A 115,343-nucleotide genomic window follows, 5' to 3' on the forward strand; every position below is an offset into this window, starting at 1 on the left:
GTTTTGGGGAGCTTCTGAGAGTATTTTTTTCGGTGGCTCACGACCCAACCCAACTGAACCGCCAGGGTAATGATATTGGCAGCCAGTACCGCTCAGCAGTGTTTTACGAGACCGCTGACCAGAAACAGGTGGCAGAGGCTTACATTCGCCAGCTTGATGCCTCCGGTGTGTATTCCAGTCCGATCGTCACCCGCCTCGAACCACTCACGGCGTTCTATCCGGCGGAGGCGTATCATCAGAACTTTGCCGCGCGCAATCCCCGGCAGCCCTACATCCTGGCGGTGGCTGCGCCGAAGATGGCTAAGCTGGCCACTACCTGGCCAGACCACCTGAAACCCGAGTTCAGTGATAATGAGCCTGACCAGGCCTGAGGAGGTCCCCCATGACGGTATCAGCAAAAGGCTATGATCTGACCCCGCTGAGTAAAGCTGAGGTCGATGAGAAGGCAACGGGCCTGACCTCTGAGGAAAAGCGGGTACTGCTGGATCACGGCACCGAACACCCGTTCTGTGGCACTTTGCTGGATAACAAGAAGGCCGGGGTTTATTCGTGCCGATTGTGCGCACTCCCGTTGTTCAGTTCCGACGCGAAATTCGAATCAGGAACCGGCTGGCCGAGTTTCTTCCAGCCGTTCGATCCGGACCATATCCGCTATCTTGAAGATCACAGCCTGGGTATGAGTCGCACAGAGATCCGTTGCCCGCGCTGCGATAGCCATCTCGGGCACGTGTTCCCGGACGGTCCCCCGCCCACCGGTCAGCGCTATTGCCTGAATTCCATTGCCATGGTGTTTGAGGAACAGGTGTAACACGCAATCCCCTTTTCTTCTCCTTTTGGCGATTATTCAGGGGGTGCCTGAACCGCTATACTCCTTCCCTGTTGTTCCGGGTCGACGACGGCACGGGCCAGATTTGGGAAGGAATTGTGTATGAAACGACTGAACTTGAGCCCTCTGACAGAGTCTGCAACCCTGCTCAGACGTGCTGCCGTGGTATTGGGCTCGGTTGGGCTTACCGCCATCTACTCCTTACTGGTGCTGCTGAGGGCGTTGTTTGGTCGCCTGAACCGGCCGATTGTCGACAAGTACTGCCGGGAGTGGTCTGTCGCATTGCTGAAGCTGGTCCGGGCCAGCCTGACAGTCCGCGGTGAGGTGCCAGACTTCAACGACGGGCGCCGCTACATCATCATGAGTACCCATGCCAGCCACTACGATATCCCGGTGAGTTTTGTGTCTTTGCCGGGCTCCATCCGGATGCTGGCAAAGAAGGAGCTGTTCCGGATTCCCCTGCTGGGCCAGGCCATGGCGGCGGCAGAGTTTCCCTCGATCGACCGTTCCAATCGAACCCGCGCGGTCCGGGATCTGGAGCGGGCAAAGCAGATGATGGAAAGCGGTATAGTGCTTTGGGCAGCCCCTGAAGGCACCCGATCCTCGGACGGCGCGCTGTTACCGTTCAAGAAAGGATGTTTCCACCTGGCCCTTGATACCGAAGCAGTCATTGTGCCGGTAGCCATTCGTGGAATTCACAAGGTATTACCGGCCCGGAGCCTGCAGATCAATCTTGGCCAGCCGGTGGATGTCAGGGTCGGGACCCCGATTGATACCGCCGGCAAGGGCAAGGATGACCTGCCACAGATCATGGCGGATGTGCGCCAGCGGCTGGAGCAGTTGCTGGGCGATGGCGAGCCGGAATAGACCGGCTCCCGACCGGGTTTCAGCCGCCGGTACTGGCGGAAACGACGGTGTAGAAAAGATAGCCTGTGTAGGCGATGTAGACAGTCACCAGTAATACACCATCCAGCCTTGAAACCATGTTGCGCCAGCCGGTCAGGCCGAAGCCCATCAGGAGCAGGCCCACGGTTAGCGCGAGCATCAGAGTCCAGTCCCGGTAAAGCACTTCAGGATCCACAGATAATGGCTGGATTGCGGCCGCCAGCCCAACCACCGCCAGGGTATTGAAGATACCCGAGCCGAGTATGTTGCCAAGGATCAGGTCGTGTTCGTTTTTGCGCACCGCGGCGATCGCCGAGGCCAGTTCCGGCAGCGAGGTGCCAATGGCAACAATGGTCAAACCGATGATCAGGTCACTGACGCCCAGGCTCTGGGCAACCGTTACTGCACCCCATACCAGCAGGCGGGAGCTGGCGATCAAAAGAATCAGACCGATGATCAGCCAGATTACCGCGCTTTTCAGAGGCATTGGGTGGGCGATCAGCTCGGCATCGGCGGCGTTCGCCAGTGGGTCCTCTTTCGTCCGGATGCCCTGAAAAATCGACCAGCCCATTACTGCGGCGAATACGCCAAGCAATATCCAGCCATCCAACCGCGTTAATTCACCATCGATTAATTGCGCTCCGGCGATGAGTGTCAGCACCACCAGCAGCGGCAGCTCTTTGCGAATCACCTGGGAGTGCATGGCAATAGGCGCGATGATGGCCGTCAGGCCGACAATCAGCGCTATATTGGTGATGTTCGAGCCATAACCGTTGCCCAGTGCCAGACCGGGGTTGCCGTCGGAGGCGGCCATAGCGGATACCGCCAGCTCCGGAGCCGAGGTGCCAAAGCCGATAATCACCATGCCGATCAGCAGCGATGGCATGCCCAGATGCTTGGCGGTGGCTGCTGCGCCTTCAACAAATTTGTCCGCACTCCAGACCAGCAGGACAAGACCGGCAAGAATGGCTCCCATAGCCATCAGCATAGAAAAGACCTCAATCAGAAAGTGGTGGGCCCCAGGGCGGCCTGCCGGAGGGGAACAAGTGGCGCACAAGATACCGCAAGTCGCGCTTTCAGGTCAGCCCTGTTGGCAACGAACTTTTTGTTACCGGTAATGATCCGCACTATCGGAAAACAGGTATCAGACTAAAGTGGCGCTGATATTGTTAACAAAACGCGCGAAAATCGGGGTAAACCATAATAGTTAGCCCGACACACATCGATTGACAATCGCAATTTATTATTCCGGCAAAAATCGGGATAATGCGCCCAACTTCAGACCGGAAGCGTACAGCAGCGCCGTCTACCTCGCGCCTCGCTGGCTTCCGACAGGCCGCTTTCGCTGATCGTGGAGTGGCAACAGGCTCAACACTAGCTAGGGTGAAAACCAATGGCCGTTAGACAGGCAGACGTAGTGCTGGTCGGTGGGGGCGTCATGAGCGCAACCCTCGGCATGATGCTCAGGCAGCTGGACCCGTCACTGGACATCGTCATGGTGGAGCGTCTAGACCACGTTGCCCATGAAAGCACAGACGGATGGAATAATGCAGGTACCGGCCACGCCGGCTACTGCGAACTCAACTATACCCCCGAAACCGAAGACGGAGATGTTGAAATTGCACGAGCGCTGCAAATCAACGCCCAGTTTGAGGTGTCATTGCAGTTCTGGTCGTACCTGGTGGAGCAGGGCATTCTGCCGGAACCGTCCTCGTTCATTAACCGCACGCCGCACCAGAGCTTTGTCTGGGGTGAGAAAGACGTCGCATTCCTCAAGCGCCGCTTTGAGCGCCTGAAGGCTCACCACCTGTTCCGCGAGATGGAATACACCGAAAGCCCGGAGGAACTGGCGGAGTGGATGCCGCTGGTGGTCAAGCATCGCGATCCAATGCAGCGCGTGGCGGCAACCCGCATCAAACATGGTTCGGATGTCGATTTTGGCTCGCTGACACGCAGCATGGTCAAGTGGCTGGAGACCCAGCCCAATTTTGAATTGATGCTCAGTAGCCCGGTGCATTACATCGACCAGAGGGACAACGGCCGCTGGAAATTGCGGGTGAAGAACCAGAAAACCGGCGAGCTGACCAAGCTGGAGGCCGGGTTTGTGTTCCTGGGTGCCGGAGGCGGTGCACTGCCGCTGTTGCAGAAGTCGGGCATTGATGAGGCCAGGGGTTACGGTGGCTTCCCGGTGAGCGGCCAATGGCTGGTGTGCCAGAAGCCGGATATCGTTCAGGCGCACAACTCCAAGGTCTACGGCAAAGCGCCAATTGGTGCACCGCCCATGTCGGTTCCGCACCTGGATACCCGCATCATTAACGGCGAGCCGGCACTGCTGTTCGGCCCTTTTGCAGGCTTTACCACCCGGTTCCTGAAGCAGGGTTCGGTGTTCGATCTGTTCGGTTCTGTGCGTGCCACCAACCTGAGGCCCATGCTGTCTGTCAGCAAGAGCAACATGGACCTGACCCGCTACCTGATTGGAGAAGTGTTCCAGTCTCATACCGATCGGGTTGAGTCGCTGCGTAACTTCTTCCCGGATGCCCGTGAAGACGACTGGCGCCTGCAGATGGCGGGCCAGCGGGTACAAATCATCAAGCAAACGCCTGAAGGCGGGGGCAAGTTGGAGTTTGGTACCGAGATCGTTGCCGCCAAAGACGGCACGCTGGCCGCGTTGCTGGGCGCCTCTCCCGGAGCATCAACAGCGGCCAACGCCATGCTGAACGTACTTGAGCGGTGTTTCCCTGAGAAAATGAAGTCGGAACAGTGGCTGGAGCGGATGAAAGAGCTGGTCCCTTCCTACGGACAGTCTCTGGTGAACGACGAGCAACTGCTCAATCGGGTTCGGGAGCGAACCCTGGCAACCCTGAAACTCGGCTGAGCGGACACTTCCGCTAAACGGGTTCGTGGTTCTGCGGGCACTGTGCGACAAGCCGGTGCCCGTTTTTCGTTCTGGCAGAGGTGTTCTGAAAAGTTGCAGTTTACAGTCAATCGGTTCAGTGTAAGAAGACAACCCTGACGAGGAGAGCGCTGTGACTGAACAGAACTACAATCCCGAAAAAGGGTATGTCGCCCTGCTGGGCTGGAGCCTGAATGCCGTTGAAGCGGCGGACAAATTCGACCGCCGCTATGTGGTGGTCGCTCCGGATTGGGCAGAACCCTACTGCCAGGAACACAACATTCCTTACGTGCCCTGGAACTTCGAACGCCTCAATGATCGTTCGTTTGAGATCGCCCAGACACTCAAGGACATGGGCGTAGATGTTTCCATTCCCCTGTTTGAAGAAACCGTAGAGTGGGCCGGAGCAATCAACTCCGTATTGATGGGTAATCCTAGGCTCTTCGGGCAGGCCATGCTGTTGCGCGACAAGGCCCTGATGAAGCGGCGGGCCCAGCTCGGTGGCATTCGTGTTGGTATTTTTGAAGAAGCCCACGACCGGGAAGATGTGGTTCGCTTCCTGAAGCGGGTCAACCAGACCCTGCTGAAGCTGGACGGCGATCCCAACGACCCAATCCACCTCAAGGCCTTCGATAAGGCTGGCTGCCTGGGCCATCGGGTTATCCGCACACCGGATGAAGTGGATACCATTCCCGATGAGGAATTTCCGGTGCTGATGGAATCCCACCTGGACGGCTGGGAGTTTGCCGTGGAGGCCTGGATCCATAATGGCAAGATCTGTTTCCTTAATATTTCCGAGTACGTAACCCTCGGCTATTCTGTGTTCGTTCCGGCCACGCCGGACCTTGAGAAGTACCGGGCGCAAATTACCACCGAAATCGAGAAGCTGATCAAGACCTTCGATATCGACTTCGGCTTTGTCCACCCTGAGTATTTCGTAACCAGCGATGGGACTATGTACTTCGGCGAAGTGGCCTATCGCCCGCCGGGCTTCAAGGTGTTCGAACTGCTTGAGCGTGCCTATGGCTTCAATGCCTATCAGGGATTGATCATGGCCTTTGATCCGAAAACCACCGAAGAGGAAATCAAGGCGTTCTTCCCGAAAGAGGTAGTGGATGCCAAAGGCTATGCCGGCTGTTTCGGGGTGTACCCGCGCCGCCGTGTGGTTAGTCGCCTGGAGATCCCGGAAGAGACCGAGAACCACGATTACTTTGAGTCCCATGAGCTGACGCCACCTGTAGAAGAAACCGTAACCAAGCGAACGGCGTTCGGTACCCATTGGGGCCTGGTGTATTTCTTTGGTGAGGATCCCTATGTTTTGCGGGATCTGCTCAAACATCAGGAAGAGCTCGATTTCTATGTATAATCGAGGTATGCATTAATGGAAAGGGTCTGATGCAGGCCCTGAGGAACCTCGTTTGAGTGATCACCAACCGGCCAGCCAGGCGCCAGCCGTCAACATTGACAAGCTGGTGCTGAAACTGGACGAGTCCATTGTGGCTCTTGCGGAGAGCCGGCCCTTTGCAAAGGCCGGCAAGCTCCCGAAACTGTTTGATCTTGCCCGGCGGATACTCCTCCAGCCCGGGGGTTGTGAGGCGATTGAAACCCGCGCCCGGGCATTGGAAGAGGCCGGTGTCTTTGTGGGCACTGACTGGGCCGACCCTTCCATTCTCCTGCCTACGTTGACCACCTATTCCCTGCAAAGCCCGAACGCCGATACCGTGGTGATCGAGGCCTTGAGTGAGCTGCGCCTGTTGGCTGTGGCCCGTGGCGAATACCAGCACCCCAGCGTGTCAGCCGAGCAGGCGCACCATTACCTGACGCAGGTGCTGGCCATCAACCTGGGGTTGCTGTTTGGCATGACCGGTGAAGCCGAGCGCGAGCAAGGCAAGCTGGCGATCATTGCGCAGGAACTGGTCCAATATGTGGCCAGGCACATCGGTTACGAGCACGTGATCGACAGCCTGATTGAGGAAATCTGGCGCATACTGGAGCAGCGGCCCATTCGTGTCAGTGATGTACGAAGAATGATCACTCAGATTGCCATTTGCAGGGCTGATCCGACGGTGGATCTCGGCACCGCCGGCCGGGGGGCAGACCGATTGATCTCCAGCCTGTACGGACCAACCAGGGCCTGTAGTGAAGATCCTGGTATCGCGATCTACCAGCAGCGTCTGGATTCCATGGATGGTGCGGCCTTACAGAACGAAGCGACTGGTTTTGCCCGTTCGATGCACGATACGGGGCTGGTCTCGCCCTATCATGCGGTGTTTGTCCGCCACATACTGGAAGGCAAGGATTCGTTACTGAGCGATGCCCTGGGGCTGTCCAGTACCGGGCGCGACTGTCTGTTGTGTTACCGGGAACTGGTGCACACGCTGATCCAGGAATCTCTGTTCCCCGAAACTGCTCAGGGCTTATACGGCCTGGCCCTGTTGCTGGAAAGGGGAATTCTTTATCAGCCCCCGGTGGCACCGGCGCTATGGCGCCAGGTACGGCTGACACTGTGCCCGCAAGCCCTTGAACGTTTGCAGTTTGCCTATGGCTATCAGCCGAACCCGTCAGCGTGGCTGATTCAGGGCGTGCTGAATATGCTGGGCCAGCCACTGGGGGTAGGGCAGGGTAATAACCCTACCTGCCAGTCTGCCCGGGCATTGTCGATGTGGGCCTATAACGATCCGGATTACCTGTTGCAAATGGTGGCCTGGGCTGCCCGGGACAATGAGATAGTCATGCATTTCGAGGGGCGGCCGGTATCTTCTGCGCAGAGTGCCGGCGGGCTGGCCGCGGAAGTGACTCTGGACCTTGATCCTGTCTCCCTGATCGTAGTGCCGCACCTGGACAGGATCTATGCCGAAATGGGGCGGCTGTGTGCCGACCGCGAGGGAGATCCGCACAAATGGGTCAACCCGGAGTTCCATGGCTGGTCTGCCGGCCGGGGCTTTGCCATCAATGTGGATGTGGCTACCGGCAACCTGACCGACCTGGAAGGCTTCATCCGCCATTTCTATGCCAGTTACCACCCGTATTACAACGGCAACCAGCCGCTGATACACCCTCAGCCGGCCGGTATCGCCGTTACCGACAGCGCGGCCCGCTTCATTGGCTGGCATGCGATCACCATTCTCCGGGTTACCCTGGACCCGGACAGTGAAATGCGGGTGTATTTCTTCAACCCGAATAACGACAGTGGCCAGAACTGGGGCGACGGGGTTCAGGTCAGTACCTCTGGCTTCGGTGAGCGCTTCGGTGAATCTTCCCTGCCGTTTGAGCAGTTTACCTCGCGATTATACATCTACCATTACGACCCACTGGAGCGGGGCGAGCCTGCCGAAGTGAACGACGACGAGCTTGGTCGCGTAATGGAAGGAGTGTACCGCAGTTGGGGGGCTGACCGAGTACCCGCAGACACCTTGCAGGCGGTACCACCGAGAACCGATTGATCCAGAAACTCACCGATCACGAGGGCGAGCATGTCTACAGAGCAACGACCGGTTGGAAACGGCGCCGAATTGTTCATCCGCGCACTGGAGAATGAGGGCGTCAAATATATTTTCGCCGTGCCCGGTGAGGAAAATCTGGCGTTTCTGGACGCCCTCAAAAATTCCAGCATTCAACTGGTGCTCAACCGCCATGAACAGGCCGCGGGCTTTATGGCGGCCACCTACGGGCGCCTTACCGGGCAGGTGGGCGTATGCCTGTCAACACTCGGCCCCGGCGCCACTAACCTGGTGACCGCTGCTGCCTATGCCCAGTTGGGTGGCATGCCAATGATGATGATCTCCGGGCAGAAGCCGATCAAATCCTCGAAACAAGGCTTGTTCCAGATTCTGGATGTGGTGGACCTGATGCGCCCCCTGACCAAATACACCCGGCAAATCAGCAATGCCAATACCATTCCCGCGAAAGTCCGGGAGGCCTTCCGTTTGGCCTCCGAAGAGCGCCCAGGGGCGGTCCATCTGGAGTTACCCGAGGACATCGCAGCGGAGCAACCGGCCCGAGACACCCACATCTTCCAGCCCAGCGACGCCCGCCGGCCCTCAGCCAGCCACAAGAGTCTGGAAATGGCCTGCGACATGCTGCGTGAGGCCAGGCACCCACTGATCATGATCGGTGCCGGCGCCAACCGCAAACGGGTATCCCAGGCTTTGCTGCACCTGGTGAACGTAACCGGCATTCCTTTCTTCACCACCCAGATGGGCAAGGGCGTGGTGGACGAGCGCCACCCCGGATACCTGGGCAATGCTGCGCTGTCTGCGGGTGACTTTGTTCACTGCGCCATAGACCGGGCGGATCTGGTGATCAACGTTGGCCACGATGTGGTAGAGAAACCTCCGTTTTTTATGACCCCCGGCGGCAAAAAAGTCATCCACGTGAATTTCAGTGGCGCGGATGTCGACCCGGTGTACTTTCCCCAGCATGAAGTGGTTGGGGATATTGCCAACAGCGTCGAGTATCTGGCCGAGCACTGTGGCCAGTGTGCGAACCACGACTTCTCCGGGCTGATGGAAGTCAAAAAGGCCGTGGATGCACATCTTCAGGAACGGGCGGAAGATGGCCGGTTCCCGGTGATCCCCCAGCGGATTGTCCACGATGTGCGCCAGGTGATGCCGGACGACGGCATCATTGCCCTGGACAATGGCATGTACAAGCTGTGGTTTGCCCGCAACTACCCGGCCTACGACAACAACACCGTGCTGCTGGACAACGCCCTGGCATCCATGGGTGCCGGCCTGCCCAGCGGCATGATGGCGGCGATGCTTTATCCCGAACTCAAGGTAATGTCGATCTGCGGGGATGGCGGATTTCTGATGAACAGTCAGGAGCTGGAGACCGCCGTTCGCCTTGGGCTGAATCTGGTGGTGCTGATCATCAACGACAACGCCTACGGAATGATCAAATGGAAGCAGGGGCAGGATGGCTATGACGATTTCGGGCTGGATTACCGCAATCCGGATTTCGTGAAATACGCCGACTCCTACGGAGCAGTTGGCCACAGGGTGACCCGCACCGAGGATTTGCGCCCGACCCTTGAACGCGCACTGGAAGCCGGGGGTGTCCACCTGGTGGATGTGCCGGTGGACTACAGCGAGAACCGCAGGGTCTTTGATGAGGAGCTGGCGGAACTGACCTGTAGACTGTGACGAGTGTATGATGCAGAAAGGCATTATTAGCAAGGTGGTAAATCATGATTCGTACTGGTGTCCGTGGCCTTTTGATTGCGTTGGTTGCACTGGTATTGGCTGGCTGCAGCAAACCCGAAACCCCTCAGGAGGTGGCTGCGGCCTTTTGGCAGGCCATGGCCGACAATGACGCAGGCGACGTGGTGAAGTTCTCCACCCTCGATGACACCCGCGCCTTTGACGGTTACCAGCGAAGCTGGGCCAACGCCGTTCCCTCGTTTGGCCGTGTGGTTATCGATGAGCGTGAAGCAACGATCATTACCCGCCTGCCGGCGGAAGAGCGCTCCAGCGGCGAACGTTTGGAATTGACCACCTATCTGGTACGGGAGCAGAACCAGTGGCTCGTAGACTATGATCGCACGGGAGAAGCCATACTGAACCCGTCCCCGTTCAGTAACATCATGGGTGAGCTAAGTCGGTTGGGGCAGAGGCTAAGTGCAACCTTCTCGTCTTCAACCCGCGAGTTTGAAGACAAAATGGAGCAGTTGGCCCGGGACCTTGAAACCTATTCAGATGAGATGAGCCGGCGAGCAGAGAGTGCCGTGGAGGATTTTGCCAGACGATTACAGGTATCCATGCGTGCGCTTGAGCGTTCGCTTGACGAGGCGCTGAGAGATGATCGGCCTGAATCCGCCGAAGATCAGGCCATCATGGAGCAGGCCGCCCGCGATCTTGAGCGCCAGGCAGATGAACTGAGCCAGCCCACCATGGAAGTCCTGGCGAACGCCAGCCGCACGGTTGCCGAAACCGCCGAGCGTTTCAGCCGGCTCAGCCGGGAAACGCTCAACCGCTATCAGGAAGAACTGAACGAAAAACTTGCCGAAATGCGGGCCGATGCCGAAGCCTTCATCGAAGACATTCGGCCTTAACTGGCTTGCTCAGCCCCTCTGAGCATCGCCTGCAATAACTCCTCGGCGTCAAACTTGGTGAGCGCCTCGTTGGCACCTACCTGATTGGCGTAGCTCAGGCTCATCTCGCTGTTCAGCGACGTGTGCAGAATAATGTATGGCTGCTTCAGGGCGGTGTTGTCGCGAACATTGAACGTCAGTTCGTAGCCATCCAGCCCAGGCATCTCGATATCGCTGACCAGGATGTCAATCGGCGTCCCGCGCTCGTGCTGACTAAGCAGCACCTGCAGGGCGTCGTCACCGTTGGTGGTCACATGGTAGGTAATGTCTTTGCTGTCCAGCACATCGCTGAGCTGCTTGCGGGCCACCTGTGAATCATCCACCAACAGAATGTTCAGGGACCGCAGGGTTTCGCTCTGAATGTCTGACAGCGCCACGTCGCCGGTGTCCAGGGACTCCGGGTAAACCTTCGCCAGCAGCAGCTCCACATCCAACAGCTGAATGATGTCGCCTTCCACATCCAGAAGCCCCGTGATGAAGGCATTGGTGCCCAGCGCCTTGGGTGGCGGCATCACACTCTTCCAGTCGGTTTCGATAATCTGCTGAACGCTGCGCACCAGAAAGCCGATCTCCTGGCGCTGAATGTCGGTCACGATGATGGAGCCCTTGGCCTGCTCTTCTTTTGTCAGCGCCGGATAACCAACCGCAGCCGACATATCAATAACAGGAACCGCTGAACCCCGGAACGTAGCAGTGCCAATAACCGCGTGGTGACTATGGGGCAGCTTGGTCAGCCGCTGAAAAGGCAGAATTTCCCGAATCTTGAGCGTACCCAGACCAAAAAGGCGCGATCCGAAAAGGCGGAACAGTAAGAGTTTCTGGGACTGCTTCGCTTTGCTGGACATACAAAAGGATCCTTGCAAACACAAAAGCCCCTGCGGTGAGGAGCTGTTCTGTAGAAGTTGGAATTCATCTGTAGCAATAGTAGCAGCTTTGCTGTGGTGCAGGGTTTTACTGGTTTGTATCAATTGGTGACAGGAGGGCAAGTGCCTGAACCGGGCTCCCTCAGCAGCAGGAAATGCTCAATCAGTCGGATCATCAGGGTTTTCTGATCCGGCAAGCTTTCCGCCACTAGCAGAGCTAGTGCCACCAGAGTGTTATCATTAATCAGCTTTTCTACGGGCCGGGCCAGCAACGAGGCGTTACGGCGCAGGTACCATAGAAATAGAAACGAGCCGCAGCGCTTGTTGCCATCGGTCAGAGGGTGATTTTTGATTACGAAGTAAAGCAGGTGAGCGGCGCGGGTGGCCACGTTGGGGTAAAACAGCTCTTCCCCGAAACCCTGCTCAATGGTGGCCAGCGCAGAGGCCAAGCCATCACCCCGCAGTTGACCGAACAACTCGGTGGCTTCATCTTTAGCTATCAAGGTCTGCTTGAGCTCGCCAATGGCCCTGAGCGCTTCATTCAGCTCCAGCGGCTGCATATTCGGTTGCTTGATGCCGACCTCGGCCAGCTGCTGCTCGTCGTAGCCCTGCAGTAAGCTCCAGGAACGGGCATAGTCGCTGATCACGCGGGCAACAGCTTCGCCTTCGTTGTTCACCAGGCCCTGATTGGTGAGGGTGCGGCTGAGCAGATCAACGGCCTTCTCGAACTCGATACCGCGTTCGGCCAGACGGCGGCGGTTGATGGTGTAGCCCTGGATTAGGTGATCTTTCAGAACCCGGGTGGCCCATTGACGAAATTGCACGCCACGTTGTGATTTCACTCGGTAGCCGACGGAGATGATCACATCCAGATTGTAGTAATCGACTTGATAGACCTTGCCGTCAGCGGCAGTTGTTGCATTTTTTGCAACAACTGAGTCCCGGTCGAGTTCACCCTCTTTAAAGACACTGCTTATATGCCGCGAAATGACAGATTTGTCCCGGTCAAATAGTCTGGTCATCTGATCCAGGCTGAGCCAGGCGGTTTCATGATCCAGTGCTACCCCAGCTGCGCGTGACCATCGGTTGAGGTAAAGATACGTACTTGTTGTTCAGTCATGACAGTTCCTTGTCGTTCGGCGTAAATAGATAAGTATAACGGCGTGTTATTCCTTTGCTAAGGTTTGTTCAGGGGTTACTTGGAAGCCGCCATCGATTCCTCGGCAGGTGGTGTCTGGCTGAGAGTTGAAGAAAAACGGAAGGGTATAAACGAAAAAAGCCCCTTAAATCAGGGGCTTTTCTCTTGGAAGTTGGTGGAGACGGCGGGAATTGAACCCGCGTCCGCCAGCACTAGGCCTTGAGATCTACATGTTTAGTGTCCTTCTATTAATTTAACCTCTTGCGACCCGAAGGCCAGGGTGCGAGAGGCGAGCTCTTTAAATCTTAGCCTTTAGCCAGTGAGCTCTGGATAAAGGAGCATCCCGTAAGCGATGACGTCCTGAGATGTTGCTTCCGGGCTACGGGCGACCCGGTCAGGACGACTAGCAGCTTACGCTGCTAGTGCGTAGTTTTCGTCGTTTGCGACTATTGCGTTGCAGCTTTGGATTAACGAGATTGGCTGCCATCTCGACATGCACCCAAGGGTTCGCCACCAGCGTCGAAGCCATGTCGTCCCCTTATGATCAGTATATGTGTCCGGTTTGCCGGACTTCAAGGCTTGTTTGTCACTATTTGTACTTATCCTGTTCACGAGGCCTGTGCAATGTGCAGGCCATGGGCGTGAGACATGGCCGCGTCGTACAGGTGCTGAAAGCTGTCCCGGAAGTAGTTCATCACCGCTTGCGGGTCGGCCTCGATGCCCTTGTCGACGGTAATGCCAAATTGCACAGTGTCCGCATAGCTGAAAATGCTCATGCCAATACCGATGTTACCGCTCTGGGGCACCCAGAACATGGGTTGCACCAGTTTGCTGCCTGCCAGGTAAACCGGATGCCTCGGGCCGGGCACGTTGGTCAGCACGGCGGAGGCTTTGTTGCTGAGCAGATCCAGGGCCCGGCGTTCAAGAATATCCGGGCCGCGGCCAAACAGGTCCAACAGGCTGTAGGTTACCTGAGCCTGGTAGGACTGTTTGAGCCGGTTCATGTTCTCCTGTACCTGGCGGAATCGCATCAATGGATCCTTCACTTCCACAGGCAGATTCACCAGCACAAGGCCAAATTGGTTGCCCAGTGATTCAATGGGTTGGTCCAGGGGGCGAAGGTTGAATGGCACCGCAACTCGAATACCGCAATCGGGTATGGTCTGCTTGTGCTCGGTAAAATGCTGGCTCAGGGCGCCGGTGGCGGCGCACAGCAATACGTCGTTGACCGTTCCACCCAGGGTCTTGGCGCAGTGTTTTACGTCATCCAGGGCCAGGGGCTCCGCCCAGGCCACGTTCTTGCGGCCGACCAACTGACTCTTCAGGCTGGTTCTCGGCTCAAACGGGGCCAGCCCGAGTTTCGCCAGGTCCATGGCGATGCCGCCGGCGGTCCGCGCCAGTTTCAGGGGGTAATTGGGCTCTTGCCGAACGGAATCCAGGAACAGTTGCGCCTGTTGCCAGCCGGCCTGACTGCTGTCCACCAGACGGTGCAAAAACCGGGTGGCGGCATTGCCTTGAGGTTTGGGAATGGCGACTTTCTTGGCAATGCGTTCCAGTTTGGGTTCTGGTGTCCGGTCGGTGAGCGACAGCAAAACCCGAACCAGTGATATGCCATCGGCAATGCAATGGTGAATGCGGATCAGCAGGGCGCAGCCGTCGTTAAAGTTGTCGATGTAATGGATTTGCCAGAGTGGCCTGCGAAAGTCGAGCGCCGTGCTGTTAAAGTCGCTGGCCAGTTCCTGTAGCTCTTTCTTGCCGGCTTGTCCCGGCAGTGCAATGCGGTGCAGGTGGTTATCCAGGTGAAAGTTGGGGTCGTCTTCCCAGTAACATTTGTCGCCCTTTTCAACCACCCGTTGGCGAAAGCGCCTGAATCTCAGAAATCGTTCTTCGAGTGTGCGTTTTAGCCGTTTGATCGGAATCGCTTGCTCGAACATCAGCACCGCGGAGATCATCATGGGGTTCTCCGGGGTGTCCATACGCAGCCAGGATCGGTCGACTGACGTCATTGCAGTCCGTTCAGATGACATAAGCCCTCCCTTTGCTGTTTGCCAACTAACAGGGGCTCCAGGTACTGCCTGTGGGGTCGGAGCAGGTATGAACACCTGAGTATAGGAGGGATTCCGAGGCCGGGAAAGAGGCGGTAAAAGCGACAGTGCGAGCGAGGCTCAGGTGTTGGCCTCGCGCATGATTCTCTGTTTCTGGCGGTTCCAGTCACGCTCTTTTTCGGTGGCACGCTTGTCGAACAGCTTCTTGCCTTTCACCAGGGCAATCTCGCATTTCACTTTATTGCCTTTCCAGTACAGGGCGAGCGGAATGCAGGTATGCCCGGCCTGATTGACCTGGCCGATGATCTTGGCAATTTCCTTCGCGTGCAGCAGCAGTTTGCGGGTACGGGTCGGATCGGCGATCACATGGGTGGAAGCGGTGTTGAGCGGCGTGATATGAGCGCCCAACAGCCAGGCTTCGCCATTTTTCAGAAGCACGTAGGCGTCTACCAGCTGAGCCTTGCCGGCCCGCAGCGATTTCACTTCCCAGCCCAGCAGTGCAAGGCCGGCCTCAAAGCGTTCTTCAATATGGTATTCGTGCTTTGCCTTCTTGTTCAGGGCAATGGTGTTGCTGGTTGGTCCGTTTGCTTTCTTCTTGCTCATGAATCCTGTCCGGGAACGGAAGAATGTGTGTGCCGGCCGGATGACTGTTGGCCGGTAAATCGGGCATTGTAGCCCAGGACTGCCAGACGGGTCACGATTTCACCGCCAGGCTTGTGGGTCTATTCGTTACCGGGCGATGCCTTCGGCTACAATGGGGCGCAATTAACTGTCAGGGATTGCCATGGCGAGCAAGTATCACACGGCTATCGGGTCATTCACCCGAAAATCCACGTTTTTCTGGGCCTCAGTGGGCGCCACTGTGGGCCTGGCCAATCTGTGGCAGTTTCCATACCTTGCCAGTATTCACGGTGGCGGGTTGTTTATCCTCCTGTATCTCGCCTGCCTGCTGCTGGTAACCCTGCCGCTGATGGTGACCGAGGCGGTGATCGGGCGGCACGCACGCCATGGCATCGTGCTGGCGATGGATGGCATGGTGAAAGATGCTGGCTGTTCGCCACTGTGGCGCCTGGCCGGCCCCTTGAGTGTGCTTGCCGCGTTCCTGGTGTTGTCATTCACCGCGGTGTTCGGTGGCATCGTGCTGGCCTATGTGTTCTTTGGGGCAGCAGACAGTTTCAGGGCAGCGACGCCCGAGGCTGCGACCGGTATCCTGACGGACCTGGTGTCCAGGCCGGGTGGGCATCGGCAGTTTATGGCCTGGCATGCGTTCTTCCTGGTTCTCGTGGTCTGGGTGTCTGCCCAGGGTGTCGTAAAAGGGCTGGAGCGATCTCTGCGCTTTCTGGTACCGGCGGCGTTGCTGTTGATGCTAGGGTTATTTACCTTGTCGGCCAGTCATGGGCGGCTGGATTCTGGTATTGAGCACATCCTGGCCTTGCGGCCGGGCGACGTTGGTTTTAATAGCGTCAAGGCGGCCTTTTTTCACGCTTTCTATACCCTTGGTCTTGGGATGGGAGTGTGGGCGATCTTCGGCGCTTATAGCACGTCACATACGCGGTTGAAGCGGTCATTGCTGGCGGTGGTGTTGATGGATACGCTAGTGGCCATCCTGGCCGGACTGATGATGTTCTCGGTGGCGCTGGATGGTGCCAGCCTTGATGGGGAACGTGGCTTCGGGCTGTTGTTTGTCTCCCTGCCGGTCACGCTGGCCCAGTTGCCCCACAGCCAGTTGATCATTGCGGCGGTATTCCTGCTGGTGCTCATGATCGTGTGGGCCACCGCCATATCGCTGCTGGAGCCTGTGGTGGGCTGGTTCCGTGAGTGGACTGGCGCGCCCAGGGGGTGGTCTGCGGTTATTGCCGGTGTTGCAGTGTGGGCTGCCGGCCTGGGGTCGCTATTGTCCTTCAATCTCTGGGCAGACTACCGGTTTGCCGGTGCCACGCTGTTCCGATGGCTGGAGTTGACCACCGGTGGCATCCTGATTCCTTTGGTCGCCTTGCTGATTGCAACCTTTGCTGGCTGGTGCCTGACGCGGCGCTATGCAGCACGGATTCTCGGCAATACGCCGGCGGTTTTTCGCAAAATCTGGTATTGGGTCATGCGCCTGGTGTTGCCGGTTCTGGTGGCCTGGATCGGCATACAGTACACGGTGTTCTCCCTGTCAAATCTGTGCGACAACGGCAGTGCGGCGATCTGGTGCGCGCAGGAAAACGCGCCAGAGGGTCCGGCACCAGTGGTTACCAGTGGAGAGGGTGCGGGTGCGCCCGACAGTCCGCAAAGTGACTCCCCGGAGCCAGAGGGGAAAGCGTCTGGCCAGGGTGCCGAGGGCAAGCCGGCGGAAAACGCCCCCAACGGGGCCGATATCCTTTATCATAGTGTGTAGTTGGCCCAGGTGGGTTGGCCAGACTCTTTTGTTGTAGAAACGCAGGAAACCCGGTTTTCATGGCGCATCAGATTGATAAGACCGCATTGGTCATGCACTCGGCAGAGCGCATGTTCCACCTGGTTAATGATATTGCACGATATCCCGAGTTTTTGCCCTGGTGTGCCGGGGCAGAAGTGCACGAACAGACGGATGCCGAAATTATGGCATCGCTGGAAATTGCCAAGGGTGGTGTGCGCCACCGCCTGACCACTCGTAACCAGCTATTGATGCCCGAGGCCATCGAGATGAGCCTGGTGGATGGTCCTCTGAAAAATCTGCGGGGAAGGTGGCATTTCAAGGCCCTTGATGAACAAGCCTGCAAGGTAATCCTGACCTTGGAGTTCGAGTTTTCAGGTTCCTTGTCCCGAATGACCTTTGGTCCGGTATTCAATCAGGCAGCCAATACCATGGTGGATGCGTTTTGCCGAAGGGCAGACCAGATTTATCGGGGAGGGGTGGTTTGATGCAGGTGGAAGTGGCGTATGCCCGGCCAGACAAACAGCAAATTGTGTCGATTGAGGTGCCAGAGGGAACCACGGCCATCGAGGCTGTGAAACTGTCTGGTATAACTGACATTTTCCCGGAAATAGACCCGGACGCAACGGACATGGGTGTGTTCGGCAAGGTCATCAAAGACCCGGCTGGCCATGAGTTGCGCGAGGGAGACCGGGTTGAGCTATACCGCCCCCTGAAAATAGATCCCAAGCAGGCCCGGCTGAACCGGGCAAAAAAGAAAGCCTGAACAATCAGTAAGCGGGTGTTTCTTCCAGCAAGCGCGCATCGTAATGGCTGAATTCGTCACCCTCGTAATACACGATGATGCGTTGTTCCTGGATATCGCCGCCCCGGCGCTGGAAAGTGTACACATAGTACTCACGTGAGGGGTCCACCGGGTTGAGCATCAAAGGTGACCCCAATAGTGCATGTACCTGACTGCGAGCCATGCCCTCCGAGAGGTTCTTGAGGTCGTCTTCGGTCACTATATTCCCCTGTTGCACATTGATTTTGTATACGCCAGGGAACACGCAACCGGACAAGGATAAAATGCTAATAAGAACGATAGCGGTGAGCTTTTGCATCGCCGGGGGAAATCCTCTATCTTGAATTCGCCTGCAATAAGCAGGTGTGAAACGGGTAGTCCGTTGAACGGCGGCTTCATCATACCGGAAGCCGTGAGGCACACCAAAGAGTGAATAGTAACATGTCATCTGAAAACGCCGAATTACGAAAGGTCGGTTTGAAGGTTACTCTCCCGAGAGTCAAAATCTTCAATATTCTGGAGAACGCCGAAGAGCACCACCTGAGTGCTGAGGATGTTTACAAGAAGCTGCTGGATCAGGGAGATGACGTGGGGCTGGCAACCGTCTACCGGGTGCTGACTCAGTTCGAGGCCGCAGGCCTGGTATTACGCCACAACTTTGAAGGTGGCCACGCCGTCTTCGAGATGGCGGGCGATGATCACCACGACCACATGGTATGCACGCAAACTGGTGATGTGATCGAGTTTGTTGATGAGATCATCGAAGAGCGTCAGCAGAAGATCGCCAGGGAGCACGGCTATGAGATTGTTGACCACAGCCTGATCCTCTACGTTAAGCCATTGGGCTCTTCCAAGAAGTAAATCAAAAAAGGGGCCAGCAAGGGCCGGCCCCGAAAGCTCTCCGAATCGAGAGGGGGATTCAGTGGTGGGTAGCCTGCCCCTTGACGAACATCTCCCGGGCGTGAGCAATCGTGTGCTCTGTCATGTCCACGCCGCCTAGCATTCTTGCCACTTCGCTGATTCTTCCCTGGTCATCCAGCGTTTCAATGCGTGAAAAAGTCGCGTCCTGTTCGGTGAATTTGCTGACGAACAGGTGCTGGTGACACTGGGCCGCCACCTGCGGCAAATGGGTAACACACAGCACCTGCCCGTTGTTGCCCAGAGACCGGAGCAAACGCCCAACCACCTCGGCTGTGCCGCCACCAATACCCACGTCTACTTCATCAAACACCAGTGTGGGTGTAGTGGAGGTCTGGGCGACCACTACCTGAATGGCAAGACTGATGCGGGACAATTCGCCGCCGGAGGCAACTTTGGCCAAGGGGCGTGCGGGTTGCCCCGGGTTGGCGCTGACCAGGAATTCGACGTCTTCCATGCCGTGGGGGGCTGGTTCGTCGTTATTGTTGTGGCCCAGCTTGGTAACAAACTGAACTGATGGCATGCTGAGCTGTGCAAGCTCCTGAGCAATTCGCTGATCCAGTTCCGCCGCCGCATGCTCACGCTTGGCTGTTAGCTGCCCGGCCAGTTCATCAAACTGTTTACGCAGAACCTGTTGCTCGGCCTCGAGCTGTTCCAGGCTGCCTTCGCCGCCGTCCAGTTCTGCCAGTTCGCTGCTAAGTCGCTGGTGCAGTTCCGGCAGTTCTTCTGGTGTGATTCGGTGCTTGCGAGCCATCTGATAAATCGCGCTGAGACGCTCCTCCACCTCGGCCAGTCTGGCTGGATCAGCCTCATAATCTTCAACAAAACGACGAAGATCGTCACCGGCTTCGGCGATCTGGATCTGTGCTTCGGTAAGCATCTGGATGGTGTCAGCCAGTGCCGGCACATCCACTGGGAGTTGCTCTAGTTGCTGAAGTGCCTGACGCACCAGATCGGCGGCACTGGTTTCGTCCTCAGTGCACAGCAGGGCAGCCTGATGACTGCTGTGCAATACAGTATCAGCCTGGCTCAGTTGAGCCTGTTCTTGCTCAAGGTCTTCCTGCTCGCTGTCGCCCAGACCAAGGCGGTCCAGCTCTTCCACCTGATATCGGAGCAGTTGCAGTTTTGCTTCGGCTTCGTCGGCGTTCTGCCGCCGCTGTTCAAGTTTTTGGCTGGTTTTATGCCAGGTTTTCCAGGCATCCCGGGTTTGCTCTGCCAGGTCTTCGGCGCCGGAGAATTCGTCCAGCAGTTTCCGGTGGGTGTCTTTTTGCAGCAGTGACTGATGTTGGTGCTGGCTGTGAATGTCCATCAGCAGGCTGCCCAGATCCTTGAGCTGGGAGAGTGGGCAGGGCTGGCCATTAATAAACGCTTTTGAACGACCATCCTTGCTGATGGTCCGGCGCAGGATGCAGTCGTCTTTGTCATCCAGTTCGTGTTCTTCCAGCCATTGCCGGGCAATCGGAATACGTGAGATGTCGAAGCTCGCGGTGATATCGGCTCGCTTTGCGCCGTGGCGCACGGCACCGGCATCTGCTCGGCCGCCCATGGCCAGGCTGAGCGCATCCAGAACAATGGATTTGCCGGCGCCGGTTTCACCGGTCAGGGCCGTCATGCCTTTGCTGAAATGCAGGTCGACCCGTTCAGCAATGGCGTAGTTGGCGACGATAAGTTGTGTGAGCATGCCGATAACCTCCGCTCAGGATTGGAGACTCTCTGAAGAATGTCGAATCACTGTTGATCTATACAGTTGCTGTGAATATATACAGGGTTTTTCCTGTTTGCAAACAATCGAATCGTGAAAATCTGAAAGAATGCATCGTTTGAGGTTGAAACCTGAGGGCCGGGCCCCATATTCGTTCGCAAAGTCGTATTTTCCTGCCTGTGCAAGGCGGGGCTCATTTAGCCGCAGGCCCTCGGGCCCAGGGAAAGTCATCAGGAGTTGTCATGAGTGCTGACGATAAGCGCAACGAACAGGTAGACGAGCTGAACGAGGCAGCAAACGCTGCAGAAGAGCAGGGCGAGGCAGAAACCGCCGGTGCCGAAGAAGGTTCCGAGCTGGAATTGCTGAAGGCACAGCTGCAGGAATATCAGGATCAGGCGCTGAGAGCCCAGGCTGAAATGCAGAATGTGCGTCGTCGTGCCGAGATTGATGTGGAAAAGGCCCACAAGTTCGCTCTGGAAAAGTTTGTGAAAGAGCTTCTCCCGGTGGCGGACAGCCTTGAGAAGGCGGTGGAAAGTACAGAAGGTCATGAAAATGCCGGTGAGCTGGTTGGCTCTATCCGCGAAGGCGTGGAAATGACTTTGAGCCTGTTCATGAACGGCCTCAAGAAATTCGGTGTTGAGCAGGTAAACCCGGTGGGTGAGCCGTTCGATCCGCAGCAGCATGAAGCGATGTCGATGGTGCCCGCGCCAGATGCCGAGCCGAACAGTGTGGTTGCCGTGGTGCAGAAGGGGTACCTGTTGAATGGTCGTGTTGTGCGGCCGGCCATGGTGGTTGTGGCCAAGGCCGAAGATGCGCCAAAAATCGATGAGCAGGCTTGAAAAGGCGAATAAAGCGCCAATATAGCGATTAAACAGCGACAGCCAGGGCAAACCTCCCTGGGACAGCATTCAGAAAGATTTGGAGTGATTCGATGAGCAAGATTATTGGTATCGACCTGGGAACCACCAACTCCTGTGTGGCCATCATGGATGGCGACAAGGTAAAGGTTATTGAAAACGCTGAGGGTGATCGTACTACTCCCTCCATCATTGCGTACACCGACGATAACGAGACCCTGGTTGGCCAGTCCGCCAAACGCCAGGCGGTTACCAACCCCCACAACACCCTTTACGCCATCAAGCGTCTGATCGGTCGTCGTTTTGAGGACGACGTGGTTCAGAAAGACATCAAAATGGTGCCCTACAAGATCACCAAGGCCGACAATGGCGACGCCTGGGTAGAAGTGAAGGGCCAGAAGATGGCGCCGCCCCAGATCTCTGCAGAAGTTCTGAAGAAAATGAAAAAGACTGCAGAAGATTACCTGGGCGAGAAGGTAACTGAAGCCGTTATCACCGTGCCGGCCTACTTCAATGACAGTCAGCGCCAAGCCACCAAAGACGCGGGCAAGATCGCCGGTCTGGAAGTGAAACGTATCATCAACGAGCCGACCGCGGCCGCCCTGGCCTATGGCCTGGACAAGAAGAGCGGTGACCGCACAGTTGCTGTATACGATCTGGGTGGTGGTACTTTCGACCTCTCCATCATTGAAATTGCGGATGTCGACGGTGAGCATCAGTTCGAGGTTCTGGCCACCAACGGTGACACCTTCCTGGGCGGTGAAGACTTCGACCTGAAAGTCATCGAATACCTGGCAGATCAATTCAAGAAAGACAGTGGCATCGACCTGCGCGGCGATTCCCTGGCCATGCAGCGCCTGAAGGAAGCCGGTGAGAAAGCGAAGATCGAGCTGTCCAGCAGCCAGCAGACAGACGTGAACCTGCCGTACATCACCGCAGATGCGTCTGGTCCCAAGCACATGAACGTGAAGCTGACCCGTGCCAAGCTTGAAAGCCTGGTGGAAGACCTGGTTAATCGCAGCCTGGAGCCCTGTAAAGTAGCGCTGCAGGATGCCGGCATGAAAGCCTCTGAAATCGACGAGGTTATCCTGGTGGGTGGTCAGACCCGTATGCCGCTGGTGCAGGAAAAGGTAAAAGAGTTCTTCGGCAAAGAAGCCCGTAAAGATGTGAACCCAGACGAAGCAGTCGCCATGGGTGCTGCTATCCAGGCGGCCGTTCTTTCTGGTGATGTGAAAGACGTGCTGCTGCTGGACGTCACCCCGCTGACCCTGGGTATCGAAACCATGGGTGGCGTGGCAACTCCGCTGATCGACAAGAACACCACCATCCCGACCAAGAAGTCGCAGACCTTCTCGACAGCGGATGACAACCAGACTGCGGTCACCATTCACGTGGTTCAAGGTGAGCGCAAGCAGGCTGCCCAGAACAAGTCGCTGGGCCGTTTCGACCTGGCTGACATCCCGCCGGCCGCTCGCGGTGTGCCGCAGATCGAAGTGACCTTCGACATCGATGCCAATGGTATCCTGAACGTGTCTGCCAAAGACAAGGCGACCGGTAAAGAGCAGTCCATCGTGATCAAGGCCTCTTCTGGTCTGAACGACGATGAGATTGAGAAGATGGTACGCGATGCCGAGGCCAACGCCGAGGAAGATCGCAAGTTCGAAGAGCTGGTTCAGGCCCGTAACCAGGGTGATGCCATGGTTCACGCCGTGCGCAAGACCCTGACCGAGGCTGGCGATAAGGTTTCTGACAGCGAGAAAGAGTCTATCGAGGCGGCCATCAAGGATCTGGAAGAAGCGCTGACCGGCTCTGATAAGGAAGCCATCGAAGCCAAGACTCAGAAACTGACCGAAGTGTCTTCCGAGCTGGCACAGAAGATGTACGCGGATCAGGCAGATCAGGCGCAGCAGGCTGGCGGGCAGGAAGGTGCCCAGTCCCAGGCGGCTGACGATGCGGTGGACGCCGAGTTCGAAGAAGTCAAAGACGACGACAAGAAGTAAATCCTAAGTACATCAGGTAGTTGGAAAACGCGGGGGTAAGCCCCGCGTTTTCCGCGTTATAGCAACAGGGTTTTAAGCATGGCCAAGCGCGATTATTACGAAGTACTCGGGGTCTCCCGGGACGCGGACGAGAAGGACATAAAGCGGGCTTACCGAAAGCTTGCGATGAAATACCATCCGGACCGTAACCCGGACGACAAAGACGCCGAGAACAAGTTCAAGGAGGCCAGCGAAGCCTACGAAATTCTTGCCGATGGCAGCAAGCGTGCGGCCTACGACCAGTTTGGTCATGCCGGCGTGGATGGCCAGGCCGGCGGTGGCTTTGGCGGCGGTGGAGCCAGTTTTTCCGATATCTTCGGCGATGTCTTTGGTGACATCTTCGGTGGCGGGGGCCGGGGCCGCAATACCCGCGGTGCGGATCTGCGCTACACCCTGGAAATCGACCTGGAAGAAGCCGTCAAAGGCAAAACCGTCAAGATCAATATCCCTGGCCACAAAGAGTGTGAAACCTGCGATGGCAGCGGCGCCGAAAAAGGCTCCCGCCCGGAAACCTGTGGAACCTGCCAGGGGATGGGGCAGGTTCGCATGCAGCAGGGTTTCTTCACCGTGCAGCAGGCATGCCCGACCTGCCGGGGCTCCGGTCAGGTCATCAAGAATCCGTGTAAATCCTGTCATGGCCAGGGTCGCGTAAGACAGGAGAAGACCCTGTCGGTCAAAGTGCCCCCTGGTGTGGATACCGGCGATCGCATTCGTCTCTCAGGTGAGGGCGAAATGGGCGTTGATGGTGGGCCGCCTGGTGACCTGTATGTGCAGATTGCCGTGCGCGAGCACTCCATTTTCACCCGTGATGGCCGCAATCTATACTGCGAAGTGCCAATCAGCATCGTGGATGCAGCCCTGGGCGGTGAGCTGGAAGTGCCGACCCTGGATGGCCGGGTCAAACTCAAGATTCCACCGGAAACCCAGACCGGCAAACTCTTCCGCCTGCGCAACAAGGGGGTTAGCCCCGTTCGCGGTGGCCCTGCAGGCGATTTGCTGTGCCGCGTGATGGTGGAAACGCCAGTCAACCTGACCAAGCGCCAGAAAGAGCTGCTGGAAGAGTTCCAGGAAACCCTGAGCGGCAACAACGGCACCCACCATGCTCCGAAGAAAACCTCCTGGTTTGAGGGTGTGAAAAGTTTCTTCGACGAAATGAAATTCTGAGGGCATAACAGATGCGGGTAGCAATCATCGGCGCCGCCGGGCGCATGGGCAAAGTACTGATCGAAGCCGTAGACGGCACCGAAGGCCTCGAGCTCGGCGCCGCCATCGTTGAGCCAGGCAGCAGCCTGATTGGCGCCGACGCCGGCGAAATGACCGGCATCGGCAAAACCGGCATTAAAATGGCTGGCAGCCTCGAAGACGTTAAAAACGACTTCGACGTCCTGGTGGACTTCACCTTCCCGGACCTAACCCTGGAAAATGCAAAGTTCTGCAGCGCCAACGGCAAAATGATCGTCATCGGCACCACCGGCATGACCGACGCCGAAAAAGAACAGCTGGCGCTGGCAGCAGAATCCACCCCAGTGGTCTTCGCCCCCAACATGAGTGTTGGCGTTAACGTCGTCCTTAACCTGCTGCGCACCGCCGCGGCTGCGTTGGGTGACGACTACGACGTAGAAATCATCGAAGCCCACCACCGCCACAAGAAAGACGCTCCCTCTGGCACCGCCCTGCGCATGGGCGAAGTCGTAGCTGACGCCCTCGGCCGTGACCTTAAAGAATGCGCCGTCTACGGCCGCGAAGGTTTCACCGGCGAACGCACCCGAAAGGAAATCGGCTTCGAAACCATCCGCGCTGGCGACGTGGTGGGCGACCACACCGTTCTGTTCGCCACCGAAGGCGAGCGCATCGAAATCACCCACAAGGCCAGCAGCCGGATGACCTTTGCCAAGGGGGCTATGCGGGCGGCCCTGTGGCTCGATGGTAAGGCGGCCGGTTTGTACGATATGCAGGATGTTTTGGGATTGAAAGGTTAATCCCGAACGACATACTCAGAGGCAAGTGGCGCAGATCTCCCTTCCGGGAATCTCGGAGGCCATGGATGGCCGGAGCGAAGCGCACAGGGAAGTGCTCGTAGCGTTTCCCGGAAGGGAGATCTGCGCCACTTGCCGGAGTCTGAGTCTGCATCCAGGCTGAATTGGCCGTGGACAAAAATCGCCAGAAATCTTACAATAAGGCGATTTGACTGCACCAAGCGTACCTTTGAAAAGTTTATAAGAAAGCGGGACCGGGTTTTTACCTTGTCTCGCTTTTTTGCAACCTGAATTTGCGCTTGCGTTCCTGTTCGTGACGAACTTACGCCACTCGATGAGGATACAAGCCTTGAGCACACCAGCAATCCTTGCACTCGCAGACGGAAGCCTCTTCTACGGCACCGCCATCGGCGCAGACGGAGAAACCAGCGGCGAGGTAGTCTTCAACACTGCCATGACCGGCTACCAGGAAATCCTGACCGACCCGTCCTACTCGCGCCAAATCGTCACCCTGACGTATCCCCACATTGGCAACACCGGTGTAAACGAAGAAGACGTAGAATCCGACCGCATCCACGCATCCGGCCTGATCATCCGCGATCTGCCCCTGGTCGCCAGCAGTTGGCGTAACCAGCAGAGCCTGGGCGAGTACCTGCGAAGCAACAACATTGTTGGCATTGCGGACATCGACACCCGCCGCCTGACCCGCATCCTGCGTGACAAAGGCTCCCAGAATGGTGCCATCATTGCTGGCGAGAACGCCACCGCCGAGCGCGCCCTGGAACTGGCGAAAGCCTTCCCGGGCCTCAAGGGCATGGATCTGGCCAAAGAAGTCACCAGCGAGAAAGCCTATCAGTGGAGCCAGACCGAGTGGGATATCACCGACGGTTACGGTGACCAGGCCGCCGCTAAATTCAAGGTTGTTGCCTGGGACTACGGAGTGAAGTTCAACATCCTGCGCATGCTCGCCGCCCGTGGCTGCGACATCACCGTAGTGCCTGCGCAAACCCCGGCTTCTGAAGTTCTGGCCATGAGTCCCGACGGCATCTTCCTGTCCAACGGCCCCGGCGACCCAGAGCCGTGCGACTACGCGATCAAGGCCATTCAGGAAGTCCTGGAAACCGAGATTCCGGTGTTTGGCATCTGCCTGGGGCACCAGTTGCTGGCGCTGGCCAGTGGCGCCAAAACCATGAAGATGGGGCACGGTCACCACGGTGCCAACCACCCGGTGCAGGACATAGCCAAAGGCACCGTGATGATTACCAGCCAGAATCACGGGTTTGCGGTAGACGAAGCAACCCTGCCGGCTAACGTGGAAGCCACCCACAAGTCGCTGTTTGACGGCACCTTGCAGGGTATTCGCCGCACCGACAAGCCGGCCTACAGCTTCCAGGGTCACCCGGAAGCCAGCCCGGGGCCCCATGATGTGGCGCCGTTGTTCGACGAGTTTATCCAACTGATGGAAGCGCGATCTGCCTGAGGGCAAGGCCATCACAGATAACTCACCAGCGCTGAGTGCCGCGCTGAAAGAATTCAAAAGTTGCTGACAGGTTTACCGAGACATGCCAAAACGTACAGACATCCAGAGCATCCTGATCCTGGGCGCAGGCCCCATCGTGATCGGGCAGGCGTGCGAATTCGACTACTCCGGAGCCCAGGCCTGTAAGGCGCTGCGTGAAGAGGGCTACCGGGTTATCCTGGTGAACTCCAACCCGGCTACCATCATGACCGACCCGGCCATGGCCGATGCCACCTACATCGAGCCCATCACCTGGAAGACCGTCGAAAAGATCATCGAGAAAGAAAAGCCGGACGCCCTGCTGCCCACCATGGGTGGCCAGACTGCGCTGAACTGCGCGCTGGACCTCGAAAAGCATGGTGTATTGGAAAAGCACGGCGTTGAAATGATCGGTGCCAATGCCGACACCATCGACAAAGCCGAAGACCGCGACCGTTTCGACAAGGCCATGAGAAAAATCGGCCTGGAATGTCCTCGCGCCACGATCGTTCACTCCATGGCTGAGGCCTGGGCGGCGTCCGAAGACATCGGCTTCCCGTGTATCATCCGTCCGTCCTTTACCATGGGTGGCTCGGGCGGGGGTATTGCCTACAACAAGGATGAATTCGAGGAAATCTGTACCCGTGGTCTCGACTTGTCGCCGACCAACGAGCTGCTGATTGATGAGTCCCTGATCGGCTGGAAAGAGTACGAGATGGAGGTTGTTCGCGACAGGAACGACAACTGCATCATCGTCTGCTCCATCGAAAACTTCGATGCCATGGGCGTGCATACCGGTGACTCCATCACCGTGGCACCGGCCCAGACCCTCACCGACAAGGAATACCAGATCATGCGGAACGCCTCGCTGGCGGTACTGCGTGAAATCGGTGTGGAAACCGGCGGTTCCAACGTGCAGTTCGGCATCAACCCGGACACCGGCCGGATGGTGGTGATCGAGATGAACCCGCGGGTGTCCCGTTCCTCGGCCCTGGCCTCCAAGGCTACCGGCTTCCCGATTGCCAAAGTGGCGGCCAAGCTGGCGATTGGCTATACCCTCGATGAACTGCAGAACGAAATCACCGGTGGTGTGACCCCGGCCTCGTTCGAGCCGAGCATTGATTATGTCGTCACCAAAATCCCGCGCTTTACCTTTGAGAAGTTCCCCCAGGCCGACGCTCGCCTGACCACCCAGATGAAGTCTGTTGGCGAAGTTATGGCCATTGGCCGCACCTTCCAGGAATCCATGCAGAAAGCGCTACGCGGCCTGGAGGTGGGTTCTGAGGGTTTTGATGAGAAGCTGGACGAACTGGATTCCGAGAATTCCCGGGAAACCCTGACCCGGGAACTCAACGTGCCGGGCGCTGACCGTGTCTGGTACATCGGCGACGCATTCCGTGCCGGAATGACCGTGGAAGAAGTGTTTCAGCACACCAAGGTGGATCCCTGGTACCTGGTCCAGATTGAAGATCTGGTGCGCGAAGAGGCCGCATTGAAATCCGCGGGCAAGGCGGACATTGATCAGGCCACCCTGTTCCGTCTCAAGCGCAAGGGCTTCTCCGACGCTCGCCTGGCCAAACTGTTGGGTATTTCCGAGGTGAGCCTGCGCAAACTGCGCCATGACCTCGGGATACGCCCGGTGTACAAGCGCGTAGACACCTGTGCCGCCGAGTTTGCCTCAGACACCGCCTACATGTACTCCACCTACGAGGAAGAGTGCGAGGCGGAGCCGTCCGACCGCGAGAAAATCGTGGTGATCGGCGGTGGCCCGAACCGGATAGGCCAGGGCATCGAGTTCGACTACTGCTGTGTCCACGCGGCCCTGGCCATGCGTGAAGACGGCTACGAAACCATCATGATCAACTGCAACCCGGAGACTGTGTCCACCGACTACGACACCTCCGACCGGTTGTACTTTGAGCCGATCACCCTGGAAGACGTGCTGGAAATCATCCACGTCGAGAAGCCCAAGGGCGTGATCGTTCAGTACGGTGGCCAGACACCGCTGAAACTGGCCCGTGGCCTGGAGGCGGCCGGCGTGCCCATTATCGGTACCAGCCCGGACGCCATCGACCGTGCCGAAGACCGCGAGCGTTTCCAGCAGATGATCCAGCGTCTGGGTCTGAAGCAGCCAGAAAACGCCACCGTGCGCAGCCACGAGGAAGGTATTCTGGCGGCACGCGAAATTGGCTACCCGCTGGTGGTGCGCCCGTCCTACGTACTGGGTGGTCGGGCGATGGAAATTGTCTATGACGAAACCGAACTGGTGCGCTACATGCGCAACGCGGTGCTGGTGTCCAACGACAGCCCGGTGCTGCTGGACCACTTCCTGAATGCCGCCATTGAAGTGGACATTGATGCGATCTGTGACGGCAAAGACGTGGTTATCGGCGGTATCATGCAGCACATCGAGCAGGCTGGTGTTCACTCCGGTGACTCCGCCTGTTCGCTGCCGCCATACAGCCTGCCCAAAGAGGTTCAGGATGAAATGCGCGAAGCGGTCAGGAAGATGGCCATCGAGCTGGACGTTATCGGCCTGATGAACGTGCAGCTGGCGTGGCAGGATGGCGAGATCTACGTGATTGAGGTTAACCCCCGCGCCTCCCGTACCGTGCCGTTTGTCTCCAAGGCCATCGGTGTGTCCCTGGCCGCGGTGGCGGCCCGGGTGATGTCCGGCAAGACCCTGAAAGAACTGAACTTTACACAGGAAATTGTGCCGACTTACTATGCGGTTAAAGAGTCTGTGTTCCCGTTCAACAAGTTCCCGGCGGTAGACCCGATCCTTGGGCCGGAAATGAAGTCCACTGGTGAAGTGATGGGCCTGGGTGACAGCTTTGATGAAGCCTTTGCCAAGGCGGCGCTGGCCATTGGCGAGCGTTTGCCGACTCAGGGCACCGCCTTTATGTCTGTACGTGACGTAGACAAGCCGGGCGCAGCAAAAGTGGCTCGCGACCTGGTTGAGGCCGGTTTCAAGATTATCGCCACCACCGGCACCGCCAAGGCGCTGGAAGCCGATGGAGTGGCGGTCGAACGGGTGAACAAGGTTCGCGAGGGTCGGCCACACATTGTAGACGCCATCAAAAATGGTCAGGTGCAACTGATCATCAATACCACCGAAGGTCGCAAGGCGATTTCCGACTCGGCTCAGATTCGCCAGTCCGCCCTGCAGACCAAGGTAACTTATACAACTACACTGGCAGGTGGCGAAGCCTTCTGTCGGGCCATCAAATTTGGCCCGGAGCGCACAGTACGTCGCCTCCAGGATCTACACGCAGGAAAGTAAGACTATGGCTGACAGAGTACCCATGACCAAGGCGGGCGAAGCCCGCCTGCGCGAGGAGCTGAAAAAGCTGAAGTCCGAAGATCGTCCCCGGGTGATTCAGGCCATCGCCGACGCCCGGGAACACGGTGATCTCAAGGAAAATGCCGAATACCACGCTGCGCGTGAGCAGCAGAGCTTTATTGAGGGCCGGATTCAGGAAATCGAGGGCAAGCTCTCGGTTGCTCAGGTGATCGACGTGACCACCATGGAGAACACGGGCAAGGTGATCTTCGGCACCACGGTACACCTGGTGAACATGGATACCGACGAAGAGGTTAAATACCAGATCGTCGGCGAAGACGAAGCCGACATCAAGGCCGGCAAGCTGTCTGTATCCTCACCGATTGCCCGTGCGCTGGTAGGCAAGAACGAAGGCGACGTAGTCGCCATCCGCATCCCCTCCGGCACCGTGGAATACGAGATCTCCGAAGTAGAATACATCTAGGGTCAAAGGGTCTGCCCTACGGGTCTGACCCCCTTTTACCTCGCCGATCTCCCAAGCCAAACAAAAAAAGCCGCACTCCCAAGCGCGGCTTTTTAGTGCCCGTGGCTAATAATTATTTGTTTCTAAGTAGGTTAGACAACTTCGGATTAGGTTTCTTGGCCCGCCGCAGAATCACCGCAATCTTGCCAATCGTTTGCACCAGTTCGGCCCCCGAGCTCTCGCACAGCGCCTGAATCGCCTCCTGGCGAGCTTCCCTGTCCTGGCTGGCGACTTTAATCTTGATCAGCTCATGGTCGTTCAGGGCCCGCTCGAGCTCTTCCTGCAAGCCCTCAGACAGACCTTTATCGCCAACAATGATGACGGGCTTCAGGTTGTGGGCGATGGCCCGGTATTCCCGGCGCTGTTCCGGTGAAAGACTCATGATGTAATCTCTTTATCGGTGCAATTAACAAAAGGTCAGCGGCGAACTGGCTGACAACGTCGTATAATTGGGCGATTGTAACAGATAGCTGCCAGCCACAAATGGTCGTAATCACTTACAGGCGATAGTGTTGACGTGGAGGAAGGCGGGAAAGCGGGCTTGAGCTGCCCGTCGGCTATCGGCTGGAACCTTCATGCGGGGGCGATGTCAAAGACTCCGCGAAATCGACAGCGGCCCCGGTTATGGTTCCCAGGCTGTTACTTGACCTGGTCAGTTAGCGGTTGTGTGGTCGATACGGATGGGCCGTTTCTGGTGGACAGACGTACAATTAGTGTAAGGTGTCGGAAAAGGGTTGGCAGCCACGTGGCAGCAGCCCCGCAATTCACAGGTGATGATCCTTGAACGATATGGCAAAAAATCTGGTTCTCTGGCTAATCATAGCCGCCGTGCTGTTGATGGTGTTTCAGAATTTCTCTCCCACCACCACCGGCCAACAAGTCAACTATTCCCAGTTTGTGGAGATGGTCCAGCAGGGCCAGGTCCGGCAGGTGACCATTGATGGTCTTCAGGTGCAGGGTGTCCGTGGTGACGGTTCCCAGTTCCAGACCATTCGCCCGCAGGTCTCTGACAACAAGCTGATGGACGATCTGCTCGCCAATAACGTCGAAGTGATCGGCAAGGAGCCTGAGCGCCAGAGCCTGTGGACGCAGTTGCTGGTGGCCGCGTTCCCGATTTTGATCATTATCGCGTTGTTTGTGTTTTTCATGCGCCAGATGCAGGGCGGCGGAGGTGGCAAAGGCCCCATGTCCTTCGGTAAGAGTAAAGCGCGCCTGCTCAGTGAAGACCAGATCAAGACCACTTTTGGCGACGTGGCCGGTGTTGATGAAGCGAAGGAAGATGTCAAAGAACTGGTCGACTTCCTGCGAGACCCGAGCAAGTTCCAGCGTCTGGGTGGCCGCATTCCGAAAGGCGTGTTGATGGTGGGTCCTCCCGGTACCGGTAAGACGTTGCTGGCAAAAGCCATTGCCGGCGAAGCGAAAGTGCCGTTCTTCTCCATCTCCGGTTCTGACTTCGTCGAGATGTTTGTGGGCGTGGGTGCTTCCCGTGTTCGGGACATGTTCGAGCAGGCCAAGAAACAAAGCCCCTGTATTATTTTCATCGATGAGATCGATGCTGTCGGTCGTCATCGTGGCGCCGGCATGGGCGGCGGGCATGACGAGCGTGAACAGACGTTGAACCAGTTGCTGGTTGAAATGGACGGCTTTGAGGGTAACGAAGGCGTTATCGTGATTGCTGCCACCAACCGCCCGGACGTTCTGGACCCTGCGCTGCTGCGCCCGGGCCGCTTTGACCGCCAGGTGGTGGTAAGCCTGCCGGACATTCTTGGTCGTGAGCAGATTCTCAAGGTGCACATGAAGAAAGTGCCCCTGGCTGATGGTATTGACCCCGCGGTCATCGCTCGTGGTACGCCTGGCTTCTCCGGTGCAGACCTGGCCAACCTGGTGAACGAGGCCGCCCTGTTTGCGGCGCGCCGTAACCAGCGTCTGGTGTCTATGGAAGAGCTGGAGCTGGCGAAAGACAAGATCATGATGGGCGCCGAGCGTAAGTCCATGGTGATGAGCGAGAAAGAAAAGCGAAACACTGCGTATCACGAGTCTGGCCACGCCATCGTTGGCCGTCTCGTGCCTGAGCATGACCCTGTATACAAGGTCAGTATCATTCCCCGGGGCCGGGCCCTGGGTGTGACCATGTTCTTGCCGGAAGAGGACAAGTACAGTCACTCCAAGCGCTACCTGACCAGCTCAATCTGCAGTCTGTTCGGTGGCCGGATCGCCGAGGAGTTGACGCTTGGCTTTGATGGTGTGACCACCGGTGCCTCCAATGACATAGAGCGTGCCACCAGCCTGGCTCGCAATATGGTCACCAAATGGGGATTGTCCGAGAAGTTGGGGCCGCTGCAGTACGACACAGACAGTGAAGAGCCTTTCCTGGGGCGTTCTGCCGGTCAGTCTCACTCTCATCACTCTCCGGAAACCGCCCAGCGGATTGACGAGGAAGTTCGCAACATCATTGATGAGTGTTATGCCACCGCCAAGCAGATTCTGGTTGAAAACCGGGACAAGTTGGATCTCATGGCAGAAGCTTTGATGAAGTACGAGACCATTGACCGATACCAGATCGATGACATCATGGCGGGAAGAGAGCCGCGACCACCGAAAAACTGGGGGGATAGCGGTCCGACCGGCGGAGTGAGGGCTGAAGAGCCTGCGCCCGAGCCCCGTTCATCGGATGACGGGCGCCAGCCCGGAGTGGGTAGGCCTGCCGGCGAGCACTGATCGCGAACGTAAGGCCTGACCAGACACAGCGCCGCCCGGGCTCCGGGCGGCGTTTGTTTTTATTACCCCAGAACAGACAAAGTCGGAATAACTGCTATGAAAATGAATTTTGCTGGCCGGTCGGTGGATCTGTCCCGATGCCAGGTGATGGGGATTCTCAATGTTACGCCCGATTCCTTTTCCGATGGTGGCCGGTTCAATACCGCTGATGCCGCGCTCGTTCGTGCCCGGACCATGGTGGATGATGGCGCCTCCTTTATCGATGTAGGAGGCGAATCGACCCGGCCGGGAGCGGAGCCGGTATCGACGCAGGAAGAGCTGGACCGGGTTTGCCCTGTGGTGGAGGCCATTGCCCGTGAGCTGGATACCGTGATTTCAGTGGATACCAGCAACCCGGCAGTGATGGAGGAAGTGGTCAGGCTCGGCGCCGGTTTGATCAACGACGTGCGGGCTCTCCAGCGAGAGGGTGCGCCGGAAGTGGCGGCCAAAGCCGGCGTGCCCGTCTGCATCATGCACATCCAGGGTGAGCCGGACACCATGCAGAATAACCCCCGATACCATAACGTTCGGCGCGACGTGAGTTCGTTTCTGACCGAACGGATGCGAGTGGTCGAAAAGGCCGGTGTGCGGCCGGAAAACATTATCCTGGACCCGGGATTTGGCTTTGGGAAAACTGTGGATCACAACATCCAGTTGCTGGCCACTCTGGAGCAGTTGCATTTGCTGGGGCACCCGTTGTTGATCGGAGTTTCCCGGAAATCCATGCTGGGCGCGATTACCGGCCGCGACGTCAACGAAAGGTTGCCGGCAAGCCTCGCTGCCGCGACAATATCCGCCATGAAAGGCGCAAGCATCCTAAGGGTGCATGATGTGCGGGAAACGGTGGACGCCGTCAAGATCGTGACGGCAGTTAAGGAGGCAATCTGATGTCCCAGCGCAAATATTTTGGAACCGACGGAATCCGGGGAAGGGTGGGCGAGAGCCCGATTACCCCCGAATTTATGTTGCACCTGGGGTGGGCGGCAGGCCAGGCCTTCAAGAGGCAGGGTCAGCGCAACAGCGTGCTGATTGGAAAGGATACCCGCTTGTCAGGTTACATGTTTGAATCCGCACTTGAGGCGGGATTGTCTGCTGCGGGGGTGGACGTGAAGTTGCTTGGCCCGATGCCGACGCCGGCCATTGCCTACCTGACCCGAACGTTTCGGGCATCTGCAGGCATTGTGATCAGTGCCTCTCATAACCCGCACCACGACAACGGCATCAAGTTCTTCTCGGCTAACGGCACCAAGCTCGATGACGCCCTGGAGGCTGAGATCGAGCGCTGGCTCGAGCAGCCGATTCAGGTGTGCGAGCCCAATGAGCTGGGCAAGGCAAGCCGTGTCGACGACGCTCCGGGCCGGTACGTGGAGTTCTGCAAGAGTACGGTGCCCAATGAGTTTACCCTCGATGGACTGCATATCGTGCTCGACTGTGCCCATGGCGCCACATACCACGTTGCCCCCAAGGTGTTTAAAGAGCTCGGAGCCAGGGTTTCGGTGATTGGCGCAGAACCGGACGGGCTGAATATCAATCTCAACGTGGGGTCGACCCACCTGGATGCTCTGAAACAAACCGTTGCTGAGAAGCAGGCTGATCTGGGCATTGCTTTCGATGGCGATGGTGACCGTGTGCTGATGGTCGACCGGGACGGCTCCGAGGTGGATGGAGACGAATTGCTGTTTATTCTGGCCTCCCAGCGTCATGCTGAAGGTCGGTTGAACGGTGGCGTGGTTGGAACCCTGATGACCAATCTGGGGGTTGAGCTGGCGCTGCGCGAGATTGGCATCGAATTCGAGCGTGCCAATGTGGGTGACCGTTATGTGATGGAGCGGCTGCTGGCAAATAATTGGATTCTTGGCGGTGAAGGTTCGGGCCATATGGTTATCCGTGACTGCACCAGTACGGGCGACGGCATTGTTTCTGCGTTGCAGGTGCTCCTGGCTGTTCGCCGGTCCGGAAAGACTTTGGGAGAGTTGCGTCAGGGAATGGCCAAGCTGCCCCAGACGATGGTGAATGTTCGGGTGGCCCGGCGGTTTGACCCTCATAGCCGGTCCGACATCGTTGAGGCAGTGCGCAGAGCGGAGGCTGACCTTGGTGAAGCCGGCAGGATTCTCTTGCGCGCGTCCGGGACCGAGCCTCTGATTCGGGTGATGGCAGAAGGTCAGAATGCCGAAGATATCGCCCGGGTTGCTGAGCAGCTGGCCCGTGTCGTGGAGCGGTCAACACCCTGATTTTGAGGGGCAGGGCGGGTTGTGCAAGGCAAATGTCTGCTGTATAGTTCGCCCTCCCTCAGGTCGGGATGATTGAGATTTGGTATGCGTCGCAAGATCGTAGCTGGAAACTGGAAGATGAACGGGTCGAAAGACCTTGTGCAGCAGCTGGTCGGTCAGGTCCGCGAGCAGGTTGCCGGTCTTGATGCCAGGGCAGAGGTGGTTATCATACCTCCTGCCCTTTATGTTGACTCTGTGGTTGCGCTTTGTGGCTCTGAATTGGTTGCTGGCGTGCAGAACGTCAGTCAGTGGCAGTCAGGTGCCTACACTGGTGAAGTGTCCTCTGATATGGCGAAAGATCTGGGGTGTCAGTACGCTCTGGTTGGTCATTCCGAGCGTCGCCAGTTGTTTGGTGAGTCCGATGAAGTGGTTGCCAGGAAGATCGAGCGGGTTCTGGCATCCGGGCTGACGGCAGTACTTTGCGTCGGTGAGACTCTGGCAGAACGCGAAGCCGGTTCGGCTGAACGGGTAGTGGCCAATCAGGTTCAGCAAGGCCTGGCGTCGGTGGCTGGTGAACAGTGGTCGAAAATTGTGGTTGCCTACGAGCCGGTATGGGCGATAGGCACCGGAAAGACGGCGACTGCAGAAGATGCCCAGGCCATGCACGCGGATATTCGCCGGGTGCTGGCAGAGATGGGCGCGCCGTCTGAGACGATTTCAGTACTTTACGGCGGCAGTGTAAAAGCGGATAATGCGGCCGCTCTGTTTGCAGAGCCCGATATTGATGGCGGTCTTATAGGTGGTGCTTCCCTTAAGGCTGAAGATTTTGTAAGTATCTGCCGTGCGTTTCCGGTGGGTGCCTAAGCCAAAACGTTTACGAGAGTCTGTATGGATTGGATGGAAACACTGGTAGTCGTTGTTCACGTCGTGATCGCCGTGGCTCTGGTGGGTCTGGTCCTTATCCAGCAGGGTAAGGGTGCAGATGCCGGTGCTGCTTTCGGTGGCGGTGCGTCCCAGACCGTGTTCGGTAGTCAGGGCAGTGGCAGCTTTCTGACCCGTCTGACCACGTTTATGGCGGTTGTATTTTTTGTGACGAGTTTTTCGCTGGCAATCTTCGCCAAGCAGCGTGCTGAAGTGGCAGGGGAGGCGGGTATTCCGACAGTTCAGGAATCCCGTCAGGCACCAGCTGAAGCTGCGCCTGGTATCGAAGAATCTGCAGGTGGCGAAAGCGAGGGTGGGGAATCGCAGCTCCCTGACCTCGAGTAAAGAATGTTGCCCGGGTGGTGAAACTGGTAGACACGCCATCTTGAGGGGGTGGTAGCGAAAGCTGTGCCGGTTCGAGTCCGGCCCCGGGCACCATATTTGAGTAAGACGGCTTGGAAGTTCCAGGCCGTTTTTTTTGGTCAGTCCTTGACCAGTCTGCGCGGCGTCTCTATACTCCGGCGGATATTGGACCTTGCAACGGCGTTGTGGTGTCCAGGCAGGCCAGGTGTCTGTCGGCAGAGGGCAGAGTTGGGTTAGCTTTCTGCGAATTCTTGCAACAAAAGGCCCCATTCATAGGGGCTTTTTGATTAAGGGGCCTGGCGCAAAGGGCCCTGGTGCATAAAAAGGGCTGATCAACAGCCCTTTTTTTGTTTTTGTAGTCCGAAAATCTGAATACGGAGGCGGCGACACTTGTCAGCCAAGCTTAAACAACTGGAAGACATTCTGCGCCCGGTAGTGGAAGGGCTCGGGTATGAATTCTGGGGTATCGAATACCGTTCCCGGGGCTATCAGTCCATGCTTCGGGTGTTTATTGATGATGCGGAAAATGGCATCAGCATTGAAGACTGCGAGAAGGTCAGTCGTCAGATAAGCGGCGTGATGGATGTGGAAGACCCCATCCAGAGTGAATACACCCTGGAGGTATCGTCGCCGGGTATGGACCGGCCGCTGTTTCGTCTCGAGCAGTATCAGGAATTCGTTGGCCATCAGGTCCAGATCAAGCTGCGCATGGCGTTTGAAGGCAGGCGCAAATTTACCGGCCTGATCAAAGGTATAGAGGGCGATGAAGTCATCGTGGTTGTTGATGACCACGAATACCTGTTGCCTTTTGACAGTATTGAAAAGGCCAACATCGTACCGGTTTTTGAATGACCCATTCGAACAAGACTGTGGATGCATCGATTATATTGAGGGCAGGGCAATCCAATGAGTAAAGAGATCTTGCTGGTAGTAGAATCCGTCTCGAACGAGAAAGGTGTCGAGAAAGACGTGATTTTCGAGGCGATCGAGCTGGCGCTCGCGACCGCTGCCAAGAAGCGTTACGAAGACGAGGAAGCGGACATCCGGGTTGCCATTGACCGCCGCACCGGAGAGTACGAGACCTTCCGCCGCTGGTTGGTGGTGGATAACGACGCCGTTCCAGCGCTGGGTACAGAGCTTACCTTCCAGGAAGCCGAAGAGATCAGTCCAGACCTGAAGCCGGGTGACATCCACGAAGAGAAAGTGGAATCAGTCGCCTTTGGTCGTATCGGTGCCCAGGCTGCCAAGCAGATTATTTTCCAGAAGGTTCGCGAAGCTGAGCGCATGAAGATCGTCGACAGCTACCGCGACCGCGTTGGCGAGCTGGTTTCCGGAACGGTCAAGAAGGTGACACGGGACAACGTTATTGTGGATCTGGGTGGCAATGCCGAAGCACTTCTGCCCCGTGAGCATCTGATTCCCCGGGAAACCTTCCGCATGGGCGACCGCGTGCGCTCCCTGCTGCTGGAGATTCGCACCGATCATCGCGGCCCGCAGCTGATCCTGAGCCGTACCGACGCGCAGATGCTGATTGAACTGTTCCGCATTGAGGTGCCGGAGATTGCCGAGGACCTGATCGAGATCCGTGGTGCAGCCCGTGACCCCGGCTCCCGCGCCAAGATTGCCGTGAAGACCAACGATCGCCGTATTGATCCCGTCGGTGCCTGCGTGGGCATGCGGGGTTCCCGGGTCCAGGCCGTGTCCAACGAACTGGGCGGCGAGCGTGTTGATATTGTGTTGTGGGACGACAACCCTGCTCAACTGGTCATCAACGCCATGGCGCCGGCCGAGGTTGCCTCCATCGTGATGGATGAAGATCGCCACACCATGGATGTCGCTGTTGCAGAGGATAATCTGGCTCAGGCGATCGGCCGTAACGGCCAGAACGTTCGTCTGGCCACCGAGTTGACCGGCTGGACCCTGAACGTGATGACCGAAGAGGAAGCCGGTGAGCGTCAGGAGCAGGAATACACCCGTCTGGTGGAGCACTTTACCGCGCACCTGGATGTTGACGAGGAATTTGCCGGTGTCCTGATCGACGAAGGCTTTACCTCGATCGAGGAAGTGGCGTACGTGCCAATGGAAGAAATGCTGGCCATCGATGGTTTTGACGAAGAAACCGTCACAGAGCTGCGCCGTCGTGCCAAGGACGTCCTGTTGAACCAGGCGCTGGCAAGTGAAGAAGCCCTGGAGGGCGCAGAGCCCGCCGAAGATCTTCTCAACATGGAAGGTATGGACCGTTCGCTGGCGTTCAAGCTCGCCGGTATGGGCGTGCGTACGATGGAAGATCTGGCCGAGCAGTCAATTGACGAACTGCTCGAAATTGAAGGTATGGATGAAGAGCGTGCTGGTCAGCTGATCATGACCGCGCGTGCCCCCTGGTTTGAAGACCAGGCCTGATTCGGGAGAGGAGGACCAGTATGGCTGATGTAACGGTAAAACAACTGGCCGCAGATGTAGGCGCTCCCGTGGATCGTTTGCTGAAGCAGATCGTGGAAGCGGGCCTGAAAGCCCGTAGTGAGAACGACGCTGTCACCAGTGATGAGAAGCAGCAGTTGCTGACCTATCTGAGAAAGACCCACGGTGAAGCTCAGGCAGAGCCGAACAAGATTACCCTGAAGCGTAAAACCACCACTACGTTGAAGGCTGGTAAGGCAAAAACGGTAAACGTGGAAGTACGCAAGCGCCGCACCTATATCAAGCGTGCGGAACTGCAGCCGGAGCCGGAGCCGGAGGTTGAAGCACCGAAGCCGGAAGACGTAGCGGAACAACCCGCGACTGAAACGCCGGTGGTCGATGAAGCACCGAAAGTGGCTGCAGAGCAGCAGGAAAAGCCGGCAGAAACCAATGCTCCAACGGAGCCGGCAGCGGCCGAGCCGGTTCAGGAAGAAAAGTCCGAACCCGAACTGGAAACTGCACCGGAGGATATGCCCATGCCTCCGCCTGAAGACGAAGGTCGGGATCGCAAGCCAAAGAAAAAGAAAGAAAAGGTACGCGAGCGCGGCGACGATATCGAAGAAGGCAAGCCGAAGAAGAAACAGGCTGGCCATCGCGGCCCTCGCAGCCGTCCGGTTGAAGAACCTCTGGTGATTTCTGAAGACGAGGAAGAAACCGTTCCTCGCAAGCAGCTGCGGGCTAAAAAGAAACCGAAAGAAAAGCGTCATGCTTTCGAGAGGCCCACAAAGCCAATGGTTAGAGAAGTACAGATTCCGGAAACCATCACCGTCGGTGATCTTGCCCAGCGCATGGCTGTCAAAGCCGCTGATGTCATCAAAACCCTGATGGGAATGGGCGTTATGGCCACCATCAACCAGGCGCTGGATCAGGAAACCGCTGTTCTGGTGACTGAAGAGCTGGGCCACAAGCCCAAAGCAGTCAGCGAAGATGCCTTTGAAGAAGAAGTGCTGAGCGAGATTACCGAGCTGCATGAAGGCAAAGAGAAAATCAAGCGCGCCCCGGTAGTGAGCGTGATGGGTCACGTTGACCACGGTAAGACATCCTTGCTGGATTACATTCGTCGCACCAAGGTTGCGGCTGGTGAATCCGGTGGTATTACCCAGCACATCGGTGCCTACCACGTAGAAACCGACCACGGCATGGTGTCTTTCCTGGATACACCGGGCCACGCGGCGTTTACCGCCATGCGTGCACGCGGTGCTCAGTGTACGGATATCGTTATTCTGGTTGTGGCCGCAGATGACGGCGTTATGCCGCAAACCAAGGAAGCGGTTCAGCATGCACGCTCTGCCGGTGTGCCGCTGGTGGTTGCCATCAACAAGATGGATAAGGAAGAAGCCGACCCGGATCGCATCAAGAACGAACTGTCTGCCCTGGATGTGATTCCTGAGGACTGGGGTGGCGATGTACAGTTTGTGCCGGTTTCTGCCCATACCGGTCTGGGTATTGATGACCTGCTTGAAGCGGTTCTGCTGCAGGCGGAGATTCTGGAGCTGGAAGCCTCACCTGACGCATCCGCGCGCGGTGTGGTTGTTGAGTCCAGTCTGGAACGTGGTCGTGGTTCGGTGGCAACGGTTCTGGTTCAGAACGGCACCCTGCGTCAGGGCGACATGGTCGTAGCCGGATCCTTCTACGGCAAGGTTCGGGCGATGACCGACGAAGCTGGCAAGCAGGTCAAGGACGCGGGCCCCTCCATTCCGGTCGAGATTCTTGGCCTGAACGGCACACCGGATGCGGGTGATGAGTTCTTCGCCGTGGCTGATGAGAAGAAAGCCAAAGAACTGGCCGAATTCCGCCAGACCCGCGAGCGCGAGCAGCGCCTGCAGCGTCAGCAGGCCGCCAAGCTGGAGAACATGTTCGAAAACATGGGTAAAGACGAAGTCAAAACCCTTAATGTTGTTCTCAAGACCGACGTTCGTGGTTCCCTGGAGGCCATCACCAAGGCCCTGCAGGACCTGGGTAACGAGGAAGTTCAGGTCAAGATTGTCTCATCTGGTGTCGGCGGTATTGCCGAGACAGACGTGAGCCTGGCCATGGCTACCAACGCCGTTATCTTCGGTTTCAACGTGCGTGCGGATACCGCTTCCAAGCGCCTGGTTGAGCAGGAAGGTCTGGATCTGCGCTACTACAGCATCATCTATAACCTGATTGATGATGTTAAGTCGGCCCTGACTGGTATGCTCAAGCCCGAATTCCGGGAAGACATCGTGGGTATCGCCGATGTGCGTGACGTGTTCCGTTCACCGAAGTTTGGCCAAGTGGCCGGCTGCATGGTGACCGAGGGTACCGTATACCGTAACAAGCCGATCCGCGTACTGCGTGACAACGTGGTTATCTTCGAGGGCGAGCTGGAATCCCTGCGTCGCTTCAAGGATGACGTACCGGAAGTCCGCAACGGCATGGAGTGTGGTATCGGTGTTAAAGGCTACGACGTGAAAGTGGGCGATCAGATCGAGGTGTTCGATCGCGTTCGCGTTGAGCGTCAGCTCGAATCAACGGGGGCCTGATGGCACGGGAATACAGTCGCATAGATCGTATCGGCGATCAGATGCAGCGTGAACTGGCTCAGCTCATCCAGCGCGAGGTCAAAGACCCTCGCGTTGGTATGGTCACGGTGAATGCTGTCAAGGTCAGCCGTGACCTGGGCTATGCCGATATCTACGTTTCGCTGTTGTCGACCGAAGAGCTTACCGAGCAATCTCCGGAAGTGCAGGATTCTTTGTCGGTACTCAACAAGGCCTCGGGGTTTCTCCGTGGTCAGGTCGGGCGGGCGATGAAGCTGCGGGTGGTACCTCACCTGCGCTTTCATTTCGACAGCTTGCTCAACCAGAGCCGCAAGATGGATCGTCTGATCCGGGAAGCGGTCGGTGATCAGCCAGCCGTTCCCCGCGATGATCACGACGACCCGGTTTCTGATAATCCGGAGCGTGACGCTTGAGTCGAAGACGTAAAGGTCGTGACGTTAATGGCATCCTGGTGATCGACAAGCCCCAGGGTGTCACCTCCAACGGTATTCTGCAGCAGGTAAAGCGTTTGTATGGGGCTGCCAAGGCTGGCCATACAGGCGCCCTTGATCCTCTCGCCACCGGTGTCTTGCCATTGTGTTTTGGCGAAGCCACCAAGTTTTCCCAGACCATGCTCGACAGTGACAAGGCTTATGTCACTACCGCTCGGTTGGGCATACGGACAGAAACCGGTGATAGCGAAGGCGCAGTGGTTGAAGAAAAACCGGTGCCGGCGTTGACCGAAGCCCAGGTGGAGGCCGTACTTGAACAGTTTCGGGGCGATATCCAGCAGGTGCCGTCGATGTATTCCGCGCTCAAGCACAAAGGCCGGCCACTGTACGAGTATGCTCGCGAAGGCATTGAGATCGAACGCCCTGCGCGGCCTGTCACCATCTATGAGTTGACCCTGTTGGCGGTTCGCGAGCAGGAGCTGGATCTGGCGGTCACCTGTACCAAGGGTACGTATATACGCTCACTGGTTGAAGACATCGGTGCAGTACTTGGTTGCGGTGCCCATGTCAGTGCCCTGCGGCGTACCCTGGCCTCCGGCTACACTCTGGAAAACGCTCACGATGTCAAAGACCTGGAAGCCATGCGCGAGCGCGGCGAGAGCCTGGATGGCTTGTTGCTGCCGCCGGAAAGCGCATTGACCATGTTCCCGGAGCACCGGCTGTCGGGCTCGCCGCTGGTATCGATATTGAACGGACAACCGGTTAGAATACCGGGTCAGTCCCTTGAAGGCTTCGTGCGTGTCTACGGCGATCGCAACTTCGTGGGATTGGCAGAAGCTATGCCGGAAGGCGATGACACCAAACTGGTGCCACGCCGTCTGGTAAAGAGCAGCGGTGGGTAACACCGCCGCTGAATAGCCGGGCTGTAGAGATGCGCGGTTCGGCCGGATTTATCAGCATCGCAAACCATGAGGTGTAATATGGCACTGTCTGCCAATGAGAAAGCTCAGATCGTTAAGGATTTTCAGCAAGGTGACGGCGATACCGGTTCTCCTGAAGTTCAGGTTGCACTGCTGAGCGCCAACATCAACAAGCTGCAGGATCACTTCAAGGCCAACAAGCAGGATCACCATTCCCGCCGCGGCCTGATCCGGATGGTAAACCAGCGTCGTAAGCTGCTGGACTACCTCAAGCGTAAAAACGCTGACCGCTACCTGGAACTGATCCAGCGCTTGGGTCTGCGTCGCTAATCCGGTTTAGCGACCTGAAGGCTGGTCCGGGGTTGCCTCGGGCCAGCCGCGCTTCTCTTCCACTGTCTGTGTGTGCCCGCTCAGGGGATGCCAGACGGTGTTTATGCTGCAGTTGATTTGTCAGTGAAACCGAAGGATTTTCTCTGTCTAATGGAAAGCCGATATTGATAGCAGGTTGTTGAAAAGCCCGGGGTAGCAAAAACTGGCTGCCAGCCATACCGGGGTTTTGCAACAGCCTGTTAGCTTTCAGACGGGTTGCCTTTCGGTTCACAGATCAGACTGCTGCGGTGGTAAAGAAAACCTGGCAAGGGTGGGTGTCACCCGGTCAGGTATTAACCGTTGAAAAGAGCAGGAGTTTATTGTGGATCTGCAACCACGTAAGAAAACCTTTGAAATGGGTGGCGAAACCTTCACCCTGGAAACCGGTCGTGTTGCCCGTCAGGCAACCGGTTCCGTTCTCGTGTCCACAGGCGATACCGCTGTACTGGGTACCGTTGTTGGTGCCAAGGAAGCCAAGCCGGGTCAGCCGTTTTTCCCGCTGACCGTTAACTACTTTGAGAAGACCTATGCGGCCGGTAAAATTCCCGGTGGCTTCTTCAAGCGTGAAGGCCGTCCGTCCGAGAAAGAGACGCTGACTTCCCGCCTGATCGACCGTCCGATTCGCCCATTGTTCCCGAGTGGCTACATGAACGAAGTACAGGTTATCTGTACCGTCATGTCTGCCAGCAAGAACCACGATCCGGATATCGCGGCCATGCTGGCGGCCTCTGCTGCACTGGCAATTTCCGGTATCCCGTTTGATGGTCCTATCGGTGCTGCCCGCGTTGGTTTCACCAACGACAAAGGCTACTTCCTGAACCCGACCTTTGAAGAGCTGGCCAGCTCTGATCTGGACATGGTGGTTGCCGGTACCGAAGACGCGGTGCTGATGGTTGAGTCCGAGGCCAAAGGCCTGACCGAAGACCAGATGCTGGGCGGCGTACTGTTCGGCCACCAGGAAATGCAGGCGGCCATTACCGCCATCAAGGAATTTGCCGCTGAACACGGCAAGCCGCGTTGGGAGTGGCAGCCTGAGGCTGAAAATACCGAGCTTCTGAATGCCATCAAATCCGAGTTTGGTGGTGCCATCGAAGAGGCCTACGCCATTCGTGACAAGATGGCTCGCTACGAGCGTCTGGGCGAGATCAAGGCTGCGGCCGTTGAAAAGCTGGCCGGTGAAGAAGAAGGTCAGCCTTCCGAAGAGCTGGTGAAGAAGTACTTCGGCAAGGTTGAGAAGTCTGTGGTTCGCCAGCAGGTTATTGATGGCAAGCCGCGTATCGACGGCCGTGACAACAAGACGGTGCGCCCGATCGAAGTGGAAGTGGGCATTCTGCCGTCTGTTCACGGTTCTGCCCTGTTCACCCGTGGTGAAACCCAGGCCATCGTAACTGCCACTCTGGGTACCACCCGTGATGTGCAGATTATCGACGCACTGGAAGGCGAGCGTAAAGATCCGTTCCTGTTCCACTACAACTTCCCTCCGTACTCCGTCGGTGAAGCCGGCCGTGTTGGTACTCCGGGCCGTCGTGAAGTGGGCCATGGTCGCCTGGCCAAGCGTGGTGTTCTGGCGGTTATGCCGACCATTGAAGAATTCCCGTATGCCATTCGTGCGGTTTCCGAGATCACTGAATCCAACGGTTCCAGCTCCATGGCTTCCGTTTGTGGCTCTAGCCTTGCACTGATGGATGCTGGTGTTCCCATCAAGGCGCCGGTGGCCGGTATCGCCATGGGTCTGGTCAAGGAAGGTGACAAGTTCGCCGTTCTGACTGACATCCTGGGTGACGAAGACCACCTGGGCGACATGGACTTCAAGGTTGCTGGTACCAAAGAGGGCGTTACCGCCCTTCAGATGGATATCAAGATCCAGGGTATCACCGACGAGATCATGGAAATTGCCCTGGAGCAGGCCCACGCTGCGCGTCTGCAGATCCTGGACGAGATGAACAAGGTGATCTCCACTCCGCGTGCCGAGCTGTCTGAGCGTGCGCCGAGCATCACCACCATCAAGATCCATCCGGACAAGATCCGTGACGTTATCGGTAAGGGCGGTTCTGTGATTCGTTCTATCTGTGACGAGACCGGTGCGTCTATTGACCTGGATGACGATGGCAATGTGAAGATCTACGCCGATAACGCTGCAGCTGCACAAGCCGCGGTGAATCGCGTGAAGGAAATCACCGCCGAGATCGAAGTGGGCGCTATTTACAAGGGCCGCGTTGAGCGCATTGTGGACTTCGGTGCCTTTGTTAACATCCTGCCTGGCAAGGACGGTCTGGTGCACATTTCCCAGATCTCTGAGCGCCGCATTGAGAACGTGACTGACGAGCTGAGCGAAGGTCAGGAAGTTCTGGTGAAGGTGCTGGATGTAGACAACCGTGGTCGCGTTAAGCTGTCCATGAAGGAAGTTAAGGAAGGCGAGCAGCCGACTGACTTCGCTGACTGATTTTTTGGTTAGTCAGTATTGAGAAAACCCGCCTTTTGGCGGGTTTTCTCGTTTCTGGGGCTAAAAAGCCCCTTCCATGAACTCCAGTACCGCCTCCCGATACGCTGGCAGAATAAACGTCGCGCCGTGGGGTGTATCGGTCCTCAGGAAGTCTTTGGGCTGTTCTGCGGCTTCGTACAGGCGCATGCCGTGGTGGAACGGGATGATGCCGTCGCGGGCGCTGTGGATGATTTTGACGGGGACCGGGGCGATGTTGGCGATGCGGTCTACACCTTCGTAGTTGTCGGTGATGCTCCAGCTCAGGGGGATCTGGAATGGCCAGGTGAGCCAGAATTCTCCGAGTTTTTCGCGGGCGATCAGGCGGAAGCCGGAGAAGGTGCCGTCGAGGATTACGCCGCTGAGTTGGGGGTGTTCGCCGCGTTGCACCCATTCACTGGCGAGGGCAATGCCCAGGCCGCCGCCGAGGCTTTGGCCAAGGAGGAACAGGGGGTGGTCGTTGTCGGGGTGCCGCTCGGCAAGCCAGCGCAGGCCGGTTTCGGTGTCGTGAAGGGCGCCTTCTATGTCTGGCGCGCCGGTGGATTGGCCGTAGCCCCGGTAGTCGATGGCAAAGACGTTGTAGCCTTGTTCCGGTAACCACGCGACGTTGAGGATGTGGGCGCTGACGTTCTGGGCGTTGCCGTGCAGGTAATAGACGGTGCCTTTGGCGGGTCCGTCTGTGAGGGCGGGCAGCCACCAGCCGTGGAGGGTTTCGCCATCGGCGGTGTCCAGGTAAATGTCTTCATACTCCAGGTTCAGGCGGTCCGGGGTGATGTAGGTTACGTTGTCCGGGTAGAAGAACACGCTGCTGCAGCCAGTTTGCAGCAGGGCGACAAAGGCCAGCAGGATGAGTCGTGCTGGCCTTTTGCTCAGCCTGAAGTTCATCAGAAATACGCGTGAATGCCAGCCTGCCATGTGCTTTGGTACCTGTTGAAGTGGTCTTCCCGGGTGAATTCGGCAAACAGGCTGAATTCCCGACCGATGTGCAGATTGCCTTTGAGGTACAGCTGGTCCTGCCGGTGTTGGCTGCTGATGATCCAGGCCTTGGTTTTGGCGCCGGCCAGAAGGCTGAACCGGTTGTTCTGGTGCAGCAGGCCAAGATCGGCACCCGGGGCGAAGTCGTAGCCGCGGCGGATGTCATCGTCGACTTCCAGGTCCGCGGTGGCCACGGCGAAGGCCTGGGTGTTGTGGTTCAGGCTCCAGCTTCCACCGGCGCCGCCCTCCAGGTAGGGCGTGAGCACCCGCTGTGTGCCGGTGTCTGTGCGCCGGCCGCCAAAGCCTACCTGCCAGGAAATGGGAGAGAAGAACTGGTTGCGAGGGCTCAGGGAGCGGATCTCCACACCCACAATCTGTTCCACCTGAAGTTCGTCATTGTCATGGTAGAGCCTGGCGTCCAGCCGCAGGAACTGTAACTGGGCGCCAGACCGGTAGCCCTCCGGCGGGTCCAGTACGTCATGGTAGGCCGGGCGCAGGGTCAATTGGGTGAACTCGGCATGGTCCAGTTGGCCACTGCCGAGGCTTACCCGGAAGGTATCGTGGCCCTGGTCGTCACGAACGGTTGGCTCCGGTACCGGTGGAATTTCGTCCACACGATCTATCCGGCTGCGGGAGACCAATAGCTGATGTGACAGGGGGGCAGAAAATTCCCTCGGCCAGCCACGGGCTTCGCTTTGGTAGCGCACGTAGTCGTAAGTGGCGTCCAGTACCCAGGCTCTTTCCTGATCAGAGAGCTGCTGCATTTCAGGGCCATTCACTTGCACATAGCCATTGGCGATGGCTGCGGCCAGGGTTTGATGGTCGCGTGGCAGGGTGTCGAGGCTGTGGCTGACTGCTGTCGCTGCCGAGGGCCGGTAGTGAATGCTTTCTACAAGGTCTGCATCGCGAACCCAGCGTACTGTGTCGGAGGGGATTGCGTGGGTGCTCACTTCACCGAGCAGGTTGGTGCCCGGGCGCGCGGCATCAATCAGTGCCAGCAAACGGTAGGCGCAGTTTTCATCAAAGAAGTAGTAATCGAAATTCTTGTCCTGAATCTCCCAGGTGTGGGCCAGCATGGTGTCGACTTCTGGCTGGGTCAGGTTCAGGGTGTATTCCCAAAGATCCCGGTGTTCAATGTCGTTGTACAGCCGGATCATTTCGTAATAGGGGCGGATGGAGGTAATCCCGGGATAACCGCCGAAAATACCCCGATAGGCAAACAGCAGCTCGCTGTCGTGCTCGGCGGCGTCCGCTGCGTAAGAAATGGTATTGGCCAGCAGCAGGTCGGCTTCTTCATCCTCCTGGGGTGGGTCCAGTCGCAGGAAGGTATGGCCGAACATGGACGACGGGCTGTTCAGGTAAGAGGCGGCAAAGACCAGTGTGACCTTCTCAGTGTTCAGTTCGGCGGCCCACTCGTCATAGGCCGGGCAGCTGACAGGGTCATCCGGCAGGTCGAGCTGCTCCCGAAGCCAGGCATCGCGGGCCGGAAAGCGGCATCGGGCGTGATCGTCGCCGTCGCCGGGTTGCTGAATGGCGGCAAGGGTCGCCTCCAGCTCTTCCCTGGGTGAGGTTTTTCCATTCTCACTCAGGAAGAACGCAGGGTCGTCCGCTTGGCTGGTATAGTTGGAACTAAACCGTTCGGTTTGATAGTGGCCAAGGGTCAGCCATACCGGGTGGTGGTGCAGTTCATCGGGTGTAACGGCAAGGGCGGCCTGGGCCGAGAGTGAGCATGCAAGCCACAGAGCGGCCTGCCGGGGGCGCAAGATGTTACCCATAGGGGAGATCAGAGTCCGGATTGCGATTGGGTGCAGGAGGGCGCCATCCGTGGCGCCGCGTCAATCCTTTGGGAATGCGTTATTACGCAGCCACGTACTTGCTCAGAGACTCGTTCTGCTCAAGCAGGGAAACGATAGCATCTACCGCTTCACCAGAGGTGGTGTCAGAGTTCGGGAAAATGCTGGCAAAGTTGTCTTGCAGCACTTTGCGGAAGGCCTCACGGTCAGCCGCGTCTACACCCAGCAGTACTGCCAGGGTTTCCAGGTTTTCACCGGAACCACGGGACATGTCACGGGCAACCTTGTCGATGTTGCTGTCCATGTACATGGCCATGGACTGAACAGACTGGTTAGTCTGGCAGCCGAGGGTACCGGTAGTCATACCGAAGGTCTGGTTACCGAAGGTTCCGTTGGTGGTGGCGGCCAGTACGTGCGGCGCAACGCCGGACTGTCCTTTCCAGATCATGGCGCCTACGCCACAGCCAGGCTGAGCGAATGCCATGGAGGAAGCACCAAGAAGAATTGCACCTGCGATCAGTTTTTTCATTATCCACTCCTTTATGTGGTTTTTTGCTTTCGTCGCATACCCTGCAACCTGTAAGTCCTGAATCGGCTGCAAGCTAACGGCCCCGATATGGTTACCGGTGATTGGTGTGACCGTTGGGTTCAGTATAGATGAAAACCCGTGTTTGGGAAGAATACAAACTGACGGATCAAAGGGTTATTGATATCTGTCACTCCGAATTCTGTCGTTGTCGGCGGCGGGTAACGATCACCCGCCCAGATAAGCCTCCCGCACCTCTGGGTTGGCTAACAGGTTTTTACCCGTATCGTGCAGCCGGATGCGCCCGGTTTCCAGCACATAACCCCGGTCGGCCAGGTTCAGGGCCTGGTGGGCATTCTGTTCCACGAGGAATACGGTGATGCCCTCCTCCCGCAACTGCCCGATGATCTCGAAGATCTGTTTGATGATGATGGGCGCAAGGCCAAGTGACGGCTCATCCAGGATGATCATCCTGGGCTTGCTCATCAACGCCCGGCCAATGGCCAGCATTTGCTGTTCGCCGCCCGACATGGTGCCGGCCCGCTGGTGTTCCCGCTCCTTCAGGCGGGGGAACAGCTCGTACACGTGCTCCTGGCTTTTGCGGATCTCGGCCTTGGTGTTGAAGAACCCGCCCATGGCCAGGTTCTCTTCCACGGTCAGGCCGGAGAAGACTCTCCGGCCCTCAGGGACAATGGCGATGCCGGAGCGCATGATGTTGGAGGTGGCTTCATTGGTAATATCCCGGCCTTCCAGAATCACTCTCCCGGAACTGGCCTGTGGATTGCCACAAACGGTCATCAACAGAGTGGTTTTGCCCGCGCCGTTGGCACCGATCAGTGAAACAATCTCCCCCTTGTTTACTTCTACCGATACCCCGTGCAAGGCCTCGATCTTGCCGTAGTGGGTGTGCACGTTTTCCAGTACTAGCATGGTGTTTCCTCAGGCCTCGCCCAGATAAGCTTTGATAACGTCATCGTTCTGGCGCACTTCGTCCGGTGTGCCTGCAGCCAGGGGACGGCCCTGGTTGATCACGGTAATCCGATCGGAGATGTCCATCACCAGGCTCATATCGTGCTCGATCAACAGTACCGAGACGTTATAGTCCTCTTTGAGGCTGACAATCAGTTGATTGAGGTCTTTGGTTTCTGCCGGGTTCAGGCCAGCTGCGGGTTCATCCAGCATCAGCAGTTTGGGCTCGGTCACCATGCAGCGGGCAATCTCCAGGCGCCGTTGCTGGCCGTAGGCCAGGTTGCCGGCATCCCGGTTGGCAAGATCAAGCAGACCCACCCGCTCCAGCCAGTAGGCTGCCCGGTCCAGGGATTTCTGCTCCCGTGATCGGTAGTTGGGGGTTTTAATCAGTCCGGACAGCAGGTTGGTGTTCAGATGCCGATGCTGGGCCACCAGCAGGTTTTCCACCACGGTCATTTTGTTGAACAGGCGAACGTGCTGAAAGGTCCGCACCATGCCCAGCCGCGAGATTTTGTAGTCGGGCTTGCCTTGCACCTCCTTGCCTTCGAACAGGATCTTGCCACCACTGGGTTTGTAGAACCCGCTGATGCAGTTAAACACCGTGGTTTTGCCGGCACCGTTTGGCCCGATGATGGAAACGATTTCGTGTTCCTGCACATCCAGGCTGACCTGATCGACTGCCAGCAGGCCGCCGAAGCGCATGGACAGATTTTTTACATCCAGCATGTCTGTCACTCCTGCCGTTTCAGTTCAATGTGAATCCGCCGCATGGGCATCAGGCCCTGTGGCCGCCACACCATCATCAACACCATGGCTGCACCGAACACCAGCATACGGTAGTCGGCAAACTCACGGGCCAGTTCCGGCAATATGGTGACCGCAATGGCGGCGAGTATGACGCCGATTTGCGAGCCCATACCGCCGAGCACCACAATGGCCAGAATGATGGCGGATTCGAGGAACACGAACGACTCCGGGCTGATAAAGCCCTGCTTGGAGGCAAACACGGTGCCGGCAAAGCCGGCAAAGAACGCGCCGATGGTGAACGCTGAAAGCTTCACCGCGGTGCGGCTCAGGCCCAGTGAGCGGGCGGCAATTTCATCTTCCCGCAGGGCTTCCCATGCGCGGCCCACTGGCATGCGCATCAGGCGGCGAATCACCAGAGCGGTGATCACCGCCAGTACCAGGGCTATCAGGTACAGGAAAATCACCTTGTGCTCGCCGCTGTAGGCAATGCCAAAGGTTTCGTGGAACGAGGTATTGCCTTCTTCCTTAACGCGCCGGCCGAATTCCATACCGAACAGAGTGGGCTCGGGAATGCCACCAATACCATTTGGGCCGCCGGTGATGGAGGTCCAGTTATTCAGCAGAATCCGGATGATTTCCCCGAAACCAAGTGTCACGATGGCCAGGTAATCGCCGCGCAATCGCAGTACGGGAAAACCCAGTACCAGGCCGAACAGGGCGGCGAGCAGGGCCCCGATGGGCAGGGCCATCCAGAACGAAATGCCCATGTACTGGGACAGCAGGGCAAAGGTATAGGCACCCACGGCGTAGAAAGCGACGTAGCCAAGATCGAGCAGCCCGGCCAGGCCAACGACCACGTTCAAGCCCAGCGCCAGCATGACGTAGATCAGCACCAGCGTCGCCAGATCCACCGAGCCCCTGGACACGAAGAATGGCCAGAACAGGGCCAGCACAATGATGCCGGTCAGCGCCCAGGACTCCAGCTTTACTCGCTTGGCTTGTGCCAGGGGCTCCCGGCCTGCCAAAGGATTCAGTGCCGGCAATTTGCCGAGATTTACCATGATGGTGTCGCGGTAAAGCTGGAAGAAAAACACAATGCCAGCGGCCACCATCACAGAGATAATGGTGCTGGCATCGGCGCCTTCGAGGCCCACTCGAGTGCCTTGGGCAACCAGGTTCAGGCCGAGAATGGGGTAGGCGATGATGATGGTGATCACCGCACAGAACAGGGCGTGTTTAAAGTTATGTGCTGCCATCAGATCTTCTCAACCTCCGGTTTGCCCAGCAGTCCGGTGGGTTTGAACAACAGAATCAGGATCAGCAGGCTGAATGACACGACATCTTTGTATTCACCACTCAGATAGCCGGAGGTCATGCTCTCAGCAACACCCAGAATCAGCCCGCCCAGCATGGCGCCGGGAATGCTGCCAATGCCGCCAAGCACCGCGGCAGTAAAGGCTTTCAGGCCGGCAATAAAACCGAACAGTGGGTCTACCGAGCCGTAGTACATGCCCAGCAGCAGACCGGCCACCGCGGCCAGCGCGGCGCCGATCACGAAAGTGGCGGAAATGATGCGGTTGGTATCAATGCCCAGCAGGTTGGCCATGCCAAGATCCTGGGAGACTGCCCGACACGCACGCCCGATGCGGGAGCGGGAAATAAACAGCGAGAGAATGGTCATGCAGACAAGCGTGGTAATGAAAATGGTGATCTGCATGTAGGAGATTGATAGCTGGAAGCCCTCGCCAGTGCCGAAGCGAAAGCTGCCATCGATCAGAGCCGGGAAGCCAATGTTGCGGGAACCCTGCGCCAGGTGTACGTAGTTTTGCAGGAAAATGGACATGCCGATGGCGGAGATCAGCGGAATCAGCCGGTGCCGGCCGCGTACTGGCCGGTAAGCTACCCTTTCCACCGCCCAGCCCATGGAGCTGGATACGATCATGGCGCAGATCAGGGCGACGATCAGCACCAGGGGTAACCAGGCAATGCCCAGGGTGGCCAGGCCGGTGATGGCGATCAACGCGGTGTAGGCGCCAATCATGTAAATCTCACCATGGGCGAAGTTGATCATGCCGATGATGCCGTAAACCATCGTATAGCCGATGGCGATCAGGGCATAGGTGCTGCCGATCGTCAGCCCGTTAATGAGCTGCTGTGAGAAATAAAGGAGGTCTTGCATCTGTGTGGAACTCCGAATGCCTGCTGCCCGCACTCCTTGTCCCGTTGACGGGGTGTCCGTCAGGTAGCCAAGCGGGTCAGCAGAAGCCCAGAAAAACACCTTCCCCCGGGTCGCGGCGGGAAGGTGTTCTCATAATGACCGTCTGTAAACGATGTTGGCTCAGTTGACCGGAGTCTTGCTGCCGTCAGAGTGCCATTCGTAGACGACAAACTCGAAGGACTCCATATCGCCCGCCTGGTTGTACTGAACGGTACCGATGGGCGTTTCGAAAGTGCCGGAGCGCAGGGCCTTGGCCACTTCAAACGGATCTTTGGTGCCGGCCTGTTCGATGCCGTCGGCAACCAGCTGAACAGCGGTATAGGAGGTGAGAACAAATGGGCCGGATGGGTCTTCACCCTTGTCAGCGAAGGCGGCTACCAGATCCTGGTTCTCTTCTTTCTCGTCAAAGCTGGGCGGCAGGGTAACCAGCAGGCCTTCGGCGGCTTCGCCGGCAATAGTGTTGATGTCTTTGTTGCCAACGCCTTCAGGCCCCATGAACTTCGCGTTCACGTCTGCCTGGCGTGCCTGGCGAAGGATCAAACCAAGCTCCGGGTGGTAGCCGCCGTAGTAGACGAAATCCACGTTGGCCTGTTTGATCTTGGTAACCAGTGACGAGAAGTCTTTGTCACCGGCGGTGATGCCTTCAAACATGGCCACTTCCACACCGGCATTGCGCAGGGTGTCTCGTACCGCAGTAGCAATGCCCTCACCATACTGCTGTTTGTCGTGGATGACGGCGACCTTATTCGGGTTCTGGCTGACGATGTACTCACCGGCGACCGGTCCCTGCATGCTGTCGAGGCCGATGGTACGGAATACCAACTCATAACCACGCTGGGTAATTTCCGGGCTGGTCGAGGCCGGGGTAATCATCAGTATGCCTTCGTCTTCATAGATATCAGACGCCGGCTGGGTAGAGCTGGAACACAGGTGACCCACCACGTATTGAACGCCCTGGTTGACCAGGCGGTTGGCAACGGTGACGGCCTGCTTGGGGTCGCACACGTCATCTACCTCTACGCCTACCAGTTGTTCGCCCATAACACCGCCGGCAGCATTGATGCGTTCAATGGCCATGCGGGCGCCAGAAAACTGCATATCACCATACTGGGCAACGGGGCCGGTCATCGGGCCGGCAATACCAATTCGGATTTCAGCGGCGGCCTGGCCGGCGGCCATCAGAGCAACAGAAGCGCCTACAGCGGTAGCGAGTTTCTTAACGGACATTTTCATCGTGATGTTCCTGTTTGTCAGGGTTATTGTTATGTTCTCAGAGACTTAAACAAACACCACAGCCAGCTGCTTGTCAAGCAGATCGGGCCAGGGTTTGCTCTGGAACACAGCGTCGCTTTCTCCGTTTGGATTAGCAAGCTCTGTGCCGGTCTCTGTGATGTTATGCGTCCGTGCTGTCGTCCTGATCGGTGAAGACCAGAGTCCTGTAACTTTCGTGATCGTGCAGTGGCTCGAAACTGGGGTCGACGGAGGCATCGTCCCGGTAGGCTTCTGAGATGTCGATGGCCTTTTCCAGGGTGCTGACGGCGTCTTCCCAGCGGCCAATCTCGGCGTAGGCGCAGGCCAGTTGGTAATGGGCATGGCCGTTATCCGGAGCCAGCTTCAGTGCCCGTTGGCACAAGCTGATGGCCCAGAGAGGTTCGCGCATTTCCAGCACGGCATCGGCTTTGTAGCTCAGGGCCTCTACATCGTCCGGGCGCAGGTCCAGAATCTGGTCGTAGGCGGAGATCTTGTTTTGCTGGGAGGTCTCCTGGCTTGCCTTCAACCAGAGCGCGTGCACCTCGTTAGTGCGTTCGATCTCCGCCTGGTTTTGATGAATGATCTCGGATTTCTGCTGCAGCTGCTCTTCAATGGATTTCAGGCGCTTCTCGTACTCCACCACCAGTTCATTCACCCGTTTCTCGGCCAGGCTGGTGAGCTGGTTGCGCATGTCGCGGATCGAGTTCCAGCCAATCACCACCAGAATGGAGGTGGCGCCGGCAATCAGGTAAAAGAAGTAGGTGACGGTATCAGTGGCGTAGGACATGGTTTTGTCGGCAACCGACAATTCCTTGTCGACCACTTTTTCAATTAACTCGGCCCGGGTGTTCTGCATCTCCTGCCGCAACGCTTTCACTTCATCCAGCAGATAGCGCTCCACGAATGGATTGTACAGGGGGCTTTCCAGTTCACCGATGCGCTCTTCAACGTCTTCGTCCGTCACTTGCTGGGCTTGAATAGCGCTGGTGAAGGTAATGGCAAGAGCGAATGCGAGGTAAAACCTGATCATCAACCGTTTCCGTATTGTGTGTGAGTGGCAAGCTGCTGACCTTAGCATAGTGGCGGGCGGAAATAATGCCGCATTGGTGGTAGGTGCGTGCAAGTTCGCTTCGGAAGCAAGCTAGGTAATACTGCCCACTTGCAATTACCAGTGCAAAGACCTCTAATTATTAGAGGTATAAACAACGCGTTGATTCTGGAGCAGTGGTGTGAACAATTACGAGCAGGTGTTGGTGGCGCTTCGGCGGGTTATCCGGGCGACCGATCTTCATTCCAAGCGGTTGAGCAAGCACGCCGGGCTGACAGGGCCACAGCTGTTGATCATGCGCACCATCCGGGATCTCGGGGAGGTGACGATCGGCACCATCGCCGAGAACGTCAGCCTGAGCCAGGCCACCGTCACCACCATCCTGGACCGCCTGGAACTGCGCAAACTGGTGTACCGGGTGCGCAGCACTCAGGATAAGCGCAAGGTACACGCGCACCTGACCGAAGAAGGCGCCGAGATACTCGCCCGCGCCCCCAACCCGCTGCAGGAAGACTTCATCGCCAAATTCCAGAGCCTGGCCGAGTGGGAGCAAACCATGATCCTGGCCTCATTACAGCGGGTGGCGAACATGATGGATGCCGATGATATTGATGCGTCGCCGGTGCTGACCGTTGGATCGGTGTTGAAGGATGATGGGTGGAAGGAAAAGGCTTGAAAAGGGTCTGTCCCCGAATGGGGACTGACCCATTTTGGACCCATGGGCTCGAGTTTGGCTAGGGGTCTGTCCCCGAACGGGGACTGACCCATCTTGGACCCATGGGTTCTAGTTGGGTGCTTTAGACGGGCAAAAGCGGGTCAGTCCCCTTTGGGGACAGACCCCTGGGACAGACCCTATTACTAATGCACACTAGACCCCTGCTTGGGCTTATTCCCAAAACACACCTGAAACACATCGTTGTAGTGCTTGGCAAAATTCACCGATATCCCTTCCTTCAAATACTCCGGCAGCTCCTCATAATCCCCGCGGTTCGCTTCCGGCAGTATCAGGTTGTTGATCTTCTGCCTGCGCGCAGCAATCACCTTCTCCCGAATACCTCCCACCGGCAACACCTGCCCGGTTAAGGTCAGCTCTCCGGTCATGGCAATGTTCTGCTGCGGGGCTTCTTTGCGGGCGATGGAGAGCAGGGCGGTGGCCATGGTGACGCCGGCGCTGGGGCCGTCTTTGGGCGTGGCGCCTTCCGGTACGTGCAGGTGCACGAAGGACTTGTCGAAGAAGGTAGGGTCACCCTTGAATCGCTTCAGATTGGAAGACACAAAGCTGTAAGCAATCTCTGCCGATTCCTTCATTACATCCCCCAGTTGCCCGGTGAGCTTGAAGCCCCGTTGGCTGGTGTGAATGCGGGAGGCTTCGATACTCAGGGTGGCACCGCCCATGGCGGTCCAGGCCAAGCCGGTGACCACGCCCGTGCCTTTCAGAGATTTTTCTTTTTTGAACGCCGGTTGTCCCAGGTAACTTACCAGATCAGAGACACCCACCTTGACCGGTTCATCCGGGCTTTCCAGCAGTCTCACAATGCCCTTGCGGATAATCTTGTGCAGCAGCTTTTCCAGGTTTCGCACACCAGCTTCCCGGGCATAACCTTCAATCACCTGGCGGATCGCCGCGTCGGTAATGTTCAGCTGTTTCTTCAGCAGCCCTGCCCGTTTCAGCAGGCGCGGCAGGAGATGATGCTTGGCGATGGCCAGCTTTTCCTCACCGATGTAGCCAGACAAGCGAATCACGTCCATCCGGTCCAGCAGCGGCCGGGGAATGGTGTCCAGCTGGTTCGCGGTGCACACGAACAGCACCTTGGACAGGTCCATGCGCACATCCAGGTAGTGGTCCAGAAACTCTTTGTTCTGTTCCGGGTCCAGGGTTTCCAGCAGGGCAGAGGCCGGGTCGCCCTGATAGGACGAGCCGATCTTGTCGATCTCATCCAGCATGATCACCGGATTGGCCACCTTGCTGTCTTTCAGGGCCTGAACGAACTTGCCGGGCATGGCGCCGATGTAGGTGCGGCGGTGGCCCTTGATCTCGGCTTCATCGCGCATACCGCCCACGCTGAACCGGTAAAACTCCCGGCCCAGGGCGTCGGCCACCGAGTGGCCAATGGAGGTTTTGCCCACCCCCGGCGGGCCTACCAGCAGCAGTATGGAACCACTCACTTCGCCCTTGAAGGTGCCTTCGGCCAGGAACTCAATGATCCGATCCTTCACATCGTCCAGGCCATCGTGGTCCCGGTCCAGAATGCGGCGGGCTTCGGCCAGGTCGAAATGGTCTTCGGAATGCACACCCCAGGGAACCTGGGTAATCCAGTCCAGATAGTTGCGGGTAACGCCGTATTCCGGGGAGCCCTGTTCCAGTACCTGCAGTTTCTGGATTTCATCCTTGAACCGCTCCTGCACCGCCTCCGGTGGATTCAGCTTGGCCATGCGCTCCTCAAACCGCTCCACATCGGCGGTTTTGTCATCCTTGGCGATGCCCAGCTCCCGCTGGATGACCTTCAGCTGCTCGCGCAAGAAGAATTCCCGCTGGTGCTTCTGCACCTTTTCGTTCACTTCCTCGTTGATCTCGGATTGAAGGCGGGCGACTTCCTGTTCCTTGCGCATCAGTAAAAGAACTTTCTCCATGCGCCTGAGCAGGGGTACGGTATCGAGCACATCCTGCAACTCGCGGCCCGGGGCGCTGGTCATCGAGGCGCCGAAATCCGCCAGCGGCGAGCTGTCTTCCGGGCCAAAGCGGGACAGGTACTGCTTCACCTCTTCGCCATACAGCGGGTTGGTGCGCAGCAGTTCCTTGATGGCAGCGATGATGGCTAGCGTGTAAGCCTTGAGCTCATCCGCCGGCTCCTCCGGCTCTTCCGGGTATTCCACTTCCACCAGGTAGGGTGGGCGGCGGCGCAGCCACTGAACAATTCGGAACCGCTGCATGCCCTGGGCAATAAACTGAACCTTGCCGCCTTCGCTCTGGGCGTGGTGAACCTTCACTGCACAACCCATGGTTTCCAGGTCATCGCTGGCGGGAATACCGGTGTCGGATTCCGGATCTTCCACAAAGCAGATGCCCAGAACCTTGTGGTCGGTTTCACCCACCCGTTTCAGGGTTTCCTGCCAGGGGTCCTGGTTCACCACCACGGGCTGCACCTGGGCCGGAAAGAACGGCCGGTTCGACACCGGCAACACATACATACGCCGCGGCCTGGCCTGTTGAGGCAAGACCAGGCTTTTGCTGTTCTCGTCTTTGCCGATGTACTCGGTCACATCTTCTTCAAATTCTTCCAGGGAGTCTTTGCGGTTCTCGTCATTCATACCGTGCTGCTCTCAAGGCTGAGTGGTTAAAGACCTATGTGACGGCATTGGCGAGATTTTCAAGATGCGTTAAAGCTATCGGTTTCGACGATCAGGCCGCGCGGGTTTCGCTGCTGACGCTCTGTTTGTAGAAGCGATTGCCCCGGAAAAACGTACCGTAATCGTTAAACCGAACACCCATTTCTTTCATCACTTTATGGGCCGCCGGTGCGGTCCATTGGCGGATGTAAAACGGCTCCCGCACGGCAAAATGGTGAATGGCGTGGGTGCTACCAAAGTTGAAACAGAAAACTTGCATCGGAACCAGCCACCAGGGGTTCAGAACCTGGCACTGCTGCATCACGTTGCGGGCTTCAACATCCCCGTAATAGTGGATGTTGGAGCTGATGAAGTGCAGGCAGAAGGTGCGCAGGAACGATGGCAGCATGTAGACCACGGCGAAGGTATTCAGAACCCCAAGGAGGTTGGCGAATTCGCTGGTCAGGGTAATCGGCGAGCCCAGCGCCTGTGCTGAGAACAGCACCACATGGATGGCAATCCAGCCATGAAACATCAGATAGTAAAGGTTGCCCAGGGGCGCATAGGCCAACAGTTGCTGGACTCGCATTTTTTTAACCTCGCCCCGGGATTCCGGCTTTTGGGAGCGGATATAGGCTTTCACTGCACGCACGGTGGTCCGTGGGCGCAGCAGCACCGCCATCATGTTGTCACCGGTCATCAGCAGCCGGCGTAATCCCCAGCGCTCACCGTTGGTGATGCCACGCTCTTCCAGGTCGCTCTCGGTGCCGCTGTACTTATGGTGGTGCAGGTGCAGATTGCGCCGCACGAACGGGCTGACGGTGCTGGCCCGCGCCAGCCAACCAACGGCCAGCATCAGATTGTTTGCCCAGGGGCGGTTCTTGAAGTACATGAGGTGGATCAGATCGTGTTCCAGCTCATGGATGAAGGAGGCAAACACGGCGGTTACAGGAATGCACAGCCACCAGGGAATGATGTCCATAACATACAGCGTGCCGCTGGCAATCATACCCAACAGCGATACCACCATAATGGAGGCGCCAATCAGATTCTGGTGCTTCTCAAGCCAGGGGTGGCGCCGTCGCAGGGCACGGCCTTCCTCCAAGACGGTCTTGCGAATATGATCGGTTTTCTCGGCATCGGTCATGGTGCTTGGATCTAAAGACATGGTTTGACCTTTTTAACGGGGGTTGTCGGCATCCAGGTACCTGATCCTGGCATCGTCAGTTGCTATTGTGGGCGAGGTGGTACTCAAACCGGGTATGATCAGACGACAAAAAACGATCATTAGACGACAACTACAATGACAACTGTTTCTATCGTTTCCAGCCAACCGACCGTTCCGGGAACCTACGTGCTGCTGCTGATTGATGTGGCCGAACGCTGGAACATATCGGCAGACACACTGCTGGCGGGGGAAGGGCTGCAACCTGAGGACTGTTTGCGCAGTGGTTTCCGTTTGCCCCGGGACAGCTTCGCCAACCTGATAGAGCGCGCGATCGCCCTGACAGGGGAGCCGGGTATCGGATTTTTGCTGGGCCTGCAGATGCGGGTGTCCTGCCACGGGATCATTGGCCAGGCCGCGATGGTCGCGCGCACCCTGGGAGAGGCACTGGAAATTGCCAGAGCCTATTTCGACATGCCCTCTTCGGACCTTCAGTTACGCATTGAGCGTGAGGCAGGGCATGAAGGCGACATGGTACGGCTGAGCCTGGGGGAACGCGATGAACGCTATCGGCTGAGCGAAGTCGGCGCACAGTTTCTGCTGACCGGGTTTGCCGCCATGGCGGAAGCCCTGACCGGCCGCAAGCTCAAAGGCGAGGGCGTGATCCGGTTTCCCCGCCCTCCCTACATGGAACGCTATGACCACCTGGTTGCCGGCAAACTTCAGTTCAACGGAGCCTTCAACGGTTTTATCTTTGACGCGTCGATTTTCGATTATCCTCTGGTGATGTCAGACCCTGTTGCTGCCCGGATTGCCCGGGAGCAGTGCAAGGAAGAACTGGGCCGGCTGGGGGGTGGGCGTTCGCTGGCTCGCCAGGTGCGTGACCTGGCGTTTGATGAGGAGCTGGGTTTTGCGTCTATGGACGAGGTGGCAGAAAAGCTGAACATGACCCCGCGCACGCTGCAACGTCGTTTGCAGGCTGAAGGGGTGGTTTTTCGCCAGCTGGTAGAGAGCATTCGGCAGCACCATGCCGAGCGCCTGCTGTTGCTGAACCAGAAAAGTATTGGCGAGGTGTCTGACCTGCTGGGTTATTCTGACGTTACCAACTTCAGCCGGGCCTTCCGGCGCTGGGCCGGGTGTTCGCCCCGGGACTACCTGAAACAACATGCAGCCGGCCAGCGGGCTTGAACCGCTCCGGGCCTGGCTTGAATTTTCATTGACTGGCCCCATTACCGAAGTCATCACACGCTTTAATAACCGGGTAAATCTATGACCGCTTCGCCGTATATCTTCGACGCCACCGCCGACAACTTTCAGCAAAAAGTGATGGAAGCTTCCGCCACCACGCCCATCCTGGTGGATGTCTGGGCCGAGTGGTGCGCGCCTTGTAAGCAGCTGATGCCGATCCTGCAGAAGCTGGCGGAGGAATATCAGGGCAACTTCCAGTTGGCCAAGGTGAACGCCGATGAACAACAGGAACTGACTGCATCACTGGGTGTACGCAGCCTGCCCACGGTGATTCTGGTTAAGAACGGCCAGGCGGTAGATGGCTTCAACGGTGCCCTGCCGGAAAGCGAGATCCGCAAGGTGCTGGAAAAGCACATCGACGCGCCGTCTGAAGACCCGTACGAGAAAGCTCATGCCCTGTGGGAAGCCGGTGATGTGGACGGTGCCCTGGCCATCCTCACCGACATGAACCAGAAAGACCCGGAAAACCTGGATGTACTGATTGACCTGGCGCAGCTGAAAGCCGAGCAGGGCGATCTCGAGACGGCCGAGCAGGTGCTCAACAGCCTGCCGCCGGAAGAGAAGCTGCAGCACAAGGCCAAACAGCTGGCGGCCCGGGTGAAGTTCCTCAAGCAGTCTGGTGAACTGCCAGCTCAGGCGGAACTGGAGGCGAAACTGGAAGCCAATCCGAAAGATCCGGAGGCCCTGCACCAGTTGTCTCTGCATAGGGTATTGCAGGACAAAAACGCGGAAGCCATGGACCTGCTGATTCGCCTGATGCAATCAGACAGCACGTACAAGGACGGTATCGCGAAAGCCACGCTGGTGGAGTTGTTCGAGAAGCTGGGCAACAACAATCCGGATGTGCGCACCTACCGCCGCAAACTCTACACCCTGATGCACTGACAACGGATGGCAGGCCTGGCTGTCAGAGTCAGGCCAACAGCGCCACGGATTTGATTAGCGCATACACCGGCTTGCCCGTTGCCAGTCCAAGCTGGTGGACGGCCCTGGCAGTGATTTCCGCTAAAAGCAGCTGACCGTCCGCCGTTCGGCAGGCCACCACGCACCGGTTGTCCCTGGGCGGGTCTATGCGTTCAATGGTCACCGGCAGGTGGTTCTGAATGCTGATGTGTTGAGGGTCTACCAGAGACAAACTGACGTCCCGGGCAAGAATGCTAATCCGGGTTCTGTTCATCCCGGCTGCTAGCGCAGAACTCGTTAACCACAGGCGAGCCTCCGGCGGACCAAAAGGCCGGGCGTTATCTTCTCCCGCTTCACCCAAAGTACCTTCCAGAACTGAAGCCGCACCCGCATCATCGAACAACGGTGAGTCTGGCCGGGCCAGGGCCTCCCGCAAGGTTTCCACGTTCTGAATCTGGCCGTTCTGCATGAACACCACCCGGTCTGCCAGGCGGGTGACTTCATCCGGGGAATGACTGACCATGACAATCGGCACCCCGGATTCCGCTGCCATGCGCGCCAGAAACGGCATGATTTCCCGTTTGGTCTGGGTATCCAGCGCCGCCATGGGTTCGTCCAGTAGCAGCAACTGGGGGCTGATCAACAACGCGCGGCCAAGGGAGAATCGCTGGCGCTGGCCCCCGGAGAGTTGATCAATCCGCCGGTCCAGCAGGTGCTCAATTCCCAGCATGGCGGTTACTTCATCCGGGTGAAGCCGACGTTGCTCCGGCGGTGTTCGTTGGTATCCGTAAAGCAGGTTTTCCCGAGCGGACAGGTGAGGGAGCAGGCTGTGTTCCTGAAACACCAGGCCAATCCTGCGCTTGTGCAGGGGCAGAAACTGCCGGCCCCGTTGCCAGTGCTGCCCGTCAAAGCGCACCACCGCACCCCGTGGCCGTTCCAGGCCGGCGATAATGCGCAGCAGGGTGGTTTTGCCACAACCGGAGCGGCCAAACAGCGCGGTGACACCCTCTAGCGGTAGCTCATGGTTGACCTTGAGTTCGAAGTCCTTGCCGTGGCGAAGGTGTGCCTGCAGGTACAGGGTCATAGCTTGGCGACCTCGAACCGGCGGTTAATGCTGTACACCACAAACAGGGTGACAAAGGCGAAGATCAGCAGCATCAGTGACAGGCTATGGGCGGCGTCGTAATTCATGGCCTCGGCGTGATCGTAGATCAAAACCGACAGCACCTTGGTTTCACCCGGAATGCTGCCGCCGAGCATTAAAATTACGCCGAACTCTCCCAGGGTATGCGCGAAGGTCAGTGTAGCTGCCACCACAAAACCGCCCCGGCTGAGGGGAAATATCACCGTTCGGAACCGGTCCCAGGCGCCGGCGCCCAGACTGCTGGCAACCTCGACCGGGCGCCGGCCCAGGTTGCGAAAGGCTTCCGTCAGCGGCTGCACGGCAAAGGGCATGGAATAGATAACCGAGGCGATCAGAATCCCCTCAAACGAGAACGCCAGGTGCTGGAAGCCCCACGCCTCCAGGGTTTGCCCAACCACGCCCCGGGGCCCCAGAGTGATCAGCAGATAGAACCCCAGCACGGTGGGCGGCAGCACCAGTGGCAGCGCCACAATGGCCTGCACTACGGTACGGAACTGGTTACGCCCTTGCGCCAACCACCAGGACAAAGGTGTGGCCAGCAATAACAGAATGATGGTGGTATACAGGCAGAGCTTGAAGGTGACTTCAATGGCCTGCCACTCTGCGGGGCCGAGTTGAAACATTGGGGTCCTTTCAGGTGAAGAGGCCGGTTGGCCGTGCGCCCGTCAGGGCACTACAAATCCATATTGCTCCATTATAGCGATTGCCTGCTCCGTGGCTTTGAAGTCGGCAAAACGCATAACCTCGGGTTTATTGCCTCCGTGGCGGGTAACCACATAACCCTGGGTCAGTGGGTTGTGCAGGCTGTCGTCAATCAGGTGGTGACTGTGGGCGGCGAGCTCCGGAAACTTCGCCAGGGACAGTGCAATCACACCCACCTGAGCGGCACCGGACGCGGCCATCTGCGCTGCGTGGGCAATGTTCTCACCGAACACCAGCTTGGGTTGCACCGCCTCCCATATGCCGGCCGCCTGCATGGCTTCCTTGGCGCGCAGTCCATAAGGTGCATGGGCCGGCTGGGCGATGGCGATGCGGGTAATGGAATCCGAAGTAAGGTCATTCAGGGTCAGGCTGCCGGCGTCCAGGGTGTTGCTCCAGAGCACAATCCGGCCAATGGCGTAGGCCGCGGGCGGGGTAGCCGTCAGCCCTTCCTGCTCGAGCCGCTTGGGAAACGCAATGTCTGCTGAGAAAAAGATATCGTAGGGCGCACCGTTCATGATTTGCGTGGTCATCTTTCCGGAGGAACCGTATACCACCTGCACGTTGGAGCCGGGGTTGGCTTCGCGATACAGCTCAATGATGTCGTCCAGGGCATAGCGCAAATCCGAGGCAGCCGCAATGCGCACCAGTTCGCCCGCCTGGAGGCTACAGGTAAACAGGAAAGTGGCCAGCATGGCCAGCATTCGACAAGGCTTGAACCACTGATACATCCCGAATCCCCCAAACAACGTATTCTGGTTTAGAAAAGCGAAAGGCAGCGCAACCGTTTTACCGCAACGAACCGAGTAACATGCTAAAACTCCCGCCCCAGCCTGACAACTGTGAACTGTGCGAACGCGCCGTACCCAAGCTCACCCGCCACCACCTTATACCCAAACACCTCCACCGCAAAAAACGGTTTCAGAAACTGTTCAGTAAAGAGGACCTAATCACCCGCACCTTGTGGGTGTGCCGGCCATGCCATAACGCGATTCATCGGGCTCGTTCGGAGTATGAATTGGGGTTGCATTACAACAGCCGGGAGAAGCTGCTTGAGCTGGAGGAGTTGAGTAGGTTTGTGGAGTGGATTCGGGATAAGCCGGCGGGGTTTGTGCCGAAGAAGGGGCGCTGAAACAGGCCCGCCGGGGCGGGCCTGTTACCAGGGGGCTACGCCTTCCCCTGCTTCATCGCCTCAAACTCATCCTCAAAGAAGAACTTCTCTTCACCGAAGGCGGGCTCCAGCTCATGCAGCCAGGTGGCGGTTTCGCTGTACTTGGCGAAGAACGGGCGCTGTACCCAGTCCGGGTTGCGGCCTTGCAGGAAGCGCAGTACGAACACCTTTTCGCCTTTTATTTCGGTTATGCCCTGAACTTCCACTTTGCCGGGTCCGGCGCTCATGCTGGGGCCGCGGGCGGTGCGGGCCAGGCCGCTGACCTTTTTCATGGCCTCGCGGTAGATGTGGTAGGCCTCGGCCAGGGGTACTTCGAAGTAGTTCTTGGCGCCGGTATCCCGTTCTACAAACATGTAGTAGGGGATGATGCCCAGCTTCACTTCTTTCTTCCAAAGCTTGGCCCAGGCGTCGGCATCGTCGTTCACATGTTTGATCAGCGGGCCCTGGGCGCGGATCTCGGCACCGGTAGCGCGGATGCGGCGGATGGCCTCTTCCGCGATGTCGGTGGTGATTTCCTGCCAGTGGTTGTAGTGGGCCATGATGGCCACGTGCTTGCCGCCATCAACCAGTTTGGCGAACAGTTCGATCAGCTCGTCCGCATCTTTGTCGGTCACGAAACGGTACGGCCAGAAAGTGAGGGCCTTGGTGCCGATGCGGATGGTCTGGATGTGGTCGAACTCCGGCTGCAGCAGAGGCTCCAGGTACTGAACCAGGTTTTTGGTCTTCATCACCATGGGGTCGCCACCGGTCACCAGCAGGTCGGTTACTTCGGTGTGTTCCTGCAGGTAGCCGTGCAGCTTCTCAGCATCGGTGCTGGCCATTTTCAGGTCTTTGTCACCGACAAACTGCGCCCAGCGGAAGCAGAAGGTGCAGTAGCTGTGGCAGGTCTGGCCCTGGGACGGGAAGAACAGCACGGTTTCGCGGTACTTGTGCTGCACGCCGTCCAGCACTTCGCCGTCCAGTTCCGGCATGTTCATTTCCATCTGGCCGGCCGGGTGTGGGTTCAGTTCGTCCCGGATTTCCTTGGCCACGGCCTGAATTTCCTTCTTGTCGGCACCCTCGCGATGCAGTGCCGCCATTCTTTCGTAATGTTCGTCCTTGAGCATACCCTTCTGAGGGAATACGAGCTGATAGATGGGATCGTTCGGTACCTTGTCCCAGTTGATCAGTTCGTTGATCACATATTCGTTGACCCGGAATGGCAGCACGCTGGCCACCACTTTCATTTCGAACAGGGTCTCTTCGGGGAGATTCTGGATCGCCTCAATTTTATCGAGCTGGCGGTCGGTAAAAACCTTGAACCGGCGTTCCTCGAATTCCTGAACCGGGATGCGGTTCGGAAAGGTGACGATGGAGTTCATAGATCGCCCTCTGATTAGGTGCCAAAGATAAAAGGAGGGGTGGATACCTCCTTCACTGGTTAAAAAACGGGCAGGCAAGTATACATAAATCGAAATTCATTTTCAGGTCTAATTAATAATTCAGTGTTTGGCGGCTGAGTTCATCGCCTAAATTCATCGAATATCGCTAATTTACAGCGAAATAGCCCGAAAATTGTAGATGTGTTTGAGGTTCAGGTATTTAGCATGGCGATGCAATTCGTAAGTACCAATGCGCTCATACATTGGTCTGATGCCTGGTTGTGAAAGCCATTGAAACCGGACATTATTGCGTAACTAATCTAAATAAAGCCGTCGTTTGGCATTTCAAACGGCTGTTTGTTTGTTTTTCTGGCTCATTTTGTAGTAAAAGTACGAAAGTTTTGACGTGCGGCGCGCCCAGTACAACCGGGGGCGGGAAAGCCGGGGCCAAAAGCTCCGCCCGCAGCCGGCCCGCGCGGCAGGAAAAATGTGAAAGCTGTTCTATGCTTGAGAGAGGTCAAACGCGCTATTAAGCATTTCTCGCAAGCTGATGTATCCACAATAAAACTGCAGGTTATCGCAGCATTTCAAGTTTGCACCGTGACAGGCTGCTGATCGTGGCCCACGAGGCACCTTTTGAGTCCAAGGGGAGGGTTTGATGTACCAGGATGATGATCCCATTGAAACCAGTGAATGGCTTGATGCGCTGGAATCTCTGATCGAGAACGAAGGCGTTGATCGTGCCAAATACATTCTGGAGCGCCTGTCTGAGCGCGCCAGCCGCGATGGCACCGCGCTGCCGTATTCCATCACCACGCCATTCCGCAACAGCATTCCGGTTGCCAAGCAGGCGCAGATGCCCGGCGACCTGTTTATGGAGCGGCGCATTCGCTCGCTGATCCGCTGGAACGCCATGGCCATGGTGGTGCGGGCCAACAAACGCCCGGGTGACCTGGGCGGCCATATTTCCACCTTCTCTTCTGCCGCCACATTGTATGACGTGGGCTTCAACTATTTCTTCCACGGTGGCGACGACAAGCGGGAATCTGACCTGGTGTACTTCCAGGGCCACGCCGCGCCGGGTATCTATGCGCGCTCCTTCCTGGAAGGCCGCTTCAGCGAGGAACAGCTCGACAAGTACCGGGAAGAGGTAGACGGCGAAGGCCTGTCTTCCTATCCACATCCGTGGTTGATGCCGGACTACTGGCAGTTCCCCACGGTTTCAATGGGCCTGGGGCCGATTCAGGCCATCTACCAGGCCCACGTCATGAAGTACCTGCACAGCCGTGAGCTGACCGATATGGACAACCGTAAAGTGTGGGCGTTCATCGGTGACGGCGAGTGCGATGAGCCGGAAACCCTTGGCTCCATTTCCAAGGCGGGCCGCGAGAACCTGGATAACCTGATCTTCGTGGTTAACTGTAACCTTCAACGTCTTGATGGCCCGGTGCGTGGTAACGGCAAGATTATTCAGGAACTCGAGGGCGTGTTCCGTGGTGCCGGCTGGAACGTGATCAAAGTCGTCTGGGGTCGTCATTGGGACCCGCTCTACGCCAATGACGACGATGGCGCCATGCAGCGGGCGATGGATGAAATCTGCGATGGTGATCTGCAGAACTTCAGCTTCAAGGGCCCGGCCTACACCCGCAAGGAATTCTTCGGTCGCAATCCTGAGCTGGCCAAGCTGGTTGAGAACATGTCCGATGAGGAAATCAGCAAGCTCAACCGGGGCGGTCATGACCCGTATAAGGTTTATGCGGCTTACCACAAGGCGGTGAACCAGGCCAACGGCAAACCGACGGTGATTCTGGCCCACACCATCAAAGGCTACGGTTTTGGCGCGGCGGGCGAAGCCCAGAACACCGCCCACTCCCTGAAGAAGCTGGATATCGATACCCTGAAGGAATTCCGGGACCGTTTCGGCGTGCCCCTGAAAGACGACGAGCTGGAAGAGGTGCCCTACTACCGCCCGGCGCCAGACAGCCCGGAACTGGTTTACATGAAAAAGCGCCGGCAGGATCTCGGCGGCTTCTATCCGAAGCGCAACAAGGACTGCCAGCCGCTGCAGATTCCGGACCTGGATATTTTCAAACAGGTACTGGAAGGCTCTGATGGCCGTGCCATTTCCACCACCATGGCGTTTGTGCGCATTCTGAGCGCGCTGGTGAAAGATAAGCGCATCGGCAAACGCGTGGTGCCCATCGTGCCGGACGAAGCCCGTACCTTTGGTATGGAAGGCATGTTCCGTCAACTCGGTATCTACACCTCCGAAGGCCAGAAGTATGTGCCCCAGGATCGTGACCAGATCATGTACTACCGGGAAGACAAGAAAGGCCAGATCATGCAGGAGGGCATCAACGAAGCCGGTGCCATGGCTACCTGGATGGCGGCTGCCACGTCCTACAGCACCAACAGCTACCCGTTGATTCCGTTCTATGTGTTTTATTCCATGTTCGGCTTTCAGCGTGTGGGCGACCTGGCCTGGGCTTCCGGCGACATGCAGGCCCGTGGTTTCCTGATTGGCGGCACCGCCGGCCGCACCACCCTCAACGGTGAAGGCTTGCAGCACCAGGATGGCCACAGCCACGTACTGGCCAACACCATTCCAAACTGCAAGGCCTATGACCCAGCCTACGGTTACGAAATGGCCGTGGTGATTCGCCACGGTATGAAGGAGATGTTCGAAGACAACAAGAACGTTTTCTACTACCTGACCATCGAAAACGAAAACTACGAACAGCCTGCCATGCCGAAAGACTGCAAAGACGGCATTATCAAAGGCATGTACAAGTATGAATCGGTGGAAACCAAGGGCCGCAAGAAGAGCCCGAGGGTTCAGCTGCTGGGTGCCGGCGCGATCATGAACGAAGTGCGCGAAGCCGCCCAGATGCTAAAAGACGACTGGGGCGTAGCCTCCGACGTGTGGAGCGTGACCAGCTTTAACGAACTCGCCCGCGATGGTCAGCACGTGGAGCGCTGGAATCACCTGCACCCGGACGACAAGCCGCGCCAGGCTTACGTTACCCAGTGCCTGGAGAAGGCCCAGGGGCCGGTGGTGTCTGCCACCGACTACATCAAGCTGCACTCCGAGCAGTTGCGGGCCTTTATCCCGAAAACCTTTATGACTTTGGGCACAGACGGTTTCGGCCGCAGCGATACCCGCGAGAAGCTGCGTAGCTTCTTTGAGGTGGACCGCTACTACATCACCGTCACCGCCCTGTCAGCCCTGGCCAAAGATGGTGAGATCAAGCTTGAACAGGTTCTCGAAGCCATGCGCAAGTACGGAATCGATCGCAACAAAACGAACCCGGTGCTGAGCTAAGGAGACCGCCATGAGTGAACAGGAAATCAAGGTTCCCGATCTCGGCGGTGCTGATGAAGTCGAGGTCATCGAAATCATCGTCAGTGCAGGGGACTCTGTTGAAGAAGAAGATCCGATTCTGACCGTAGAATCCGACAAAGCCTCCGTGGAACTGCCGGCGCCCGCCGCCGGCAAGATCACCAAAATCACGGTGAAAGTGGGTGACAAGGTCAAGGAAGGCGATGTGATCGGCATCATGGAAGGTGGTGCCGGCGGCTCCAATGAAGAAGGCAGCGATAAAGCCGACGAGCCCGAGCCGAAAGCAGAAAGTAAAACTGAGGCCAAGTCCGAAGACAGCAAACCGGCGCCCAAGAAAAAATCCGGCGGCACCCGCACCGAAGTGGTGAAGGTTCCGTCGCTGGATGGTTTTGACGACGTGCCGGTGATTGAAATCAACGTGGCGGAAGGCGATACCGTCGGCGAGGATGATCCGCTGGTCACCGTGGAGTCCGACAAAGCCACCATGGAAATTCCGTCGCCCTACGCCGGCAAGATTGGCAAGATTCTGGTGAAGGAGGGCGACAAGCTTTCCGAAGGCGTGGACTTGCTGGAGATGACCATCGAAGAGGATGGTGGCGACGAGGAAGAATCGTCAGACTCCGGTGAAAGCCCCAAGGCCGAAAGCCAGGAGGCTAAACCTGAAGCAAAGGCAGACAAGCAGGAAGCCGCGCCCCAGCCCCAGGGTTCTACCTACGAGCCACCGGCGCCGGGCACCAAGGTGCATGCCGGCCCCGCCGTGCGCAAACTGGCCCGGGAGCTGGGTGCCGATCTCACACGGGTGAAAGGGTCCGGCCCGAAAAGCCGCATCCTGAAAGACGACGTGCATGCCTATGTGAAGAGCCAGTTGCAGCAGGCCCAGCAGGGCACGGGTGTGGCGACAGGTTCCGGCATTCCGGGCGTGAAACTGCCGGACTTCAGCCAGTTTGGTGAAGTGGAGCGCGAGGGCATGTCCCGCATGATGGCGGCTACCGCCACCAACATGCAGCGCAGCTGGTTGAACGTACCCCACGTAACCCAGTTCGACGATGCCGACATCACCGAGATGGAAGACTTCCGCAAGGCTCAGAAAGCGGCTGGCGAAAAGCGTGGTGTGAAGATGACCCCGCTGCCGTTCCTGCTCAAGGCCTGCGCCGCCGCGTTGGCGGAACTGCCTCAGTTCAACGTGTCCCTGGACATGGAGCGCAAGGAGGTGGTGCGCAAGAAGTACATCCATATCGGCATTGCGGTGGATACACCCCACGGCCTGATGGTGCCGGTGATCCGGGATGTTGACCAGAAAGGCCTGTGGGAACTGGCCGCCGAGAGCGCCGAACTGGCCCAGAAGGCGAGGGACAAGCAGCTCAAGCCGGCAGAAATGCAGGGCGCCTGCTTTACCATCACCAGCCTGGGTGGCATTGGCGGCACCGCGTTCACACCCATCGTGAACACGCCCGAAGTGGCGATTCTGGGTGTCTCCAAGGCCTCCATGAAACCGGTGTGGGACGGTAAGGCATTCCAGCCGCGGCTGATGCTGCCGCTGTCGCTGTCTTATGACCACCGGGCGGTGAACGGGGCGGATGCAGCCCGGTTTACCAACCTGCTGGCGCAGCTGCTGGGGGATATTCGGACCTTGCTGCTGTAGTCCTGAATTGAGGGCCGCTCCGTAGCTTCTTAGTGGCGGGGCGGCTTTCTCGTCTTTGCGTTGAGCCTGGCCAAACCTATATCAACTTGCTGCATCAGATTCGTTCCTGCCTTCGGCCTCCACCGGATGCCCTGGTCGGGCCGCCGTTTGTGGCTGGCGTAAGGTATCTACTCTGCTGAAGCCGTACGCTGCCGGCGTGTCCTTGGTGAATACGCCCAACTATTCCGCATAATATCCAGCCGCCCCGGGGTGTTAAGCCGCAGCACCTGAAGCGCCATCTCGTCGTTCTTTTGTTTCCAGGTATCGTTATCCATATCCCGCCAGTAACGGGGCGGTCGGTTTGTTCGCCGGTCGTGTTCGGCGGTGACCGGGTCGTTGGGGCGGTGTTCTTCCCAGAGAGGAATGTCCGGCAGCGGCCGGCTGGTGTCCATAAAGTTCTGGAACATGTCCCACAGGGCGTAGCATTCCTCGGGGTTGGTTTTGCCGATCAGGGTGCCGATGGGGATCAGGATGTTGCGGTACCGGTGAGCCAGGTACAGGGTGTGCACCACCCCGCCGCCGTGGATCAGTTCGTTGGAGGTGTAGGCATCGAACTCGTAGAACGGCGCGGTTTCTTCTTCCGGCTGGCCGGTTTTGCCCCAGGTGCCTTTTTTGTCGTAGTGATACACCGTTACCAGGCCCGTGCGGCGATTGAGTTCCCATAGTGGGCCCTTGTCAGGCTTGATGAGCTGCCGGGGGAAGAGTTTGAACAGGGCAGTGGGGATGAGGTTGCAGGCGATTAAGGGACCTAAGAACGTTGCTAGTATGGGGAGAAATGCGAGAAGTGTCGTCCCGAACGGCTCACTCTTCGGCCGAATATGGAGATGGCCTGCGAACCCTAAGGCTAGTGGGAACATCATAAAGGCGATGACGACAGGATTGCCGAAGGCATTGAAAAACAGGAGGATGCGGGTTCTCAGGGCGGCTGTGGCATGGCGATAGCGCTCGTGGTCAATACGCTGATGGAAATCAATGTTGGCGAAATTATTCGGTTCCTTCTCGAAACGTCTGAGTGTCGCTGGGGAATAATCTGTCCGGTAAGACTGGGGGGCCACATCCTCTGTGTGCCCCCAGGGAAGTTTCCGGTCGGCTTTTCGGTTGAACCAGGGCTGCTCCGGGTTGGCTCCCGGAGCCGGGCGCTTTTGTTGGGGGAGGTGTTCGGAATCGTAAGCTTTCGGGCCGTAATATCCCGATGCAGCTTTATCGGTTGTCATACCGCAGCTCCCAATACGTTCACTCAGTGGCCCGCCGTGAGGCAACGGGCTTCCGGGGCCTGGGCCTCGGTGAGTAGGCCCAACTATTCCGCATAATATCCAGCCGCCCTGGGGTGCCCAGTCGCAGCACCTGAAGCGCCATCTCGTCGTTTTTCTGTTTCCAGGTATCGTTATCCATGTCCCGCCAGTAACGGGGCGGTCGGTTGGTTCGTCGGTCGTGTTCGGCGGTGACCGGATCGTTGGGGCGATGTTCTTCCCAGAGGGGGATATCCGGCAGTGGCCGGCTGGTGTCCATGAAGTTCTGGAACATGTCCCACAGGGCGTAGCACTCCTCGGGATTGGTTTTGCCGATCAGGGTGCCGATGGGGATCAGGATGTTGCGATACCGGTGAGCCAGGTACAGGGTGTGCACCACCCCGCCGCCGTGGATCATTTCGTTGGAGGTGTAGGCATCGAACTCGTAAAACGGCGCGGTTTCTTCCTCCGGCTGGCCGGTTTGGCCCCAGGTGCCTTTTTTATCGTAGTGATACACGGTCACCAGGCCAGTGCGGCGATTGAGTTCCCACAACGGGCCCTTGTCCGGTTTGATAAGCTGCCGGGGGAAGAGTTTGAACAGGGCGGTGGGGATGAGGTTGCAGGCTATAAGGGGCCCTACAAAAATCGCCAGAATTGGGATAAAAGCTATCAACATCTGGCCAAAGGTTTCGTCTGGTGGGCTGAGTCTCCAGTGGGAGAAAAAACCAATTGTTACCGGCAGCATCATAAATGCGATGACGAAAGGGTTACCGAGGGCATTGAAAAACAGAAGAATACGGGTCCTCAGTGCCGTTGTCGCATGCCGATAGCATTCATGGTCAATGCGCTGATGAGTCTGCAGATCTCCGAACGGCAGTGGGTTTTTCTCGAACTTCCGGAGCATTTCGGGACGATTTCGCCGTCGAATGATCTGCGGCACGACATCCTCTGTGTGGCCCCAAGGCAATTTCTGGTCCGCTTTTTGGTTAAACCAGGGCTGTGCCGGATTAGCGCCCGGTGCCGGGCGCTTTTGCTGGGGGATGTGTTCGGAATCATAGGCCTTCGGGCCGTAGTATCCTGATGCAGGTTTATCCGTTGTCATCCCGTTGCTCCCGGGCTGCTGAATTCATTGATCCAGAAAAGCTGTTTTTTGTTACTGAAGTCCGGTTCCGTATGTTCATTATCTTTGACGTCGAAAATAGTTGAATCCTTGGGTGGCGGTGCCGGAAAAGCGAGTCCCCGGATGCCGGTTTCCAGGCGAACCTGGGCTTTTGGATGCCAGGAGTAGCTCACATTGTGAGTGCTGAGCGGTATGCGAAGAAACTTGGTCGTTTCCGTATGGGGCGAGGGTGTCCTAACGATGTACTCATAACCATCCGGCGTGGCGCCCTCCCGGAGAATGTATCTGTGCATTTCGGTGTCTGGAACCGGCTGAGAGGCCAATGGAACCGAGTGGTTGCTATCCTGTTTAACTCGGTGGCTGAGTAGTTGAAGCTTGAACGTCATTTGTTGTTCCGTGAAACCGGTCATGCCTGACAGATTGCTCCGAAGCCGTATGAGGTGTGTTGCCTGGGCGAGATCATGATTGTCCAGCCCCTGGCGTTTCAGCGCTACTCGGGTGATTTCCGGAATCGGGTATATTGATACCTGCACCTGAGAGAGCAGGTAGACTAGCCGGTACCAGGCTTCCAAGGCGTTGTTGTCACCTTTCAGATGAGGCAATCCGTCATGTTCGCCGAAAGGACCGTTCTTCAGCCAGTTCTCTATAGGTTCGTCTTCATAGAGTGCGACAAGTACCGCACCCCCAAGGATCAGGCATAGGCCGGCCCACCCCAGAGGTCCCATGCCAAGTAGAGTGAGTTGGGCGGGTACCATCGCGGAGAGTGTTGTCACCACGCCACCCACAGTAACGACGCCGTGACCGAGAGCTGCCTGGTCGCCAGTGTTTATGGCGTAGATGGTGTCAGACAAGCTGACGCCTGTAAGGGCGAGACCTCCGATGCCACCAAGCAGCATTTTTACGGTCAACGCTTTTGCGCCGAAGAATTTTGCGATAGCTGTAGCGGCCTGATGTTCGAATTCGTGACTTAGAACAGCGGATATTTTTCTTTTGAGGGCTTCATTAGCAAACCGCTCTGAGAGCAGAATCAATGCTAATCCAGCACCATATGAAGAGCTAATTGTTCCTGAGATTGCTCTCAGGCGCCCACGCTCCCTCGAAATCCGGTCTTCGTTAGTTAGGGCATTCGCCACATTAACCCCCTCAATAGCCAATACCACCAACGGCAAAGCCGGTGTATTCAGCACCCGGTGCAACCTGCTTCGCTCGGCAGCGTTAAGGTCGACCCGGTGAGCTTTCGCTTCGCCCTCCAGCTTGCGAATATCGGCATTGATATCCCGAATCCGGCCGCCGGTCTGTTTCAATTCGTCGACCACCTGATTGTACCGGCTTTGGGCTGCTTGCAGCTTCGCCCGGAGCTCGTCGTGGTTGCCATTGGCTTCGGCCAGGGCCCGGCGTGCCAGGCTCAGGTTATTTTCGGCTCGGGTGAGTGCCTGGATAGCCTGGGTGGTGGGCTTGTCCCGGCTCAGTACCCAAACCAGTGCCTTGCCTGCGGCGGGCGTTTCCGGGTTATAGCGTGCGCCGTCTGGCCCCAGATCTTCCAGGCCAAGCACGTATTTGCCCTGGGCAATGGCGTCGCTCAATGTCATTTGCCGCAAATCCGGCAGCATTTCAGGCATGGCCCGGCGTATGCCTTCCATCGGGTTCGCCATGGCGGCAATGCGTTGGGCCATCAGGCGATGCTGGATGGCCTGCCGGGTTTCTGCCTGTTGTTGTTCCAGGCGCGCGCTGGCTTCGTCAAAGTCTTTGAGGGCTTTGGCGGCGGCCTGTTCTTTCCTGAATGCTTCATCGCTGTTGCGCTTTATCCATTCCTGGCTTGCCGCATCGTGCTCTGTCTTTAGGGCTGCGCGGCGCTGGGCCAGACGGGTTTGTTCGTCGGTCAGGCTCTGGAGTTGTCGGTCGTTGTTCTCCAGCGCGGCCATGGCGGAACGGATGGACTGGTGCAGTTCACTGTGTGAGCTGTCTAACGCCTTCATACCGGAGTTCATGCCCGCGAGCATCAGGGTGGTTAGTGCGCCGCTTTGAATGTCATCCGCCAAACGCAGTCCTTCCACCGTCAGTATTTCGCTCAAATCCTCCGGCAAATCCAGCTTTTCCAGGGCGGCGAGTGCGGCGCCCCGGAATACACCCGTGCCATCGTTGGGTTCAGGGGTTTTCGGGGGCTGGTAGGGTTCGGTTTGGCTGTCTGGTGTGGTTTGCGGCCACAACATGCGGGCGAGAGAGACTTCCTCTCGCGAGGCACTGGCGGCTGCCTGTTCGGTACAAAGCGATCTTACCCAGGCCTTCCCGTCGCTGTCCGGGCTGGGCTGGCTGTGCTCCGGGTCCAGTGGGTCTTGCTTGCAGGCGGGTTCCAGGGTGTCGCTGATAAAGTGTCCAGCGCAGCGGAAAGCACCTGCATAATCGAAACCCTCGGCGCTGAACAAGTCAGCCAAGGCTTGTTGATAGGGCTGGCGTTTCAGGCATTGCAACAGTTCCGCCTGGGCCAGTGTCAGGTAGTGTTGGCCCAGGGTGCGCTCTTCGGTCATCAGCACCCGGCGAATCGTTTGCCCGCCGCTGGAGGGCAAGGCCAGGCTGTATTTGAATAGGGGGTTCTTCTGGCGACCAATCCGGCCCGGCAGGATGACCTGGTTTACCAGGAGTGCGTTTTCCAGCTGCGGATTCTTGCGGGCTTTTTCGGCACACAGGTTCAACAGATGACGTGCGGTGTTGATGCGTGCCTGCTGGTGCCGCATCTCGTAAAAATGATCTTCAACTCGCAGGCCGCACACGCCCCGGTTTCTTAGATCTTCAAGGGCGTCTGTCTGGCAATCGCTGGTTCGCCATTCATCGTAGCTGAATGGCCGTTCCGGTGGGGTTTCACTGGACCGGTCCAGGTCTTTTTGAATCGCAATGCCGAGCGCGGCCGGCTCAGGGTGTTCAAAGGGTGATAACGGCTCTGTGCGCTCACCGGCATTCCATTCTTCATAAAGACTGGCAGCCATATCCAGGGCTTTCCCGGCGTAGGTGCCGGTGGTATCGGCCAGGTATTCCCATGGCCGCTCAAACTGCCATTCTTTGGCCGGCGCCCTGGGTCTCTGTGCTTCGACTTTATCTAACCTGAACACCGTTCGTTTGGCGGCATCTGGCCAGCGGGCGAAGCCCATCTGGGGTTGATCTGCCGGGTACAGGTCACGGAACTGGCTGCACCGGTAATGTCGAAGCCCGGAATCGCTCTGCAGGCAATTCAGCCTTGCGGCGGAGAGCGGAGATTCACTGAAAGCAGCTTCAAGGGATTGGTCCTGGCCATCAAGGCGAATGGGTACCCAGACATCTGTCAGCGGTTTGCCCACGGCGGGGCGACGGCCTTCGGTAAATTGGCCGTCTTCGGTGCGGTGGTCCGCCAGCCTTACGTCGCGGAATTGCGGCCGGTTGCCTTCCCAGGCGATTTGCAGCTCTCGCCAGAGTGTGCCGTTCCGGAATAGATAAAGGAACCCGGGGCGGGCGAGAGCGGGCCAGGTCAGGTGCTTGCCTTCGTGATTCATTCCCCGCACCCAGGCCATGGGCACGGTTGGCATCAGGATATTGGCGGTAGTTTCAGAATGGATGCTTTCGGGCGCCGGAGCATCCGTGAGCGGGAGGTGAATCGGCGCGCCGGATTCTGCATCCACTTCCAGGACCGCCCGGCTGGCAGGCTGGTTGCGCCAGGGCCAGATGTGCAGGGCGGATTCCGCATTGCTGACCTCGCGCAGATAACTTTTCTGGATACCATCCGGCAGGCGCCGTTCAAGCCCGGGGAAGGGGGCTTCTGCGGTCTGAAAAACCACCGGGCGTTGCCCCTGGCTGTGGTTGTTGCCAAGCACAGCAACGATGAAATCACAGAAGGTGCAGGGAGGGCCGTCGGAAAGGCGGCTATGGGCCAGATTGCTCATGGTTGACGTTCCTTATCAATGGCTGAGAGAAGCTTCTTGCTTCAATGGTTCGAAATTTTATCTGGCCCAGATGATGATGTCACATTGCTGCGCCCGTCGGTTCCGGAATTTGTGATGTGTTGCGGGCCCTCCGGCAGCTTGAAACCGGGCCGGGCTAAGGCGATAGTGGGCGTAACAACACCATCAAAGTGGTAAGACCCATGGCCAACAAACCAAGCTTCAACTGGGAAGACCCCCTGCTGCTGGATCAGCAGCTCTCCGAAAACGAACGCATGGTGCGCGACAGCGCCCGGCAGTTTGCTGAAAAGAAACTCCGCCCCCGTGTGGTGGAGGCCTTCCGTAACGAACACACCGATCCTGCTATCTTTCGCGAAATGGGCGAGAACGGCCTGCTGGGCGCTACTCTGCCGGAGCAATATGGCGGCAGTGGTCTCAATTATGTTAGCTATGGCCTGATTGCCCGTGAGATCGAGCGTGTGGATTCCGGCTATCGTTCCATGATGAGTGTGCAATCCTCCCTGGTGATGGTGCCCATCTACGAGTTTGGCAACGAAGCAACCCGCCAGAAGTACCTGCCCAGGCTGGCCTCCGGTGAATGGATTGGCTGCTTCGGCCTCACCGAGCCGGACCATGGTTCAGACCCCGGTGCCATGATGACCCGTGCCCGAAAAGTGGACGGCGGCTACCGTCTGACTGGCAGCAAGATGTGGATCACCAACAGCCCCATTGCGGATGTGTTTGTGGTCTGGGCCAAGGACGATGGCGACAAGATTCGGGGCTTTGTACTGGAGAAGGGCTGGCAGGGCCTGAGCGCCCCGGTCATTCATGGCAAGGTGGGCCTGCGGGCGTCCATCACCGGTGAAATCGTGATGGATAACGTCTTCGTGCCGGAAGAAAACGCCTTCCCCGATGTGCGCGGCCTGAAAGGCCCGTTCACTTGCCTGGATTCCGCCCGCTATGGCATTGCCTGGGGTGCCCTGGGTGCGGCGGAAGACTGCTGGCATACTGCCCGCCGGTATGTGCTGGACCGCCAACAGTTTGGCCGGCCCCTGGCGGCCAACCAGCTGATCCAGAAAAAGCTGGCGGACATGCAAACGGACATCACCCTGGCCCTGCAGGGCAGCCTGCGCCTGGGCCGGATGAAAGACGAAGGCACCGCCGCAGTGGAAATAACCTCCATCATGAAGCGCAACTCCTGCGGCAAGGCGCTGGACGTGGCGCGGCTGGCTCGCGACATGCTCGGTGGCAACGGCATCAGCGACGAGTTTGGTGTCGCTCGCCACTTAGTGAACCTGGAAGTGGTGAACACCTACGAGGGCACCCACGATGTCCACGCGTTGATTTTGGGCCGGGCCCAGACTGGCATCCAGGCCTTTTTCTGAGCGCGTTAGAACACCACACGCGGGGCCATTGCCGGTAAGGCATGGTCCCGCGATTCCGCTGAAAGGCTGTCTCCTCGGCCAATGTCTGTCTGGTGGGAGCCATCCACTATCAGCCCCATGAACATCCAGAACAATGACATGAGGCTCCCATGACCCCGGCAAAACTGCTCTCCACCCCGCTTAAACTGCGAAACGGCTCTGTCATCCCCAACCGCTTTGCCAAGTCCGCCATGAGCGAGACCCTGGGCACCATTGATAACCACCCCACCAAAGAGCTGGCAACCCTGTATCGTGCGTGGGCAGAGGGCGGTACTGGGCTTTCGATCACGGGTAACGTGATGATCGACCGCCGACACATAGGAGAGCCACAGAACGTGGTTATCGAGGATGAAACCGATCTCGAGCTTCTGACCGACTGGGCCAGGGCCGGTCAGCAGGGAGGCAAACAGATCTGGATGCAGTTGAACCATCCCGGCAAGCAAAGCCCCAAAATGCTGAACAAAGACCCGGTCTCGCCCAGTGCGATTCCGTTCAAAAAAGAACTCCGCAGCATGTTCGCCACACCCCGGGCTCTGACCGGCCCGGAAATTGAAGACATCATCCAGCGCTTTGCCAGCGCCGCTGCCGTTGCCCAAAAGGCCGGTTTCGACGGTGTGCAGATTCACGGCGCCCACGGCTACCTGGTGAGCCAGTTCCTGTCACCCCATCATAACCAGCGCACAGACGAGTGGGGTGGCTCCGCCGAGAAACGTCGGCGCTTTGTGCTGGCGGTATACCGGGCTATCCGCAAAGCCTGTGGTGACGATTTCAATATCGGCATCAAACTGAACTCCGCAGACTTCCAGCGCGGCGGTTTTACCGAGGATGAATCGCTGGCGGTCATCAAGGCGCTGGTCGCCGAGGGGATTGACCTGGTAGAAATCTCCGGCGGCAACTACGAGAACCCGGCCATGGCCAAGGGTGCGGAAGACGGCGAGGTAAAAGCCAGTACCCTGGCGCGAGAGGCTTACTTCCTGGAATTCGCAGAGAAAGTGCGTGAGCTGACCGACGTACCGCTGATGGTAACCGGTGGCTTCCGTACCGAAACCGGCATGGCCCAGGCCATCGCCTCCGGCGCTACGGACCTGGTGGGCCTGGCCCGGCCGTTAGTGGTTGAGCCGGATCTGCCGAATCGGATTATGGCCGGCAATCAGGTCACCAGCGCCGTGAAACCCATTAAAACCGGTATCCGCCTCATCGACGATATGGCCCTGATGGAAGTGAGCTGGTACACACGGCAGATCGGTCGCATTGCCCGTGGCAAGGCACCGAAACAGCATGACAGGGGGATTCTGTCGTTAATGGAAGTGCTGGGTGTGATGACCACCCGGGGTGTGCGAACCCGATTACGGGCTGGCTAATAGAGTTCCTCAGCAGCAGGTCAGGGCCTTGACCGCTGGCCTGCTGCTGGTTTGATCAATTAGCAAAGAACATCCAATCGAAATAGTCGTGCAGATCCTGCATGGCAATGGCTTCAGAAGGCTGGGTAAGCTCGAACAGAACAGACTGGTCTTGGGCTATTTTCATGGTGTCACCTCATGGGGTTGCGACAGTAGAGGCCGGGCAGCGTTGCGGAGGCCGGCTTTGCAATCAGAACTTTGCATCAGTCGTGCCAAAGAAGCGGAAACGGCTAACTTGTTGAGTTTTCGGGGGTTGGTGTGACGCGCAATTCGGGGCGAGTGAGGGCCGTGATGCGTGGCGGTGCAAACTGCACCAACCTGGAACGAAAAACCCCGGCCGAAGCCGGGGTAATTCTGAGTTAACTTCTAACAGGAAGGGTTAGAAGTTGTACTGCGCAGCGAACAGGATGCGGTTAGCATCGCCGTCTGAACCGTCCACGTTTTCACGCTTCAGGAACTGGTACTCAACGCCCATCATGACGTTTTTGACCGGTGTCCACTGGTAGTTGGCCATAATGGCCTGGTTGCTTTCGCTTTGATCAGCAACTGCTGCTGCACCGAGATCACTCACCGCATCATCCCAGTCAACTTCAACATAGCCGTAGCCGATGTTGACGCTGCGACCGCCGCCGAGGTTGATGCCGGCACCGATGGAGCCGCCGTAGCCGGAGAGGGTTTCAACGCTGCCGCTTCCATCAACGTAGGCACTGGCGGCACCGAAGTTTTCGCCAGAACGGTACAGGTAGCTGTTGGCACCGTCGGTATAGGTCAGCGTACCTTGCAGGGTGATCATGTCGGTCAGAGCCATCTTGGCGGCAACGAAGGTGGCGAAGCCAAATGCGTCGTCATCGATGGCACCAGTGTCATAGCCGACCTGATGGGCAAGCACTGCAGCACTGTAGGACAGACCACCCTGAGATTCCTCAAAGCGTGCAGTAATGGCCGGCATGCCGTCTTTTTTATCATCGGCGGCGTCGTCACCTGCAGGGTCAATCAAGCTGTTCTGCGGCTGCTCCAGTGAGAACGACAGCGGACCAGTGGTATAGCGAGCCTGGGCCACGCGGAATTGCAGGCCTGCCAAACCGGGCAGAGAGTCAAAATCCAGAGTTGAGGTATTGCCGACGAAGCTGTTGAAGTTAGACCAGGTCTGGCCCATCAACACGCCATTGTATTCACCAAACGCGTGGCGCAGGCGCAGGTTACCCGGGCGGAAGTCGCCCTCAACGGTAACGCTTACACCTTCCGGTGATACTGTCTTGAAACCGAGGCGGCTTTGAACCGCATCCGCGCCGAAATGGCCGTCAGGTGCGTTATCGTTGCCGGCAAGGTCTTCGAATGAGCCTGAGCGAGTGCTCAGTGCCTGATCGCTATCCACGTCGTAGCTGGCATTCATACGAGCGTAACCGTAAACGCTTACGTCGTAATCACCCGCACTGAAACTAACAGCACTTGCCTGGCCAGCTACGCCAAACACAGCCACTGCCGCCGTTGCACGGATTGCCATTCTTAACTTATTGCTTTGCATCGTTGTTGTCTCCACACGTTTATTGTTGTTGGACCCAAAAACAAGGTAGTTACGAATCTGTGACAATTCAAACATAATTGGTGGTTATTTAGACGAATGTCTATAGCGACATCGGGCCGGTCGTGGCGGATCTGGCGTTGGTTGATGGTCGTATACTGTGCGATGAAAAAGAGACCGCCGATGACCCGTAACGAAACATTTGCTTTCCTTGATATCGAAACCACCGGTGGCAATCCGCAGCGAGACAGGATTACCGAGATCGGTATCCGGTTCTGGCGGGCCGGTGAGGTGGTGGGGGAATGGCAAACCCTGCTGAACCCGGAAACGCGGATTTCCGGTTTTATCGAGCGTCTGACCGGTATCAGCAACGAGCTGGTGGCGGACGCTCCGCTATTCTCGGAGATTGCTGATGAGCTGGAACAACAGCTGAAAGGCGTCATCTTTGTTGCCCATAACGCCCGCTTCGATTACGGCTTTATTAAATCTGAATTCCGCAAACTGGATAGGGCGTTCAGTGCGCGCGTTCTGTGCACGGTTCGGTTGTCACGGGCGCTCTATCCGGAACACAGTCGCCATAATATGGATGCCCTGATCAACCGCCACAACCTGCCGCAGGTGGATCGCCACCGGGCCATGGGTGACGTGTCCGCCATGCTGGCGTTCTTCGAGCATACGCTGGCAGAGCACGGCACCGACATAGTAAACCAGGCTATCCAGCGACTGCTGCAACGCCAGAGCACACCGTCTAACGTGCCGCCAGAGATATTCGCGGAGTTGCCACAGGGGCCGGGGGTTTATCGTTTCTACGGTGACAACGATGTGCTGTTGTATGTGGGCAAAAGCACCAACATTGCTCAGAGGGTGGCGTCGCATTTCGCCGGTGATCACCAGTCTCCCCGTGGATTGCGCATGTCCGAAAGCCTGCGCTGGGTGGAGTTTACTGAAACCGCCGGTGAGCTTGGCGCACTGCTGCTGGAACTGAAACAGATCAAAAGCCTGAACCCGCTCTACAACCGCCGCTCCCGTGCCGCCAAGAACCTGGTCAGCATTGCACTGACAACCAATGAAGAAGGTTACCTGCAGGCGGAACTGGCACGAAAGGTGGTTCCGAATCAACTCGGCGATTACTTCGGACTGTTCCGCAGCAAACGCGATGCGCTGGGCGCCATTCGCGGGGTTGCCGGCAAGAACGACCTGTGCGGCAAACTGCTCGGGTTGGAACCTGCCGGTGCCGGCCCGTGCTTCCAGCGCAGCCTGGGCCGATGCAAAGGCGCCTGTGAGGGCGCAGAAGACAGCACCCGTTACAACCTGAGAATGCAGATCGCCTTCCACCGTCTGCGCCTGAAAACCTGGCCCTGGCCCGGGCCCGTCGCCCTGGTGGAAGACAACCGCGACACCGACCGCACCGACATTCTGGTTGTCTACAACTGGGTGCACATCGCCACCCTGCGCAGCGAGGAGGAACTGAACAACTTTGAACCGGGGTCTGACCCCGTCACCTTCGATCTCGACTCCTACAAACTGCTGGTCAAAGCCCTGCTGGGCCGTGACAAAAAGCCGTATCGAATCATCGAACTACCACCTGTGACGCAACCGGCTGTTCTTATGCCGTGAGTGGCGTATTATGGGGGCATTCACCCTGTCACTTTGCAATGAGTCACTGAGAGAGATCCATGAACAGAGAACCTGTCTCCCGCGAACTGTTTGATGAAGTAATGGTGCCCAACTACGCCCCCGGTAATATCATCCCGGTACGAGGCGAGGGCTCCCGCGTGTGGGACCAGGAAGGGCGAGAGTTTGTGGACCTTCAGGGCGGCATTGCCGTCACCAGCCTTGGCCATTGCCATCCGGGCCTGGTGGGCGTGTTGCACGAACAGGCCGAGAAAATCTGGCATCTGTCTAACGTGATGACCAACGAGCCCGCCCTGCGCCTGGCCAAAACCCTGTGCGACCAGACCTTCGCCGACCGAGTATTCTTCGCCAACTCCGGCGCCGAAGCCAACGAAGCCGCCTTCAAACTGGCCCGTCGCTACGCCTGGGAACACTACGGCCCGGAGAAAAACGAAATTATCTCCTTCACCAACTCCTTCCACGGCCGCACCCTGTTCACCGTCAGCGTGGGTGGCCAACCCAAATACCTGGAAGGCTTCGAACCGGCCCCCGGCGGCATCCACCACGCCGAATTCAATAACCTGGACTCGGTAAAGGCGCTGGTCTCCAAAGAAAAAACCTGCGCCATCGTGGTTGAGCCCATCCAGGGCGAAGGCGGCGTAATGCCCGCAGACCCTGAATTCCTCAAAGGCCTGCGCCAGCTCTGCGACGACAACAACGCCCTGCTGGTGTTCGACGAAGTACAAAGCGGCGTCGGCCGTACCGGCCACCTCTACGCCTACGAAATGTACAACGTCGTGCCCGACATCCTCACCAGCGCCAAAGGCCTGGGTGGTGGCTTCCCGGTAGCCGCCATGCTCACCACGGCTGACGCCGCCAAAAGCCTCGGCGTAGGCACCCACGGCAGCACCTATGGCGGCAACGCCCTGGCCTGCGCCGTCGCCCAGAAAGTAATCGACACCGTCAGCCAGCCGGAAATCCTCAAAGGCGTCAAAGCCCGCTCCGAAAAACTGCGCAAAGGCATGATGGACATCGGCGAACGCTACGGAGTGTTTTCCGAAGTACGCGGTGCTGGTCTACTCTTGGGGTGTGTGCTGACCGAAAAGTGGCAGGGCAAAGCCAAAGACTTTCTCAACGCTGGCCTGGATGAGGGCGTGATGGTTTTGGTCGCCGGTGCGAACGTGGTTCGTTTGGCGCCTTCGTTGATCATTCCGGAATCGGACATTGATGAAGCCCTGGAGCGGTTTGAGGCGGCAGTGAAAAAACTGACGGCATAACCCAAAGCAGGGGGCGGGCTGTTTACTCCTTCCGGGAATCTTGGAGGCCATGGATGGCCGGAACGAAGCGCACATGGGTGAGGCAAGTGCTTATGAAGCGAAGCTTCATGCGCAGCCGAACGACAGCAATCTATGATTGCTGGCCGGACCCGCGTTAGCGGGTGCTCGTAGCGTTTCCCGGAAGGAGTGAACAGCTCGCCCCCCGGCCGGCAAACTCAAAAGTCGCCGTTAGACCCGGGGAGTAAACGCCATGTGGCGAGTCAGACCAGCCAAACTGGATGACCTGCAACAGATTCTGGACCTGACCAACGCCCAGAGCGGCCGGCTGTCGTCCACCCTGCCCAATACCCAAGCCGCCCTGACCAAAAAACTCGAACAGTCCCAGGCCAGCTTCGCCAACAAAACCGACACCCCACGCCGCCTCCTCTTCGTACTGGAAGACACAGACACCGGCCAACTCGCCGGCACCGCTGGCATAGACACCCGGGCAGGCAACGGCCAACCGTTCTACAACTACCGCCGCGATTACCTTATCCACGCCTCCCACGAACTCAACGTCTCCCGGCGCGTGGAAGTGCTTTACCCCAGCCACGCCCTGACTGACCTCACCCTGCTGTGCGCCTTCACCCTCAAACCGGAACTGCGAAACACCCCGGCCTTTGAGCTGCTTTCCCGCGCCCGCATGATGTTCATCGCCAGCCACCGGGAATGGTTCACCAACCGCACCGTGGTGGAAATCCAGGGCATACAGCATGAAAGCGGCGAAGTACCCTTCTGGGACAGCCTGGGCCGGCACTTTTTTAACATGGATTTCGAAACCGCCGACCAGCACTCCGGCCAGCTCAGCAAAACCTTCATTGCCGAACTCATGCCCCCGAACCCAATATACGTGACCTTACTCAGCGAAGCCGCGCAAGAGGCATTGGGTGAGCCGCACCCGCTGACCAAACCCAATTACGACCTGCTGCAAAGGGAAGGTTTCCTGCCCGGCTGCTACGTGGATATCTTTGATGGCGGCCCGGTGCTGGAAGCCCGAACCGACACACTGAAAACCGTTGTGACCAGCCAACCGAAAACGCTTCATGGCAGTGAGGGTCTGGATGGGGAAACCTGCCTGATTTCAGCGGGAGTAGGGCAAGACTTCCGCTGCCTGCTGACTCAGGTGTCTGAGACCCTGGCGGACGACGTAAAGGTGCCGGTCAGCACCTGGCATGCATTGGGCCGGAGCGCCGGCGACCGGGTAAGGATCTCGCCATTATGATCAATCCAGCTCAGGGGAGGGCGTAACATGCTGTTGATTCGCCCGTTGCAGGAAAACGATCTTGATGATCTTTATGGCATGGCCCAGAACGCCGGCAAAGGGCTGACCACCCTGCCGGCAGACCGGGAACTGCTGCAACGCAAGATCGAGCGTACCCGGGAATCCTTCAACCAGCGCTGTGCCCCGGAGGCCGGGCTGTACCTGTTTGCCCTGGAAGAGACCCAAAGCGGAAAAACCGTTGGCATCAGCGGCATTGAAGCCCGCGTGGGCCTGGAAGAGGTGTTCTACAATTACCGGCTGAGCGTTACGGTGAATGCCTCGCGGGAGCTGGGCGTGCATGTGCGTACACCCACCTTGCACCTGTCCAACGATATGACGGACACCACCGAAATCTGTTCGCTGTTGCTGGCCGGAGGTTATCAGGGAGGAGGCAATGGCTTGTTGTTATCCCGCTGCCGGTTCATGTTCCTCGATGACTTTCGCAAGCACTTCTCGGAAAAAGTCTTTGCCGAGATGCGTGGCGTGTCTGATAAAGACGGTCGCAGCCCGCTTTGGGATGCCCTTGGCAGCAAGTTCTTTGACATGGAATTCAGCCAGGCGGACATGCTCTCTGGCCTTGGCAACAAGTCCTTTATTGCCGAGCTGATGCCCAAGTACCCGATCTACCTGCCGATGCTGCCGGAAGAGGCGCGGGCGGTGATTGGCATGGTACATGATAATACCCGGCCGGCATTGAAAATGTTGCAGGCAGAAGGTTTCAACTTTAACGGCATGGTGGATATTTTTGATGGCGGGCCGGCGGTGGAGGCGTTCGTGAACAACATCCGAACCGTTCGGGAATCCATCAATCGCCACGCCATGGTGGTCAATAAACCCATGAACCTGGACGTGCCACCGGAACAGCGCGTGATGATTTCAAACCGGTCGTTCCGGGACTTCAGGGTAACCACCCTGCCCATGGACTGCATCGGGCCGGATACCGTGAGTATTCCCCGCGAGGTGGCGGATGCCCTGCTGATCGAGTCCGGAGATCCGGTTCGTCTTGCGCCCTTGAAGGAAAGCGCTTTGTCACCCATTCATACACTGAAGGGCCAGGAAAGTGAGGACGAGAAAATTCTCGACCGGGTACGCCATTATCGTAACCGGCATGGTCAGGATTAGCGCCGAAGCCGATGACAAATTCCCTAATTGGAGGTGAGGAGCAATGGCAAACCTGTCAGGCAATCTTTTTATAGACGGGCTGTGGATTCAGGGCCACGGGCAGCCATTTGAATCGTTGCAGCCGGTCACGGGTGAGACTGTCTGGGACGGCAACGGCGCTAACCTGGAAGATGTAGACGCCGCCGTTCGCGAGGCCCGGGCTGCATTTGCACCCTGGCGGCGGAAGAGTTTTGCCGAGCGCCAGGCGGTGGTGGAGGCGTTTGCCCAGCAGCTGGAGGCCAACAAAGAGGCCCTGGCCCACCAGATTGGCCTGGAGACCGGCAAGCCGCTGTGGGAATCCCGCACCGAGGTGGCGGCCATGATCGGCAAGGTGCCCATTTCCATCCGGGCTTACAACGAACGTACCGGGCACTCAGAGTCGGATGTAGCCGGCGGGCATGCGGTACTGCGGCATCGCCCCCATGGCGTGGTGGCGGTGTTCGGCCCTTACAACTTTCCTGGCCATTTGCCGAACGGCCATATTGTGCCGGCCCTGCTGGCGGGCAACACCGTGGTGTTCAAGCCCAGTGAGCTGACACCGGGCGTTGCCGAAATGACCGTGCGTTTCTGGGAAAAGGCGGGCCTGCCGGATGGTGTGATCAACCTGGTCCAGGGCGGCGCTGATACCGGCATATGCCTGGCCCGCCACCCGATGATCGACGGTCTGTTCTTCACCGGCAGTTCCAATGTTGGTCATCTGTTGCACGAACAGTTTGGCGGCCAGCCAGAGAAAATCCTGGCGCTGGAAATGGGCGGAAACAACCCGCTGATTGTGCAGAACGTGGCGGATGTAGACGGTGCAGTTCATCACACCATCCAGTCTGCGTTTTTGTCGGCCGGCCAGCGCTGCACCTGTGCACGCCGGCTGCTGGTTCCCAAAGGCAAGAAAGGGGATGAGTTCCTGGCCCGGCTTGTAGACGTTGCCTCCCGTATTCAGGTGGGCGATTTTGATGCGGAGCCCCAGCCGTTCATGGGCTCGGTCATCTCTGCACAGGCGGCTGAGATGCTGCTGCAGGCCCAGGCCGATATGCTGGAGAAAGGCGCCAGTTCCCTGCTTGAGATGAAACAGCTGAAGCCGGGTACAGGCTTGTTGTCACCAGGTATTGTCGATGCCACGGAGGTGGAGCTGAAGGATCAGGAATTCTTTGGCCCGCTGCTGACGGTATACCGCTACAAGAGTTTTGACGATGCCCTGGAGCTGGCCAACAACACCCGTTTCGGGTTGTCGGCGGGCATTCTGAGTGACGACCGCAAGCTGTATAACCGGCTGGTGGAAGAGGTGCGCGCGGGCATTGTGAACTGGAACCGGCCGCTGACCGGGGCCAGCAGCGCGGCACCGTTTGGTGGTGTGGGCGCCAGCGGCAACCATCGCGCCAGTGCCTATTACGCGGCGGACTACTGCGCCTGGCCCATGGCCTCGCTGGAGGCTGGCAAGAGTGAAATGCCAGATACCCTGGCGCCCGGCCTGACATTTGACTGACAGGAAGCCTGCTATGGTGAAACACGCGGTTGAAGCGAATTTTGACGGGCTGGTGGGCCCCACCCATAACTACGCAGGGTTGTCCTGGGGGAATGTGGCGTCGAAATCCAACGTGAACTCGGTGGCCAATCCCAGAGAAGCTGCCTTGCAAGGGTTGGCCAAGATGAAGCAGTTGGCTGACCGGGGCTACGTTCAGGGCGTCTTGCCGCCCCATGAGCGGCCACACCTGCCAACACTACGCGCCCTCGGGTTTACCGGTAATGACCGGCAGGTGCTGGAGCAGGCCGCGAGTACAGACCCCTCCATTCTGGCCGCGGTGTCGTCCGCATCTGCCATGTGGACCGCCAATGCGGCGACGGTGTCCCCCAGTGCCGATACCAAAGACCATCGGGTACATTTCACTCCGGCGAATCTCTCCGCCAAGTTTCACCGGTCCATCGAGCACCGGGTGACCGGCCGCGCCCTGAAAGCCATTTTTACGGACGAAAGCTACTTTGCCCACCATCCGGCCTTGCCCTCGGTTAGCCACTTCGGGGATGAGGGCGCGGCCAACCATACCCGGTTGTGCAGCCGTTATGGTGAACCCGGTGTGGAACTGTTTGTGTATGGCCAGATAGCCTTCAACGAGCAGGCCCCGGCGCCGGTCAAATACCCGGCCCGGCAAACCCTGGAAGCCTCCAGGGCCATCGCCCGGCTGCATGGGCTGAGCGACCGCCACGCGGTGTTTGCACAGCAGAACCCTGCCGCCATTGATGCCGGCGTATTCCACAACGATGTGATTGCGGTGGGCAACGGCAACTGCCTGTTCTACCACGAACTGGCGTTTCTGGAGGAAGGCCGGGTGCTGGCGGAACTGAACGACCGGCTGACCGGGGCTGCGCTTGAGGCCGTTCGGGTGTCTGCCAATGAGGTACCCATCGAAGATGCCGTGGCCTCGTACCTGTTCAACAGCCAACTGCTGAATACCCCGGACGGCATGTTGCTGGCGGTACCCGGTGAGTGCCGGGAAGTGCCATCGGTAAGCCGTTACCTGGATCAGCTGGTCAAAGGCGATGGCCCCATCACCAGCGTCGAAGTGTTCGATGTGAAGCAGTCCATGAGAAACGGAGGTGGGCCTGCCTGCCTGCGTTTGCGGGTGGTGTTGAACGATGAGGAGCTACACGCCATCAACCGGGGCGTGATTCTGACCGATGCACTCTACGACCGCCTGGTAACCTGGGTGAACGCCCATTATCGGAGTGAGCTCGACCAACAGGACCTGGCAGACCCGATGCTGCTGGAGGAAGTCCGCAAGGCCCTGGATGAACTCACCGGTATTCTGGGGCTGGGTTCCATTTACGATTTCCAGTTGTAGCGAGCGGCGCTACTGGCTGGCGATGGAGCGGGTCAGCATATTCATAGTGTGGCGAATCAGGGCATCGGCGGGAAAGCTGCCGGCCTGAGTGGCTTCTGATTGGCACAGCATGATCACGCCGTGCAGGGCGCCCCGCAGGTACAGAGCCGTTTGTGCCGGTGAGCTGATGCGCTCCCGGCTCATGGTGCCGTCTTCCAGGCCGGTGTGAATAGCGGCCGTCATCAACTGCATCAGCTCGTTCTTGGAGCAGAGCATTTCCCGGGTCTGCTCTTCGTCGGCATCGGCGATGGCGGTAGACGCCTTGGTGAGCGCCGAGAAATAATCCGGTTCTTCCAGGTAAAAGCGATAGTAAGCCTCCCCCATGGCGCGGATCTGCGCCAGACCTGTCTCGGCTGAACCAAGCGCGTTTTCGAAACGTGTCACCAGGCTTTGGCCGGCCCGCAGCATGATCCCGCGCTGAATGGCCGCTTTGTCCTTGAAATAGACGTACAGCAGTGCCCGGCTCAGACTTGCCGTGCGCGCGATGTCGTCCATGGAGGTGCGCTCATAACCCTTCTCGGAGAACACCAGCTCGGCGGCATTCAGAATGGCGTCGTACCTTGCCTGTTTTTCCCGTTCCCGTCGTGACTTCAGGGGTTCGTTCATGGTGTTCCCGGCTTCCTGTGCGATGGCTGCATGATACCTGAAAGTGAATGGAAACCGATTATTGACAATTTGTCAAAGAATGACATGATGTCGGAAAACAAACGGCGGTTTCCGAAGGAATGGAGGCCAACAATCAATCTTTTCAGGGAAAGGGGCTGAATATCATGTCTCTCATCAAGCGCGGTGCGCCATTCTCCTTTGCCAGCCTGGCGCTGGTGGTTCTGGTTCTCTCTGGTTGCCGTGGTGGCACTGCCGATGCCCCCTCGGAGGCTGCGGTATCTGTGCGCGTGGCCGAGGTGACCGGCGGACAGGTGGAAGAAATCCCCTTACGGTTCTCCGGCATTGTCCGGGCTGCCCAGCGCGCCACCCTCACGTTCCAGCTCAGCGGCACCCTCCGGGAGCGACCGGTAGAGCTGGGGCAGAATGTGAAGCCGGGGGATGTGCTGGCACGCCTCTACAATCCCGCCCTGGAACCGGCCCGTGATTCTGCCGCTGCACGGTTGGAAGAGCTGAAAACCCAGTTTGATCAGGCCCAGCGGGAATGGGAGCGTTCCAGCCGGCTGCACCAGCGCGGTGTGGTGTCGGAACAGAACCTGGAACAGATCGCCGCCCGTCGGGATTCCCTGAGAGCCAGTATGGCCACAGCGGAAGCCTCACTGGCGGAAGCCACCCGCTTGCTGGAAGAAAGCGTATTGAAAGCGCCGTTTGCCGGTCAGGTGGAAGCCTTGCTGGTGGAGCGTGATGAATTTGTATCTGCCGGCCAGCCGGTGATTCGATTGTCGTCACCGCTGGGGCGGGAAGTGGAGGTGCGTGTGCCTGCCCATCTGCTCAGCCACGTACGCGTGGGGCAGGAGTTGCCGGTCTGGTCTGTACAGAATCGCAACCGGGACGCGGAAACCGGCACCGTCATTGAAATTGCCCAGGGCAGTTCCATTCGGGGTGAGCTGCACCCGGTATTGGTGAGCCTGCCTCCCCAGTCCCTGGGTTCCGGTGAACCGGTCGAGGTGGGTATCACACCGGTGCGGGCCTCCGCCATAACCGTGCCTTTGCTAGCGGTGGTGCGAAATGACTCGGGCACCAGTGTGTTCCGGGTGGATGACGCCATTGCGCGGCAGGTGCCGGTTAAAATCGACCGGGTGATTGGTGAGCGGGTGATGGTGCACCCGGGCGAATTGCAGGCGGGAGACCAGGTAGTATACGCCGGCACTACCCGGCTGGTAGATGGTGACCGGGTGGAGATCCGCTGATGGCCCGCCAACTGCTGAACTATCAACGCCTGCTGGGCATGGTGGTGACCATGCTGTGCCTGCTGGGCATCGCGGCCTACAGCACCATGCCCCGGCAGGAAGACCCCTCGTTTCCCTATCGTGCCGGCATGATTACCGTCAGCTACCCCGGTGCCAGTGCCGAGGCGGTTGAGCGCCTGGTATTGCGGCCACTGACCGATGAACTGCGTCAGGTGGAGGAACTGGATTTCAGCTTCGGTACCGCCCGCACCGGCGTGGCGCTTTCCCGCCTCAAACTCCGGGACCATATCTACGATACCGACCCGGCCTGGGACCGTGTGCGACAGGCCATGGAGCGGGCCCGGCAGGACTTTCCGGACGATGTTGGCCAGATGACCCTGGATGATCGGCTGATTGATATTCCCGCCGTGGTGATTGCCGTGGGTGGCTCGCCCTCGGTAACCGAACTTTCGAAAGTGGCCGAACGCCTGAAACAGAACCTGTCGGATATTCCCGGCATTTCCCGCATTGAGCTTGAGGGGGATGCCGACGAACAGATCACCCTGGCCCTGGACGATGCCGCACTGTTCCGCCTGGGCATTTCTCCGAAACGGGTGCTGGACACCCTGGCCCAGCGCAACCAGACCATTCCCGGCGGCTTTGTGGTGGTGGACGGCAAGCGACTGTCTGTGTTGCCCAACACCGAATTCGCTGACATAGATGATATTCGCGCTACCCCCATCGAACTGCCGGACGGCTCCCAGGTGCCTCTGGCCGCCGCTGCGGAAGTGTGGCGGGGCCCGGCGGAACCCCGGCAACCGGAAACCTGGTTTGATGGTGAGCGAGTGGTGCTGCTGTCCATCATCATGGAAGAGGGCAGTACCGACGCGATTCGCTTTGGCGAGCGTATCCGCGAGCGGGTAGAGCAGGTTCGGGGCGATTTCGAACCCTATGAAATCCGGGAGATGTTCTTCCAGCCAGACAAGGTTGCCGAACGCCTGGTGAACCTGGCCTGGAGTCTGGTGTTGTCGGTTTTGATTATCGTTGCCGTGGTGTTCACCGGTATGGGCATTCGCATGGGCCTGCTGGTGGCCTCGATACTGCCGATGGTGGCGCTGATCAGCGTGGGCCTGTACGACCTGGGCGGCGGAGTGCTGCACCAGATTGCGGTGATCGGCATGGTGATTTCCCTGGGCATCCTGATCGACAACGCGATTGTTATTGTCGAAAACATTCAGGGGCACCTGGACGAAGGCATGCGTCGCCTTGATGCCCTGAAACAAGCGGTTGGCGAGCTGGCCGGCCCGCTCGGTGCGTCCACTGGCACCACACTGGCAGCCTTTGCACCCCTGCTGATGGCCAAGGGTGGCGCGGCGGATTTCACCCGGGGTGTGCCGGTGATGATCATGCTCACCCTGTCGGTCAGTTACCTTTTGGCCATTTCAGCGGTGCCCCTGTTGGCGGCCCGTTTCCTCAAGCCCCGCAAAAACGTGCAGGGTGATCGACTGATCGGGCTCGCCCGCTTTCTGGGTGGGCTGGTGTTCCGGTATCCCGGTCGCCTGATTATCCTCGGCGCAGGGCTGGTGACTATCAGTCTTTCCATGACCCCGTTCATGGCGCAACAGTTCTTCCCCAATGCGGACCGGCCCCGGGTGATTGTTGAGCTGTACATGCCGGAGGGCACCGACCAGGCCCGCACGGCGGAATTTGCCGAGCGCCTGGAACGGGCCATCCGCACCCAGCCGGAAGCACTGGAGGTGCACCGGTTCGTTGGCTTCACAGGCCCGGCGTTCTATTACAACCTTCAGCGCTCGCCCCAGTCGCCCAACCGGGCCAGGCTGGTTATCCGCACGCCGACACTGGCCGACACCACCGGGCTTATTCACTGGGTGCGAGATGAAGCGGCGACAACCATGCCGGAAGTGGATATCTCGGCCGGCATTCTGGGCCAGGGGCCACCCCGGACAGCACCGGTGGAAGTCCGGGTTTACCATGCCGACGACGCCACCCGCACCCGGGCGACGGAGCAGGTGTTCTCCGCGCTGAGGCGTATTGAAGGTACCGTGGACGTGCGTAACGACCTGGATATCGGTGTGCCCAGCATTGCCATCAACGTGGACGACGCCACTGCCGCCCGTTATGGCCTGAGCCGGGCGGATGTCGCCCAGAGCCTCTATGGCCAGAGCTTCGGTGCGGTGGCCGAGCGTTATCGCCAGGAAGACGACCCGATTCCCATGATCCTGCGTTCCCGCGAGGGGACCTCCCTGTCGCTGTCCCGGCTGCTGTCCGTCAACATCTACAACAACCGGGGCGATGCCGTACCGTTATCCGCTGTCGCCACCGTGGAAACCACCTGGGAGCCGGCTGCCAGATACCTGCGCAACGGCGTTCGGGTGAACACTGTGACTGCTAACCTGGAAGACGGCTACAGCTTCAGCCAGGCCCTGGATGGCTTGAATGCAGCTCTTGAGAATCAGCCGTTGCCCGCCGGCACGCGGCTGGAGATGGGGGGCGACGCCGAAGGCTCCAACGACGCCAACACAGCGCTTTTGAAAGCCGCGCCCATCGGCATTTTGTTGCTGTTGTTCTTCCTGCTGCTGCAGTTCAACTCGTTCCGACGGGTGGGGGTGATTCTGCTGACCGTGCCGCTGGCGACCGTGGGCATATTCCCCGGGCTTGTGTTGTCCGGCTCGCCGTTCGGGTTTCAGTCGCTGCTGGGAGTGATTGCGCTGGTGGGCATTGTGGTGAACAACGCCATCGTGCTGCTTGATGTGATGGACCGGGAACTGGAGCGGGGCAGGGGCATCCGCGATGCGGTTCGTACCGCCGTGGAGCGCCGAACCCGGCCGATCCTGTTAACCACGGCCACCACGGTTGCCGGATTGCTGCCCCTGGCATTCTCCAGCTCCACCCTGTGGCCACCCATGGCCTGGGCCATTATCTCCGGTCTGCTGGCCTCAACGGTACTGACCCTGCTGGTGATCCCGTCTGTGTGCACCAAACTGATCAAACTGCCAGTGGCCGAACCGGAAAACGCCCCGGCCTGAGCCTGACCGGGGCCGGGTAACGAACTACCTGGCCCCAAAACTTCCCTTAGCCCGAATCATCAAACCCACCCGCTGGCCAACCGGCACCGCCCGGTTCGGAAACACAATGGCCTCCGGCGCCGTGCCCACCTGATAACGGGTTTCGTCGTCTTCCCATATCACCGTGCCCGGCTGGTATTCGGTAAAATTCGCCACATCATCCGGCACATGAAACCGGAACGCCGGCCCGGTATTCAGAATCTCGTGCACCACCTCAAACACCGTCAGATGATCAAACGGCGCCTGAACCGCAGGCGCCGGCTGGCCACAAAACCGCCGCCGAAGCGCCCGCTCAATGCCCCGGAACCGTCGTAAATCATTCTTGCCAAACGGCTCCACCTTGCCTAGCTCCACGGTAAAACTCTCAGCGTTCAGCAGGCTGGCCGTGAACGACGAAAACACCGTGGACTCCCGGTGCTGCAACAACAGCGTCTCCACCTCCGCCTCCAGCAGAAACTCACACTGTTCCGCCGGTACCGACCGACCCTCCACAAACGGATACAGCGCAAACCGCTCCCGCTTCGACGGCCGGATCGCCGTGTGCAAATCATAATGACTCAACGCCAGCCCCTGATGTGCCATCGCAAACTGCCGACACATCTCCTCCAGAAACCGAGCCCGAGCCGCCTCCGGCAGGCCTTTGTACTCCGGCCTGCTGTGGGCCCCGTTAAACAGCCGGTTCATATTCACATCCACAAACCGCTCCCCGGCCAACATCGCCGCCGGGTTCCCCAGCATCAGCAACGCAGGGCAAGCCAGCGTCCACTGCCCGGCCAACAACTCCGACACCAACCCGTTCAACACCTCAATAGGCGCCGTCTCGTTACCGTGCACCCCGGCCGAGATAATCAACGCCTCCTTGTTCGGATTCTCCCGCCCCGCTGGCGGTGTCAGCCACAAAACACCATTGGCCTTACGGGAAACCTGCGTGCCGTCCGGGAGTTGGTGTTTTGTTTCGGGTAAATCGGAAGAGGCGCTGGCGAGGGTATGGGCCAGCCAGTCAGGGTGGAAGTCAAAGAGTGAGTTGGAAACGTTCATAGACTCCCCGCAAAGAAGGGTAAGACTCGAATCCCCGTAATGAGTTTGGGGTCAGACGGCGGGGCAGGCTGACCATCCACCAAAATTCAATATAAACGCCGCTAGCGGGGCCTGCACCAAAAGCCAGAACTCAGGAGTTAGCCGGCCGCTGATGCCGCAACAGATAGTTCTCAAGTTTGCGGAAAGCAAACACCAACAAGAACGTCAGCGCCATATACAACAGCGCCACAAAAATAAACGCCTCAAAAGGAGCATAAAACCGCGAATAAATGTTCCGCGCCGCCCCCGTAAGATCCACAATCGTCACCACACTGGCAATCGCACTTGCATGAAGCATAAAAATCACCTCATTTGAGTACGCCTGCACCGCCCGCCGCGCCGCATTGGGCAGAATAATCCGACGCATCCGCAACAGCCAGTTCATGCCATAGGCCTTGGCCGCCTCAATCTCGCCATTGGGCGTCGCCACAATCGCTCCCCGGATAATCTCCGTGGTATAGGCCGCCGTATTCAGCGTAAAGGCCAACAGGGCAGGGTAGAAAGGCTCCCGGAAAATCGTCCACCAGAAGGTCTCGTGAATGCCCGGAATCTGCGCCACGCCGTAATAGATAATGTATAGCTGAATCAGCAGCGGCGTGCCCCGGAACAAATAGGTGTACAGCCAGATTGGGCCAGACACAAACGGATTGCGCACCGTACGCAGAATCGCCAGGGGAACTGCAACCACCAGGCCAATCACCAGCGACAGAAACACCAGCTGCACGGTGGTCACCATGCCATCCCAGTATTCCATCATGGTCATGGCATTGAAGATATCGTTCGTGTTCAACCATTCGGCAATGAAATCAGGCATCCTCAATTCCCCCGAACCACGCCGACATTGGCCCGCTTGTCGAGCCACTTGATGAACAACTCAGAGCCTGCCGTCAGCGCCAGGTAAACCGCCGCCACCGGAATAAAGAAGTGGAACGGCATGCGCTCGGCCTTGGCGGCTTCTTCCGCCACCCGCACCATATCGGTCAGGCCGATGATCGACACCAGAGCGGTGGTCTTCAGCAGCACCTGCCAGTTATTGCCGATACCGGGCAGGGCATGGCGCAGCATCTGCGGAATCATCACCCGGCGGAAGGTGTGCCAGCGGGAAAAACCGTAGGCCTTGGCGGCCTCGATCTGGCCGGTGTCTACCGCCAGAAAAGCGCCCCGGAAGGTTTCCGTCATATAGGCGCCAAAGATCAGCCCGATGGTCACCACGCCAGAGATGAACGGATCGAACTGGAAGAAAAAGTCGATTTGCCGGGTTTCCCATAAATAATCGGATAGCGCGTTCACCGCCACCTGGCCGCCATAGTAGAACAACAGCATCATCACCAGATCGGGCACGCCGCGAATCAGGGTGGTGTAAGCGGTTGCCACGCCGGTCAGCACCCGGTTGCCAGAGAGTTTGGCAGAGGCGCCCAACAGGCCAAGGGTGAGGGCAAGGGCCAGAGAGAGGAAGGCCAGTTCAATGGTAACCAACGCCCCTTCCGCGAGGGCCGGGCCATAGCCTTTCAGATCAAGCATGGGAAATTCCGGAAAGCGGGGAGCAGCCAACAGGCTGCTCCCGGGGTCTTGTTAAATCTTGATGTCGTAGCTGAAGTACTTCTCCATGATGGCATCATAAGTACCATCTTCTTTCAGCTTCTTGAGCGCGGCATTGATATCTTCGGCCAGTTGGGTATCGCGCTTGCGCATGGCAACGCCCACACCGTCACCGAGTTTTACCGATTCGCCGACCTCTTTGTAACCTTCGCGGTTAAGGATGGTCTGCTCACCCACCGGGTAATCAACAAAGACCGCGTCCAGACGATTGCCTTCCAGGTCCAGAACCATGTCTTCAGCGGTGGTGTAACGCTTGATGGAAACCACGCCGCCCATGTTCTCGGTGACGTAGGTGTCCATGGTGGTGCCACGCTGCACACCGATGTTTTTGCCCTTCATGGCGTCCATGTCGGTTACGTCGGTGTTGAAGGAGTCAGGGCCGAACCAGCCGCCCGGAGTGATGTAGTACGGCTCGGAGAACAGCACACGCTCGGCGCGCTCAGGGGTGATCGACATGGATGACATGATCAGGTCGAACTTGCGGGCCAGCAGGCCGGGAATCATACCGTCCCACGCCTGAATGACGAATTCGCAGTTGGCGTTCAGCTCTTCGCACATGGCGGTGGCCAGCTCTACTTCAAAACCGGTCAGCTCGCCGTTCTCGTCGCGGTATTCGAACGGCTCGTAGGGGATATCGAATGCGATGCGCAGGTTCCGGTCCTGAGCCTGAGCGGTGCCGGCGATCATGGCCAGGGCACAGCTTGCTGCAACAATCAGTTTTTTCATGTGTCACTTCTCCAGTAAGTTGCCGTTACGGCTTTATTCTTTATGGAAGTTTCTATTCCGTTTCCGGTTTCAAGATAGCACCGGAGTTCAGAACTTGGGAGCAAGAAATTGCTTCATGCGTTCGGATTCCGGGTGGTCAAAGACCTTGTCCGGTGAACCCTGCTCCTCAATCACGCCCTGATGCAAGAACAGGACCTGAGTTGACACATCCCGTGCAAACGCCATCTCGTGGGTGACCACAATCATGGTGCGGCCTTCCTCGGCCAGACTCTGCATAACCTTCAAAACCTCACCCACCAACTCCGGATCGAGAGCAGACGTGGGCTCATCAAACAGCATCACCTCTGGCTCCATAGCCAGGGCGCGGGCGATGGCTGCGCGCTGCTGTTGACCGCCGGACATTTGGGCCGGGTAGTAATCTTTGCGTTCGTAGATGCCGACTTTATTAAGGTAGGCCTCGGCCCGTTCGATGGCTTCTTTCTTGGGGATCTTGAGCACATTCACCGGTGCTTCAATGATGTTCTCCAGTACCGTCATGTGGGACCAAAGATTGAAGCTTTGAAACACCATGGACAGCCGCGCGCGGATCAGCTCCACCTGGCGGTTATCGGCGGGAATGCGCTCGCCCTTGCGGTTGTTTTTGAACCGGATTGGGTCACCGTGCACGATAATGTCGCCAGAGGTCGGCGTTTCGAGCAGGTTTATGCAACGCAGGAAGGTACTCTTGCCCGAGCCGGAACTGCCGATCAGCGAGACCACGTCGCCTTTGCGGGTTTCCAGAGAAATGCCCTTGAGGACTTCGAGTTTGTCAAAGGTCTTGTGGATGTCCCTGCAAATCAGAGGCGCTGATTCCGCCATGGGGTGACTCCTGGGGCTGTCATACAAAGGCGCATGTTTTACGGACTGTTGCCGTGGAAATCAATACCGCTTTGTTGGATTTTGGTGAAAATCGAAGCACTTGCCTGTAGGTCATTCTGGTCTAATCAATGATCAATGCAAACAATTTTACACCTCACGGTGAGCCTGAATCGTTCAGCAGATCGGCGAGATCTTCCGGGGCGGGGATGCGTAGCAATTCATCGCCCTCTTTCTCCATTTCTTTCATGGTTTGCCGCACAAAACGAACGTGGGCGGTGGCCACTTTGCGTGCCTGGTCAGGTTTGCCGGCCATGATGGCCTCGTAGAGCTGCCGGTGCTGGCCCATGATTTTCCGGCGCATGTCTTCTTTCGGGTTAAGGTTAGACACCGAGGCCTGAACGGTCAGCAGCATCATGTTTTTCAAGCCGCTCAGGATGTGCACCAGGATCGGGTTGTGGGAGGCCTCCACAATGGCATGGTGAAAGCCGTGGTCCGGTCGGGCGTTGCTCAGCGGGTCTGTGCTTTCCAGCGCGCGGAATGCCCGGGTCAGCCGGTGCCGGTCCAGATTGGTGGCCCGCTGTGCCGCCAGAAAAGCGGCCTGGCCTTCCAGTTGCTCCCGCACTTCCAGCAGGTCATAGAGGGTGCGGGTATGGCCCTGATAGAGGTACATCAACGGGCTGTTCGCGCCCTGTACGCCGGACTCCGGCACGATGCTGGCAACAAACGAGCCCTTGCCGTGGCGGGTTTCAATGACGCCCCGGGCCTGCAGCTCATGCAGTGCCTCGCGCACCACCGATCGGGATACCCCAAGTTTGGTTGATAGCTGCCGTTCCGACGGGATCTTCTGCCCTGGCGCCAGGCCGCCTTCCAGAATCAGGTGCTCAAGCTTGTAGGAAATTTCTTTGGATATGCCCATGATCTTATTGCTGGTCTGACCAGTTTCGGGTTGTACGGATCCGTTTTTGCTGAGGCTGCCTGTACCGCCAAACTTCATGAATGGCGGGAGGTTACGAATTATTCCATGTTTCGGGATTTAACAAACTGGTAGGACCAGCTGCTAAAACGATAGACGATCTCTGCGCTGATGGCGAGTATTCTGAGGTTTGTAGATTCTGAAATTGTACGTCAGCGAGGTTGAAGCCATGTTAACCATCCATCGTCTGGATCTTGAAGATGCCCGGCTCCTGATCAAAGGCGCCAGCGAAAAGGCCCGCGACATCGGTGTTCCCATGTGTATAGCGGTGGTGGACGAATCCGGCAACCTGGTGGCGTTTGAACGAATGGACGGTGGCAAAACCACCAGTGTCATCATTGCCCAGGACAAAGCCTTTACGGCCGCCGCCGCCCGCAAAGCCACCCACGAATACAACGCGGCCAACGTTCCGGGCAATCTGGCCTTCGGTATTCATACCGAAGTGGGTGGCCGTTTAAGCACGGTGGGTGGGGGCTTGCCAGTACTGGTGAATGGCGAGGTAGTTGGCGGGATTGGTTTGAGTTCAGGCACCCCGCAACAGGACATGGATTGTGCCCAGGCGGGTATCGACTACTTTGAACAACAGCGCCAATAACAATTAGAGAACGTTATGACAACCACATCACATGCCACCAAATCGGGGTTAACTAAAGCGGAATTGGCTGAACAGTTCCGGGCCTTTATCGACCCGGAGTTTGTCATTACCGATGATGAAACCCTGAAACCCTATGAGTGCGATGGCCTGGCCATGTACCGGGAAATGCCCATGCTGGTGGTGCTGCCAGAGACCGTACAGCAGGTGCAGCGGGTCATGCGAATTTGCCACGAACAGGGCGTGCCCGTGGTGGCCCGCGGCGCCGGTACAGGTTTGTGCGCAGGGGCCATGCCCCACAAAGAGGGCGTGGTGCTGTCGCTGGCCAAGTTTAACCGTATTCTGGAAGTTGACCCGCTGGCCCGGACGGCCCGGCTGCAACCGGGCGTGCGGAACCTGGCCATCAGCGAAGAGGCCGCCCAGTTCGGCCTGTATTACGGGCCGGACCCGTCGTCCCAGATTGCCTGCACCATTGGCGGTAACGTGGCGGAGAACTCTGGCGGCGTGCATTGCCTGAAATACGGGCTCACCGTTCATAACCTGCTGAGTGTCGAAATCGTCACGGCGGAAGGTGATCGGGTAACGGTGGGCAGCGACGGGCTCGACAGCTGTGGTATGGACTTGCTGGCACTGCTGACCGGCTCCGAAGGGCTTCTGGGTGTGGTCACGGAGGTGAAGGTCAAACTGTTACCCAAGCCGGAAGTGACGCGGGTGATCATGGCCGGTTTTGACAGTGTTGAGAAAGCTGGCGATGCGGTCGGTGGTGTCATAGCCCATGGCATCATTCCCGGTGGTCTGGAAATGATGGATGGCCACGCCATTATTGCTGCTGATGATTTTTGCCAGGCGGGCTACCCGAGAGACGCCAAGGCCTTGCTGCTGTGCGAGGTGGATGGCACCGAAGAAGAAGTGCACGAACACATTGCCGAGGCAGAAGCGGTGTTCCGGAAACTGGGTGCTACGTCCATCCGCACGTCCTCTAGCGAGGCTGAGCGTGCGCTGTTGTGGAAAGGCCGTAAATCGGCGTTTCCGGCGGTTGGTCGAATCTCGCCTGACTATTACTGTATGGACGGCACCATTCCGCGCCGACACCTGGCCAAGGTGCTTCTGGAAATGGAGAGCATGTCCGAGCGGTTTGGCCTGCGGGTGGCCAATGTGTTCCACGCCGGCGACGGCAACTTGCACCCGTTGATTCTGTTTGACGCCAATGTGCCCGGTGAGTTCGAGAGTGCCGAGGCTTTCGGCAGCGCCATCCTGTCTCTGTGTGTGGAAGTGGGCGGCTGCATAACCGGCGAACATGGCGTGGGTGTGGAGAAAATCCGCCAGATGGCCGTGCAGTTCAACGACGAAGAATTGCAGCAGTTCCACGATGTAAAAGCCGCTTTTGACCCCACCGGCATCCTGAATCCGGGCAAGGGCGTGCCGACCCTGCGGTTCTGCCAGGAATATCGCTCTATCGAACACAAGCAACACAACCACGAACAGGCGGGTGCCAGCCATGGCTGATCAGATTCAACAACTGCAGGAGCAGGTGCTTCAGGCCCGGCAGAACGGAAACAAGCTGAATATTGTTGGCGGTGGCAGCAAGGCGTTCATGGGCCGTGAGCCAAGCGCAGACGCCGACACCCTGAGCCTGGCCGGCCACACGGGCATTGTGGAGTATCACCCGGTTGAGCTGGTTCTGACGGTGCGGGCCGGCACACCCCTAAAAGATATTGAAGAAGCGCTGGCGGCAGAAGGCCAGTGTCTGCACTTTGAACCGCCTCGTTTCACTGAGTCATCCACCATTGGCGGCACGCTTGCCTGTAACCTGTCTGGCCCCGCCCGCCCCTGGACAGGATCGGTGAGGGATCAGGTGCTGGGCATTCGGCTGCTGAACGGCAAGGGTGAACACCTCCGTTTTGGTGGCCAGGTGATGAAAAACGTGGCCGGTTATGATGTGTCCCGGTTGCAGGCTGGCGCAATGGGCACCCTGGGCTTAATCACCGAGATCAGCCTGAAAGTGATGCCGAAACCGGCAGCGTCCGTCACCCTGGTTCAGGATATGGCCATGGATGAGGTGATCGACTACATGAACCGCCGGGCCGGTGAGCCCAAGCCCATCACCGGCGCCTGCTGGGTGGATGGCAAGGTGTACCTGCGTTTGTCTGGCGCACGTTCGGCTGTAGAGGCCACCGCCGACAAATGGTCTGGCGATGTATTCGACGACGGCGACCGCTTCTGGCAGCAGATCCGGGATATGCAGCATGGGTTTTTCTCCGATGCCGAGACGCCCCTCTGGCGCTTTTCAGTGGGATCAACCGCGCCCACCGAGGATCTACCGGGCCCCTGGCTAATGGACTGGGTGGGCGGCCAGCGCTGGTATCGGGGTGACGCCCCGCTTGCCGACATGGAAAAACTGGCGCGATCAGCGGGTGGCCAGGTCAGCCTGTTCCGCGGCGGCGACCGCCGGGGCGAGGTGATGCAATCGCCACCAGAAGCGCTGAAAACCATTCAGCGCCGCGTAAAAAACTCGTTTGACCCCGACGGCCTGTTCAATCCCGGCCGCCTTTATAGTTGGTTGTAATCATGCAAACGAATCTGGTTCAGCAATTTGCCAATACATCCGAAGGCCAGGAGGCGGAAGAAATCCTCCGGGCCTGTGTGCACTGCGGTTTCTGTACCGCAACCTGCCCCACATACCAGGAACTGAATGACGAGCGAGATGGCCCCCGGGGCCGGATCTACCTGATGAAGATGTTTCTGGAAGGCGGGGAAGTGACAGAGAAGACCCGGGAGCACCTGGACCGCTGCCTGACCTGCCGCAGCTGCGAGACGACGTGCCCCTCAGGTGTCCAGTATGGTCGTCTGGTGGATATCAGCCGTGGCTTGCTGGAAGAGGAGCTGCCCCGCAAGCCGAAAGAAAAATGGCTGCGCTGGGCGCTCACCCGGGTGTTACCCCATCGCCGGTTGTTCGGCTTGCTGCTGAGGGCCGGGCAGGCATTCCGGCCGATGCTGCCGGAAAAGCTCCGCACCAAGGTGCCGCCGCGCCGGCAGGCCAGCCCCTGGCCAGCTTCAAGCCACAACCGCATTGTGCTGGGGCTTGCCGGATGCGTGCAGCCCTCGGCGGCCCCCAACACCAATGCGGCGACAGCCCGGGTACTGGATAAGCTGGGCATTACCCTAGTGGAAGCGCCCCAGGCTGGCTGTTGTGGCGCGGTCAATTATCACCTGTCTGAGCACGAGCGTGGCCTGGAGCAGATGCGCCGGAATATCGATGCCTGGTGGCCGGCCATCGAGGCGGGGGCGGAAGCCATCGTGATGACAGCGTCCGGCTGCGGAGCCATGGTACAGGATTACGGCCATCTGCTCAGGGACGACCCGGTCTACGCCAACAAGGCCCGGAAAGTGAGCGAACTGTGCACCGATCTGGGCGCCTTTATGCTGAAGGAGGATCTGGAGCCCCTGAAAGCCAGTGCCCAGGCGGGTAAAGTGGCCTTCCATTGCCCGTGTACCCTGCAACACGCCATGAAACAGAACGGTGTGGTGGAGCAGGTGCTGACCCGTGCCGGCATTGACCTGGCCGCTACCAAAGACAAGCACCTGTGCTGTGGCTCGGCGGGAACCTATTCAATCACCCAGCCGGAGATGAGCCAGAAGCTGCTGAGTAACAAGCTGGAAGCGCTGACCATTGATGATCCGGTGCGAATCGTCACCGCGAATATCGGGTGTCAGTTGCACCTGGAATCCCGTGCAGAGATACCGGTACAGCATTGGATTGAATTGCTGGACCGGTGACAGGGTTCCTGCAAAGCCGCCCGTGATCGGTTAGAGTCTGATCCGGTGCCAGGTTTCTGCCTGGCACCGGGACACTCGATCACCCGCAACTTCACAGGATGTGAACCCATGCCAAGGACCAAGGCCCTGCCGTTTTGCCTATGTTTTTTCATCTGTCTGCCGGCCCAGGCGGAAATCTATCGCTGGACCGATGCCAACGGCTCCATTCACTTTTCCGACACGCCGCCGATGCTGGACGAGCACCATCGGGTGCAGATGCGGCCGACCACCACCATGCCGATGGCAGAGAATATCCGGCAGTCTGACCGGGTAACCCGGAACCGCAAAGAACTGGACCGGCTGCTTGCGCCCAACAGCAAGCATCGTTACGCCAAATCTCAGCAGGCGGAGGAAGCCCGTGCCCGGCAATGCGAGCAGTACCGCAAGCAACTGGACCGTTTGCAGGCGAGGCTTCGCGCCGGTTATGGCAACGATCGGGGCAACAGTCTGCGGCAGCGTCGCCGGGAACTGAGCCAGACCTACAGCCGTAAGTGTGTACTGAAATAGTTAGCTTTCGGAAAGCGCTGATTGCCAGGCGATCATAATTATTGTTAGCTATCTACCTTGTCTCTGGAGGTAGATCTTGTCGCATTTTCAGCTTGCACTTCTGCTTGGTATGACCGTCGCACTTGGGCCCCTGGCCCTGGATGCCTACCTGCCCGCATTTCCGGCCATTGCCCGGGAGTTTGCCATTCCCCATGCCGATGTGGGCCTTACGCTGAGCGCCTATGTGGCAACTCTGGGCATGGCCCAACTGGTGGGCGGGCCGTTATCTGACCGTTATGGCCGCCGCAACATCCTGTTTATCGGGCTGGCGGTGTTTGCTCTGGCCAGTCTGATGGTCGCGCTGGCGGATAACCTGGCCAGCATGATTGCCTGGCGGGTGATCCAGGGTATTGGCGGCGCGTTCTGTGCGGTGTCGGTGCCCGCGATTGTGAGAGATCAGGTGGGTGGTCAGGAGGCGGCCAGGCTGTTCGGGTTGATCGGGCTGATCATGTTCATCGCGCCGGCCGCGGCGCCGTCATTGGGCGCCCTCATGCTGGCGCTGGGTGACTGGCACTGGATCTACGTATTACTGGCAGCCTACGCGTTCATCCTGGCCGTTGTCCTGCAACTGGCCCTGTTTCCCCGGCTCAAACCCCGGCCACGGGCAGTCACTCCGGTCAGAACCCTGGTGACCAACTACATGCTGGTGCTCAAGCATCGCACGACAATGCGTTTTGTCGGCATCCAGGTGATGTGTTTCAGCAGCATGATGCTGTTTATCACCCATTCCTCGTTTATCTATCAGGAGTGGTTTGGACTGTCGAACAGCACGTTCTCTGTGCTGTTTGCCGCCAATATCGGAGTGATGGCAGCGCTCAACCTGGTTAATCGGCCGCTGCTGCGGACCTTCTCTTCCGTGGTGCTGTTAAGGGTGCAGGTCATCATCCAGTTCGTGATGCTGGTGGGCCTGGTGTCGGTGGTCGTGCTGGATGGCCCGTTGTGGGCGGTGGCCGGATTTATCATCGCGGCAGTAGGTTGCCAGGGTGGGATTGTGCCCAACAACATGGCCAATGCCCTGGAGTTCTTTCCACACATGGGCGGTACTGCTGCAGCTATGCTAGGGGCGTCTCAGTTTACCCTGGCCGGGGCGATCAGTGCCTTGTCCTCGGCGTATGGTGGCGAGGCTCTGTTACCGATTACCCTGAGCATGTTGGCCTGTTCGGTTGGTGCGGTTTTGTTGTCGTTGGGCGCGCCGGCGGCGGTGGCCCGGGAAAAGGCTGCAGAACAAACGGCCTGACATTCCGCAATCAGAACCCCTGCGTGTCGAACGAATGGTTGGGCGACTCTGTTTTTGTAGATAATCTTGGGTTATGAAACTTATCCTGAGCCGCAAAGGCTTCGACAGTTCTGCCGGTGGTTGCCCGAACCCTGTGTTTCCGGACGGACGTGCTCTGGCACTGCCGATACCGGATAGTCAGTCGCCCATCCGGTATAGCCAGATTCAACACGACGGCCAAAGCATTGGCCCCCTGGTATCTCAACTGACCGGCCGTTCCGGCTCCTCCCGTAAAGGCGCCCACCTGGACCCGGACCTGATCGAGGGTGCGTACCCCCGGCTTCCAGGCTGGCGCCCGATACTTGGCCAGCATGGCTCGGCCCAGGCGCACCTCGCCAACCACGGTGTGGGGCCTGGCGATCTGTTTCTGTTCTTTGCTTTGTTCCGGCAGGTGGAGCGGTATCGCAGGCGCTGGCGCTTCGTGCCGCAAAGCCGGCCGTTTCATGCCATCTGGGGCTGGTTGCAGGTGGGAGAGGTCTGGCCTGTTTGCGAAGCAGCGTCTGTGCCGGCATGGGCGGTCTACCACCCACATCTGCACGGTACACGATCCGCCCATAACTGCCTGTATGTCAGTGGTGACAGGCTGCAGATTCCAGGTCTGATGGGGAAACTACCGGCTGCCGGGGTGGTGTCTGCTCCGGACAATCGGCATCGATTGACGGCGCTGGAGGCGGCCAATGTGACGGACTGGCGGCTGCCGGCAGCATTCATGCCGAGGGCCGATAGCGTGCCGCTGAGTTACCATCACAAACCGGAGCGCTGGCGCCCGGATGGCTCCCCGGAATACTGTCGCCTGAAAAGTGCGGCACGGGGACAGGAATTTGTACTGGACCTGGAACAGTATCCGGGAGTCAGTAAATGGTTGCTGACCCCGGGTTTGTTGTCTTAAAAGGCGGTGGTTAACAGATAGACCGTGTAACCAATAAAGACAGCCAGCAATCCGCCCCCTTCCAGCCGGTTGATGCGCCCGGGTCCCCGAAAGCCGTAACCAAGTACAAACAGGGCAAGGGTGAGACCTACCATCACCGGAATATCGCGCATCAATACCTCGTCCGCCACGGCCATGGGTGCGATGGAGCCAGCAATACCGACCACCGCCAGGGTGTTGAACAGATTGGAGCCCAGAATATTACCCAGTGCCAGGTCGTGCTCGCCTTTTCGGGCCGCAATGATGGAGGACGCCAGCTCCGGCAGCGACGTGCCGATCGCCACAATGGTCAGGCCGATCACCAGATCACTCACGCCGAAACGGGTGGCCAGGTCGACCGCCCCCCAGACCAGAATGCGGGAACTGATAATCAGCAGGACAAGTCCAACCAGCAGCCAGACGGCAGCCTTGCGGATGGGCATGGCATGGGCGGTAAGTTCGGCGTCCACATCGGTGGCGAAGGTGTCATTGGTTTTCCTGATGCCAGACCAGATGCTCCAACCAAGCAGAAGAGCAAAGAGTACGAGCAAGCCGGCAGCATCGAGCCGACTCAGCTCGCCATCAAACAGAAGCCAGGCGGCCGACAGGGTGACCAGGGCCAGAATCGGCAATTCCTTGCGCATGACCTGCGAGTGCACGGCGATGGGCGCAATCACAGCGGTGATGCCCAGAATCAGAGCGATGTTGGTGATGTTGGAGCCATAGGCGTTACCCAGCGCCAGCCCCGGATTTCCCTGGGTTGCCGCCAAAGCTGAAACCACCATTTCGGGTGCCGAGGTGCCAAAGCCAACCACCACCATACCGATCAGCAACGGCGGCATTCCGATATGGCCAGCTGCAGCGGCCGAGCCCTCAACGAATCGGTCTGCACTCCAGACCAGAAGGGCAAGACCGGCAAGAATGGCGAGAGAGGCAATCAGCATGTTGTTGGCTACCTGGTTGATGTCGGAGTATTTGACGGCAATCGCGGTGGCCGCACAATTACACAGAACTACCTACGAGCCGCAGGCCTTTCAGGCGCGCTTGGCAGGGCCGCTGCGGCCAGAAATGTGAGCCACACAGTGAGTGTCATTGCTTACGCTCTGGGAACGTTTGGACGTGATATAATGGTTAAGATTCAATGCAGGCCAGCAAAGGAGAAACCGAGATGGCCAGAAAAAAGGCGAAAGCCACACAGCACAGCGCTGTGCAACGGGAACTGAGAACGCCAAAATATCAGATGCGGGTGGTTGAAGACAAAACCAAATACAAGCGCAACCGGGACAAGGCCGTGCGGATGGAGGGCTTCCGCAAAGCCGCGTGAGCGTGGTTTTACGAAAGCCCTTCTTACCCGCGACACACCTGTTCCAGCTATTCCTTTGTCATAAAAGCTTCATAGAAGCCTTGCGGGGGGCTGTTATTCTGTAGTGTTTTCTGACACCAGACACGGCAGGAGCCCCCGTCATGAGAATAATTGCCTTCTACAGCCCCAAAGGCGGCGTGGGTAAAACTGCCGCTGCCGTCAACATGGCCTACCTTGCCAGCCGCGAGAATATCAGCACCCTGCTTTGGGATCTGGACCCGCAAGGAGCTGCCAGTTTCTATCTGGCCGGAGCGGAAATGGTCAAAGGCCGCAAGCTGTCCAAACTGCTGGAAGGCAAATCCCCCATTGCCCGGTTTATCCACGAAGACGTCTACCCCAATCTCGATTTCATTCCTGCCCACAGCAGCTTTCGTAACTTCGATATCAAGCTGGAGCAGGAAGAAGGGCACAACGCCCTGAAGGATCTGCTGGCACCGCTTTCGGAGGATACCAGCCTGGTTATCCTGGACTGCCCGCCAACGCTGTCCCGGCTGACCGAACAGGTACTGGAGGTGGCGGACAAGGTCTACGTGCCCCTGGTGCCAACCTGGCTTTCACTGAACAGCTGGAACCAGTTACGGGAGTTTGTGAAAGACAAGAAGCTGGGCAACAAGAAGCTACGGCCGTTCTTTTCGATGGTGGACCGGCGTAAGAATCTGCATAGGGAAATACTGGAGCAGGCCACGGAATTGCTTGGTACCCCGATGAATGCGGCCGTTCCTTACGCCAGTGTGGTTGAACGGATGGGGGAGGAAGGGCAGCCGCTTGAACTGCTGGCGCCAAATAGCCCGGCCGCTGTCGAGTTTCGTAAGCTGTGGGTGAGCGTCCGGAAGGATCTTTGGGCTCGCTGACTCAGAAAATGTTAAAGTCGCCGGTCTTTACCTGAACTTCCGGAGGCCCGATGACAGCCCTGAACACCCTGCAAATCGATACCGGCGACAATCCCCAGACCACCGTCATCTGGTTGCATGGCCTCGGTGCCAGCGGCCATGATTTTCAACCCGTGGTTCCGGAATTCCGCTTCTCCCAAGAGCAGCCTGTCCGCTTTATCTTCCCGCACGCGCCGGAGTTGCCGGTGACCATCAACGGCGGAATGGTTATGCCCGCCTGGTATGACATCCTGGCGATGGATGTGGACCGTAAGGTAGACACTGAGCAATTACGTGCTTCTGCCGGCATGGTGGCAGAGCTTATCCGGCAGGAACGGGAACGGGGTATCGCCAGCGAGAACATTATTCTGGGTGGTTTCTCCCAGGGTGGCGCTGTGGCCTATGAGCTGGCACTGAGTTACCCGGAGCGGCTGGGCGGCCTGTTTGCCCTGTCCACTTACTTTGCCACGGTGGACTCTATCCAATTAAGTGAGGCCAATCGGAAGCTGCCGATTTTCATCGGGCACGGTCGATTTGATCCGATTGTTGCGGAGCATCTGGGGCTGGCGGCGCAGCAAAAGCTGCAGGATCTTGGGTATGAGCCGGAGTATTACTGCTATGGTATGGAGCATAGCCTTTGTCTGGAGGAAGTGAGGGATTTGGACAAGTTTCTGTCCCGGCTTATCAGCAAAACTGAACAATGACTGAAGAAGGAAGTCCGGTATGCCTCTCAAGCTACAAACCATCATCTGCAGCACCCGCCCTGGCCGTGTTGGCCCATCCATCGCCGAATGGTTTAACGGTTTTGCCAACGAGCAGGGCAGTTTTACCAGCGAACTGATTGACCTGGCGGAGTTTAACCTCCCGGTTTATGACGAACCTAACCACCCCCGCCAGCAGAATTACCAGCACGACCATACCAAGGCCTGGTCTGAGAGCGTCGCCAAGGCGGATGCCTACGTGTTCGTGATTCCCGAATACAATTTCTGCCCGCCGCCCTCCTTCATGAACGCGATCAACTATGTGTACAACGAGTGGAATTACAAGCCCTGCGCCTTTGTCAGTTATGGCGGTGTTTCCGGCGGCCTGCGTTCCGCGCAGATGGCCAAGCAACTGGTCACGACGGTGAAGATGATGCCTATGGTTGAGAGCGTGATGGTGCAGATGCCCTGGGAGCTGCTGGATGATAATCGCAGATTCCAGCCGGCAGACCACCACACCAGTTCGGGGGGCAGTATGCTGGCGGAGCTGGCCAAGTGGGCGGATGCGCTCAAAGCCATGCGCCAGTGAGAGGGCCAGGCACCGACCCTGGAACCTGATACGGTTAATACCGGCGGAGGAAGTGCGACTTGTTCTATCTAACGGTTGCCGTGCTCAGCGCGGCGCTTCTCGGTTTTGCTGTTCTTGGCCTTCGGGCAAGGCGTGCGGATGGTCTGCTGGATGACTATGTCACCGCCCGAAACTCTCAGAGTGCACAAGCCATCGGGCTGTCGTTCCTGGCTTCGGGCATGGGGGCGTGGATACTTTTTGCGCCACCGGAAATTGGCGCGTTTGTAGGGCCTGTGGCGCTGGCGGGTTATGCGGTTGGCTCCGCGTTACCGTTTCTGGTGCTGGGGTTCTACGGCCCTGCCATCCGTAAGCGGTTACCGGCAGGCCGGAGTATCGGCGAGTTTGCCGAGGCTTGTTACGGTGCCGGTGTCAGGCGCTGGGTGTCTATGGTGTCGGTAGCCTACATGGCCTGTTTCCTGGCGGCGGAACTCACCGCTATCGGCGCCATTGCCGCGCTGCTGTCGGATGTTCCTCCTGCACTGGTGGTTCTCGGTGTGGCGCTGGTCACACTGATCTATACCTCTGTCGGTGGTTTGAGGGCGAGCCTGGCGACGGACCGCTGGCAGGCCTGGTTGTTGTTGGCCCTGTTGCTGCTTGTGGGTGGCGTGGCCTGGTACTGGTTGCCTTCCATGCCTGCGGTGGCGGTCATGCCTTCTGTGCCTGTTGGCAGTGCGCTGTCTGTGGCGCTCACGCTGGTGATTGCGGTGACCGCCGCCAACCTGTTTCACCAGGGCTATTGGCAGCGGGTGTGGGCAGCTGAAACGGATAGTGCCCTTGGGCGCGGCGCGGTGTTGGGCGGCATCAGCACGTTTCTGGTGGTGATGGCCATTGGTGGCCTGGGGATGCTGGCGGCCATGCATGGGTTACCACTGGGCGAGCCTCCCATTCCATTCTTCGCATTACTCTCCGCCGCACCGGCCTGGCTTGCTTTGCCGGCGCTGGTTCTGGCGGTGACGCTGGTGGCATCCAGTGTCGATACCTTGCAGAACGCCATTGCTTCGATGGCGGTGGCCAGTTCGGGAAGACGCGGCCTGTCAGTGCGCGCCGCCCGCTGGGCGACGGTGATGCTGATGGTACCGGTGGTGTGGGTGGCCCTTCAGGGCTTCTCCGTGCTGCGGCTGTTCCTGATCGCAGACTTGCTGTGTGCGGCGATTGTGGTGCCGGTCCTGCTGGGATTGTGGCGCCGTATGTCACCGCTGGCTGCGGTGGCCGGTGGCGTAGCAGGGTTACTCGGTGCCGTGCTTCCCGGCTGGGTTAGCCAGGGGAGCTTCACCGCCGGTGCGCTGGCGGCGAGCTTTCCGGACAGCATTCCAACACTGTCGCCGTTCCTTGGCGCCTTGCTGGCATCCAGTCTGGTCAGTTTGCTGATTGCCTGGTGGTATCCGGGTGCCCGGGCTCAGGAGGCTGTCGGGCGGCCTTAAACGGTCTCGCTCGCGGTCTCTTCTGCCAGCAGGCGGTAATCCTTCAGCTCCAGATCGGCCATCTGCTTCGCGTATTGTGTTGCGAAGCCGGGGTACATCGTCGTGTTGAATCCATCCTCGGTGAGGTACCAACTCTGGCATCCGGAATTCCAGTTGGTTTTGGCGAGCCGGCTCTGGATGCTTCGGTTGTGGTCGTCTTGCGCCGATTGCCGAACATCCAGGGCTTTGATCTTGAGGCTCTTGATGGTGCGAATGCTCCGGACGATGTAATCCATCTGGGATTCCATATAGACCAGCGCAGAGTTATGGCCCGGTCCGGAGTTTGGCCCAAAGGTAAAAAACAGATTGGGGTAGCCCGACACGTTGATACTCTTATACGCCTGGGCGCCTCGCTTCCATTCCTCGTTCAGTGAGCGTCCGCCGATGCCGGTAATCGGGAACGGTGTACCGGCGTTGCTCACCTCAAAGCCGGTGGCAAACACAATGCAGTCGAACTGGTGCTCGATGCCCTCTACGGTGCGAATGCCGTGTTGGCTGATCCGGTCTATCGGCCAGGTGATCAGCTTGGTGTTCGGTTTCTGCAGGGCCGGGTAGTAGTCGTTGGAAACCAGAATGCGCTTGCAGCCCAGGCGATAGTCCGGGGTCAGTTGCCGGCGTAGCCAGCGATCTGGCACCTGTTTGCGCAAGTGCCACCGCCCGAGGCGTTCGGCAAAACGGGTCAGCGGCGAGTTCCAGATGACTGCCAAGGCCATGGACTCATGGGCCAGATAGAGTGCCTTGCGGACGGCGGTCTGACTCACGGGGGCTTTGCGGAACAGCGTCTTGTTCCAGTCCGGTGTAGTGAAGTCCGGCCGTGGCATGATCCACGGCGGTGTGCGCTGGAATACCGTCAGCTTGCTGGCGCATTTGGCTAGCTCCGGGACGATCTGTATGGCGCTGGCACCCGTGCCGATCACCGCGATGCGCTTGCCCTTGAGGTCGTAATCGTGATCCCAGGCTGCGCTGTGTATCTTCTTGCCCTCAAACTCGTCCAGGCCGGCGATGCCGGGCCAACCGGGGTTGGAAAGCGGCCCCTGGGCCATCACTGCGGTGCGCCCTGAAAATACATCGCCATCTGTGGTAGTGACGTGCCAGAGGCCCTTGTCCTGGTCCCAGGCCAGGTTGCTGACATTCTGGTTGAACCGGATGTATTGCCGAAGGTTGAAGTGATTCACCAGGTGATGGATGTACTCCAGAATTTCCCGGCTTCCCGAGAAACTTCGGGACCAGTTCGGGTTCTGGGCGAACGAGAAAGAATAGAGATTGGAGGGGATGTCGCAGGCAGCTCCCGGATACTGATTGTCTCGCCAGGTGCCTCCAACATCGTCTGATCGCTCCAGAATGGTGATGTTGCGAATGCCCTGTTGTTGCAGGCGAATGGCGGTGCCCAGGCCGGCGAAGCCGGCCCCGATAATCAATGCGTCGGCAGGCGACTGTTGTTGAGGAAGCGCTTGGTTGTTCTTCATCAGGTAATCTCGTAAACGGTGGTCAGGCGGTCGGGTGGTAGGTAATCTCTTTGACCCAGCTGGGTACGGCCGGAAACGCCTTTCTTGGGATGATGTCGGCCACCTTTACCAGGGCATCAATGGGCGCGTGGTAGAAGCGTTTTTTACGGTCGACCACGAACCTGCCGTGGTGCTTGATGATCTGGAACCAGGGGTTCCTTCGGCCGTCCCCAGTTCGCCCTCCGATCTTCTCGAACTTGCGCATGGCCTCGTACAGCTTCTCTTCAGGTAACCCCATCTCGACAATGTTGTCCCGCATCTTGTTAAGCAGCGGAAAATAAGAGGCAATGCCCAGGATCAGCCTAGGGTCCATCAGCTGCGCGGTCATCCGAATAAGCTCGATGTAGGTTTTGCCATGGCCCTGCATTTCCATCACGGTGAAACCCACGCCAAGGTGGCGGGCCTCATCGCCATTGATCAGTTCGAAGGCTTGATGGCACACGGGGTCGTCTACCGTGTCGAGGAGAAACTTGCACAGTGCGCCGTCGAGCGCGATTTCCAGCATGGGTACCACGGTGCCCAGCACATAGACCGGCTGATCATCGGCAAACCTGTCCAGCCACTCGATGACCAGCCTCAGGTTGTTGTTCGGCTCCGGCAATTCGCCATCTTCCAGCATGCCCCAGCGCTTCATTAACGCCATTTCGGCGTTGGCGTGGCGCTGTTCTTCGGCGTGGAAGTAGGTATAGATCTGGCGCAGGGTGTCGTCCGGCGCTTTCTTGGCCATGGCGGCAAAGGCCCTGGCACCCACGTGCTCGATCCACATAAGGTCTGCCATGAAGGCTTTCAGTTTTGGCCACTGTTCAGGGGTAATCAGCTCAGCGCCCGGAGCATCCCAGTCGACATCCGACAGGCTCCACTGAGTGTTTTTGATCTTTTCCAGCATGTTATCGAGATCAATCTTTGCCATGTTAGTCTCCTGGCTTTTGGGGGTATTAAGGCCTGTTGTCAGACGAACTTGGAGGTCATCCGGCGATTAATGAGCCC

At 58.1% G+C, this 115,343-nt stretch carries 97 protein-coding genes, 1 tRNA gene and 1 other RNA gene (2 of these 99 cut by a window edge); 60 read left to right on the forward strand and 39 right to left on the reverse strand.

What is annotated here, in order from left to right; all coding sequences use genetic code 11:
• The 3 genes from msrA to ABIE59_RS08665 form a co-directional block, all read left to right on the forward strand.
• Positions 1 to 371 carry the 3' portion of a peptide-methionine (S)-S-oxide reductase MsrA gene (gene msrA / locus ABIE59_RS08655; protein WP_354446072.1) on the forward strand. The gene continues 280 nt to the left of window position 1, outside the view, so the window shows 371 of its 651 coding nt (coding positions 281-651); its start codon lies off the left edge, out of view; the stop codon is at positions 369 to 371.
• A gap of 11 nt (positions 372 to 382) precedes the next feature.
• Entirely contained in the window at positions 383 to 808 is a 426-nt protein-coding gene (msrB, locus tag ABIE59_RS08660) for a peptide-methionine (R)-S-oxide reductase MsrB (protein WP_354446074.1), read from the forward strand.
• Positions 809 to 928: 120 nt separating this feature from the next.
• Entirely contained in the window at positions 929 to 1,693 is a 765-nt protein-coding gene (locus ABIE59_RS08665; RefSeq protein WP_354446076.1) for a lysophospholipid acyltransferase family protein, read from the forward strand.
• A 19-nt stretch (positions 1,694 to 1,712) separates the two neighbouring features.
• Here ABIE59_RS08665 and ABIE59_RS08670 read toward each other — a convergent pair whose 3' ends face one another.
• A complete protein-coding gene (locus tag ABIE59_RS08670; RefSeq protein WP_354446078.1) occupies positions 1,713 to 2,699 on the reverse strand; it encodes a calcium/sodium antiporter in 987 nt (328 codons plus the stop codon).
• A 405-nt stretch (positions 2,700 to 3,104) separates the two neighbouring features.
• Here ABIE59_RS08670 and mqo point away from each other — a divergent pair, with 405 nt between their 5' ends.
• The 5 genes from mqo (at position 3,105) to ABIE59_RS08695 (ending at position 10,656) form a co-directional block, all read left to right on the forward strand.
• Positions 3,105 to 4,586, forward strand: a complete 1,482-nt coding sequence (gene mqo / locus ABIE59_RS08675; protein WP_354446080.1) for a malate dehydrogenase (quinone) — start codon at positions 3,105 to 3,107, stop codon at positions 4,584 to 4,586.
• A 151-nt stretch (positions 4,587 to 4,737) separates the two neighbouring features.
• On the forward strand, positions 4,738 to 5,970 hold the full coding sequence (locus ABIE59_RS08680; RefSeq protein WP_354446082.1) for an ATP-grasp domain-containing protein: 1,233 nt from the start codon (positions 4,738 to 4,740) through the stop codon (positions 5,968 to 5,970).
• A 52-nt stretch (positions 5,971 to 6,022) separates the two neighbouring features.
• Entirely contained in the window at positions 6,023 to 8,047 is a 2,025-nt protein-coding gene (locus ABIE59_RS08685; RefSeq protein WP_354446084.1) for a hypothetical protein, read from the forward strand.
• A gap of 30 nt (positions 8,048 to 8,077) precedes the next feature.
• On the forward strand, positions 8,078 to 9,748 hold the full coding sequence (locus ABIE59_RS08690; protein WP_354446086.1) for an acetolactate synthase large subunit: 1,671 nt from the start codon (positions 8,078 to 8,080) through the stop codon (positions 9,746 to 9,748).
• 44 nt (positions 9,749 to 9,792) lie between these two features.
• Positions 9,793 to 10,656 carry a hypothetical protein gene (locus tag ABIE59_RS08695; protein ID WP_354446088.1) on the forward strand — a complete coding sequence of 288 codons (864 nt, stop codon included), beginning with the start codon at positions 9,793 to 9,795 and terminating at the stop codon, positions 10,654 to 10,656.
• Here ABIE59_RS08695 and ABIE59_RS08700 read toward each other — a convergent pair.
• The 5 genes from ABIE59_RS08700 to smpB form a co-directional block, all read right to left on the reverse strand.
• Entirely contained in the window at positions 10,653 to 11,540 is an 888-nt protein-coding gene (locus ABIE59_RS08700) for a chemotaxis protein (RefSeq protein ID WP_354446090.1), read from the reverse strand. The genes ABIE59_RS08695 and ABIE59_RS08700 overlap by 4 nt on opposite strands.
• 119 nt (positions 11,541 to 11,659) lie before the next feature.
• On the reverse strand, positions 11,660 to 12,580 hold the full coding sequence (locus ABIE59_RS08705) for a virulence RhuM family protein/type II toxin-antitoxin system death-on-curing family toxin (RefSeq protein ID WP_354446092.1): 921 nt from the start codon (positions 12,578 to 12,580) through the stop codon (positions 11,660 to 11,662).
• A 289-nt stretch (positions 12,581 to 12,869) separates the two neighbouring features.
• Positions 12,870 to 13,234, reverse strand: a transfer-messenger RNA (tmRNA) gene (gene ssrA, locus ABIE59_RS08710).
• Between the two features lie 70 nt (positions 13,235 to 13,304).
• A complete protein-coding gene (locus tag ABIE59_RS08715) occupies positions 13,305 to 14,723 on the reverse strand; it encodes a wax ester/triacylglycerol synthase family O-acyltransferase (RefSeq protein WP_354446094.1) in 1,419 nt (472 codons plus the stop codon).
• A 138-nt stretch (positions 14,724 to 14,861) separates the two neighbouring features.
• On the reverse strand, positions 14,862 to 15,344 hold the full coding sequence (gene smpB, locus ABIE59_RS08720) for an SsrA-binding protein SmpB (protein WP_058092531.1): 483 nt from the start codon (positions 15,342 to 15,344) through the stop codon (positions 14,862 to 14,864).
• Between the two features lie 181 nt (positions 15,345 to 15,525).
• Here smpB and ABIE59_RS08725 point away from each other — a divergent pair, with 181 nt between their 5' ends.
• Genes ABIE59_RS08725 through ABIE59_RS08735 form a run of 3 tightly spaced genes read left to right on the forward strand, consistent with a single transcriptional unit; the run spans position 15,526 to position 17,905 of the window.
• Positions 15,526 to 17,121, forward strand: a complete 1,596-nt coding sequence (locus tag ABIE59_RS08725) for a sodium-dependent transporter (protein ID WP_354446097.1) — start codon at positions 15,526 to 15,528, stop codon at positions 17,119 to 17,121.
• A 59-nt stretch (positions 17,122 to 17,180) separates the two neighbouring features.
• Positions 17,181 to 17,627, forward strand: coding sequence for a type II toxin-antitoxin system RatA family toxin (locus ABIE59_RS08730; RefSeq protein ID WP_354446099.1), 447 nt, complete (start codon positions 17,181 to 17,183; stop codon positions 17,625 to 17,627).
• Complete coding sequence (locus tag ABIE59_RS08735; protein ID WP_354446241.1) at positions 17,627 to 17,905, forward strand: RnfH family protein; 279 nt, start codon at positions 17,627 to 17,629, stop codon at positions 17,903 to 17,905. Before ABIE59_RS08730 ends, ABIE59_RS08735 begins: the two co-directional genes overlap by 1 nt.
• 4 nt (positions 17,906 to 17,909) lie before the next feature.
• On the opposite strand, the gene ABIE59_RS08740 is transcribed toward ABIE59_RS08735, so the two are convergent.
• Positions 17,910 to 18,242: an outer membrane protein assembly factor BamE gene (locus ABIE59_RS08740; protein ID WP_354446101.1), complete on the reverse strand. Its 333-nt coding sequence runs from the start codon at positions 18,240 to 18,242 to the stop codon at positions 17,910 to 17,912.
• A 122-nt stretch (positions 18,243 to 18,364) separates the two neighbouring features.
• On the opposite strand from ABIE59_RS08740, the gene fur reads away from it, so the two are divergent.
• Positions 18,365 to 18,784 (forward strand): ferric iron uptake transcriptional regulator, encoded by a 420-nt coding sequence (gene fur, locus ABIE59_RS08745; RefSeq protein ID WP_354446103.1) that lies wholly within the window; start codon positions 18,365 to 18,367, stop codon positions 18,782 to 18,784.
• A 58-nt stretch (positions 18,785 to 18,842) separates the two neighbouring features.
• Here the strand turns inward: fur and recN are convergent, their stop codons facing one another.
• The gene (recN, locus tag ABIE59_RS08750) at positions 18,843 to 20,522 is read right to left on the reverse strand and encodes a DNA repair protein RecN (protein ID WP_354446105.1); all 1,680 of its coding nucleotides are present in this window, start codon (positions 20,520 to 20,522) and stop codon (positions 18,843 to 18,845) included.
• Positions 20,523 to 20,785: 263 nt separating this feature from the next.
• Between recN and grpE the strand changes: the two genes are divergently transcribed.
• From grpE to greA, 7 genes are all read left to right on the forward strand, one after another.
• Entirely contained in the window at positions 20,786 to 21,382 is a 597-nt protein-coding gene (gene grpE / locus ABIE59_RS08755) for a nucleotide exchange factor GrpE (protein ID WP_354446107.1), read from the forward strand.
• Between the two features lie 92 nt (positions 21,383 to 21,474).
• On the forward strand, positions 21,475 to 23,400 hold the full coding sequence (dnaK, locus tag ABIE59_RS08760) for a molecular chaperone DnaK (protein WP_354446109.1): 1,926 nt from the start codon (positions 21,475 to 21,477) through the stop codon (positions 23,398 to 23,400).
• A 78-nt stretch (positions 23,401 to 23,478) separates the two neighbouring features.
• Positions 23,479 to 24,603: a molecular chaperone DnaJ gene (gene dnaJ, locus ABIE59_RS08765; protein WP_354446111.1), complete on the forward strand. Its 1,125-nt coding sequence runs from the start codon at positions 23,479 to 23,481 to the stop codon at positions 24,601 to 24,603.
• Between the two features lie 11 nt (positions 24,604 to 24,614).
• Complete coding sequence (gene dapB, locus ABIE59_RS08770; RefSeq protein ID WP_354446113.1) at positions 24,615 to 25,418, forward strand: 4-hydroxy-tetrahydrodipicolinate reductase; 804 nt, start codon at positions 24,615 to 24,617, stop codon at positions 25,416 to 25,418.
• Between the two features lie 346 nt (positions 25,419 to 25,764).
• The gene (gene carA / locus ABIE59_RS08775) at positions 25,765 to 26,895 is read left to right on the forward strand and encodes a glutamine-hydrolyzing carbamoyl-phosphate synthase small subunit (protein WP_354446116.1); all 1,131 of its coding nucleotides are present in this window, start codon (positions 25,765 to 25,767) and stop codon (positions 26,893 to 26,895) included.
• An 82-nt stretch (positions 26,896 to 26,977) separates the two neighbouring features.
• Positions 26,978 to 30,196 carry a carbamoyl-phosphate synthase large subunit gene (gene carB, locus ABIE59_RS08780; RefSeq protein ID WP_354446118.1) on the forward strand — a complete coding sequence of 1,073 codons (3,219 nt, stop codon included), beginning with the start codon at positions 26,978 to 26,980 and terminating at the stop codon, positions 30,194 to 30,196.
• 4 nt (positions 30,197 to 30,200) lie between these two features.
• Positions 30,201 to 30,680, forward strand: coding sequence for a transcription elongation factor GreA (greA, locus tag ABIE59_RS08785; RefSeq protein WP_076657186.1), 480 nt, complete (start codon positions 30,201 to 30,203; stop codon positions 30,678 to 30,680).
• Between the two features lie 112 nt (positions 30,681 to 30,792).
• Here greA and yhbY read toward each other — a convergent pair whose 3' ends face one another.
• Positions 30,793 to 31,101 (reverse strand): ribosome assembly RNA-binding protein YhbY, encoded by a 309-nt coding sequence (yhbY, locus tag ABIE59_RS08790; RefSeq protein WP_354446120.1) that lies wholly within the window; start codon positions 31,099 to 31,101, stop codon positions 30,793 to 30,795.
• A gap of 398 nt (positions 31,102 to 31,499) precedes the next feature.
• Between yhbY and ftsH the strand changes: the two genes are divergently transcribed.
• From ftsH to pnp, 13 genes are all read left to right on the forward strand, one after another.
• A complete protein-coding gene (gene ftsH, locus ABIE59_RS08795; RefSeq protein ID WP_354446122.1) occupies positions 31,500 to 33,437 on the forward strand; it encodes an ATP-dependent zinc metalloprotease FtsH in 1,938 nt (645 codons plus the stop codon).
• A 96-nt stretch (positions 33,438 to 33,533) separates the two neighbouring features.
• Positions 33,534 to 34,364 carry a dihydropteroate synthase gene (gene folP / locus ABIE59_RS08800; RefSeq protein WP_354446124.1) on the forward strand — a complete coding sequence of 277 codons (831 nt, stop codon included), beginning with the start codon at positions 33,534 to 33,536 and terminating at the stop codon, positions 34,362 to 34,364.
• A complete protein-coding gene (gene glmM / locus ABIE59_RS08805; protein ID WP_354446126.1) occupies positions 34,364 to 35,707 on the forward strand; it encodes a phosphoglucosamine mutase in 1,344 nt (447 codons plus the stop codon). Before folP ends, glmM begins: the two co-directional genes overlap by 1 nt.
• An 84-nt stretch (positions 35,708 to 35,791) precedes the next feature.
• Complete coding sequence (tpiA, locus tag ABIE59_RS08810; RefSeq protein ID WP_354446128.1) at positions 35,792 to 36,550, forward strand: triose-phosphate isomerase; 759 nt, start codon at positions 35,792 to 35,794, stop codon at positions 36,548 to 36,550.
• A 24-nt stretch (positions 36,551 to 36,574) separates the two neighbouring features.
• A complete protein-coding gene (gene secG / locus ABIE59_RS08815) occupies positions 36,575 to 36,952 on the forward strand; it encodes a preprotein translocase subunit SecG (RefSeq protein WP_152439078.1) in 378 nt (125 codons plus the stop codon).
• 8 nt (positions 36,953 to 36,960) lie between these two features.
• Positions 36,961 to 37,045, forward strand: a tRNA-Leu gene (locus ABIE59_RS08820).
• Positions 37,046 to 37,360: 315 nt separating this feature from the next.
• Positions 37,361 to 37,822, forward strand: coding sequence for a ribosome maturation factor RimP (rimP, locus tag ABIE59_RS08825; protein WP_058092549.1), 462 nt, complete (start codon positions 37,361 to 37,363; stop codon positions 37,820 to 37,822).
• A gap of 54 nt (positions 37,823 to 37,876) precedes the next feature.
• Positions 37,877 to 39,370, forward strand: coding sequence for a transcription termination factor NusA (nusA, locus tag ABIE59_RS08830; protein WP_106694144.1), 1,494 nt, complete (start codon positions 37,877 to 37,879; stop codon positions 39,368 to 39,370).
• 20 nt (positions 39,371 to 39,390) lie between these two features.
• Positions 39,391 to 41,934 carry a translation initiation factor IF-2 gene (infB, locus tag ABIE59_RS08835; RefSeq protein ID WP_354446131.1) on the forward strand — a complete coding sequence of 848 codons (2,544 nt, stop codon included), beginning with the start codon at positions 39,391 to 39,393 and terminating at the stop codon, positions 41,932 to 41,934.
• Positions 41,934 to 42,365 carry a 30S ribosome-binding factor RbfA gene (rbfA, locus tag ABIE59_RS08840; RefSeq protein ID WP_354446133.1) on the forward strand — a complete coding sequence of 144 codons (432 nt, stop codon included), beginning with the start codon at positions 41,934 to 41,936 and terminating at the stop codon, positions 42,363 to 42,365. Before infB ends, rbfA begins: the two co-directional genes overlap by 1 nt.
• Entirely contained in the window at positions 42,362 to 43,285 is a 924-nt protein-coding gene (gene truB / locus ABIE59_RS08845; RefSeq protein WP_354446135.1) for a tRNA pseudouridine(55) synthase TruB, read from the forward strand. Before rbfA ends, truB begins: the two co-directional genes overlap by 4 nt.
• A 78-nt stretch (positions 43,286 to 43,363) precedes the next feature.
• Positions 43,364 to 43,633, forward strand: coding sequence for a 30S ribosomal protein S15 (rpsO, locus tag ABIE59_RS08850; RefSeq protein WP_008171539.1), 270 nt, complete (start codon positions 43,364 to 43,366; stop codon positions 43,631 to 43,633).
• A gap of 367 nt (positions 43,634 to 44,000) precedes the next feature.
• Complete coding sequence (pnp, locus tag ABIE59_RS08855; RefSeq protein WP_354446243.1) at positions 44,001 to 46,115, forward strand: polyribonucleotide nucleotidyltransferase; 2,115 nt, start codon at positions 44,001 to 44,003, stop codon at positions 46,113 to 46,115.
• Positions 46,116 to 46,175: 60 nt separating this feature from the next.
• On the opposite strand, the gene ABIE59_RS08860 is transcribed toward pnp, so the two are convergent.
• From ABIE59_RS08860 to ABIE59_RS08900, 9 genes are all read right to left on the reverse strand, one after another.
• Entirely contained in the window at positions 46,176 to 47,066 is an 891-nt protein-coding gene (locus ABIE59_RS08860) for an alpha/beta hydrolase (RefSeq protein ID WP_502915341.1), read from the reverse strand.
• Positions 47,036 to 48,901 carry an Lnb N-terminal periplasmic domain-containing protein gene (locus ABIE59_RS08865; RefSeq protein ID WP_354446138.1) on the reverse strand — a complete coding sequence of 622 codons (1,866 nt, stop codon included), beginning with the start codon at positions 48,899 to 48,901 and terminating at the stop codon, positions 47,036 to 47,038. Before ABIE59_RS08865 ends, ABIE59_RS08860 begins: the two co-directional genes overlap by 31 nt.
• A gap of 82 nt (positions 48,902 to 48,983) precedes the next feature.
• Positions 48,984 to 49,448 carry a DUF3015 domain-containing protein gene (locus ABIE59_RS08870; protein ID WP_061330628.1) on the reverse strand — a complete coding sequence of 155 codons (465 nt, stop codon included), beginning with the start codon at positions 49,446 to 49,448 and terminating at the stop codon, positions 48,984 to 48,986.
• A 225-nt stretch (positions 49,449 to 49,673) separates the two neighbouring features.
• A complete protein-coding gene (locus tag ABIE59_RS08875) occupies positions 49,674 to 50,375 on the reverse strand; it encodes an ABC transporter ATP-binding protein (RefSeq protein ID WP_354446140.1) in 702 nt (233 codons plus the stop codon).
• Positions 50,376 to 50,384: 9 nt separating this feature from the next.
• A complete protein-coding gene (gene livG, locus ABIE59_RS08880; RefSeq protein ID WP_061330626.1) occupies positions 50,385 to 51,140 on the reverse strand; it encodes a high-affinity branched-chain amino acid ABC transporter ATP-binding protein LivG in 756 nt (251 codons plus the stop codon).
• Positions 51,141 to 51,145: 5 nt separating this feature from the next.
• Positions 51,146 to 52,417 carry a high-affinity branched-chain amino acid ABC transporter permease LivM gene (locus ABIE59_RS08885; protein ID WP_354446142.1) on the reverse strand — a complete coding sequence of 424 codons (1,272 nt, stop codon included), beginning with the start codon at positions 52,415 to 52,417 and terminating at the stop codon, positions 51,146 to 51,148.
• Positions 52,417 to 53,340, reverse strand: a complete 924-nt coding sequence (livH, locus tag ABIE59_RS08890) for a high-affinity branched-chain amino acid ABC transporter permease LivH (protein WP_061330625.1) — start codon at positions 53,338 to 53,340, stop codon at positions 52,417 to 52,419. Before livH ends, ABIE59_RS08885 begins: the two co-directional genes overlap by 1 nt.
• Positions 53,341 to 53,499: 159 nt before the next feature.
• Complete coding sequence (locus tag ABIE59_RS08895; RefSeq protein WP_106694137.1) at positions 53,500 to 54,612, reverse strand: branched-chain amino acid ABC transporter substrate-binding protein; 1,113 nt, start codon at positions 54,610 to 54,612, stop codon at positions 53,500 to 53,502.
• A gap of 160 nt (positions 54,613 to 54,772) precedes the next feature.
• Positions 54,773 to 55,660: a TPR end-of-group domain-containing protein gene (locus ABIE59_RS08900; RefSeq protein WP_354446144.1), complete on the reverse strand. Its 888-nt coding sequence runs from the start codon at positions 55,658 to 55,660 to the stop codon at positions 54,773 to 54,775.
• A 199-nt stretch (positions 55,661 to 55,859) separates the two neighbouring features.
• On the opposite strand from ABIE59_RS08900, the gene ABIE59_RS08905 reads away from it, so the two are divergent.
• Positions 55,860 to 56,354 carry a MarR family winged helix-turn-helix transcriptional regulator gene (locus ABIE59_RS08905; protein ID WP_106694135.1) on the forward strand — a complete coding sequence of 165 codons (495 nt, stop codon included), beginning with the start codon at positions 55,860 to 55,862 and terminating at the stop codon, positions 56,352 to 56,354.
• A 182-nt stretch (positions 56,355 to 56,536) separates the two neighbouring features.
• Here ABIE59_RS08905 and lon read toward each other — a convergent pair whose 3' ends face one another.
• Positions 56,537 to 58,987, reverse strand: coding sequence for an endopeptidase La (gene lon, locus ABIE59_RS08910; protein ID WP_354446146.1), 2,451 nt, complete (start codon positions 58,985 to 58,987; stop codon positions 56,537 to 56,539).
• Between the two features lie 91 nt (positions 58,988 to 59,078).
• Positions 59,079 to 60,173, reverse strand: a complete 1,095-nt coding sequence (locus ABIE59_RS08915; RefSeq protein WP_354446148.1) for a fatty acid desaturase — start codon at positions 60,171 to 60,173, stop codon at positions 59,079 to 59,081.
• Between the two features lie 135 nt (positions 60,174 to 60,308).
• On the opposite strand from ABIE59_RS08915, the gene ABIE59_RS08920 reads away from it, so the two are divergent.
• Together ABIE59_RS08920 and trxA are read left to right on the forward strand one after the other, a co-directional pair.
• Complete coding sequence (locus ABIE59_RS08920; protein ID WP_354446150.1) at positions 60,309 to 61,358, forward strand: AraC family transcriptional regulator; 1,050 nt, start codon at positions 60,309 to 60,311, stop codon at positions 61,356 to 61,358.
• A gap of 81 nt (positions 61,359 to 61,439) precedes the next feature.
• Entirely contained in the window at positions 61,440 to 62,303 is an 864-nt protein-coding gene (trxA, locus tag ABIE59_RS08925; RefSeq protein WP_354446152.1) for a thioredoxin, read from the forward strand.
• Positions 62,304 to 62,331: 28 nt separating this feature from the next.
• On the opposite strand, the gene modC is transcribed toward trxA, so the two are convergent.
• Genes modC through modA form a run of 3 tightly spaced genes read right to left on the reverse strand, consistent with a single transcriptional unit; the run spans position 62,332 to position 64,895 of the window.
• Positions 62,332 to 63,405, reverse strand: coding sequence for a molybdenum ABC transporter ATP-binding protein (gene modC / locus ABIE59_RS08930; RefSeq protein ID WP_354446154.1), 1,074 nt, complete (start codon positions 63,403 to 63,405; stop codon positions 62,332 to 62,334).
• On the reverse strand, positions 63,402 to 64,088 hold the full coding sequence (modB, locus tag ABIE59_RS08935) for a molybdate ABC transporter permease subunit (RefSeq protein ID WP_354446156.1): 687 nt from the start codon (positions 64,086 to 64,088) through the stop codon (positions 63,402 to 63,404). The genes modC and modB overlap by 4 nt, the downstream gene beginning before the upstream one ends.
• Positions 64,089 to 64,130: 42 nt before the next feature.
• Positions 64,131 to 64,895 carry a molybdate ABC transporter substrate-binding protein gene (modA, locus tag ABIE59_RS08940; RefSeq protein ID WP_354446158.1) on the reverse strand — a complete coding sequence of 255 codons (765 nt, stop codon included), beginning with the start codon at positions 64,893 to 64,895 and terminating at the stop codon, positions 64,131 to 64,133.
• Positions 64,896 to 64,975: 80 nt separating this feature from the next.
• On the opposite strand from modA, the gene ABIE59_RS08945 reads away from it, so the two are divergent.
• Positions 64,976 to 65,296: a hypothetical protein gene (locus ABIE59_RS08945; protein WP_354446160.1), complete on the forward strand. Its 321-nt coding sequence runs from the start codon at positions 64,976 to 64,978 to the stop codon at positions 65,294 to 65,296.
• Positions 65,297 to 65,331: 35 nt separating this feature from the next.
• On the opposite strand, the gene ABIE59_RS08950 is transcribed toward ABIE59_RS08945, so the two are convergent.
• Positions 65,332 to 66,696 (reverse strand): KamA family radical SAM protein, encoded by a 1,365-nt coding sequence (locus ABIE59_RS08950; protein WP_354446162.1) that lies wholly within the window; start codon positions 66,694 to 66,696, stop codon positions 65,332 to 65,334.
• A gap of 658 nt (positions 66,697 to 67,354) precedes the next feature.
• On the opposite strand from ABIE59_RS08950, the gene aceE reads away from it, so the two are divergent.
• Together aceE and aceF are read left to right on the forward strand one after the other, a co-directional pair.
• On the forward strand, positions 67,355 to 70,018 hold the full coding sequence (aceE, locus tag ABIE59_RS08955) for a pyruvate dehydrogenase (acetyl-transferring), homodimeric type (RefSeq protein ID WP_354446164.1): 2,664 nt from the start codon (positions 67,355 to 67,357) through the stop codon (positions 70,016 to 70,018).
• A 10-nt stretch (positions 70,019 to 70,028) separates the two neighbouring features.
• Positions 70,029 to 71,678 carry a dihydrolipoyllysine-residue acetyltransferase gene (gene aceF, locus ABIE59_RS08960; protein ID WP_354446166.1) on the forward strand — a complete coding sequence of 550 codons (1,650 nt, stop codon included), beginning with the start codon at positions 70,029 to 70,031 and terminating at the stop codon, positions 71,676 to 71,678.
• Between the two features lie 167 nt (positions 71,679 to 71,845).
• On the opposite strand, the gene ABIE59_RS08965 is transcribed toward aceF, so the two are convergent.
• The 3 genes from ABIE59_RS08965 to ABIE59_RS08975 are packed head-to-tail and all read right to left on the reverse strand — an operon-like array spanning position 71,846 to position 77,974.
• Positions 71,846 to 72,931: a hypothetical protein gene (locus tag ABIE59_RS08965; RefSeq protein ID WP_354446168.1), complete on the reverse strand. Its 1,086-nt coding sequence runs from the start codon at positions 72,929 to 72,931 to the stop codon at positions 71,846 to 71,848.
• Between the two features lie 19 nt (positions 72,932 to 72,950).
• The gene (locus tag ABIE59_RS08970) at positions 72,951 to 74,048 is read right to left on the reverse strand and encodes a hypothetical protein (RefSeq protein ID WP_354446170.1); all 1,098 of its coding nucleotides are present in this window, start codon (positions 74,046 to 74,048) and stop codon (positions 72,951 to 72,953) included.
• Positions 74,045 to 77,974 carry an ABC transporter permease gene (locus ABIE59_RS08975; protein ID WP_354446172.1) on the reverse strand — a complete coding sequence of 1,310 codons (3,930 nt, stop codon included), beginning with the start codon at positions 77,972 to 77,974 and terminating at the stop codon, positions 74,045 to 74,047. The genes ABIE59_RS08970 and ABIE59_RS08975 overlap by 4 nt, the downstream gene beginning before the upstream one ends.
• A 200-nt stretch (positions 77,975 to 78,174) precedes the next feature.
• Between ABIE59_RS08975 and ABIE59_RS08980 the strand changes: the two genes are divergently transcribed.
• Both ABIE59_RS08980 and ABIE59_RS08985 read left to right on the forward strand, forming a co-directional pair.
• Entirely contained in the window at positions 78,175 to 79,356 is a 1,182-nt protein-coding gene (locus ABIE59_RS08980; protein WP_354446174.1) for an acyl-CoA dehydrogenase, read from the forward strand.
• 149 nt (positions 79,357 to 79,505) lie between these two features.
• On the forward strand, positions 79,506 to 80,756 hold the full coding sequence (locus tag ABIE59_RS08985) for an NADH:flavin oxidoreductase/NADH oxidase family protein (RefSeq protein ID WP_354446176.1): 1,251 nt from the start codon (positions 79,506 to 79,508) through the stop codon (positions 80,754 to 80,756).
• Between the two features lie 418 nt (positions 80,757 to 81,174).
• Here the strand turns inward: ABIE59_RS08985 and ABIE59_RS08990 are convergent, their stop codons facing one another.
• A complete protein-coding gene (locus ABIE59_RS08990; RefSeq protein ID WP_354446178.1) occupies positions 81,175 to 82,320 on the reverse strand; it encodes a porin in 1,146 nt (381 codons plus the stop codon).
• Between the two features lie 180 nt (positions 82,321 to 82,500).
• Between ABIE59_RS08990 and ABIE59_RS08995 the strand changes: the two genes are divergently transcribed.
• The 6 genes from ABIE59_RS08995 to astB all read left to right on the forward strand — a co-directional run bounded on the left by ABIE59_RS08995 (position 82,501) and on the right by astB (position 90,503).
• Complete coding sequence (locus tag ABIE59_RS08995) at positions 82,501 to 83,934, forward strand: exonuclease domain-containing protein (RefSeq protein ID WP_354446180.1); 1,434 nt, start codon at positions 82,501 to 82,503, stop codon at positions 83,932 to 83,934.
• A gap of 59 nt (positions 83,935 to 83,993) precedes the next feature.
• Complete coding sequence (locus ABIE59_RS09000) at positions 83,994 to 85,208, forward strand: aspartate aminotransferase family protein (RefSeq protein WP_354446182.1); 1,215 nt, start codon at positions 83,994 to 83,996, stop codon at positions 85,206 to 85,208.
• Between the two features lie 250 nt (positions 85,209 to 85,458).
• Positions 85,459 to 86,469 (forward strand): arginine N-succinyltransferase, encoded by a 1,011-nt coding sequence (locus ABIE59_RS09005; protein WP_354446184.1) that lies wholly within the window; start codon positions 85,459 to 85,461, stop codon positions 86,467 to 86,469.
• Positions 86,470 to 86,496: 27 nt separating this feature from the next.
• The gene (astA, locus tag ABIE59_RS09010; protein ID WP_082888453.1) at positions 86,497 to 87,630 is read left to right on the forward strand and encodes an arginine N-succinyltransferase; all 1,134 of its coding nucleotides are present in this window, start codon (positions 86,497 to 86,499) and stop codon (positions 87,628 to 87,630) included.
• A gap of 43 nt (positions 87,631 to 87,673) precedes the next feature.
• Positions 87,674 to 89,149: a succinylglutamate-semialdehyde dehydrogenase gene (astD, locus tag ABIE59_RS09015; RefSeq protein WP_286251852.1), complete on the forward strand. Its 1,476-nt coding sequence runs from the start codon at positions 87,674 to 87,676 to the stop codon at positions 89,147 to 89,149.
• A gap of 13 nt (positions 89,150 to 89,162) precedes the next feature.
• Complete coding sequence (astB, locus tag ABIE59_RS09020; protein ID WP_354446187.1) at positions 89,163 to 90,503, forward strand: N-succinylarginine dihydrolase; 1,341 nt, start codon at positions 89,163 to 89,165, stop codon at positions 90,501 to 90,503.
• A gap of 9 nt (positions 90,504 to 90,512) precedes the next feature.
• Here astB and ABIE59_RS09025 read toward each other — a convergent pair whose 3' ends face one another.
• Positions 90,513 to 91,148, reverse strand: coding sequence for a TetR/AcrR family transcriptional regulator (locus tag ABIE59_RS09025; protein WP_354446189.1), 636 nt, complete (start codon positions 91,146 to 91,148; stop codon positions 90,513 to 90,515).
• Positions 91,149 to 91,312: 164 nt separating this feature from the next.
• Here ABIE59_RS09025 and ABIE59_RS09030 point away from each other — a divergent pair, with 164 nt between their 5' ends.
• Positions 91,313 to 92,395 (forward strand): efflux RND transporter periplasmic adaptor subunit, encoded by a 1,083-nt coding sequence (locus ABIE59_RS09030; protein WP_286921457.1) that lies wholly within the window; start codon positions 91,313 to 91,315, stop codon positions 92,393 to 92,395.
• Entirely contained in the window at positions 92,395 to 95,421 is a 3,027-nt protein-coding gene (locus tag ABIE59_RS09035) for an efflux RND transporter permease subunit (RefSeq protein WP_354446191.1), read from the forward strand. The genes ABIE59_RS09030 and ABIE59_RS09035 overlap by 1 nt, the downstream gene beginning before the upstream one ends.
• Before the next feature lie 24 nt (positions 95,422 to 95,445).
• Here the strand turns inward: ABIE59_RS09035 and ABIE59_RS09040 are convergent, their stop codons facing one another.
• From ABIE59_RS09040 to ABIE59_RS09065, 6 genes are all read right to left on the reverse strand, one after another.
• On the reverse strand, positions 95,446 to 96,498 hold the full coding sequence (locus ABIE59_RS09040) for a succinylglutamate desuccinylase (protein ID WP_354446193.1): 1,053 nt from the start codon (positions 96,496 to 96,498) through the stop codon (positions 95,446 to 95,448).
• Positions 96,499 to 96,628: 130 nt separating this feature from the next.
• Positions 96,629 to 97,351, reverse strand: coding sequence for an ABC transporter permease (locus tag ABIE59_RS09045; protein WP_342631158.1), 723 nt, complete (start codon positions 97,349 to 97,351; stop codon positions 96,629 to 96,631).
• Between the two features lie 2 nt (positions 97,352 to 97,353).
• Complete coding sequence (locus ABIE59_RS09050) at positions 97,354 to 98,058, reverse strand: ABC transporter permease (RefSeq protein WP_354446195.1); 705 nt, start codon at positions 98,056 to 98,058, stop codon at positions 97,354 to 97,356.
• A gap of 51 nt (positions 98,059 to 98,109) precedes the next feature.
• Positions 98,110 to 98,862 (reverse strand): transporter substrate-binding domain-containing protein, encoded by a 753-nt coding sequence (locus ABIE59_RS09055; protein ID WP_138435733.1) that lies wholly within the window; start codon positions 98,860 to 98,862, stop codon positions 98,110 to 98,112.
• Positions 98,863 to 98,949: 87 nt separating this feature from the next.
• Positions 98,950 to 99,720, reverse strand: coding sequence for an ABC transporter ATP-binding protein (locus tag ABIE59_RS09060; protein ID WP_354446198.1), 771 nt, complete (start codon positions 99,718 to 99,720; stop codon positions 98,950 to 98,952).
• A 154-nt stretch (positions 99,721 to 99,874) separates the two neighbouring features.
• The gene (locus ABIE59_RS09065) at positions 99,875 to 100,636 is read right to left on the reverse strand and encodes an FCD domain-containing protein (protein WP_072678128.1); all 762 of its coding nucleotides are present in this window, start codon (positions 100,634 to 100,636) and stop codon (positions 99,875 to 99,877) included.
• A gap of 226 nt (positions 100,637 to 100,862) precedes the next feature.
• Between ABIE59_RS09065 and ABIE59_RS09070 the strand changes: the two genes are divergently transcribed.
• The 7 genes from ABIE59_RS09070 to ABIE59_RS09100 all read left to right on the forward strand — a co-directional run bounded on the left by ABIE59_RS09070 (position 100,863) and on the right by ABIE59_RS09100 (position 107,812).
• A complete protein-coding gene (locus ABIE59_RS09070) occupies positions 100,863 to 101,288 on the forward strand; it encodes a GlcG/HbpS family heme-binding protein (RefSeq protein ID WP_058090460.1) in 426 nt (141 codons plus the stop codon).
• Between the two features lie 15 nt (positions 101,289 to 101,303).
• On the forward strand, positions 101,304 to 102,791 hold the full coding sequence (locus ABIE59_RS09075) for an FAD-linked oxidase C-terminal domain-containing protein (protein ID WP_354446200.1): 1,488 nt from the start codon (positions 101,304 to 101,306) through the stop codon (positions 102,789 to 102,791).
• A complete protein-coding gene (glcE, locus tag ABIE59_RS09080; RefSeq protein ID WP_354446202.1) occupies positions 102,784 to 103,851 on the forward strand; it encodes a glycolate oxidase subunit GlcE in 1,068 nt (355 codons plus the stop codon). Before ABIE59_RS09075 ends, glcE begins: the two co-directional genes overlap by 8 nt.
• 2 nt (positions 103,852 to 103,853) lie before the next feature.
• A complete protein-coding gene (glcF, locus tag ABIE59_RS09085; RefSeq protein WP_354446204.1) occupies positions 103,854 to 105,062 on the forward strand; it encodes a glycolate oxidase subunit GlcF in 1,209 nt (402 codons plus the stop codon).
• A 108-nt stretch (positions 105,063 to 105,170) separates the two neighbouring features.
• Positions 105,171 to 105,608, forward strand: a complete 438-nt coding sequence (locus ABIE59_RS09090) for a DUF4124 domain-containing protein (RefSeq protein ID WP_354446206.1) — start codon at positions 105,171 to 105,173, stop codon at positions 105,606 to 105,608.
• 76 nt (positions 105,609 to 105,684) lie between these two features.
• Positions 105,685 to 106,884 carry a multidrug effflux MFS transporter gene (locus ABIE59_RS09095; protein ID WP_354446208.1) on the forward strand — a complete coding sequence of 400 codons (1,200 nt, stop codon included), beginning with the start codon at positions 105,685 to 105,687 and terminating at the stop codon, positions 106,882 to 106,884.
• Positions 106,885 to 106,957: 73 nt separating this feature from the next.
• Positions 106,958 to 107,812, forward strand: coding sequence for an Nmad3 family putative nucleotide modification protein (locus ABIE59_RS09100; RefSeq protein ID WP_354446210.1), 855 nt, complete (start codon positions 106,958 to 106,960; stop codon positions 107,810 to 107,812).
• On the opposite strand, the gene ABIE59_RS09105 is transcribed toward ABIE59_RS09100, so the two are convergent.
• Positions 107,809 to 108,774 (reverse strand): calcium/sodium antiporter, encoded by a 966-nt coding sequence (locus ABIE59_RS09105; RefSeq protein ID WP_354446212.1) that lies wholly within the window; start codon positions 108,772 to 108,774, stop codon positions 107,809 to 107,811. The genes ABIE59_RS09100 and ABIE59_RS09105 overlap by 4 nt on opposite strands.
• A 224-nt stretch (positions 108,775 to 108,998) precedes the next feature.
• Here ABIE59_RS09105 and ABIE59_RS09110 point away from each other — a divergent pair, with 224 nt between their 5' ends.
• The 5 genes from ABIE59_RS09110 (at position 108,999) to ABIE59_RS09130 (ending at position 112,812) form a co-directional block, all read left to right on the forward strand.
• A complete protein-coding gene (locus ABIE59_RS09110) occupies positions 108,999 to 109,154 on the forward strand; it encodes a hypothetical protein (RefSeq protein ID WP_197463797.1) in 156 nt (51 codons plus the stop codon).
• Between the two features lie 140 nt (positions 109,155 to 109,294).
• Positions 109,295 to 110,044 carry a ParA family protein gene (locus tag ABIE59_RS09115; protein ID WP_354446214.1) on the forward strand — a complete coding sequence of 250 codons (750 nt, stop codon included), beginning with the start codon at positions 109,295 to 109,297 and terminating at the stop codon, positions 110,042 to 110,044.
• A gap of 50 nt (positions 110,045 to 110,094) precedes the next feature.
• Positions 110,095 to 110,766 carry an alpha/beta hydrolase gene (locus ABIE59_RS09120; RefSeq protein ID WP_354446216.1) on the forward strand — a complete coding sequence of 224 codons (672 nt, stop codon included), beginning with the start codon at positions 110,095 to 110,097 and terminating at the stop codon, positions 110,764 to 110,766.
• A gap of 19 nt (positions 110,767 to 110,785) precedes the next feature.
• Positions 110,786 to 111,352, forward strand: a complete 567-nt coding sequence (locus ABIE59_RS09125; protein ID WP_354446218.1) for an NADPH-dependent FMN reductase — start codon at positions 110,786 to 110,788, stop codon at positions 111,350 to 111,352.
• Positions 111,353 to 111,411: 59 nt separating this feature from the next.
• Positions 111,412 to 112,812: an SLC5/6 family protein gene (locus ABIE59_RS09130; protein WP_354446220.1), complete on the forward strand. Its 1,401-nt coding sequence runs from the start codon at positions 111,412 to 111,414 to the stop codon at positions 112,810 to 112,812.
• On the opposite strand, the gene ABIE59_RS09135 is transcribed toward ABIE59_RS09130, so the two are convergent.
• The 3 genes in view from ABIE59_RS09135 to ABIE59_RS09145 are tightly spaced (at most 38 nt apart) and all read right to left on the reverse strand, a layout consistent with a single transcriptional unit that may run on beyond the window.
• Positions 112,809 to 114,317, reverse strand: a complete 1,509-nt coding sequence (locus tag ABIE59_RS09135) for a flavin-containing monooxygenase (RefSeq protein ID WP_354446222.1) — start codon at positions 114,315 to 114,317, stop codon at positions 112,809 to 112,811. The genes ABIE59_RS09130 and ABIE59_RS09135 overlap by 4 nt on opposite strands.
• A 22-nt stretch (positions 114,318 to 114,339) precedes the next feature.
• Positions 114,340 to 115,266: a ferritin-like domain-containing protein gene (locus ABIE59_RS09140; RefSeq protein ID WP_354446224.1), complete on the reverse strand. Its 927-nt coding sequence runs from the start codon at positions 115,264 to 115,266 to the stop codon at positions 114,340 to 114,342.
• A 38-nt stretch (positions 115,267 to 115,304) separates the two neighbouring features.
• A protein-coding gene (locus tag ABIE59_RS09145) for an SDR family NAD(P)-dependent oxidoreductase (protein WP_354446226.1) crosses the window boundary here: on the reverse strand, positions 115,305 to 115,343 show its 3' portion. Its footprint extends 792 nt past the window's final position; only the last 39 of its 831 coding nucleotides appear in the window; the start codon falls outside the window, past its right edge — the gene reads right to left on this strand; its stop codon occupies positions 115,305 to 115,307.

The sequence above is a fragment of the Marinobacter sp. MBR-99 genome (assembly GCF_040547575.1).
Classification (GTDB): domain Bacteria; phylum Pseudomonadota; class Gammaproteobacteria; order Pseudomonadales; family Oleiphilaceae; genus Marinobacter.

Coding starts and splice junctions, on each gene's coding strand:
- trxA (WP_354446152.1), top strand. CDS start 61,440: ATGACCGCTTCGCCGTATATCTTCGACGCCACCGCCGACAACTTTCAG.
- ABIE59_RS08945 (WP_354446160.1), top strand. CDS start 64,976: ATGCTAAAACTCCCGCCCCAGCCTGACAACTGTGAACTGTGCGAACGC.
- ABIE59_RS08700 (WP_354446090.1), bottom strand. CDS start 11,540: ATGTCCAGCAAAGCGAAGCAGTCCCAGAAACTCTTACTGTTCCGCCTT.
- ABIE59_RS09065 (WP_072678128.1), bottom strand. CDS start 100,636: ATGGGCATATCCAAAGAAATTTCCTACAAGCTTGAGCACCTGATTCTG.
- carB (WP_354446118.1), top strand. CDS start 26,978: ATGCCAAAACGTACAGACATCCAGAGCATCCTGATCCTGGGCGCAGGC.
- ABIE59_RS08950 (WP_354446162.1), bottom strand. CDS start 66,696: ATGAACTCCATCGTCACCTTTCCGAACCGCATCCCGGTTCAGGAATTC.
- ABIE59_RS09030 (WP_286921457.1), top strand. CDS start 91,313: ATGTCTCTCATCAAGCGCGGTGCGCCATTCTCCTTTGCCAGCCTGGCG.
- ABIE59_RS09090 (WP_354446206.1), top strand. CDS start 105,171: ATGCCAAGGACCAAGGCCCTGCCGTTTTGCCTATGTTTTTTCATCTGT.
- ABIE59_RS09000 (WP_354446182.1), top strand. CDS start 83,994: ATGAACAGAGAACCTGTCTCCCGCGAACTGTTTGATGAAGTAATGGTG.
- ABIE59_RS08865 (WP_354446138.1), bottom strand. CDS start 48,901: ATGGGTAACATCTTGCGCCCCCGGCAGGCCGCTCTGTGGCTTGCATGC.
- ABIE59_RS09055 (WP_138435733.1), bottom strand. CDS start 98,862: ATGAAAAAACTGATTGTTGCAGCAAGCTGTGCCCTGGCCATGATCGCC.
- ABIE59_RS08740 (WP_354446101.1), bottom strand. CDS start 18,242: ATGCAAAAGCTCACCGCTATCGTTCTTATTAGCATTTTATCCTTGTCC.
- ABIE59_RS08875 (WP_354446140.1), bottom strand. CDS start 50,375: ATGCTAGTACTGGAAAACGTGCACACCCACTACGGCAAGATCGAGGCC.
- ABIE59_RS09125 (WP_354446218.1), top strand. CDS start 110,786: ATGCCTCTCAAGCTACAAACCATCATCTGCAGCACCCGCCCTGGCCGT.
- lon (WP_354446146.1), bottom strand. CDS start 58,987: ATGAATGACGAGAACCGCAAAGACTCCCTGGAAGAATTTGAAGAAGAT.
- ABIE59_RS08970 (WP_354446170.1), bottom strand. CDS start 74,048: ATGACAACGGATAAACCTGCATCAGGATACTACGGCCCGAAGGCCTAT.
- ABIE59_RS08860 (WP_502915341.1), bottom strand. CDS start 47,066: ATGGCAGGCTGGCATTCACGCGTATTTCTGATGAACTTCAGGCTGAGC.
- ABIE59_RS08670 (WP_354446078.1), bottom strand. CDS start 2,699: ATGCTGATGGCTATGGGAGCCATTCTTGCCGGTCTTGTCCTGCTGGTC.
- secG (WP_152439078.1), top strand. CDS start 36,575: ATGGATTGGATGGAAACACTGGTAGTCGTTGTTCACGTCGTGATCGCC.
- ABIE59_RS08995 (WP_354446180.1), top strand. CDS start 82,501: ATGACCCGTAACGAAACATTTGCTTTCCTTGATATCGAAACCACCGGT.
- ABIE59_RS08920 (WP_354446150.1), top strand. CDS start 60,309: ATGACAACTGTTTCTATCGTTTCCAGCCAACCGACCGTTCCGGGAACC.
- aceF (WP_354446166.1), top strand. CDS start 70,029: ATGAGTGAACAGGAAATCAAGGTTCCCGATCTCGGCGGTGCTGATGAA.
- ABIE59_RS09025 (WP_354446189.1), bottom strand. CDS start 91,148: ATGAACGAACCCCTGAAGTCACGACGGGAACGGGAAAAACAGGCAAGG.
- ABIE59_RS09110 (WP_197463797.1), top strand. CDS start 108,999: ATGGCCAGAAAAAAGGCGAAAGCCACACAGCACAGCGCTGTGCAACGG.
- ABIE59_RS08695 (WP_354446088.1), top strand. CDS start 9,793: ATGATTCGTACTGGTGTCCGTGGCCTTTTGATTGCGTTGGTTGCACTG.
- astB (WP_354446187.1), top strand. CDS start 89,163: ATGGTGAAACACGCGGTTGAAGCGAATTTTGACGGGCTGGTGGGCCCC.
- modC (WP_354446154.1), bottom strand. CDS start 63,405: ATGACCCTGTACCTGCAGGCACACCTTCGCCACGGCAAGGACTTCGAA.
- ABIE59_RS09100 (WP_354446210.1), top strand. CDS start 106,958: ATGAAACTTATCCTGAGCCGCAAAGGCTTCGACAGTTCTGCCGGTGGT.
- aceE (WP_354446164.1), top strand. CDS start 67,355: ATGTACCAGGATGATGATCCCATTGAAACCAGTGAATGGCTTGATGCG.
- ABIE59_RS09005 (WP_354446184.1), top strand. CDS start 85,459: ATGTGGCGAGTCAGACCAGCCAAACTGGATGACCTGCAACAGATTCTG.
- ABIE59_RS08980 (WP_354446174.1), top strand. CDS start 78,175: ATGGCCAACAAACCAAGCTTCAACTGGGAAGACCCCCTGCTGCTGGAT.
- glcF (WP_354446204.1), top strand. CDS start 103,854: ATGCAAACGAATCTGGTTCAGCAATTTGCCAATACATCCGAAGGCCAG.
- modA (WP_354446158.1), bottom strand. CDS start 64,895: ATGTATCAGTGGTTCAAGCCTTGTCGAATGCTGGCCATGCTGGCCACT.
- ABIE59_RS09045 (WP_342631158.1), bottom strand. CDS start 97,351: ATGCCTGATTTCATTGCCGAATGGTTGAACACGAACGATATCTTCAAT.
- modB (WP_354446156.1), bottom strand. CDS start 64,088: ATGTTTCAACTCGGCCCCGCAGAGTGGCAGGCCATTGAAGTCACCTTC.
- yhbY (WP_354446120.1), bottom strand. CDS start 31,101: ATGAGTCTTTCACCGGAACAGCGCCGGGAATACCGGGCCATCGCCCAC.
- msrB (WP_354446074.1), top strand. CDS start 383: ATGACGGTATCAGCAAAAGGCTATGATCTGACCCCGCTGAGTAAAGCT.
- dnaJ (WP_354446111.1), top strand. CDS start 23,479: ATGGCCAAGCGCGATTATTACGAAGTACTCGGGGTCTCCCGGGACGCG.
- rpsO (WP_008171539.1), top strand. CDS start 43,364: ATGGCACTGTCTGCCAATGAGAAAGCTCAGATCGTTAAGGATTTTCAG.
- recN (WP_354446105.1), bottom strand. CDS start 20,522: ATGCTCACACAACTTATCGTCGCCAACTACGCCATTGCTGAACGGGTC.
- folP (WP_354446124.1), top strand. CDS start 33,534: ATGAAAATGAATTTTGCTGGCCGGTCGGTGGATCTGTCCCGATGCCAG.
- mqo (WP_354446080.1), top strand. CDS start 3,105: ATGGCCGTTAGACAGGCAGACGTAGTGCTGGTCGGTGGGGGCGTCATG.
- ABIE59_RS09075 (WP_354446200.1), top strand. CDS start 101,304: ATGACAACCACATCACATGCCACCAAATCGGGGTTAACTAAAGCGGAA.
- ABIE59_RS08870 (WP_061330628.1), bottom strand. CDS start 49,448: ATGAAAAAACTGATCGCAGGTGCAATTCTTCTTGGTGCTTCCTCCATG.
- ABIE59_RS08715 (WP_354446094.1), bottom strand. CDS start 14,723: ATGTCATCTGAACGGACTGCAATGACGTCAGTCGACCGATCCTGGCTG.
- ABIE59_RS08705 (WP_354446092.1), bottom strand. CDS start 12,580: ATGACCAGACTATTTGACCGGGACAAATCTGTCATTTCGCGGCATATA.
- astD (WP_286251852.1), top strand. CDS start 87,674: ATGGCAAACCTGTCAGGCAATCTTTTTATAGACGGGCTGTGGATTCAG.
- ABIE59_RS08975 (WP_354446172.1), bottom strand. CDS start 77,974: ATGAGCAATCTGGCCCATAGCCGCCTTTCCGACGGCCCTCCCTGCACC.
- ABIE59_RS09050 (WP_354446195.1), bottom strand. CDS start 98,058: ATGCTTGATCTGAAAGGCTATGGCCCGGCCCTCGCGGAAGGGGCGTTG.
- glcE (WP_354446202.1), top strand. CDS start 102,784: ATGGCTGATCAGATTCAACAACTGCAGGAGCAGGTGCTTCAGGCCCGG.
- fur (WP_354446103.1), top strand. CDS start 18,365: ATGTCATCTGAAAACGCCGAATTACGAAAGGTCGGTTTGAAGGTTACT.
- dnaK (WP_354446109.1), top strand. CDS start 21,475: ATGAGCAAGATTATTGGTATCGACCTGGGAACCACCAACTCCTGTGTG.
- ABIE59_RS09120 (WP_354446216.1), top strand. CDS start 110,095: ATGACAGCCCTGAACACCCTGCAAATCGATACCGGCGACAATCCCCAG.
- ABIE59_RS09115 (WP_354446214.1), top strand. CDS start 109,295: ATGAGAATAATTGCCTTCTACAGCCCCAAAGGCGGCGTGGGTAAAACT.
- ABIE59_RS08725 (WP_354446097.1), top strand. CDS start 15,526: ATGGCGAGCAAGTATCACACGGCTATCGGGTCATTCACCCGAAAATCC.
- ABIE59_RS08965 (WP_354446168.1), bottom strand. CDS start 72,931: ATGACAACCGATAAAGCTGCATCGGGATATTACGGCCCGAAAGCTTAC.
- ABIE59_RS08665 (WP_354446076.1), top strand. CDS start 929: ATGAAACGACTGAACTTGAGCCCTCTGACAGAGTCTGCAACCCTGCTC.
- ABIE59_RS09140 (WP_354446224.1), bottom strand. CDS start 115,266: ATGGCAAAGATTGATCTCGATAACATGCTGGAAAAGATCAAAAACACT.
- ABIE59_RS09040 (WP_354446193.1), bottom strand. CDS start 96,498: ATGAACGTTTCCAACTCACTCTTTGACTTCCACCCTGACTGGCTGGCC.
- ABIE59_RS08985 (WP_354446176.1), top strand. CDS start 79,506: ATGACCCCGGCAAAACTGCTCTCCACCCCGCTTAAACTGCGAAACGGC.
- nusA (WP_106694144.1), top strand. CDS start 37,877: ATGAGTAAAGAGATCTTGCTGGTAGTAGAATCCGTCTCGAACGAGAAA.
- greA (WP_076657186.1), top strand. CDS start 30,201: ATGGCTGACAGAGTACCCATGACCAAGGCGGGCGAAGCCCGCCTGCGC.
- ABIE59_RS08990 (WP_354446178.1), bottom strand. CDS start 82,320: ATGCAAAGCAATAAGTTAAGAATGGCAATCCGTGCAACGGCGGCAGTG.
- smpB (WP_058092531.1), bottom strand. CDS start 15,344: ATGAGCAAGAAGAAAGCAAACGGACCAACCAGCAACACCATTGCCCTG.
- infB (WP_354446131.1), top strand. CDS start 39,391: ATGGCTGATGTAACGGTAAAACAACTGGCCGCAGATGTAGGCGCTCCC.
- tpiA (WP_354446128.1), top strand. CDS start 35,792: ATGCGTCGCAAGATCGTAGCTGGAAACTGGAAGATGAACGGGTCGAAA.
- ABIE59_RS08885 (WP_354446142.1), bottom strand. CDS start 52,417: ATGGCAGCACATAACTTTAAACACGCCCTGTTCTGTGCGGTGATCACC.
- ABIE59_RS09035 (WP_354446191.1), top strand. CDS start 92,395: ATGGCCCGCCAACTGCTGAACTATCAACGCCTGCTGGGCATGGTGGTG.
- ABIE59_RS09060 (WP_354446198.1), bottom strand. CDS start 99,720: ATGGCGGAATCAGCGCCTCTGATTTGCAGGGACATCCACAAGACCTTT.
- ABIE59_RS08895 (WP_106694137.1), bottom strand. CDS start 54,612: ATGAAAATGTCCGTTAAGAAACTCGCTACCGCTGTAGGCGCTTCTGTT.
- ABIE59_RS09070 (WP_058090460.1), top strand. CDS start 100,863: ATGTTAACCATCCATCGTCTGGATCTTGAAGATGCCCGGCTCCTGATC.
- ABIE59_RS08730 (WP_354446099.1), top strand. CDS start 17,181: ATGGCGCATCAGATTGATAAGACCGCATTGGTCATGCACTCGGCAGAG.
- ABIE59_RS08915 (WP_354446148.1), bottom strand. CDS start 60,173: ATGTCTTTAGATCCAAGCACCATGACCGATGCCGAGAAAACCGATCAT.
- ABIE59_RS09135 (WP_354446222.1), bottom strand. CDS start 114,317: ATGAAGAACAACCAAGCGCTTCCTCAACAACAGTCGCCTGCCGACGCA.
- rbfA (WP_354446133.1), top strand. CDS start 41,934: ATGGCACGGGAATACAGTCGCATAGATCGTATCGGCGATCAGATGCAG.
- ABIE59_RS08900 (WP_354446144.1), bottom strand. CDS start 55,660: ATGATCAGGTTTTACCTCGCATTCGCTCTTGCCATTACCTTCACCAGC.
- glmM (WP_354446126.1), top strand. CDS start 34,364: ATGTCCCAGCGCAAATATTTTGGAACCGACGGAATCCGGGGAAGGGTG.
- livH (WP_061330625.1), bottom strand. CDS start 53,340: ATGCAAGACCTCCTTTATTTCTCACAGCAGCTCATTAACGGGCTGACG.
- livG (WP_061330626.1), bottom strand. CDS start 51,140: ATGCTGGATGTAAAAAATCTGTCCATGCGCTTCGGCGGCCTGCTGGCA.
- ABIE59_RS08690 (WP_354446086.1), top strand. CDS start 8,078: ATGTCTACAGAGCAACGACCGGTTGGAAACGGCGCCGAATTGTTCATC.
- ABIE59_RS09105 (WP_354446212.1), bottom strand. CDS start 108,774: ATGCTGATTGCCTCTCTCGCCATTCTTGCCGGTCTTGCCCTTCTGGTC.
- grpE (WP_354446107.1), top strand. CDS start 20,786: ATGAGTGCTGACGATAAGCGCAACGAACAGGTAGACGAGCTGAACGAG.
- astA (WP_082888453.1), top strand. CDS start 86,497: ATGCTGTTGATTCGCCCGTTGCAGGAAAACGATCTTGATGATCTTTAT.
- dapB (WP_354446113.1), top strand. CDS start 24,615: ATGCGGGTAGCAATCATCGGCGCCGCCGGGCGCATGGGCAAAGTACTG.
- ABIE59_RS08735 (WP_354446241.1), top strand. CDS start 17,627: ATGCAGGTGGAAGTGGCGTATGCCCGGCCAGACAAACAGCAAATTGTG.